This window comes from Mesorhizobium sp. CNPSo 4670, from assembly GCF_057784235.1.
In genome coordinates this window covers 57,401-171,976 of record NZ_JBWJFQ010000013.1, presented here as the reverse complement: position 1 = coordinate 171,976, position 114,576 = coordinate 57,401, and the positions used below count along the sequence as shown (strand labels likewise).

Below are 114,576 nucleotides of genomic sequence, written 5' to 3'. Positions count from 1 at the left end.
GGACGGCGCCAGAGCCGCCCAGCACCCGGTTGACGGTGGCCACCGAAACATTGGCCTCGGCGGCAACATCCTTGATCGTCGGCCGCTTGTTCTGATCCATTTCGTCTCATCAGCCTGCAGCAATTGATACGAAGATATCATTCGCCAGTCAGTTCTGAGACGAATGATACAATTCATTTGGAATAAACATTCTATTCTTGATTCATTTTGGATCAAGATGTTTATCTCGGGCACAAGCAAAGAAGGCGCAAGCACCGCCAGCCCAAGGATAGAAGCAGCACAGCGCAGGCAAGGTTCTGACCCTCCGCCCAACGGCGGTGTGAGGCAGCGTGCGCGCGCGAGCCATCCCAGGCACTGCGGGTGGAGGATCCGAGATGGACGATCTCAAATACGGCGTGCGCGACAAGCGCGGCGACTGGAAGCCGAACGGGCGCATCGAGGCCGTGCCGTTGTGGAATTGGCCACCGAGGCTGCCGAAGATCCTGGCGTGGCTGCCCGGTTATATCTGGCCGTGGAATGCCTTCCACATGGCCACCGCCCTCCTTTACTGGTTCTATGTCGTCCCCGGCGTCGAGACGATGAAGACCATCAGCTGGGGCTGGGCGCTGTGGCTCTACGCCGTTAACGCCGCGGCGATCCTGGTCTTCTACGGCATCTTCGAGCTGCGCTATTACATCAGGCGCGCCCAGGCGACGCGGTTCAAATACAACCACAAATTCCCTGGCGATGCGCCTTCCGACGTGTTCTGGTTCCAGAGCCAGAACCTCGACAACTTCCTTCGCTCGTTCTTCATCACCATCCCGCTATGGACGGTGGTCGAAGTCATCTTCCTGTGGTGCTTTGCCAATGGCTACGTGCCGTGGGTCGGCTGGCAGGATCACCCCGTCTACCTCGCCGCGCTGGTGCTGATCGCACCGGCCATTCACGAGGTGCATTTCTTCTTCATCCACCGCCTGATCCACTGGGGTCCGCTCTATCGCTGGATCCACTCCGTCCACCACAATTCGATCAACCCGTCGCCCTGGTCGTCGCTGTCGATGCACCCGGTGGAAGGGTTCCTCTATCACGCGGTCGCCTTCTGGCATCTTCTGATCCCGTCCAACCCCATCGTCGCACTGTTCCAGTTGCACGTCGCCGGCTTCGGTGCCGTCAACGGCCATCTCGGCTTCGAAAAGCTGGAACTCACGCAGGACACAGCCGTATCGAGCCACGCCTACGCACACTACCTGCACCATAAATATTTCGAGGTGAACTACGGCGGCGACGGGCTGATCCCGCTCGATAGATGGTTCGGCACCCTGCACGACGGCACCAGGGAGGGCGACGCCATGATGGACGCCCGGTTCCAGAAAAAGAAGGAGCGCATGAACGCCAGGGCGTGACCGACGCCGGGCGAAGCATTGATCACGCGACGCACTGGGAGGGGAGCGTTGAGACGAAGTTTTCCAATCCGTCTGATGACGGCAACCGGGAGGAAATGAAATGAACCATATCACGAAGCTTTTGACGGCGGTGGTGACGGCAGCCGTGGTAGCGACAGGTGCCACAGCCGCAATAGCCGATGGGGCGAAGATCTTCGTCATCGGCGGCAAGGCGGACGACCCGTTCTGGTCGAAGGTCAAGAAGGGTGCGGACGACGCCGGCAAGGTCGCCGAACTGACCGGCGGCTCGGTGACCTGGCTCGGCCCGCAGAACTACGACAATCTCGGCCCGGATGCCGCCAAGCTGATCCGCACAGCGCTCAGCCAGAAGCCGAGCGCCATCGTCGGCCCCGACTGGGTGCCCGAGGCCATGGACGACGCCTTCAAGGAAGTCGTTGCCGCCGGTGTGCCGCTCATCATCTACAATTCCGGCGGCATGGACGCAGCCAAGCGGCTCGGCGCCATGAACTATGTCGGCAACGAAGAATACGCGGCCGGTCTCGGCGGCGGCGCCTATTTCGGCAGCCATGGCGCCAAGAATGTGCTGTGCGTCAACACCTTGCCTGGCTCCACCAACACGGAAGACCGCTGCAAGGGCATAGCTGACGCCATCGCCAAGAGCGGCGGCAAATCCACCCAGCTGCCGCTGCCTTCATCCAGCTTCGGCAACCCGACCGCGGTCGCCGAGGCGATCAAGGCAGCCGTGCTGAAAGACAACACCCTCGATGGCCTGATCACCATCAGCGCTGGCGACGCCAACAGTGCGGCCAACGCAATCAGCCAGGCCAATGTCGGCGACAAGGTCAAGCTGGCTTCGTTCGACATGGATGAAACCGGCCTGCAGCGCATCAAGGACGGCACGCAGATGTTCTCGATCGACCAGCAACCCTATCTGCAGGGCTATCTTGCGGTGTCCCTGCTCAACGGCTTCGTGAACTATGGGCTCGACCTGCCGACGAAGCCGGTGCTGACCGGACCGGGGATCGTCGACGCCGCCAATGTCGACGCGACGATGGGCGGCGCGGCGGCCGGCGCCCGCTAACTTGCGCAAACTGAGTGTCCGGCCTCTCCGAGGGCCGGACATCGCCGGCCGGCGCCCCTCGACGAGGGCCGCGCCAGGCTCGTCATTGTTCAAGCCAGGGACCACTTCGATGACATCCCAAGCCCATGACCAACCCGCCGTGGTAGCGACTGCGCCACCCGCCCCGCATTCTTCGATGCCCTCGATCGGCAGCCTCGTACGGCGCCCCGAGGTCGGCTCGCTGATCGGCATGATCGCCGTGCTGGTCTTCTTCTCGATCTTCGGCGGCGCCAATTTCCTGTCGGCCGGCGGCGCCGCGAGCTGGCTCAACGTCGCCTCGGAACTCGGCATCATCGCGCTTCCCATCGGGCTGCTGATGATCGCCGGCCACCTCGACCTCTCCGTCGGCTCGATGATCCCGGCCAGCTCGATGACCATTGCCATCATCTCGGGCCACTACGGCCTGCCGATCATCGTCGGCATTCTCGCCGCGCTTGGCCTTGGGCTCGCCGTCGGCTTCATCAACGGGGTCCTGGTGATCCGCACCAAAGTGCCGTCCTTCGTCGTCACCCTAGCAACGCTGTTCGCGCTGGCCGGCCTGACGCTTGGCCTTTCGATCATCCTGTCCGGCAGCACCAGTGTCGCGCTGAAGAGCGGACCGATCGCCAAGCTTGTGTTTGGCGACTATCTCGGCGGCAAATTCCAGGTGACCCTGTTCTGGTGGATCGCCATCGTCCTGATCGTCGGTTTCATCCTGAATTTCTCGCGCTTCGGCAACTGGATCCTGGCCATGGGCGGTGACGCCGTCAGCGCCCGCAATGCCGGCATCCCGACGGACCGGGTCACCATCGCGCTGTTCATGAGCAGCGGCCTGTGCGCGGCCTTCGTCGGCATGTCGCAGGCGATCCTCTACAACAGCGCCCAGGTGGCCGCCGGGCAGTCGTTCATCTTCAACTCGATCATCGCGGTGGTCATCGGCGGCGTGCTGCTCACCGGCGGTTACGGTTCGGTGGTCGGCATCGTGCTGGGCACGCTGACCTTCTCCATCGTCAACCAGGGCATTTTCTACACCGGCTTCGACGCCAACTGGGCAAGCCTGATCATCGGCGTCCTGCTGCTGGCGGCCGTGCTGATGAACAACACCTTCCGCACCATGGCGCTGACCTACGCGCCACGCACCAAATCGAGGGTCCGCTCATGACCACGCCCCTGCTCAGGCTGACCGGGATCAACAAGTCGTTCGGACCGATCGACGTGCTTCACGACATTTCGCTGGAGGTCAACAGAGGCGAGGTGTTGTGCCTGCTCGGCGACAATGGTGCGGGCAAATCGACGCTGATCAAGATCCTCTCCGGCGTCCACAAACCGACATCGGGCACGATGGAAATGGACGGCAGGGCCGTCGCCTTCGACAGTCCGCGCGACGCCAGCGACCACGGCATCGCGACCGTCCACCAATTCGGCGGGACGTTCCCGCTGATGAGCATCGGCCGATCCTTCTTCGTCGGCGCCGAGCCGACGCGGCGCTGGGGGCCGCTCACCATCTACGACCGCAAGCGGGCCAACGAGATCGCCGTCACCGAGATGCGCCAGCTCGGCATCACCCGCATCGACGACGGCGATCGCCTCGTCGGCGGACTGTCCGGTGGTGAGCGTCAGGCGCTGGCGATCGCGCGCGCCGTGCATTTCGGCGCAAGTGTGCTGATCCTCGACGAGCCGACAGCGGCACTCGGCGTCAAGGAGGCGGCGCATGTCCTGCGCATTGTCCTGCAAGCACGCCGCAAGGGCATCGCGGTGATCTTCATCACCCACAATGTCGTCCATGCCCTGACCGTCGGCGACCACTTCGCCGTCCTCATCAGGGGCGCCAAGGCCGCCGACTTCCGCAAGGGCGAGAAAAGCCGTGAAGCGATCACCGACCTGATGGCAGGCGGCGAGCAAATGGCCGAACTCGAAGCCGAGATCGAGAGCTTTTCGGCGGCTGACGACAGGCAAGCGCCGCGCGACGCGAGCCATGCATGAACCCAGTGAAGACGCCCATCTCCTCCTCCCGGGCATCTTCCTGCGCGGCCGGCGGAACGCGTGGTTCCGCCGGCTGTCTTTTCGACCAACTCAAGAACAGACTGCAGGGCGACAATGGCAAAGTGGATTGATGCGTGTGCGGCCGATGATATCGAGGAAGAGGACGTTATCCGCTTCGATCACGAGGGCCGGACATTCGCCATCTACCGGAGCCCCGACGATGCGTTCTTCTGCACCGACGGGCTGTGCACGCATGAAAAGGTGCATCTGAGCGACGGGCTGGTTATGGAATACAGGATCGAATGCCCCAAGCACAACGGCGTGTTCGATTACAGGACCGGCGAAGCGCTGCGCGCACCGGTCTGCGTGAACCTTAAAACCTACAACACCAAGGTCGAGGACGGCCGCGTGCACATCGAGGTCTGACATGTCCGATACCTTCACCCTTGCGGCTTGCGCCGAAATGCTTTGGCGCGACCGGCCGATGGAATGGCGCGTCAAGCGCCTCACCGAAATGGGCTTCCAGGTTGGCCTCTGGAACTGGCCCGATCACGACCTCGCAGTGCTCGAGAAATCAGGCGCGACCTTCTCGATCATGAACGGCTACCTGCGCGGCCGTCTCTCCGATGACGAGGGCGCCGCGGAACTGCTGAAGACGGCGAAAGCGACTGCGGCGGTCGGCAAACGCCTCGGTGTCGCGCGGCTCAACCTGCACGGTACCGGGTTGGGTGACGGCGGCCTGCCGGTCGCACCCTGCGAGACCGTCACCGGCGCGATGTGGCTCAGGGCACACGACACGCTGAACCGGATTGCGGATCTCGCCGAGGCTGAAGGCGTGACATTCACGCTGGAGAATTTGAACCTTCCGGTCGACCATCCCGGCGTGCCTTTTGCACGAGCCGAAGACACGCTTGCGCTGGTGTCGAGCATCAACCGGCCGGGCCTGCGCCTCAACCTCGACCTCTACCATGCGCAGATCGGCGAAGGGAACTTGATCGCGCTGTGCCGCGCCTGCCTGCCATGGATCGGCGAAGTCCAGGTGGCCGACGTGCCGGGCCGAATGGAGCCCGGCACGGGCGAGATCAACTATCGCGGCATCGCCCGCGCACTGAAGGATATGGGCTACCGCGGGCCGGTGGGCATGGAAGCGTTTGCCTCGGGTGATCCCGAGACGGCACTGCAGGCCTTCCGCGAAGCTTTCACTGTCTGAGGAACAAGAATGGTCACCAAGAGCAGCCGTCCCACCGTCGCCGACATCCGCGCCATGAAGGGCCGCGGACAAAAGATTTCCATGCTCTACGTCACCTCTCTCGAAGAGGCGGCGGCAGCGGATGCGGCCGGCATAGACATGCTTTCGATCGAGGGGCGCTTCTTCTCGCCCGAGATGCGCGAGGCGGCCGGCCGCTGCTTCGTGCAGGTCGGGCTGCCCTACGGTCCCGCCGGCAATCTGGTCACCTCGGAGGATTATCTGAAAACCGCCTACCAGTTCATGCGCGTCGGCGGTGACTGCTTCTACTGCGCCGCCTCCCTCGACATCCAGAAGGCGCTCTGCGACAACGCCGTGCCGGTCGTCGCCCATGTCGGCCTGATCCCCTCGCAATGCACCTGGACCGGCGGCTTCAAGGCCGTCGGTAGGACGGCCGAGAGCGCGCGTGCGGTGTGGGATCACGTCAAGCGCCTGGAGGCCATTGGCTGTTTCGGCGCCGAGCTGGAGGTGGTGCCCGACCGGGTCGCCGAACTGATCACGAGGGATACGCCCCTGATCATGCTCGGCATGGGCGCCGGGCCGCATGCCGACGCGCAGTATTTTTTCAGCGAGGACGTGCTCGGCCATACCGCCGGCCACAGGCCGCGCCACGCCAAGACCTATCGCAATTTCGCCGCCGAATATGAGCGGCTGCAGCGCGAGCGCATCGCCGCCTATCGCGAGTTCATGTCCGACGTGCAGACTGGCGCCTATCCCGAGTCGCAGCACGTCGTCCCCGTCACCGACGAGGAGCTTTCTGCTTTCAAGGCGTCGCTGGGTCTCTAATGTTTTGCCTGGAGCCATTCAGCCTGTTCGACGCCGGGGCATGATCGGCCGCATTGCCTTCTGCAACCGCTCGCTGGATAGTCCCGGCAATGTTCGAGACTCTGGCGACTCACTGGCCCCAAATCCTTGCGATCATCTCGGTGGTGATGGCGACCGTCGGCATCATCCACGTCGTCATGACCAAGGAGGATGTCCGCGCCGCCACCGGCTGGGTCGGCGTCATGGTGCTGTCGCCCATCATCGGCGTGCTGATCTATGCCGTCGCTGGTATCAACCGCATCCGTCGCGCCTCGATCAGCGCCCAGCGCCCGCTTGCCGGCGGCGCGGTGTCCGCCAAGCATGAGCACGACGTCGCCGCCGAAGAAGCCCTGATCGTCGAGCGATATGGGCAGCGGTTCACCGGTCTGCGGACACTGGGCGACAGGGTGGCGCGGCGCGCACTCCACCCCGGAAACGCGATCGATGTGCTGGAGACAGGCGACGAGGCCTATGCCGCCATGTGCGCGGCGATCGATGGCGCCGAGCGCAGCGTCCTGCTCGAGACCTATATTTTCGACAATGATGCCGTCGGCATGCTCTTCGTCGAGGCCCTTGCCGGCGCCGTCCGGCGCGGCGTAACCGTCCGCGTGCTGATCGATGCCGTCGGCGCCCGCTATTCCGTGCCGAGCATCCTGGGGCATCTGCGCAGCGCCGACATCACCGCCGATGTCTTCAACGGCAACATCGTCATGGGTCTGCGCCTGCCCTACGCCAATCTAAGGACCCACAGAAAGATCCTGATCATCGACGGTAAGGTCGCCTTCACAGGCGGCATGAACATCCGCAAGGGCTTCTCGGCCGAGTTCGCCGGTTCCAACTGCGCCAGGGACACGCATTTCCGGGTCACTGGTCCGGTCGTCGCCGATCTCTTCTCGGTCGCCGCCGAGGATTGGCGCTTCGCCACCGACGAACCGTTGAAGGGCGATGCCTGGCGAATTGGGCCGCTGTCGCCGGCGCCCGGCCTGCCCATGCTGGTGCGGGCGGTCGCGTCCGGCCCGGACGCCAGCATCGAGACCAACCACAAGCTGCTGATCGGCGCGTTCTCCGTCGCCCGCAAATCGATCCGCCTGATGTCGCCCTATTTCCTGCCGGACCGTGAACTGATCAGCGCCTTGACCACCGCTGCAAGGCGCGGCGTCGAAATCGATATCGTGGTGCCGGCGGTGAACAATCTTTTCCTTGTCGACCGCGCTATGACGGCGCAGTTCGATCAGCTGCTGAAGAACTATTGCCGTATCTGGCGCACGGAGGGACCGTTCGACCATTCGAAGCTGCTTTCGATCGACGGCGTGTGGGCGTATGTCGGCTCTTCCAACCTTGACGCCCGGTCGCTGCGGCTGAATTTCGAGATCGACCTCGAGGTCCTTGACGCCGGCTTTGCCAGCGAGATCGAGGCGCGGATCGGATCGGCGCTCGCAACCGCAGTGCCGGTGACGCTCGACGCCTTGCGGGCCCGACCCTTCCTTATCAGGCTTTTTGACCGGGTATTGTGGCTCGGTTCGCCCTATCTCTAGCCAAGGTTGGCGCGTGTGAAGCCTGCCTGTCATGGAATATATGCCGACGGCGCCTATTTTGACTGTAGCCCGGTTCCGAATTGAAGCCAGCGAGGACGAGCAGCACAGATATGCACAGAACTGGACGCAGCCTTCCGGCAAGCATGCTTCTATCCATTCGCGACCGCAGGATGCGGAAGGCAAACGCCGGTGCGCCCAAGCGGACAGGCACCACCGGAACGCTGGTTGCCTCCTACAACGTCCACAAATGCATCGGCCTCGACAGGAAGTTCGATCCCGAGCGGACCAGCCGCGTCATCCGCGAAATCGATCCTGACGTGATTGCGCTGCAGGAAGCCGACAACCGTTTCGGCGACCGTGACGGGCTTCTCGACCTGTCTCGCCTGGAACATGAAACCGGCCTGGTACCGGTGCCGATTGCAGCCAATGGCAAGGGGCATGGCTGGCATGGCAATGTCCTGCTGTTCAAGAAGGGCGTCGTCCGCGACGTGCATCAGATCAGGCTGCCGGGGCTGGAGCCACGCGGCGCCGTGGTCGCGGAGATCGATCTTGACGGAAACCGGACCCTGCGCGTCATCGCCGCCCATCTCGGTTTGCTGCGTCGGTCCCGCTCGCAGCAGGCCCGCGTCGTGCTGGATATCATGAACAGCCCCGATGCCACGCCGACGCTCCTGCTCGGTGATCTCAACGAATGGCGGCTCGGCAACCGCTCCGCGCTGAATACGCTGCATGTCACCTTTGGCCCGCTGCCGCCGGCAGTGCCGACCTTCCCGTCGAACCTGCCGCTGCTGGCGCTCGACCGCATCATGGCCAACCGGCACGGCATGATCTCGGCCGTGGAGGCGCATGACACGCCGCTTTCGCGGGTGGCGTCCGACCACCTGCCGTTGACGGCATTTGTGCGCCTGTAAGGCAAATTGTCCCGCCGATGACGGCCAACTTGGCGTCCACGGCTATGAAAAGCGATATTGGAACGCTAAGCCTTCCCGCGAGTTCATATGATTGAACCCTAGGAGGACGAGACATGAAAAGCCTATTCCTGGCTTCGGTGATGGCATTGGCCGCAACGGCCGCCGTCATTGCGCCAACGCAAGCCGCAAGCTTGATTATCCAGTCCGACGACAACCAGTACTCATCGGACGACCAGCCCGACAACGGGGGCCAGATCATCATCCGCCGCCATCATGACCGTCATTACGATGACAACCAATATGGCGACGATCAGAACGACGGCGTGCAGTTTGGCGATTATCAAGGTGGTGAGTATCGCCGCCACCACCGGCGCGACTACGACAACCAGTATGGTGACGACAGCGTACAGTTCGGTGATTACCAGGGTGGCGAATATCGCCGCTACCACCGGCATCACCGCTGCCATATCGAACTGGTCAGGACCTGGCGTCACCACCACAGGGTGATCGAGGAAGTCCGCGTCTGCAGCTGATCTCGCTCGGAACAACCGGTCGGCACAAGCGGGCCGGTTTCGTTCTGCCTCGTCAACCGATGATCAGCTGACGAAATAAGGCTGCCATTCGAAGTCGGTGATGTGCGACGGCATCGAACTCGCCGTCGACGGCGGCCTGCTGATGCGCATGTAACAGGCGCGCCGGCCGTCAGGACGCGACAGCAGAAACAGCAGAAACCGAGGAGAATGACCGGCCGGCATGGCCGGTCAACCTGTCCAACTGTTAATTCGACTTGGGTCGGTTTCAGCCATATTGGTTGATGGGGGGTGAGAGATGCCGCCATGGACCAGCAGTTGGAAATACCCCAGCAGACGCCCCTGCAAACGAATGTCGCGCAACGCCGTTCGCGTGGCTGGATCCCGTGGCTGATCTTTATTGCAATTGTCGCCGCCACCGGCACCTATCTCTACCAACGCCCGCATGTCGAGGCCAGACAGCCCGGTGGTAGAAGAAACGCGCAACCGATGTCGATCGGCGCCGCCACCATCGAGAAGGGCACGATAGACGTCACCCTCAACGCGCTTGGCACGGTGACCTCGCTCTCCACCGTCACGGTCAAGCCGCAGGTCACCGGCCCGCTTGTCCAGGTGAACTTCAAGGAGGGTCAGGACGTCGCCAAGGGCGATCTGTTGGCTGAGGTCGATCCCCGCCCCTACCAGGCAGCACTCGCCCAGGCCCAGGGCCAGCTGACGCGTGACCAGGCGATGCTGAAGGACGCCCAGCTCGACCTTGCACGAGACAAGACACTGGTGACCCAGGGCGCGGCGACGCATCAAACGCTCGACGCGCAGGTCGCCCTGGTTGCGCAGGACGCCGGCTCCATCCAGGTCGACCAGGCCTTGGTTCAGACCGCGACCCTCAATCTCGACAATTGCCGCATCCTGGCGCCGGTCGACGGCCGCGCCGGCCTGCGCCAGGTGGATGAGGGCAACTACGTGACGCCGGGCGATGCCAACGGCATTGTCGTCATCACAAGGCTGCAGCCTATCAGTGTCCTCTTCACCGTGCCCGAGGACGACTTGCCGGAGATCGCGCAGCGCGTGCAGCAGGGCGCCACGCTGCCCACCACCGCCTTCGACCGCGCCGGCAACAAGAAGCTCGCCGACGGCCAGCTTGAAACCTTCGACAGCCAGATCGATCCGAGCACCGGCACCATCAAGCTGAGGGCCGGTTTTGCCAACGAAACGCGCACTCTCTATCCGAACCAGTTCGTCAACATCGAGCTGCTGGTGGACGAGCACAAGGACGTGGCGATCGCCCCGATCGCCTCGATACAGCGCGGCCAGCCCGGCACCTTCGTCTATCTGGTCAATCCCGACAGCACCGTCTCCGTGCGCAAGGTCACGCTTGGCGTCACCAATGGCGAGCACGTCGAGATCCTGTCGGGCCTGAACCCCGGCGACCGCATCGTCGTCGACGGCGCCGACAAGCTTCGCGACGGAGCCCATATCAACCTGCAACAGGACGGCCAGACACAGGCTCCGGCACAGACACCCCCGCAGATCTCGGCGCCTGCACCGACAGGGACAGCGCCTCAACCACAGGCACAGCCACCCGATCAGCCGGTATCCGAGACGCCGAAGCCGGACGACACCGGGAGGCACAAGGGCCAGGGCCGGAAGCATCGTCACGCGGAGCCCGGGCAGCAGCAATGAGCCCATCGCGAGCCTTCATTCTGCGGCCGGTGGCGACATCGCTGTTCATGGTCGCCATCATGCTGTCCGGCCTGCTGGCTTACCGCTATCTGCCGGTCTCGGCGCTGCCCGAGGTCGACTATCCGACCATCCAGGTGCAGACCTTCTATCCGGGAGCAAGCCCGGACGTCATGACGTCCTCGGTCACCGCGCCGCTGGAAGTCCAGCTTGGGCAGATCGCCAACCTGAACCAGATGAATTCGGTCAGTTCGGCCGGCTCCTCGGTCATCACGCTGCAGTTCAGCCTGGCGATCTCGCTCGATGTCGCCGAGCAGGAGGTGCAGGCGGCCATCAACGCCGCCGGCAATCTGCTGCCGGCCGATCTGCCGGCGCCGCCGATCTACGCCAAGGTCAATCCGGCCGATGCGCCGGTGCTGACGCTCGGCCTGACATCGGACACGATGCCGCTGCGCGATGTGCAGCAGCTTGCCGACACAAGGCTGGCACAGAAGATCTCGCAACTGGCCGGCGTCGGTCTGGTCAGCCTCAGCGGCGGCCAGCGCCCGGCCGTGCGCGTCCAGGCCGATCCGCGCAAGCTCGCCGCCTATGGTCTCAATCTCGACGATCTGCGCACCACGCTGGGCAGCGGCAACGTCAACACGCCGAAAGGCAATTTCGACGGGCCTTCGCGGGCCTACACAATCAACGCCAATGACCAGCTGAAAAGCGCCGAGGAATACCGCTCGCTGATCGTCGCCTACAAGGACGGCGCCCCGGTGCGGCTGAGCGATGTGGCAACGGTGGTCGACGCCACCGAGAACAACAGGCTGGCGGCCTGGATGAACAGCACGCCGGCCATCATCGTCAACATCCAGCGCCAGCCCGGCGCCAACGTCATCGAGGTGGTCGACCGCATCAAGGCACTGCTGCCGCAATTGCAGGCCTCGCTCCCAAGCACTGTCGACGTCAAGGTGCTGACTGACCGCACCACCACCATCCGTGCGTCCGTGCGCGACGTCGAATACGAACTGACGCTCGCGATCATTCTTGTCGTGCTGGTCATTTTCGTCTTCCTACGCAGCGCCCGTGCGACGCTTATCCCGAGCCTCTCGGTCCCCTTGTCGCTGGTCGGCACGCTGGGGGTCATGTACCTGTTCGGCTTCAGCCTCGACAATCTCTCACTGATGGCGCTGACCATCGCCACCGGCTTCGTCGTCGACGACGCCATCGTCGTCATCGAGAACATCGCGCGCTATGTCGAGGAGGGTGCGACGCCGCTGCAGGCGGCGCTGAAGGGGTCGCAGCAGATCGGCTTCACCATCATATCGCTGACCGTCTCGCTGATCGCCGTGCTGATCCCGCTGCTGTTCATGGGCGATGTCGTCGGCAGGCTGTTCCGCGAATTTTCCATCACGCTCGCCACCACGATCCTGATTTCCGCCGTGGTGTCGCTGACGCTGGTGCCGATGGCCTGCGCCAAGCTGCTCAAGCCATTGTCGGCGGTGCGCGAGAACGCCCTGCAGCGCGCCAGCCGCGACTTCTTCGACTGGGTGATCAGGGGTTACGGCCGCGCGCTGACCTGGGTGCTCGACCGGCAAACGCTGATGCTTCTGGTGGCGGCGGCCACGCTGGTGCTGACGGCTGCACTCTACGCGGTCATCCCAAAGGGTTTCTTCCCGGTGCAGGATACCGGCGTCATCCAGGCCATCACCGAGGCGCCGCAATCGGTGTCCTACGCCTCGATGGCCGAGCGGCAGCAAGAGCTGGCGGCGATCATCCTGAAAGACCCCGATGTCGACAGCCTGTCGTCCTTCATCGGCGTCGACGGCACCAACACCACGCTCAATGTCGGCCGCATCCTGATCAACCTCAAGCCTCATGAAAAGCGCACCGCCGACATCACGCAAGTCATAGCAAGGCTGAGGCAGGCGACCGCCGCCACCGCCGGCGTCACCCTCTACATGCAGCCGGTGCAGGACCTGACCATCGACGGCACGGTCAGCCGTACGCAGTATCAATTCGTGCTGCAGGACGCCAATCCGGACGAGCTGACGCTGTGGACGCCGAAGCTGCTGGCCAGGTTGAACACGCTGCCTGAGATCGCAGACGTCGCCAGCGACCTGTCGGATGCCGGGCTCGCCGTCTTCGTCGACATCGACCGCGACCAGGCGGCGCGCTTCGGCATCACGCCGGCGACGATCGACAACGCGCTCTACGACGCCTTCGGCCAGCGCATCGTCTCGACCATCTTCACCACCTCCAGCCAGTACCGGGTCATTCTCGAAGCAGATCCCTCCTTGCAGGATTCGCTCAACGCGTTGTCCTCCGTCTACCTGCCGTCATCGAGCGGCGGCAGTCCGGTGCCGCTGGCCGTGGTCGCCAGCACCCACGTCGCCACCGCACCGCTGCAGATCTCCCATATGGGGCAATTCCCCGCCACCACAGTGTCGTTCAACCTGGCACCCGGCGTGTCGCTTGGCGAAGCGGTCACCGCGATTCAGCAGGCGCAAAGCGAGATCGGCATGCCGCTCAGCGTCATCACCAATTTTCAAGGTGCGGCGCGCGCCTTCCAAGCTTCGCTCGACAACACGTTGTTCCTGATCCTGGCGGCGGTGATCACCGTCTACATCGTGCTCGGCGTGCTCTATGAGAGCTTCATCCACCCGATCACCATCTTGTCGACACTGCCTTCGGCCGGCATCGGCGCGCTACTGGCACTGATGATTGCCGGCGAGGACCTGACCATCATCTCGATCATCGGCATCATCCTCTTGATCGGCGTCGTCAAGAAGAACGCCATCATGATGATCGACTTCGCGCTCGACGCACAGCGCAACGAAGGCAAGGCGCCGCGCGAAGCCATCTACCAGGCCTGCCTGCTGCGTTTCCGCCCGATCCTGATGACGACGCTGGCGGCGATGCTTGGCGCACTGCCGCTGATGCTCGGCACCGGCGTCGGCTCGGAACTGCGTCATCCGCTGGGCGTCACCATCGTCGGCGGCCTGCTCGTCAGCCAGTTGCTGACGCTGTTCACGACGCCGGTTATCTATCTCTGGTTCGATCGCCTTGCCGCCCGGCTGCAAGGCGTCCAGCCCGACCTTCCGCGTGCGTATGGTGCGGACGCCGCGCCATGAACCTGTCGGTTCCCTTCATCCGGCGCCCGGTCGCAACGACCTTGCTGACCTTCGGCCTGCTGGCGGCAGGACTGGTGGCGTTTCCGCAATTGCCGGTGGCGCCACTGCCCGAGGTCGACTACCCCGTGATCTCGGTGCGGGCATCGCTGCCGGGCGCCAGTCCGCAGGTCGTGGCAAACACGGTCGCCAGCCCGCTCGAACGGCACCTCGGCGAGATCGCCGATGTCAACGAAATGACGTCGTCGAGCAGCGTCGGCAGCGCGCGCGTGACTTTGCAGTTCGGCCTCGACCGCGACATCGACGGCGCCGCGCGCGACGTCCAGGCGGCGATCAACGCGGCGCGCGCCGACCTGCCGTCCAGCCTGCATTCCAACCCCACCTATCGCAAGGTCAATCCGGCCGACGCACCGATCCTCATTCTCACGCTCACCTCCGACACTCTGTCCAAGGGGCAGCTCTACGATGCCGCCAGCACCGTGCTGGCGCAGAAACTCTCGCAGGTCGATGGTGTTGGCGAGGTGTCGGTGGGCGGCAGTTCGCTGCCCGCGGTGCGCGTCGAGCTCAATCCGCAGGCGCTCTACAATTACGGCATCGGGCTGGAGGATGTGCGCGCGGCCCTCGCCTCGGCCAACGCCCACAGCCCCAAGGGCGCCATCGACGTCGGCCCGCAGCGCTACCAGATCTACGCCAACGACCAGGCCAACCATGCGGACGCCTATCGCTCGCTGGTGGTGGCCTACCGCAACGGCGCCCCGGTGCGGCTTTCCGACGTCGGCCAGGTCAACGATTCCGTCGAGAACATCCGCAATGCCGGTCTAGCCAACGGCAAGCCGGGGGTGCTGATCATCCTCAATCGATCGCCCAATGCCAACATCATCGCCACGGTCGACCGCGTAAAGGCGCTTATGCCGTCGCTGCGCGCCTCGATCTCGCCGGCCATCGATCTGTCGCTGGCGGTCGACCGCTCGACCACCATCCGCGCCTCGCTGCGGGAAGTCGCGCAGACGCTGATGATCGCCATCGGCCTGGTGATCCTGGTCGTCTTCGCCTTCCTGCGCGACGTGCGCTCGGCACTGGTGCCGATCGTGGCGGTACCGGTGTCGCTGGTCGGCACGCTGGGCGCCATGTACCTGCTCGGCTTCAGCATCGACAATCTGTCGCTGATGGCGCTGACGGTGGCCACCGGCTTCGTCGTCGACGACGCCATCGTCGTGCTCGAGAACATCTCCCGCCATGCCGCTTCCGGCATGGGCCGCATAGAGGCGGCGATCAAGGGAGCGCAGGAAGTTGGCTTCACCGTGCTGTCGATGAGCCTTTCGCTGATTGCCGTCTTCATACCCATCCTGCTGATGGGCGGCATCATCGGCCGGCTCTTCCGCGAGTTCGCCATCACGCTGTCGGCCGCAATCCTGGTTTCGCTCGCGATTTCGCTGACCACCACCCCGATGATGTGCTCGATCCTGCTGCGCGGCGAACGGGATCGCAGCCATGGCCGGCTCTACCGCTTCAGCGAGCGTGTCTTCGACGCCATGCTGAGCGGCTACCGCCGCTCGCTCTCCTGGGCGCTGGACCATCCGCTGCTGATCATGGCGGTACTTGCGGCAACGCTCTGCCTCAATGGCTATCTCTACGTCACCATCCCCAAAGGGTTCTTTCCGCAGCAGGATACCGGCCGGCTCGTGGGCTCGATCCAGGCTGACCAGGCGACCTCCTTCCAGCTGATGTCGCAAAAACTCAGCCAGTTCGCCGGCATCGTCAGCAAGGACCCTGCCGTCGATGCCGCTGTCGGCTTCACCGGCGGCGGCCAGACCAATTCCGGCTCGATGTTCGTGTCGCTGAAGCCGCTGGCCGAACGCAAGGTTTCCGCCGACCAGGTGATCGCCCGGCTGCGGCGCGAACTCGCGGTGGTGCCGGGAGCCACCCTCTTCCTGCAGGCGGTGCAGGATATCCGCGTCGGCGGGCGTCAGTCGAACGCGCAGTACCAGTACACGCTGCAAGGCGACAGTTTCGACGACCTCGCGCAATGGGCGCCGAAACTCGCGGCGGCACTGCAGACCGAGCCGAAGCTGACCGACGTCAACAGCGACCAGCAGAACAAGGGCCTGGAGGCGGATATCGTCATCGATCGCGACACCGCGACGCGCCTCGGCATCACCGTCGGCCAGATCGACAACACGCTCTACGATGCCTTCGGCCAGCGCCAGGTTTCCACCATCTATGTGGCGCGCAACCAGTACCACGTCATCATGGAAGTGGCGCCGCAATACTGGCAGAACCCCGAAGCGCTGAAACAGGTCTATGTCAGCACGTCGGGCGGATCGGTGCACGGTTCGCAGGCGAGCAATGCCGTTGCCGGCACATTCGTCGCGCCGGGGCAGTCCGGCAGCGCCGCGGCCGCAGCGACGGATGCCGCGCGCAACCAGGCGACCAATTCCATCACCAGCACCGGCAAGACTGCCGCATCGACCGGATCGGCCGTCAGCACCGGTGCCGAGACGATGGTGCCGTTGTCGTCGGTCGCGAGCTATGGCCCCGGCAGCACGCCGCTTTCGGTCAACCACCAGGGCCTGTTCGTCGCCACCACGCTGTCGTTCAATCTCGCGCCGGGCGTCGCGCTCAGCGACGGGGTCGCGGCCATCAACGCGGCGGCGGACCGCATCGGCATGCCGGCCACCATCCATGGCAGTTTCCAGGGCACGGCCCGGGTGTTCCAGGATTCGCTCTCCGACCAGCCGCTGCTCATCCTTGCTGCGCTCATCGCCGTCTATGTCGTGCTCGGCATCCTCTACGAGAGCTACGTCCACCCGCTGACCATTCTCTCCACGCTGCCTTCGGCCGGCGTCGGCGCGCTGCTGGCCCTGTCGGCCTTCGACATCGAATTCAGCATCATGGCGCTGATCGGCATCATCCTCCTGATCGGCATCGTCAAGAAGAATGCGATCATGATGATCGACTTCGCGCTGGCCGCCGAGCGCAACGAGAACAAGTCGGCGCATGATGCCATCTACCAGGCGTGCCTGCTGCGCTTTCGCCCGATCATGATGACGACCATGGCGGCACTGTTCGGCGCCGTGCCGCTGGCCATCGGCCTTGGCGAAGGCAGCGAACTGCGCCAGCCACTCGGCATCGCCATCGTCGGCGGCCTGGTGCTGAGCCAGATCCTGACCCTCTACACGACGCCGGTCATCTACATCTATGTCGACCGCTTCGGCCGCTGGTGCCAGAGGCTTCGGTCGCCAAAGTGGCGCCCCTGGCAGCCCGGTGCACAGCCGGGAGAATGAGAACCGGTCGATGCAGATAGTCCCAAACTCCTCTCTGCGATCAACGGCCGGTAACCTGGCCCGCCTCGGCCTGCTCTCCATGGCTGTGGACCGGGATGGAACGTCTGGACACAAGCGGCGAACGCTGAAAAAGTGGTTACGTCGTCTGGGTTGCAGCGGCTCGCTCGGAACACAAGGAGGATTTCGCTGAATCTGGAAGACATTGCCGGCCATCCAGCCCTGCATCGCTATGTTCAGGCACAGTCGCTGGCGCTGATCCACATCTATGAAGAGAGCCCGCGGCTGGCTTCCATTTTCGCCACGCAGCAGCGTTGGCTGATGGGCCATGTCGGCCTTGCCATGCATTTCAGGCGTGACCCGCACGACCGCAGCAAGGAACTGACGGTATCGCGTTTCATCGAGGTCGTGCACCAGCACGCGGTGGCCAGCCGCAACACCGCGGACGCTTTCATCAAGGAGATGCTGCACTACCACATCGCCGAATATGTGTCGGGCGGCGACGGGCGCACGCACCCCCTGCAGCCGACGGCGGCCACCGTGCAGACGTTTACCGGCTGGGTCCTCGCCCATCTGCAGACGCTGGATCAGCTCGACGGCGGCGATCGTCTGACGAGGTTCCTGGAGCGGCCCGAGATGGTTGCCAGGCTGCAGCCTCTTGTGGCGGACGGCCTGCTTTCCTCCAAGCCGGTGCGCGAACCCAACCAGACCTTTTCCCTGTTCATCTGGCTCAACAATGGCGGCATCGTCATGGACTGGCTGATGTCCGGCATCGATCCCGATCATGCCGGCCTGGATCGGATTCCAACCAGCGTGGTTTCGATCGGCGAGTTCGCCAGATGGCTCAAGCTCTCGCGGACCCATCTTGCGCGCAAGCTGCGCGCGGCCGAGAATCTCGGCAGCATCGGCTGGCTCGGCCCGCGCGGCCATTCGGTGATGTGGGTGTCGAAGACGTTCTTCCTGGAGTACATGACCGTCCAGGCCGCCAAGCTGGCCATTGTGGATGCCGCTTTCAACGCCTGTTTTCCGCCAAGCGAGGCCCGCCGACAATCGCCGTGACCCCATGCATGTTGCCCAAAAGTGGCCCCGGTTTTGGGACAACGACATGCATAAAATCAAGGACCTAAAGCGCCTCGCTTGAATCCGTTCAAACGCGACGCGCTTTAGGACTGCCTCCGGAAATCATCGACATGGCGCGGGTCAAGCACCAAACCCACGATGCTGTGAACCGGCATCGGCGGACTGCTTCTGGACACAGAAGCGGAAGGCTGAAAATGTGGTTTGGGTCTTCGCAGCCGTCAGGCCGAATCGGAGCAGGGGGAGAATGGCGCTGACCTCGGAGCTTATTGCCGGCCACCCGGCATTGTATCGCTGTGTCCGTGCCCAGGCGCAGGTGCTGATCCAGGCCTACGGAATGAGCCCTCGGCTGGCGTCGGTGTTCGCCACCCAGCAGCGTTGGCTGATGGCGCATATCGGCCTCGCCCTGCATTTCAGGCGGAAGCCCGATGACTACCGCAAGCAACTGACGGCGGCACGTTTCATCGACGTGATCCGCCAGAACGCCGTCGCCAGCCGCAACACCGCTGACGCCTTCATCAAGGAGATGCTGCATTACAATTTCGTCGAGCTTCTGCCGACGACGCAGGACGGGCGCATCCGCCCGATACAACCCACAGTAAACACGCTGGAGACGGTTGCCGGCTGGATGATAGCGCATCTGCACACGCTGGACAGCCTCGACGGCGCGAACCGTCTGGCGACGTTCCTCGAACGGCCCGACGCGCTCGCCAGGGTGCAGCCGCTGGTGGCCGACGGCCTGGTCTCCTCCAGCCCCGTCCGCGAGCCCAGGCAGACCTTCTCCCTGTTCACCTGGCTCAACAATGGCGGCGTCGTCATGGACTGGCTGATATCGAGCGTCGATCCCGATCATGCCGGCCTTGATCAAATCCCGACCGGCATCGTCTCGATCGGCGATTTCGCCAAATGGCTCAAACTGTCGCGAACCCATTTGGGGCGCAAGCTGCGTGATGCCGAGGACCTCGGCAGCGTCGGGTGGCTCGGCCAACGCGGCAATTCGGTGATGTGGGTGTCGGCCGATTTCTACCGCGAATACATGACCGCCCAGGCCGTGAAGCTGGCCATCATCGATGCCGCCTTCGTCGAGGCCTTCGGCTGGCCGGCAGGGAGATGATCGGTGCGGCATCCCCCGTGCGGGGGATGCATGGAGCCCCGGAATCCTCAGTCGATGTCGAAGGACACGCCCTGCGCCAGCGGCAGTGCCTTTGAATAGTTCACCGTGTTGGTGGCGCGCCGCATATAGGCCTTCCAGGCATCGGAGCCGCTCTCACGGCCGCCGCCGGTTTCCTTCTCGCCACCGAAGGCGCCGCCGATCTCGGCGCCCGACGTGCCGATGTTGACATTGGCGATGCCGCAGTCCGAACCGTCGACACCGAGGAAGCGCTCGGACTCCTGCAGGTCGCGGGTGAAGATCGACGACGACAGGCCGGCGCCGACCGCGTTGTGCTCATCGAGCACGGCGTCGAAATCCGAATATTTCATCACATAGAGGATCGGCGCGAAGGTTTCTTCCGTCACCGGCGAAACCTGTTTCGGCATTTCGACCAGCGCCGGATGCACATAATAGGCATCCGGATGGCCGTTCTCGACCCGCGTGCCGCCGGTCACCTTGCCGCCATGCGAACCCGCCTCCTTCAGCGCCTTCTGCATGGCGTCGAAAGCAGCCTTGTCGATCAGCGGCCCGACCAGTGAAGAGGTCTCCAGCGGATTGCCGACCGTCACGCTTTCGTAGGCCTTCTTGAGACGTGGAACCAGGGCGTCATAGACGCTGTCATGCACGAACAGGCGCCGCAGCGTCGTGCAGCGCTGTCCCGCCGTGCCCATCGCTCCAAAGGCAATCGCGCGCAGCGCCATGTCGAGATCGGCGGTCGGGCAAACGATGCCGGCATTGTTGCCGCCGAGTTCGAGCACCGCGCGGGCAAAGCGCTTGGCCAGCCGCGGGCCAACGTCGCGGCCCATGCGCGTCGAGCCGGTGGCCGATACCAGCGGCACCTTGGGATGATCGACCAGTATCTCGCCGACGGCGCGGTCACCGATCAGCACCGGCGCCAGGCCCTGCGGCGCGTCGGTGCCGAAACGCTTTACCGCGCGTGCAAAAATCGCTTCGCAGGCGAGCGCCGTCAGCGGTGTCTTCTCCGACGGCTTCCACACCACCGCGTCACCGCAAACCAGTGCCAAGGCTGCGTTCCACGACCACACCGCGACCGGGAAGTTGAAGGCGGAAATGACGCCGACGACGCCGAGCGGATGCCAGGTTTCCATCATGCGATGGCCCGGGCGCTCGGTGGCGATGGTCAGGCCGTACAATTGCCGGGACAGACCGACGGCGAAATCGCAGATGTCGATCATCTCCTGCACTTCGCCGAGGCCCTCGGACGGGATCTTGCCGACCTCGATCGACACCAGCCGGCCAAGCTCGGCCTTGTGCGCACGCAATTCCTCGCCGAGCAGCCGCACCAGTTCGCCGCGCTTCGGGCCTGGCACCATGCGCCAGGACTGGAACGCCTTGTGCGCCGCATCGATGGTCTTGGCCGCGTCGGCCGGCGAGATCGTCTTCAGCGCCGCGATCTGCTCACCCGTCACCGGGCTGCGCACGATCAGGTCGCCGCCGACAAGCGCGTCCTTGGCCACACCCAGTTTCGCCAAAAGCTCAGCCGTTTCCTTCGCAATGGTCATTTTTTGTCCCTTTCAGATCCCGTCGCCATCATATGGCGCCGGGTCAAGCCTTGCGCCATGTCGCCCGCGTGCCGAAAGGCACCTCAGGCACTGTCATGGCGTGGCATTACTCGTTTCAGGGGAAAATCACCACCCCGGCATGGTCCAAGCCGAGCGCAGACCCGTTGAACCAGACCGCAAGTCAATCATTTCGCCGTACGGGCTGGTCCCCGTACCGCACCGTCTTTCATCAGCCGGTCGATATGCATGCGGATATGGGCCGCTTCCGCGGCCGTGTTGGCAAGCGCGATGGCGCGGTCGAAGGCGACACGAGCCTCTTCGCCCCGGTCAAGCTGCATCAATAGGCCACCCTTGAGGCCGAAGAAGTGGAAATAGCCGGAAAGCCTCTGTTCGAGCGGCTCGATCATGGCGAGCGCCTCCGCCGGTCCACGCACCTTTGAGACCGCGACCGCGCGGTTGAGCGTGATCACCGGCGACGGCTGCATCTGTTCAAGCAGGCCATAGAGCAGATCGATCTCTACCCAGTCGGTGTCCTCGGCCTTGTCGGCTCGCGCATGCAGCGCGGCAATCGCGGCTTGCACCTGGTAGGGGCCGGGTTGGCGATGGCGCAGCGCCTTGTCGACCAGCGCCAGCCCCTCGTCGATCATCTTGCGGCTCCACAGGCTGCGATCCTGATCCTCGAGCAGCACGATCTCACCTTCTTCGTCGAAACGGGCCGGCGCACGCGCATGCTGCAGCAGCAACAGCGCCGTCAGTCCCATGATCTCCGGCTCGGTCTGGAACAGCCTGAGCAAAAGCCGCGCCAGCCGGATCGCCTCCTCGCACAGCGGTGCGCGCGCCGGCGCCTCGCCGCTGTTGGTCGAGTAGCCCTCGTTGAAGATCAGGTAGACCATGGCCGCGACAGCGGCGAGCCGTTCCGAGCGCTCAACCGCGCCCGGCGTCTCGAACGGCACGCCGGCGTCCGCAATGCGCGCCTTGGCGCGGGTGATGCGCTGTTCCATGGCGCTTTCGCCGACCAGGAAGGCGCGCGCGATCTGCTTGACGGTGATGCCCGAGACGATGCGCAGTGCCACCGCGATCTGCTGCGTCGGCGACAGATCGGGATGACAGCAAATGAACAGCAGCCGCAAGATGTCGTCGCGGTAATGCGCGCCGTCCAGCCGCTCGGCCATATCGCTCTCGGCATCTTCCAGGTCGGAGATCTGGTCTTCCTCCGGCATCGGCGCCTGCTTGGCACGCTTGCGCACCGCATCGATGCCGCTGTTGCGGCCGACAAAGATCAGCCAGGCCGCCGGGTCACGCGGCGGCCCGTTCTGCGGCCAGTTCTTCAGGGCTCTGAGACACGCATCCTGGAAAGCTTCCTCCGCCGTATCGAGATCGCGGAAATAACGCAGCAGCGCGCCCATCGCCTGCGGACGGGCGGTGTTGATTGTCGAGCTTATCCAGGCGAGTTCGGTCATGCGGGAATCTTGTTGGTGTGAAACATCTGAACCGGCCGGATCTCGTAGGAGCCGCCGCTCGGGTTGACGTCGGACAGTTCACGGGCGAACTCGACAGCCTCGTCGAGATCTGCGCATTCGAGCGTGTAGAAGCCGAGGAACTGCTCCTTGGTCTCTGCGAAAGGCCCGTCGATGACGACGGCTTCGCCCTTGACCTTTCTCAGCGTCGTTGCCGCCGTGGTCGGCAACAGCCGCGCCACCGGGCCAAGTCGTCCGGCCTGGACGTACTTTTCCTGGACGTTGAGAAGCTTGCCTATGACTTCATCGTCCTGCGCCTTGCTCCACGAGCTGACGACGTCTTCGGAGGCATAGCAGAGGATTGCGTAGAGCATGGTTGGTCCTTTTCTCTGTCAAAGGACGAAACACTAGGACCGATCCCGACACGACGTCGATAAAAAAATCTGGGTGCCGCGCATTTGGTAACCGCCCTTGCCGCCGGTCAGCTTTCGCGCACCGTCAGCCATCGCAGCACGAGAGCTTCCTCGCCATCGAGGCCGTCTATCGAGCGCTTATGCTTGTTGGCTTGCGCCATTTCGTCGAGCAATCGTCCTTGCGACCAGGCCTCGAACACCTGCGGATGGATGTAGCATTTGCGGCAGACGGCGCGCGTATTGCCCAGCCGCTCGGCGACCTTGTCGATGACGCTGTTCATCACCCGCTTTTGCTGCGCCTGGCTTTCCGGCAATTCCGCCTGCGCAAACAGTGACGCGGCGTGGATGGTGCCGCCCCAGGTGCGGAAGTGCTTGGAGCTGAACGCATCGCCGGCGGCCTCCCTGATATAACAGTTGACGTCCTCTGAACGGACCGGCCGCCTGTTGCCGTCTTCATCGAGATACTGGAACAGTTTCTGGCCCGGCAGGTCCTGTGCTCCGCGCACGATCCCGGCGATGCGGCGATCGACCAGCTTCAGCTTCCACTCCTTGCCGGACTTGCCCTTGAAGGCGAAGCGCAGGCTTGAACCGACGATGTCGACGTGGCGGTCGCGCAATGTGGTCAGCCCGAAACTCTTGTTGTCGCGGGCGTAGGCGGCGTTGCCGACGCGGATCATCGTGTTGTCGAGCAGCCAGACGACGGCGGCGACGACACGCTCCAGCGGCAGGCCGCGACGGCGCAGATCGCTGTCGATCCGGCGCCGCAGGGCCGGCAGGCTTTCCGCAAAGGCGACAAGGCTCGAATATTTGGCGCCGTCGCGTTCTTCGGCCCATTGCGGATGGTAGCGGTACTGCTTGCGTCCGCGCTGGTCCCTGCCGGTCGCCTGGATATGGCCGTGGGCGTCCGGCGAAATCCACACATCCGTCCAGGCCGGCGGAATGACGATCGCCTCGATGCGCGCCCGCGTGACGTCGGGAACTGGCCGCCCGTCCGGTCCCTTGTAGGAAAACCCCTTGCCTGTTTTAAGCCGTCTTATACCGGGCTCGGCATCGCTGACATAGGTAAGCGATGCATGATCGGCCGAGGTTTGCGCTCCGTTCTTCGGCACAGCATCTTCGTCAGCCGGCCGGCCGTGCGACAATCCGGATTTTTGCAGCATGTCTGCTCCACGCAAATATCCGTAGATAAGCTGCGGGCCGATTGCTGGTTCCAAAGGTCGTGCGAAAAGCCGGCGACAGCGCGGGAACCGACCCTGCTTTCAGGCTTTTTCGAGCACGACCGGGATGACGTCGACAGCCTGTTCGCCCACCTGTCCGCCGGTGGTCTTGAGCACGCCGACGATCGGCGCCACGTCCGAATAGTCGCGGCCGTAGCCGACGGTGATGTGGTCGTTGCTGGCCCGCATGCCGTTGGTCGGATCGAATTCCTGCCAGCCGGCGTCGCGCCCGCACCAGACCTTGACCCAGGCATGCATGGCATCGGCGCCTTCCAGCCGAGGCTTGCCCTTCGGCGGGATGGTGCGCAGGAAGCCGCTGACATAGCCGGCCGGAATACCAAGCCCGCGCAGGCCGGCGATCATGATGTGCGAAAAATCCTGGCAAACGCCGCGCTTCAGCCTGAAGGCGTCGCTGGCCCGGGTCCGCACCGTCGTCGCCTCGCCGTCATAGGTGAAATCGCGATGGATGCGATTGCACAGGTCCATCGCCGTTCCGGCGGCGGAGCCGCCGACGCTGCCTTGCGCATAGAGGGTGATCGCACCATCGATGCCGGCATGGGTGCTGCCCGTCAGGAAATGATGCGGTGCATCCGACGCCAGCGACCGCACCGCAGCGAGTTCCTGCCTGAGCCGGCCGATATCGGGCGACACGTCGAGCCCGGGCTCGGGCCGCGACACCGATACGCGTGCGCTCATCCTTATGTCGAGCGCGTCATGCGCGTCGCGAAAGGCGATCGAGGTGACGTTGTTGCTGAAGAAGTCCAAAAAATCCGAACGCTCGTTGGGCGCCGGCGCAAAGGACAATGACGCGGCGATGACGCGCTGTACTCCGGAAATCGTCGATGGCAGCACGCGGATCTGGTGGCGGCCGCCGCCGGCCGCCGCGGCATAGTCGTAATGGAGATGGAGCCGGATGTCGTACAGCATGCGCTACTTTTCTTGTCTTGGCGCAGGGTCTTGTCGCAAAACCATGTGACCCTTTTGCGGAACCTGCCTAGCCGAAATAGGCTTTGGCAAGGCTGTTGTAGAGGCCGCCGATTTCATAGGCGAGATCGTCCAGCGCCTTTGCCGTCATGTCCGAAGGCTCCTTGATGGCAATCTGGGTGTTGAGCTGCAGGATCTCTTTGGCCGCCGGCGACATGTGCCCCTCGCCGCCGAGCGACGGCAACAGGCCGATCTCTGCCTTCAGCCTTTCGAGCTGGAACAGGATGGAGCGCGGATTGAGCGGGTCGAGCGCCAGGAGGTCCACCACCGTGCGCCGGCCGGCCTGCACCGGATATTGCCGGCGGTGGGTCATCACGCTGTCGCCGATCTCCAGCATCATGTCGAGCGCGCCGTCCGGCGCCTTGGCGCCGGTCAGCCGGGACAGCGTGCGGGCGATCTGGATGCCGCGCTCCAGCCGCCGGCCGATCTCGAGGAAACGCCAGCCGGCGAAGCGGTACATGTTCTCATGCAAAAGGCCGGAGAAACCGGCGAGCTTGCGCAGGATGACCGTCATGGCCCGCGTCGCGTCGTCGCCGGGCGCCACCGTCGTGGCGAACTGATGGATGGTCTTCGACAGATCCTTGAGCGCCAGCCAGCCATCGGGTGAGAACCGGTCGCGGATCTGCCCGGCGCTGTAGACGGCGCTATCCAGCGTGCCGATCAGTCCCAACGGGATCGCCGTCTCGACGTCGATGCCGAAAGGCTCGAGATAATCCCTGATGTCGGCAAGCAGCGGCATGTCAGGATCGGAGGTCTCGGCGAGCCGCACATGATAGGCGCGCAGGATGCGCACCGTGTCTTCCGACCGTTCGATGTAGCGGCCGAGCCAGGTCAGGTTTTCCGCCGCGCGGCTGGGCAGGCTGCCCGGCCTGGTGCGGATGAAGCTGTCGCCCTCTTGCGGCAGCAGCGTCTCGCGCTCCACCGGTCTGTCGCTGACCACCCAAACGTCAGCCGCCTGGCCGCCACGTTGCATGGCGATCGCCGTCGGATCGAGCGACAGGCCGACGCGGGCAAAACCGCCTGGCATCACCGTCCAGCCCTCGGGCGTTCGCGCCAGATAGACGCGCAGGCTCGCCGGCCGAGGCTCCAGCCAGCCGCCGACAAAGACGGGAGTCGTCGAAAGCGTCACCGCTTCCTGGCCGACGAAGGCGCCGCCTTCGCCTTCGATGCGCGCCACCAGCTCCGCCCGTTCCCCGGCGGACAGCGCCGAGCCGAGCTTCGTCTGGTTGTCATCCTCGAAGGCAAGCCGTGTCGACAGCGCCGGACCGATCACCATGCGGTCGATATTGGCCAGGACATGCGCGCGCTCCGTCGCCTGCCCGCACCACCAAGTCGCGACGCTCGGCAGCAGCAATTCCTCGCCCCGCAAGGCGCGCGAAATCTTGGGCAGGAAGGCGAGCAGCGCGCGTGTTTCCATCAAGCCGGAGCCAAGCGCGTTGACGGTCGCAACCGCGCCCTGGCGGATCGCCTCGACCAGGCCAGGCGTGCCGATCTGCGAATCCGAGCGCAGTTCAAGCGGATCGGCGAAGGCTGCGTCAAGCCGCCGCCACAACACGCTGATCGGCATCAGGCCGGAGACCGTGCGCACCATCAGCCTGCCGCCGGAGACGGTCAGGTCCTCGCCTTCGAGCAGCATGATGCCGAGATAGCGGGCGATATAGGCGTGTTCGTAATAGGTTTCGTTGAGCGGCCCCGGCGTCAGGATGGCGACACGGCCTTCGGTTTCCTTGGCCATGCCGATCAGCGCATCGCGAAAACGGCGGAAGAAGCCGGCAAGGCGATGCACATGCATCTCGCCATAGATATCGGACAGCGCGCGTGTGGTGGCGACGCGGTTCTCCAGCGCAAAGCCGGCGCCGGATGGCGCCTGGGTGCGGTCGCCCAGCACCCACCATTGGCCGTCGGGCCCACGGCCGAGCTCGAAAGCGCAGAAATGCAGGAAATGGCCGCCCGCCGGCCTGGTGCCGACGACAGGCCGCAAATATTCGGGGCTGGCCGCGATCAATCCCGCCGGCAAGATGCCTTTTTCGACCAGCCGGTTTGGCCCGTAAATATCGGCAATCGTCTCTTCGAACAGTTCGGCGCGCTGCACGAGGCCGGCGCTGATCGCGGCCCACTCGCCCTCTTCGATCAGAACCGGGACATGCGCCAGCGGCCATTCGCGCTCATTGGCGCCGGCCTTGTCATAGACGCGATAATAGACGCCGGCGTCGCGCAGATACTGGTCGGCGCGGGCGAATCGCTGGCCGAGCTTTTCAGCCCCCAGTTCGTCGAGCGCCTCGATGAAGTGCTTCCAAACCGGGCGGGGATTGCCTGAGGCGTCGACCATCTCGTCGACGACGCCGTCGATCGGCTGGTAGTGCTCCAGCAAGCTGTGGACCTGCGGCTTGCCGCGTACCCTCTTGTGATTCCCCTTTGCCATCGTTGATCAGAGTCTTGCCGGCCGCCGAAGGTCAAGGGTCATCGGGAAATCTTCCGCCGGTTGTTCTTCACGCAGCACATAGCCGGACGGCGTATGGCCGCGCGGTTCGAAGCGGGCGAGCCGCCGTGCTTCCGCCTCGTTGCCGTTCACCGGGAACGTATCGTAGTTGCGCCCACCCGGATGCGCGACATGGTAGACGCAGCCGCCGACCGCGCGGCCCGACCAGCGGTCATAGATGTCGAAGACCAGCGGTGTGTTGACCGGCAGCGCCGGATGCAGGCCCGAAGCCGGCTGCCACGCCTTAAAGCGCACGCCCGCCACCGCCACCTCGCGGTTGTCGGTGACCTTCATCGGCACGATGCGGCCGTTACAGACCACAGCATGACGCTCGGGGTTCAGCCCCTCGGTCTTGACCTGCAGCCGTTCGACCGAGGAATCGACGAAGCGCACGGTGCCGCCGATCGCCCCTTGCTCGCCCATTACGTGCCACGGCTCGAGCGCCTGCCGCAGTTCCAGCTTGATGCCGGCGTGCTGAACCTCGCCGCAGAACGGGAAGCGGAATTCGAGCTGAGCATCGAACCATTCCGGACGGAACTCGAAGCCGCTGAGCTTGAGATCGTCGAGCACGTCGAGAAAATCCGCCCAGACATGGTGCGGCAGCATGAAACGATCATGCAGCGAGGTGCCCCAGCGCACGAAGCGGCCGTCGAGCGGGTTCTTCCACGCGCGGGCAATAATGGCACGGACCAAGAGCTGCTGCGCCAAGCTCATGCGCGCATTGGGCGGCATCTCGAAGCCGCGGAACTCGACCAGGCCGAGCCGACCGGTCGGTCCGTCCGGCGAGAACAGCTTGTCGATGCAGATCTCCGAGCGGTGCGTATTGCCCGTGACATCGGTCAACAGGTTGCGGAACAGACGGTCGACCAGCCACGGCAAAGGTGCCGCGCCCTGGTCGGGATGCGGCACCTGCGCCATCGCGATCTCGAGCTCGTAGAGCGAGTCGTGACGCGCTTCGTCGAAGCGCGGCGCCTGGCTGGTCGGGCCGATGAACAGGCCGGAGAACAGGTAGGACAGCGACGGATGCCGCTGCCACTGCAGCACCAGGCTCTTCAACAAATCGGGCCGGCGCAGGAACGGGCTGTCATTGGGTGTCGCGCCACCGACGACAACATGATTGCCGCCACCCGTGCCGGTGTGGCGTCCGTCGATCATGAACTTGTCGGCGCCAAGCCGGGTCTGACGCGCCTCCTCATAGATCGCCGTCGTCGTCGCCACGCAATCCTGCCAGTTGGCGGCGGGATGGATGTTGACCTCGATGACACCGGGATCGGGCGCGACGCGGATGACGTTGAGGCGCGGATCGTGCGGCGGACCATAGCCTTCGATATGCACCGGCAGGCCGATCGCCCGCGCTGCATTCTCGGCGGCAGCGACGAGTTCGAGATAGTCTTCCAGCGCCTCGACCGGCGGCATGAACACGCAGAGCCGCCCGTCGCGCGGCTCGACCGAGAGTGCGGTGCGCACCGCGCCGCCGATCTCGGTGATTTCTTGCTCGACCCGGTCCTGTTGGCCGCTTGCCGCGGTGAACGACACCGCCTGCTGGCGTCGCGCCATTTCGTCGGCGCCTTCGAATTCGGCCGGAGCCGATTCGGGCAGGATCGCATCGCGCGCCGGCAGCGGCCCGCGCGGCAGCGACGGATCGACCGGCACGATATAGGGGAACTGCGCCGGCGGCACATAGGGAAGCGTGCCAAGCGGCAAGCGATAGCCGACCGGGGAATCTCCCGGCACCAGGAACAGCCGGCCGCGCCGCGTCTTCCACTTTTCCGAACGCCAGCGTGGTCCCGACGCCTGGCTGTTCCAGCGCTGTACCGGCAGCACATAGCCCGACGGCTGGGTCAGCCCGCGCTCGAACACTTTCGCCATGCGGCTGCGCTCTTCCGGATCCTCCAGCTTGGAATTGGACGGATCGACATTGTCGGGCAGCTTGCCTTCCTTGAGCAGCCACTCGGCCGGATCCTCATAGGCTTCGCTGACCATGGACTTTTCGATGCCAAGCTCGCCGGCAATCGCGGTCAGCAGGCTCTCGGCCTGCTTCGGTCCAACATCGGCCTCGCTCTTTTCCCGCGCGATCAGCGACGGGTCGCTCCACACCGGCTCACCATCGGCGCGCCAGTAGAGCGAGAAGGTCCAGCGCGGCAGGCTCTCGCCCGGATACCATTTGCCCTGGCCGTAATGCAGAAAGCCGCCCGGCGCGAAACGTTCGCGCAGCCGTCGGATCAGCGCATCGGCCTTTTCGCGCTTGGTCGGCCCGACGGCAGCGGTGTTCCACTCCGCGGATTCGAAATCGTCGATCGAGACGAAGGTCGGCTCGCCGCCCATCGTCAGCCGCACGTCCCCTTCCGCAAGCGCTGCATCGACCTTGTTGCCGAGCGCATCGAGCGCCTGCCAGCTTTCATCCGAGAACGGCTTGGTGATGCGCGGATGTTCGGCGATACGGTCGACCCGCATCTCGAAGCCGAACTCGACATTGGCAAAGCTCGCCATGCCGGAAATCGGAGCGGCATTGCGAAAATGCGGCGTGGCGGCGAGCGGCACATGGCTCTCGCCGGTGAGCAGGCCGGAGGTCGGATCGAAGCCGATCCAGCCGGCGCCGGGAAGATAGACCTCGCACCAGGCATGCAAATCGGTGAAGTCGACCGCAGTGCCAGGTGGTCCGTCCAGCGCGACGAGATCCGGCTTGAGCTGGATCAGATAGCCGGACACGAAGCGCGCGGCGATGCCGAGATTGCGCAGGATCTGCACCAGCAGCCAGCTTGAATCGCGGCACGAGCCTTTTTTCGCGGCCAGCGTCTCTTCCGGCGAGAACACACCGGTCTCCATGCGCACGATATAGGCGATTTCGCGCTGCAGCCGGGCATTGAGATCGACGAGGAAATTGACGGTATTCTTTGCGCTGCGGTCGATGGTCGCAAGCAAGGCCGAAAGCAGCGGACCTGCCGGCTCCGGCGTGCGGTAGATGGCAAGATCGTCTCGGATCTCTTCCGGGTACTCGAACGGAAATGCCTCGGCCGACGGCTCGACGAAGAAATCGAACGGATTGTAGACCGTCATGTCGGCGACGAGGTCGACCTCGATCTTAAGCTCCGTCACCGGCTCGGGAAAGACGAAACGGGCGAGGAAGTTGCCGTAAGGATCCTGCTGCAGATTGACGAAGTGGTTCGCCGGCTCGACCTTCAGCGAATGGCTCAACACCTTGGTGCGGGAATGCGGCGCCGGCTGCAGCCTGATGATCTGCGGCCCGAGAACCACCGGCCGGTCATATTTGTAATGGGTCAGGTGGTAGACAGCTGCCAGAATTGCCATGGAGCCCCGGAATTCAGCGTTTCAAACGATTTCGCTGAACCCTGACACAAATGGCGGCCATTCTCCAAGCAGAGATGTTGCGGTGCACCTAATTTAAACAGGTGTTGCCGGCCTAGAAAAACGCCTGCAGGCCCGTCTGCGCCCGTCCCAGGATCAATGCATGCACGTCATGCGTGCCTTCATAGGTGTTGACCGTCTCCAGGTTCTGCGCGTGGCGCATGACGTGGTAACCGATCTGGATGCCGTTGCCGCCATGCATGTCTCGGGCCTGGCGGGCGATGTCGAGCGCCTTGCCGCAATTGTTGCGCTTGACGATCGAGATCATCTCCGGCGCCATCTTGCCTTCATCCAGCAGCCGCCCGACGCGCAGGCTCGCCTGCAATCCAAGCGCGATCTCGGTCTGCATGTCGGCGAGCTTCTTCTGGTAAAGCTGCGTGCCGGCCAGCGGCTTGCCGAACTGCTTGCGGTCGAGACCGTACTGGCGGGCGCGGTGCCAGCAATCTTCCGCGGCACCCATCGAGCCCCAGGAAATGCCGAAGCGGGCGCGGTTGAGGCAACCGAACGGGCCGCCAAGGCCCTTGGCGTTGGGCAGAAGCGCGTCCTCGCCGACCTCGACGCCTTCCATCACCACTTCGCCGGTGATCGAAGCCCGCAGCGACAGCTTGCCGCCGATCGTCGGCGCCGACAGCCCCTTCATGCCCTTTTCCAGCACGAAGCCACGGATCTGGTTGTCATGCGCCGATGATTTCGCCCAGACGACGAACACATCGGCGACCGGCGAGTTGGAAATCCACATCTTCGAGCCGGAGAGCCTGTAGCCGTTGGCGGTCTTCTCGGCGCGCGTCTTCATGCCGCCCGGGTCGGAGCCGGCATCCGGCTCGGTCAGGCCGAAACAGCCGATCCACTCGCCGCTGGCGAGCTTGGGCAGATACTTCTTGCGCTGCTCATCGGAGCCATAGGCGTAGATCGGATACATCACCAGCGACGACTGCACGCTCATCATCGAGCGATAGCCGGAATCGACGCGCTCCACTTCGCGCGCCACCAGCCCATAGGTCACGTAGTTGGCACCAAGCCCGCCAAACTCCTCGGGAATGGTGATGCCGAGCAGGCCGGCCCCGCCCATTTCGCGAAAGATCGCCGTGTCGAAGGTCTCGTTGAGATAGGCGTCCTCGATCCGCGGCGCCAGCTTGTCGGCGGCAAAGGCCGCGGCACCATCGCGCACCATGCGCTCGTCTTCCGAAAGCTGGTCCTCGATCAGGAACGGGTCTTCCCAGACAAATGCATTCTTGTCGTCGGCCATGGCTCTCTCCCAACTGATGCAGGTCGCCCAAAAGTGTCAGCGGTTTTGGGATGACGACATGCATGAAGCAAAATCTTGGCCCGGCTTATCGGCCCGCGGCCCGAAAAAATCAAACGAAATTGCTTCGCCGATCAATGAGCGTTAGTAATGGATGATGAGTGTCCAGCGTCGCCTCCTACCCAACATCAGCGCCCTTGCCGCCTTCGAGGCAGTGGCCCGCCTCGGCAGTTTCACCGCCGCCGCCCAGGAGCTCGATCTGACCCAGGGCGCGGTCAGCCGGCAGATCAGATTGCTGGAAGACCAGTTCGGCCGCCGGCTGTTCGACCGTGACAGCCGCAATGTCAGGCTGTCGACGGCGGGCGAAATCTATGCCGATGCGGTGCGGTCAGCGCTTGGCCAGTTGCGTGACGCCGCCCTTGGATTGATGAGCAATCGGCATAGCGGCATCCTAAACCTTGCCATCTTGCCGACCTTCGGCACGCGCTGGCTGATGCCGATGATCCCCGATTTCGTCGAAACCAATCCCGACATCACCATCAACTTCGTCACCCGCGTCGGCCGCTTCGACTTCGCCCGCGAGCGGCTGGATGCCGCCATCCACTACGGCCTGCCGGACTGGCCGGAGGCCGATTCGACGCTGCTGGTGCGCGAAACGGTGGCACCGGTCGTGTCGCCCGAATTTCTCGCCGGCCGCGCCATCGCCACGCCGGCCGATATCGGCCGCTTGCCGCTGCTGCACATGACGACGCGCCCAGGCGCCTGGACCGAATGGTTCGAGCACCAGGGCCTGAGCGCGCCGACCGGACCGGGAATGCAGTTCGAACAGTTCGGCACCGCCGCGCAGGCCTGCATGGCGGGGCTCGGCGTCGCCTTGCTGCCGCTGATCCTCATCGCTGGCGAATTGCAGCGCGGCCAACTGGTGCCCGCGCCCGGCCAGCCCATGCAAAGCCGCAGCGCCTATTATCTCGTCGTCCCGCACGACAAGCGCGGCCACCCGCCGGTCGCCAGCTTTCGCGACTGGCTGCTCAATCATCTGGCCGAGTAGCTACTTCCGCTTCAGCGCATCGGCCAGCGCCGCGCCGAACGCGCCTTGCTGCGCCGGCCGTTCCGCCTGACGCTGCGGTGCGGGCGAACGCGGCGCTGGCTTGCCACCCATGGTGTCATGTGGCCCGCTTCTCGATGCGCCGCCCTCGCCGCCATCCCTGCGCATAGAGAGGGCGATGCGCTTGCGCTTGATGTCGACATCGACGACGCGCACCTTGACCACGTCACCTGCCTTGACCACCTCATGCGCGTCCTTGATGAAACGGTCGGCCAGTTGCGAGACATGCACCAGCCCGTCCTGGTGCACACCAATATCGACGAAGGCGCCGAAGGCGGCAACATTGGTGACGGTGCCTTCCAGCAGCATGCCGGGCTTCAAATCCTTGATGTCGTCGATGCCGTCGGCGAAGGTCGCCGTCTTGAAACCGGGGCGCGGATCGCGGCCGGGCTTTTCGAGCTCCGCCAGGATGTCGCGCACCGTCGGCAAGCCGAAACGCTCATCGACGAAGACACGCGGATCGAGTGCCTTCAGCGCGGCACTGTCACCCATCAGCGCGCGCACGTCGCGGCCGCAGGCGGCGACGATCTTCTTGGCCACGCCATAGGCTTCCGGATGCACCGACGAGGCGTCGAGCGGCTCGCCGCCATTGGCAATGCGCAGGAAGCCGGCGGATTGTTCGAACGCGCGAGGTCCAAGGCGGGGCACCTTGAGCAGATCTTTCCGGCTGGCAAACGGTCCGGTCGCATCGCGATGCGCGACGATGGCGTCGGCCAGCGATGCGCCAAGGCCCGAAACGCGGGCCAACAGCGGCGCCGAGGCGGTGTTGAGATCGACGCCAACGGCATTGACCGCATCCTCGACCACCGCCTCCAGCGAGCGGCCAAGCCGGTACTGGTCGACATCGTGCTGGTACTGGCCGACGCCAATCGACTTCGGCTCTATCTTGACCAGTTCGGCCAGTGGATCCTGCAGCCGTCGGGCGATCGACACCGCGCCACGCAGCGACACGTCGAGGCCGGGGAATTCCGCCGCCGCCGTCGCCGATGCTGAATAGACCGAGGCGCCGGCCTCGCTGACGATCACCTTGAGCGGCTTCGGCCCACCATCCGCCGGCAAATCGGACAGCATGTCGGCGACCAGCTTTTCGGTCTCGCGGCTGCCGGTGCCGTTGCCGATCGAGATCAGCTCGACCTTGTGCAGGCGAATGAGTTTTGCGAGCTCCGCCTGCGTGCCGCGCACATCGTTCCTGGGCGGAAACGGATAGACCGTCGTCGTCGTCAGCACCTTGCCGGTGCCGTCGACCACCGCCACCTTGACGCCGGTGCGGATGCCGGGGTCGAGCCCCATGGTGGCACGCGAGCCGGCGGGCGCGGCGAGCAGCAGATCCTTCAGATTGCGGGCAAAGACATGGATCGCTTCCTCTTCCGCCCGCTCGCGCAGATCCCGCATCAAATCGAGCGTCAGGTGCAGCGACAGTTTTATCCGCCAGGTCCAGCCCGCCACCTCCATCAGCCAGCGGTCGCCGGGCAGGCTGCCGCCGATGGCATAGGCGTTGGCGATCATCCGCTCGACCGGCTTCACCGGCGAAGCATCGTCGGCGTCGACCTCGATGTCGAGCGATAGCACTTCCTCGTTGCGCCCACGCAGCATGGCCAGCGCGCGGTGGCTCGGCACATTTGCCCAACGCTCGACATGGTCGAAATAATCGGAGAATTTCGCGCCGGCCTCCTGCTTGCCGTCGACCACCTTGGCGCGCATGAAGGCGCGTTCCTTCATGTAGGTGCGCAATCTGCCGACCAGGTCGGCATTCTCGGCGAACTGTTCCGACAGGATGTCACGCGCGCCCTCAAGCGCTGCCTTGGCGTCGGCAACCTCGTCGGTGACATAGGCCAGCGCCAGTTCGGCCGGCACCAGCGAACGGTCGGCGAGGATGGCTTCCGCCAGCGGCCCCAGCCCGCGCTCCCTGGCGATTTCGGCCTTGGTCCGCCGCTTGGGCTTGTAGGGCAGATAGATATCTTCCAGCTCCGCCTTGGTGGTCGCGGCGACGATCTTGCCTTCAAGCTCGTCGGTCAGCTTGCCCTGCTCGCGAATGGAACCAAGGATAGTGTCGCGGCGCGCATCGAGTTCGCGCAGATAGGCGAGACGCTCCGAAAGCAGGCGCAACTGCGTGTCGTCCAGCCCGCCTGTAACTTCCTTGCGGTAGCGTGCCACGAACGGCACCGTCGCGCCCTCGTCCAGCAGTTCGATCGCCGCCGCGGCCTGTTCGGGCCGCGCGGTGATCTCGGCCGCAATGATGGCTGCGATGCGCTTGATCTCGGATGCCATGTCGTTCCTGCTCTCGTCGAAAAGAGCGGCGACCATAGGCGCAGACATTCAGTCCGCCAACCGCCGCGTTTTCATCAGCCCGGCGGGTCCACAGGAAAGCGCGCACTGATTTGGCGATCAGGCGCGGTCCAAGGTGTGCTGAGATCAGGGTCAGGCTGAGACCATCCGGCTCAGCGCCTCGAAGAAGGCGACGATCTCGATATCGAGCGGATCGTCGACCGGCTCCGGCTGCGACGACATCTTGGCGATCACCACTTCGGTCCTGGGATCGACATAGAGCCATTGGCCGTGGATGCCGATGCCGCAATAGGCGCCGCCCGGCAGACCTGTCTGGTACCATTTGTTCCGATAGCGGCCCTTGGGAAACAGCGGCAGCATCGCGCCGCGCTGCCAGGCTTCCGAATTGCCGCCGGTGGCGGTCGTGTCGCGCACCCAGGCTTCCGGCACGATGCGGGGGCCATTGGCCGTGCCGCCTTGCCGCATCATCTCGCCGACGCGCGCCAGGTCGCGCGGCGTCACCGAAATGCCGCCGGCGGTGCGCGCCGTGCCTTCCATGTCGACGCCGATCGAGGCTTCGCTGACGGCGCCGAGCGGCAGCCACAGTTTCTCGCGCATCAGGTCGGTGAAGCGCTGGCCCGAGGCGCGCTCGAGCAGGATGCCGAGCAGGTCGGAATTGGGCGAGCGGTAGCGGAAGGTCTGGCCATGCGGCTCGGCAAGGCGCTGCAAGGTCAGGATGAATTCGCGCAGGCTTTCGGTGCCACCGCCCGGATTCCACAGCGTGGCGCGGCGGTAGCGAGCAAAGGCACTTTCCGGATCGAGATAGGCCTCCTCGAAATCGAGGCTGACGCTCATGTCGAGCACATGTCGCACGCTCGCGTCGGCATAGGCCGAGCCGGCGGCTTCCGGAATGTACTGCGTCACCGGCGCTTCCGGGTCGAACACGCCCTCGCCTTCCAATATGCCGGCGACAATGGCGGTGAGCGACTTGCTGATCGAAAAGATGATGTGGCGGGCGCCGAAATCCATATGCGGCGCGAACCAGTCGCCGATGACCTTGCCACCCTTCATCACGGTCAGCGCGTCGGTGCTCGAGCGTGCGAGAAAATCAGCCACCGTCTGCGGCGCGCCGGCGATCGTGACCTTGTCGCCCAGCAGGGCGCTGATATCCTCTACTGGTGCCTCGACACCATCCGGCGCGGCTGCCACGGGCGCCGTCGGCACCAGCTCGCCGAGATTCTGGAACGACCACCGGTTGAACGGGTTTTCGCGCCAGTTAGCGAGCAGCACCTCATTGCGGCGGAAGCCGTAGCGGGTCTCGAACGCGGTCTTGCCGGTCATGGCGTTTCCTTCCGGATTTCTTTGGGTTTCTCAGAGGCTGTTTCGAAAGTCGCTCCGGCGATGGCCGCCGGAGTGGGCTTTCAAGCAGCCTCTCAGGCAAGTGCCGCAGCGATGGCATGCACGGCCTTCACCGTCGCCACCGAATAGGCGACATTGCTGAAATCCGGATAAGTCGAAAGCTTCACCACGACCATACTTGTGTTCCAGTCGATGTGGATCATCTGTCCGAACACGCCCCGGCACATCAGCGCGCGCGAGCGCGGATCCTCGATCCAGAACTGGTTGCGGTAGCTGCCTTCGGGCAGGCTGGGATTGAAGTCCGGCCCGTGCCTGCCGTTGCGCGTTGCCTCGATCCAGTCGGCCGGCACCACGCCGCCGCCATTGTCGAGGATCAGCTGGCCGAAGCGGCCATAGTCGCGCAGCGTCGCGTTGAAGCCGCCATCGGCGACCGCATAGCCGGCACTGTCGACGGTGAAACAGGCGCTTTCATCAGCGCCGAGCTTTTGCCAGAGTTCTTCCGAAACCAGCTGTGGCAGACGCTTGCCCGTCACCCGCTCCATGATGAAGGCGAGCACATCGGTCTCGATCGAGCGATATTCGAAGGCCGCACCATGCGGCCGGATCGTTTCCGTGAGGCCGAGGATCAGTTCGAACATGTGCGAGGGCCAGCGAAAGGCCGGATCGCTGCCCGGCGGCACCGGTTTCCACCCGGTCGCGACATCGACTTGACCGATGTCCGAATAGCGGTCGGTGTATTCCTCGGAAAAACGCACCCCGCTGGTCATGTCGAGCACGTGCTGGACACTGGCTCCCGCCCAGCCGGTGACGCTCAGTTCCGGCAGGTAGTCCGTCACCGGCCTGGCCGGATCGATCAGGCCGCGCCCGACCAGTATGCCGAAAACCGAGCCGGTGACCGACTTGGCCATCGACTGCGACAGGTGCAGCGACCGCTCGCCCATGCCGTTGAAATAGCGCTCATAGGCTATCCTGCCGTCCTTGAGCACCAGGAAGCCGTCCGTATAGGTCTCGTCGAGCAACCCGGCGAGCGTCGTCGGCTGGCCCGTGCTGTCCTCGACCGCCAGTCCGTCGAGATCGACTTCGGCGCGTTCGAAGCGATGGCGATGGCCATTGCCGCGCCAGACTTCGGCCGTCGGCAGGAACTCTCGGACATGCTGGAACGCCCACCGGTTCCATGGCGGCCGGTCCCAGTCGAGCTTAGGCAGCACCATGGCAGGCGGCGAGCCCTGCATGATCGGCGGTCGCGGATCGCTGTTGCGATAGGAGTCCATGAAAAGCTATTCCCGGAAAAGAAAAGACCCGGCGGCGTGTGCCGCCGGGTCTGTCATGCAGCGATTACTTCTGCAGTTCGGTCCAGATCTTCGTGTAGAGTTCCTGCGTTTCCGGCGCGCACATCTTCTGGAATTCGCCTTTCGGCTTGGCGTCGGCCGGAATGACGACTTCCGGCGCGTCCTTCATGTCAGCCGGCATGTATTTGTCCGAGCCGGTGATGGCGTTGGCGTAGCGGTGGAAGGCCGAGAGGCCAGCCGCGTTTTCCGGATCCATGATGAAGTTCTGGAACAGCTTGGCGTTCTCGACGTTCTTGGCTTCCTTCAGGACGACGACATTGTCGCTCCACAGGCCAAAGCCTTCCTTCGGATAGTTGTAATGGATGGCCGGGTTGGCCAGACGCTGGCGCAGCGCCGAGCCGTTCCAGTCGCTGGTCGCCTTGAAGTCGCCGGGTACCATCTTTTCGATGGTGTTGTATTCCATCGCGATCCAGTTCGGCTTGGCCGCCACCAGCAGGTCGCGCACCTTCTTCAGCACCGTCTTGTCGTCGGTGCATTGCTGGCCGCCGGCATATTTGATCGCCGCGAAGATGACATCGTTCATTTCAGGAACGACGTTGACCTTGCCCTTCAGCTCGTCGGCGTGTTGAAGACGATGCCCCACGTATCGGCCGGCCCCTTGTAGGCATCGGTGTTGACGACGACGCCGATCGTTCCCCACGCCCACGGCACCGAATATTTGCGGCCCGGATCGAATTCAGGATTGGCCCATTCCGGCGCCACGTTCTTGAAGTTCTCCATCTTGCCCGGATCGGTTTCGAGCAGGAGGCCTTCCTTGATCCAGATCGGCACGTAGGTCTGCGATGGCACGGCGATGTCGAAGCCGGTGCCGCCCTGCCGGATCTTGGCGAGCGCGGTGTCGTTGGAATCGTAGTCGGTGATGGTCACCTTGATCTTGTATTTGTCCTCGAACTTCTTGATCACATCGGGGCTGGTGTAGTTGCCCCAATTGTAGATGTTCAGTTCGCCATCGGCGCGAGCCAGGCCCGTCGAAGCGAGCAACGCCAACCCCATGGCGGTCGCTGTTGTCTTCCAGTTCATCGTTCTAACTCCCATTGTTGGTTTCAGTTTCGTTTCCTGCTGACGAAGAAAAACAACGTGACGATCGCGACCGAGAGCAGCAGGAAAGCGGTCGATATCGCGTTGATCTCGGGTGTTACGCCACGGCGGATCTGGCCGAGCATGTAAGTGGGCAGCGTGTCCTGGCCACCGGATTTGACGAACTCGGTGATGACGACGTCGTCGAGCGAGATGACGAAGGCCAGCATCAGTCCGGCCAGCATGCCGGGCCACAAAAGCGGTAGCGTGATGCGGCGAAAGGTCTTCCACGGCGTCGCGTAGAGATCGGCCGCGGCGCGCTCCAGCGTCAGATCCATGTTCTCCAGCCGCGCCCGGATCGGCAGATAGGCGAAGGGAATGCAGAACGCCGTATGCGCGGCGATCAGGTAGCCGAGGCCGGAATAGCCGGTGAAGATCTTGATGCGCGAGAAGAAGATCAGCAACGCCACGCCGGTGACGATCTCGGGCACCATCAGCGGCTGGTTGATCGCCGCATATTTGAACGTCAGACCCGGATAGGGCGCCGTGCGCGTCGTGGCGAGCGCGGCCATGGTGGCGAAGATGGTCGAGAACACCGCGGCGGTGGCGCCGATCTGGAACGAACGCAGGGTCGCATCGATGACCTGCGTGTTCTGCCACGCCGACTGGAACCATCTGAGCGAGAAGCCGCCCCATTCCGATGTCGAGTTCGCCGCATTGAAGGCATAGACGACCAGCACGATGATGGGCAGGTAGAGCAAGACGAAGCAGGTCGCCGCGATCGCGGTAAAGCCCGGCTGATGCTTGATGGAGAAATTGCTAGCCATGACGCACCCCCGACGTTCCGGCATTGCGCACATAGGCAAGCAGTGCCACCATCACGATGATCATGACGGCGATCGACAGCGCTGAACCGAGCGGCCAGTTGCGGCCTTGGCCGAACTGCAATTCGATAAGGTTGGACAGCATCATATTCTTGCCGCCGCCAAGCACGCTTGGTGTCACATAGGCGCCGAGTGCTGGAATGAAGACCAGGATGGAGCCGGCGATGACGCCGGGTTTGACCAGCGGGAAAATGATCTTCCGCAGCACCTTGAAGCGTGTCGCGTAGAGATCGTAGCCCGCCTCGACCAGCCGGAAATCGAGCTTCTCCATGCTGGCGTAGATCGGCAGCACCATCAGCGGCAGATAGACATAGGCCATGCCGATCAGGATCGCCGTATCGGTGAAAAGGATCTGGATCGGTGCCGAGATGATGCCGAGCTTGAGCAGGATCGTGTTGACGATGCCTTCGTTGCGGATGATCTGCAGCACGGCAAAAGTGCGGATCAGAAGGTTGGTCCAGAACGGAATGGTGATCAGGAAGAGCCAGAGATCCCTGGTCTTTTCGCTGCGTGTCGCCATGAAATAGGCGGTCGGGAAACCGAGCGCCAATGTGGCGAGCGTGGTCACCACGGCAAGCTTGATCGAGCGCCAGAAGATGGTGACATGCGCTGCCGCGAGAGAAAGCGTATCGTCAAAAATGTCGCGTTCCATGAACACCGACAACCAGGCATCGGATGAAAACTGCCACTTCACGTCGCCATAGGCGCCGGGCGTCAGGAACGAATAGACAAGCACGATCAGCAACGGGCCGGTCGCGGCGAGAAAAATGACCAGCAGTGCTGGGGCTGACAAAAGCCAGCGATCGCGGATATCGCGCCGCTCTGCTGCCTTGGCGACTTCCTCTGCGGTCGCCATCGTCAGTCCTTCAAGACCTGGGCGGCGTCGCCGCCGATCAGGATGCCGACCTTGCCGCCCTGGACGATACCGTCGCCGGTGCCACGGCTGTTCTGGCGCCGCACGATGAAGGGCTCACCATCGGCGAGGCGCAGATGGAAATGCGTGTCGGTACCGAGATAGACGATGTTCTCGACCGTGCCCGACAGCGAAGCACTGGGGCTTGCGGCGCTTAACTGCGCATGTTCTGGGCGCACGACGATGGTAACCTTGCCCTTGGGAACCAGGCCGTCCGGCAGCGAGGCCGGGATTTCCGTGCCCGACGACAGTTTTACCGTTGCCCGGCCTGCCGAGACACCAACCACCTCGGCCTTGAGGAAGTTCGACTCGCCGATGAAATCGGCGACGAAGCGTTCCGACGGCCTGTCGTAGATGTCGCGCGGCGAGCCGACCTGCAGGATCTTGCCTGACGACATCACCGCGATGCGGTCCGACATCGTCAGCGCTTCCTCCTGGTCATGGGTGACGAAGATGAAGGTGATGCCGGTCTCGTGCTGCAGCCGCTTCAGTTCGATCTGCATTTCCTTACGCAGCTTGTAGTCGAGCGCCGACAACGGCTCGTCGAGCAGCAGCACTTTCGGCTGCGGAGCGAGCGCCCTTGCCAGCGCCACACGCTGCTGCTGGCCGCCGGAGATCTGGCTGGTGCGGCGCGCGCTGAGCGCTTCCATCTTGACCAGCTTCAACATCGCGTCGACACGCGCCTTGATCTCGGCCTTTGGCTTGCCCAGCATCTCCAGGCCAAAGCCGATATTCTCGGCCACCGTCATGTGCGGAAACAGCGCATAGGACTGGAAGACGGTGTTGACCGGCCGCTTGAAGGGCGGCAGCGGCGCGATGTCCTGGCCATAGAGCAGGATTTCGCCGGCGGTTGGAAAGTCGAAGCCGGCAATCAACCGCAGCAACGTCGTCTTTCCGCAGCCCGACGGGCCGAGCAGCGTAAAGAACTCGTTTTCGCGGATGGATACTGAGACCGTGTCGAGGGCAGCGACTTGCCCCTCTCCTGATCCGAAAATTTTGCTTACTTTGACAACTTCAATCGCATTCCGATCCGGTTTGTCCGGCACGATTACGCCTCACTGTTGACCCCGCTCTTGCTGGCGGAATTTTCCCCTGTTCGATGTGAACACAAGGCCGGTATGTTGGCAAGCCCGGCACTGAATCACAGTTCAATTCGTAATTTGGCTAGCAAGCCTCATGCCACAGTCAGGCCTGATAGGTGATCTTGCCACCACAGATCGTCGTTACCGGATGCACCTTGTGCAAAGCCTCCGGCGCGGTCGCCTCGATATCGGCCGAGAGCACCACCAGATCCGCCATATAGCCAGACTTCAGCATGCCCTTGTGGTGCTCGGCGAATTCGGCATAGGCGCCTTCGACGGTGTAGCCGGCGAGGGATTCATGCAGCGAGAAACTCTGGTCCGGGTCGCCTTCTGCCCACGGTTTGCGCAACACTGCCGCCTGGATGCCCAGGATCGGATCGATCGGCGACACCGGCCAATCCGACGCGAAGACCACGCGCGCGCCGGCATCCTTCAAGGTCCGCCAGGCATAGCTCAACGGCCACCGCGCCGGCCCGATGCGCGATACGGTCGGCTCCAGCGGAAAATCCATGGCGCCAGGCGGGTGCGGCGGCTGCATGGAAGCGATGACGCCGAGTTCGGCAAAACGCGGAACGTCGGCGGTGGTGGTGACCTCGATGTGCTCAACCCGGTGGCGGCTGTCGCGCTTGCCATTGGCCTTCTGCGCCGCTTCGTAACCGTCGAGCACCGCGCGCACGGCGCCGTCGCCGATCGAATGCACGGCGATCTGCAGCCCGCGTCTGTCGACGGCGACAGCCAGATCGATGAATTGTTGCGGCGTGAACAGCGGCTCGCCCACCCAGTCCGGACGGTCGGCATAGGGCTCGACCATGACCGCGGTCCAGGAATCCAGCACGCCGTCGTAGAACACCTTGACCATGCCCGATGACAGCCACTCGCTGTTGTAGCGCTCGGCCATGTCGGACGCCTTGTCGAGCATGTCGAGCGTCATGAAATTCTTGTAGTGGAACGGTATCTGCACGCGGCAGAGCAGCCCTTCCTCGGCTTCGATCTCGGCCAGCAGCTCGAGCTGATAGAGATTGCCGTCCATGTTCTGGATCGAGGTGATGCCATGGCGCGCGCACCAGGCAAGCCCGCGCCGCATGATATCGCGGTCGGCGGCCCGCTCGGCCGCGGTCGGCATCGGATCCGGCTCGCCGCCGGTGGCCAGGCCCAGCCGCACCCGGCTTTCGCCGGCAAGGTCAAGCACCGGACCGAACGCTTCGCCCTCGCGCAATTCGCCGCCGGCCAGGCCATCATCGCCCATGACGATCTCGTTGCCCGGGCCGAGCGTGCGCCCATGCAGGATGCCGGCCATTTCCAGCGCCTTGGTGTTGGCCCACATGGTATGATGATCGGGCGCCGCCATGCAGAAGGGGCGATCGGGCAAAATGGCGTCGAGATGGTGGCGTGTCACCCGCTCGCTGCCGAGCACCGTGTAGTCGACGCCCTGCCCGACCAGCATTTTCGCATCCGGCTGGGTTGGCTCATAGTCGCGGATCGCCTTTTGCAGCGCCTCGAACCCGTGAATACCCGTGAGCTGGAGGTGGGCAAGCTCAGCCCCGCCTGAAAACAGATGCATATGGGCTTCGATGAAGCCCGGGATCACCGAACCGCCCTTGGCGTCGATGATCTTGGTGGCCGGTCCCTTGAGCTCTTCGATGGAGGCGCGGCTGCCGATGGCGATGATGGCGCCGTCCTTGACGGCAACAGCCTCTGTGACGGGATTGTCATCGTCCATGGTCAGCACGCGACCATTGATAACGATCAGATCAGCATTATGACCCGCACCCGTGACAGACATCGCGACTCCGCGCTTTTGACGACTGACTGAGACTGACAACCCTGTGCCCACGAGCGGCCACTCCACTGGAGCGGCGCTACGGACAAAAAACGATGCCAGCATGCTGTCTTCGAAATTCCCCTTGTTATCCCTGAAGACAGCGTGGATAAAGAATGCGACTGTTTATTCGCGTTTGTCAACATGCGGAATTTGGAATGTATTGTGGACAGCACCCTCCCCGTGTGTTGGGACCGGGCGGGGAACGGGGACATCAGCAGTGAAGCGCAGTCTCGACCGCAAAACCAGGATAGCGCTCGAACCGCGCAAGCAGCCGCGCCAACAACGGTCGAGCAAGGTGGTCGACCGGATTCTCGACGCGGCGCTGATCCTGACGCGGGAGCAAGGAACCAAGACGCCGACGACGCTCGCCATTGCGCAGCGCGCAGGCCTGTCGGTCGGTTCGGTCTACCAATACTTCCCCAACAAGGAAGCCATTCTTCTGGACCTCGCCCGGCGCTGGCTGTCCTCCTTTCCCGAAGTGATCGAGAAGCGCATCAAGGTCCCCCGGCCCACCAACCGCGAAGAATTCCGGCGCGAAGTGCGCAAGCTCTTTATCGACACGTCCAGTATCTATCTCGAGAACGCGACCCTGATGCCGGTGATCGAGGCCATTTCAGGCAATGCCGATCTCAGGCCTATCCAGGACGAATATGACGAGCAGATCATCGCGCTTTACGCCGCCTGGCTGCGGCATGTGAATCCTGTTCTCGAAGACAAGATCGCCAAACGGCTCGGCCTTGTGATGATGGAGGTCGGGCACGCCTGCCGGCTGGTCGGACTGAAGAGGGATCGCAGGACATACAACCTCATCGAGGACGATGTGGAAACCATGTGGCTCGCCCTGGTGAGCCCCTATCTCAACCTTGACTGATTTCGCATTTCGAGAGGAATTTCATGAAGACTGTCTATTCGCCGCTTCATGCTGGCCATGCCGGCCAGATGGAACTGGTCACCGCCGCGATCGTGCCGGGTTTCGAAATGCCCTCGCGGGCCGAATTCATCAAGGCGCGGGTCGAAAGCGAGAAGCTGGGCCCGATCGTCCTGCCGCTCGAGCACGATCTTGCCGCCGCCAAGCGGATCCACAAGGCCGACTACATCGACTTCCTGCCGACGGTCTGGCCGCAATGGGTAGAAGCCGGTTTCAAGGGCTCGGCGATGCCCTTCACATGGCCGACGCGCGGCCTGCGCGGCGACGTGCCGCCAAAGCGTATCGACGCCCTGCTCGGTTACTATTCTTTCGATGCCGGCGCCACCTTCGTCGAAGGCACATGGGCCGCGATCAAGTCGTCCTATGACGTGGCGCTGACCGCCGCCGGTCTGGTCAAGGGCGGCGAGGCATCCGCCTTCGCGCTCTGCCGCCCGCCCGGCCATCATGCGGGAGCCGGATTCATGGGCGGCTATTGCTTCATCAACAACGCCGCCGTCGCCACGCAATGGTTCCTCGACCAGGGCGCCAGCCGTGTGTCCATCCTCGATGTCGACTACCATCATGGCAACGGCACGCAGGAGATTTTCTATGATCGCGCCGACGTGCAGGTCCTCAATCTGCATGGCGATCCGATGGACGAATATCCCTTTTTCCTCGGCCATGCCGACGAACGCGGTTCGGGCGCCGGCGAAGGCTTCAACATCAACTATCCGATGCCGTTCGGCACCGGCTGGGACGCCTGGAATGCCTCGCTTGAAGATGCCTGCGCCAGGCTTGCCGCTTACGCGCCGGACGTCGTCGTCGTCTCGCTCGGCGTCGACACTTTCGAGAAGGACCCGATCAGCCAGTTCAAGCTGAAGACATCCGACTATCCCAAGATCGGCCGCCGCATCGCCAGGCTCGGCCTGCCGACGCTGTTCGTCATGGAAGGCGGCTATGCCGTCGAGGAGATCGGCGTCAATGCCGTCGGCGTGCTGACCGGTTTCGAAGGCAGGTAAATGCCGTCGCCCCAAAGGCGTCAGCGTTTTTGGGGCAACGACAGCAGAAGCAAAACCAGGGACCGGGCGGCGTTGCTGCCCGGTCTCGCGATCAGGTTGCGGTGCCGGTGCTCGGCACGACCGCTGGTGCGGCTGCCTTGCGTGAGCGGCCGAAATAGTAGACCGCCGCCGCTGCGATGACGCCGGCGGCCAGGATGCCCGCCGCCAGAACCGGCCGATACCAGAACCAGGCTATGGCGATCGTCGTCGTGCCGACCAGAATCGCCAGGAAGAAGGCGATGATGCCGGTCCCCATCCGCGCCATGCTGCCAAGGAACGGAATGACGTCGAGGATCACGCCGATCGGGCTGAGGAACAGGGCAAAGCCGATCGTCAGCAACAGCAGGCCGGCAGCGCGCAGCAGCCAGGTGATCAGCGTGTTTGCGCTGACCGCTTCGGCAAACATCTTGTCGGCCGGGACAGTGCCGGTGTCGACCATCAGCAATTCGTCGCCTGCCACCGTCTGGTAGGGTTCGAACCGGCTGCCGGCCTGGCGCGCCACGATGCTGACCACGCCGAGCGGCGCCAGTTCGTAGCCGATGCGGTAGTCGCCCAGCGCCGCTGTCGTCGTGTCGACGCCGAGATAGATCTTGCCGTCGACGATGCTCAGCGGCCTGCTGCCGGTGTACGCGGCCTTGATCGCGGCTGACTGACTGGCCGACAGCGAATAATCCTTGTCACCCTCGATACGATCGAGCACCGGCTGATCGAGCGTGAAAGCACTGAGCTTGCCTTCCGGGATCTGGAAGGTCCGGCTGTGGATCGCCATCGGCGGATTCTGGTGACCGTCCGGCTTCTTGAAATCCGACGAGTTGATCTGGCTGTCGTCCCACACCTTCGAATAGCTGTAGGTGGTGACCGTCTCTTCGCCGCCGCCAAGCTTCTTGGTGGTCTCGGATTTGGACTCTTCCTTCCACTGATACATCTCGACGTCGCGCGACAGACGCAGCCCTTGCGCCGCGATACCGAAGTCCGGATCGGACAGACCGCTGTCCGCCGTCACCGGCCCGCTGACATGCACCAGCCTGCCATCATTGGCGCTGTCGACGCTGTCGCTGACAGAGACCACGGCGCCAGCCCCTTCAGCGAGCGAGCGTGCCGTCTGCACCGCGCGGCCCTCGTTCCAGAACAGCCCGATCACCATCAGCACGATCAAAAGCAGGCCGAAGATGACCCCACCGACCGCGCGCTTGATCCGCCCGAACCACGAGACGGATGTAACTTCCCGAAATGAATCGCTCATTGTTTCCCCCGAAACCCAACAGTGCCAAGATTTGCGCCCGGCCGGCGGCCGCGCATTGAACCGATCAATCGGCGTGGATTTGCGCGGGGGCTGCCGCCCACGCACCGTTCAAGACCGCAAGCATCACCGTGAACGCCAGGAAAACCCGCTTCATGATCGACCCCCATGCCGATGGCCGCGAATAGAGCGCTCGCCCAGTCGGACCGAAGGGATGCCCATCCCTGCCGGTCGTCGAAAACCTATCGGAATCGATTCGCCCTCGATACGGGAACTTAGCAACAACGTCTGGCTTTTTCGTGTCGGCGTTTCCGTGACCCACGGGCGGTGAAAGGGCTTGGGAGTCCGCCTCTGAGTCGCATGCGAGTCCACCGGATTCGATTTTGTCAAATCGCGTTTGATGTCAGATTCAACTGCGGGTAGATTAGACCCGAATCAGCCGGTCCTTGGGGGGCGCGGCAACCACCCAAAGTCTCTTGTTCCGGAGTTTTCCGGCACCAGACGCGGACGGCTTCGCGTTCCCTGAATGGATTCGGATCTGGTTGGCGCAGCCCTGCGCCAAGCGTGTGTCTTCGTCAAAGTAATGCGTATTCGGGTTCGGCGGCTGGCACCCAGCATCCGGACAGCAGAAACGATTCCGGCCAAAAGCAACAAGAATGAGCAGTCCCGCCGCGCTTCTTCAATCCGATACATTGGGCTCGCGCCTGAAGTCGCGCGGTGATCTCACAAGCTTTTTCATGCAGCTGACCGCCGAGATCGGCGCCGACAGCTACATGCTGGTCGCTATTGTCCACGACCAGGACCGCAACGATGCGCGCATCGTTTCGTCCAACTGGATTTTCGACGCCATCGAGCTGATCGGCAAGCGGCTGATCGCCGGGCTTGCACAAGGCGCGCTCACCGTCGCGCCCGGTATTCGCCCGAGACCGCTGGTGGCATCGCAGGCGCCCGATACAGACGGGTTGATCACCGGCGAGGAGGCCCGCCTTCTCGATGTGCTCGGTCATGCGGAGGTCTATTCGCTCAAGCTGAATGTCGGCCGGCAGCGCCTGTTTGCTCTGTTTTCGGCGGCGACCGCCGGCAGCATCGACCAGCCGGCGCTGATGAGGGCGCAGCTGAAATGCTGCTACGCGCTTTCGCACATCCCTCAGCTGATTGCCGCCGCCGCCATGCAGGATCCGCTGTCGGACCGCGAGCGCGAATGCCTGTTCTGGGTCTCAGAAGGCAAGACCACCGACGAGGTCGCCGTCATCCTTGGCGTCTCTTCCAACACCGTCAACAGCTACATCACCCACGCCATCCAGAAATTCGCGGCCAGCAACCGCGCGATGGCCATCGCCACGGCGATCAGGAGCGGCATCATTTGAAACAGGCCGATATCAAGGAGGCTGCCGAAGCCCTTTTCAACGAGCAGCGTAACCCGTTCGGCGCCTTCTCGCTCGGCTCCGAGACCCATCACGCCGTCACCATTCCAGACGCCGTGCGCCGCTGCCGCTGGATCGCCGTCGACATCAACGCCTCGGCCTTCGGCCTGTTCTTCGTCAGCCCGTCGGCCGAACGGGCACGGCTCGTGCCTTGCCTCGATTCCGACTATCCCGGCGTTGCGGTGGCGACCAAGTTCATTTCAGGCGCCAATGGCGAGGAAATCGTGCGCCACACCCGCAACTCGACGGAACCGCGCTGGTGGACCGATGACGGCATCGCCGCCATGGCGGAGACGTTCGGCAATCTCGCCTGGACCGAGCAGATGGCGCCGCTGGCGCCTGGCACCAGCGGCATCGCCTTCCCCGTCCATGCCGAGCGTGGGCAATGCGGCCTTGTCGTCTTCCTGGGCTCCGAGATCGTCCTGCCGCAGGACGCACTCTACGAGATTCATGCCCGCTGCTTTTCACTGTTCGCCGCTGTCGCCCTCATGCGCCCAAGCGATACCGGCCGCATGCGCGCGATTTCCAAGCGCGAGCTCGAATGCCTGAAGCTGACCGCCAATGGCAACACCAGCGAGGAGATCGCACGGCTGCTGAAGCTTTCGGTCCACACCGCCAATCAGTACCTGACCCAATCCACCCAGAAGCTCAACGCGGTCAACCGCAACCAGGCGGTGGCCAAGGCATTGCGGCTGGGACTTATTGAATAGGGCAAATTCGTGGGTCTTTCAGCCGCGGCTCGGAAGCGGCCGATGTTCAGCGAAAGGCCAGCGGCTCGACCTTGCGGATGCGCGCCTGTTCGATCACCGCCTCGAGCAGGGCCGTGTTGTGCTCAGGGTCCTCGCCCGGCTTCTCGAACGAGACATAGTTGACCACCACCGAAGCACCGAGCTCGCTCAGCGTCAGCTGGAAATAGACGGTGACACCCGGCGGCCTCAACTCCAGATCGAGCACGATGCGCGGGCTGCCGCTCCAGTCGACATGCGCCTCGCCGCCATGGCCGAGCCGCAGCGTGCCCGGCATGAAGAACAGCTCCACCGCCGAATCGACCAGATCCGACAGGCAGGCGAAATGCTCCAGCCGGATGAAGGCGATATAGTCGGCGACATCGATCAGTCGGAGTTCCCCCACCACTTGCTCAATGGCGCTGGCGACGATGATCTCGCGGGAGGTTGCGTGCGGTTGCCGGTTCATGAAATCTGTCTGCGCTCTGCCTTTTTCGAGTAGACGACCCGCACCAGTTCGGCGACGGCCTGATAGAATTGCGACGGGATCACATTATCGACCGAAACTTGCTTGTACATGGAGCGGGCGAGCGCCACGTCCTCGAAGATCGGGATGTTGTATTCCCGCGCGATCTCGCGGATTTTCAGCGCCACCAGATCCTGCCCCTTGGCCAGCACGATCGGCGCCGAATCCTCGTCACGCACATATTTCAGCGCAATCGAGAAGTGGGTCGGGTTGGCGATGATCAGCGTCGCGCGCGGCACCGCCGTCATCATCCGTTTGCGGGCCCGGTCGCGCGCCAGCGAGCGCAGCCGCGACTTGACGATCGGGTCACCCTCGGACTGCTTGAACTCGTCCTTGACCTCCTGCTTGCTCATGCGCAGGTCCTGCTTCCAGTGGAAGCGCGACCAGACGATATCAACCGCCGCGATCAGCCCCATGACGAAGACGATCGCCACCAGGATGTCGACGGCGATGCCACGGATGACGAGGCCGAAGGCAACCGGATTGGTGATCATGCCGGCGAGCAGCTTGCGATGGTCTTCCGACAGCGTGAAGCTCAGCACGACGATGGCGAAACCGACCTTGCCGAGCGCCTTCAGGAATTCGACCCAACCCTGAATGCCGAACAGCCTGTTCCAGCCCTTGGCAATCGAGATGCGCGACAGTTGCGGCCGGATCCGCTCGCCGACGAATTGCGGCATGTTCTGGAACACCGAGGCGCCGACACCGGCAACGCTCAGCAGCACCAGCAGGCTGACGATGGCGCGGCCCACCTCCAGCAGGACGATCTTGTAGAGCGCGATGACGTCGGTCTCGGTGTCCATCGGCCAGGCTTCCGGCTTCTCCAGGAACATCGACAGAAACATGCCGAGATCGATGATGGCGTCCTTGGCGTAGAAGACGGTGAACACCAGTATGGCGACGAAGGATGCCAGCAACGCCGTTTCCCGCGAATGGGGCAGCTTGCCCTGTTCGATGGTGTCGCGGATCTTCTTTTCCGTCGCCTCTTCGGTTTTCGAATCCTTGTCGACCGCGTCAGCCATATCGCGGTCTTAGGCGGCGTTCTGGGTCGAGGGAAGTTCGAAGGCGCCTTCGCGCGACAGCCGGATCGTCGTCGTCACGATCGACTTGCGCGCTGCCATGATGTCGGCAAGGGCAACGCCCTCCGACCCTTGTCCGAGTTCGGCTTCGATCATGCGCCGCGACCGCGCGCCGATCGCCGACAGCGCCGCCTCGGCAAGTGCCGCCGAAGTGCCGCGCAAGGCCAGCGTGACCAGTTCGGTCGACAGCCCGTCGAACAGCAGCACCCGCGCTTTCTGGGTCAGCAGCGGCAAATCGTCGAAGGCGAACAGGCGAGCCCGGACGCCGTCGAGATCGGGCGTGCCGGCGGCTTCCAGATCCTGCATGACCTCCTCGAGCAGCGGCTTGTCCAGTTCGTTGAGAACGCTGGCGACGCGCGCCTGCCCGGCCGAAGTGTCCTTGGTCGACGTTTCCGTCAGCACGCTGGCGCGCAGCCGGTTTTCGACGATCCTGGCGGCGGCGTCCGGAACATTGGCCATCGTCACCATGCGCTTGATGATTTCGCCGCGCGTCGGCTTGGTCAACGTCAGCAGCACGCTCGCCGCCGTTTGCGGCGCCAGTTTCGACAGCACCATGGCCGCGGTCTGCGGATGTTCGCCGGCCAGGAAGGCGCCAAGCCGCGCCGGTTCGAGCTTTTCGAGCTCGGGCCAGATCGGTGGCGGGCCCTCCGGCGCGACCTCGAATCTTTTGTCGCCCATGATCGCGCTCATCTCTTCGGGCGAGAGCGATTCATTGAGGATGGTGTCCATCCTGTCAGCGGAATCGAGCAGTCCCGCCCCTTCGGTGAACTCGGCCTCGAACTCGGCGACGATGCGCTCGAGATCGCTTTGCGGAATGGTCCGCAGCAGCCGGGCGCCCTCGATCAGCGCCTTCAACTCTTCCTGCTTGAAGAATTTCAAGAGACGGCTGGCCGACGGCTTGCCCATCGCCACCAAAATGGCGGCCGCCTTTTGCGCGCGGGTCAAGGTCACCGGCGTCGTCATGCCTCTCGCCTCCGCTGCCACCGGCAAGCCCCGCAATCCATGTCTAGGCGCCCTTCGTGCCGGCGATGATTTCGGTCAGCCTGATGCCGAAGCGCGACGGATCGCTTTCCAGCACGGTGATCTCGCCGCGCGCGATCTTGCGGCCGTTGACCACGACGTCGACGGGTTCGCCGATGCGGCGGTTGAGCGCCACCGTCGACCCTTTCTGCAGCGCCATCAGGTCGGAGACCGGCATCTCGGTGCTGCCGAGGATGATCTGGACATCGACGGGGATGTTCATGATGACGCTTGAATTGGCTGATGAAGCGGCCCGGAACGCCGCATCCGGGCGCTGCTCCTCTTCATGCAGGACCCCGCGCAATTCTTCGATGGCACGGTCGAGCTGCTCGTCGGGCTGGTCGAGGTCGGCTTCCGCCTTGGTCTGGGCCATGAATCGTCTCCAAATGCTCAGGCGCGTCCGGCGGCAGCCGGCATCAGCCCGTCGATAAAGTCCTGCCCGGCATCGTAGGGATGCCTGATTCGGACGGTGTAATTCTGACCCAGTTTGCCGAACTCGCATACGAACAGCGTCTTGCCGCGCGCGCTGAGACGCGCCTGCGACTGTGCCGTTTCCTCGAATTCGATGACCTGGCCGATTTCGAAATCGGCAAGGTCGCCGAGCGTCAGTCGTGCAAGCGGCATGGTGGCTTCGAGTGCCACAGTGGAGCGCATCACCTCTTCCGAAAAGCGCGCGCGCCAGCTGGCGCTGTGGTCGTCCTGGCTGACACTGGCGGCGCTATCGCGGCTGGCCAGCACGATACGCTGCGGCATCGTCACCGTGACGGTGCCGCTATCTGCCGGCGTCGAGATGCCAAAGACGATGCGGACTGCGGCGCCGTCGCGCAGCACGTGCCGTTTGGCTTCGGTGCCCGACATCGCCCGCGGCACGGGCAGGCGCAGATCGAGCGAGCGCCGTCCGGATCCGTTCAGGGCCTGTGCGACCTGCTGGAACACCATGGTCGAGACATCGACCTCGATCTGCGACAGATCGCGCTCGATCGGCGATGCCGGCATCTCCGGGTCGCCGCCGAACAGCGTACAGACCGTGATCGCGATCGCCGGCGCATCGATCACCACGGTCATGGCATCGGACGACGTCGCTGATGCGACGATGGTCATGGCAAACGTATCGCCGGCATGCGAGCGCGCCTCCGCGACGCGGCTGATCTCGACGGCCCTGAGATCGACGGTGACCGGAACGCCAAGCTCACTGGTCAGGCTCTTCTGCAGCAGCGGCGCGGCGCGCTCGGCCATGCCCCGGCCGGTGCCGATGACCTGGGCGGCCTCGCCGCTGTCGCCGACCAGACGCTCGATGATCAGCGAGCGGGCTTCCGAGGGGCTTCCCGGACTTGTCATGACAATGCTGGGACCGATCTCTGGCGCATCGTTCAGGCGGCCTTCTTCTCGGTGGTGCCGGTGTTCATCGTGCTCTGCTCGACGGCGTCGATCGTCGGCCGCTCATAGGACGAGATGGTCTTGCGGCCGAACTCGATCGCCACCTGCGGCAGTGCGCCGTTCATGTAGGCCAGCAGCGTCTGCTTGACGATGATGTAGAGGCGGTTGTTCTTCTCGCGCACGGTCTTGATCTTGGTGGCGACCGGCCCGACCACCGCATAGGACAGGAAGATGCCGAGGAAGGTGCCGACCAGGGCCGCGCCAATCAGGCCGCCGAGGATCTCGGGCGACTGGTCGAGCGCGCCCATCGCCTTGACCACGCCAAGCACGGCGGCGACGATGCCGAGCGCAGGCAGGCCGTCGCCGACCGCCACCATTGCGTGATAGGCCTTCATCTTGTCGGACTTGATGGTCTGGATTTCCTCGTCCATCAGTGCCTCGATCTCGTGCGAGCGGGCATTGCCGATGATGATGATGCGGCAGTAATCGCAGATGAAATTCATCAAATCGTGATTCTTGAGCACGGTCGGAAAGGCCTGGAAGATCGCTGATTCCTCGGGGTTGTCGATATGCGCCTCGACCTCGCTGCGCGATTTCGAGCGCAGCTCGCGCATCAGGCTGTGCAGCACGCCGAGCGTTTCGAGGTAGTTCTGTTCCTTCGGCACCGCCTGCTTGAACGCCTCGAGGATGGCCTTGCCGGTATCCTTGACCGTCTTCATTGGATTGGCGACCAGAAACGTGCCGAACGCGGCGCCGCAGATGACCACGGCTTCCCAAGGCTGGACCAGCACATGAAGATGGCCGCCCATCGCCATGAAGCCGCCAAGCACGCAGCCGAGCGTTACCACCAGTCCAATCAGAATGCCCACAACAGGTCCTTCCGCATTTCACATCGGAAGCAAGGGATAGCCCCCGTGCCTTGTGTGAGGCTTGAATCGAGGCCGCTGGATCCGATTCAGTTTCGCGCAAGGAAGTGTGGGTATTGTGCCGGCATAGCTTCGGCCGGAGGCACGTCTTTGCTTAATACCTTTACCAGCTACCAGCTCATTACCAAGGACATCTCGAAATCGCTCGACAGGATCGAGCAGCAGCCCGTGGTCGACCGCGATACCAAATATTATCTCGCCAACATCACCAAGGTGAAATCGATCGACGATTTCGTCAACAATGACCGGTTGTTCAAATATGCCATGAAGGCCTACGGGCTCGAGGACATGGACTACGCCAAGGCCTTCATGGTCAAGGCGTTGAAAGAAGGCGTCTCCGATCCCAACAGCTTCGCCAACAAGCTGACCGACAAGCGCTACGCCGAGTTTGTCAGCGCCTTCAACTTCGCCGCCAACGGCGCCGATGCGACCATCTACAACAAGACGCAGCAGATGGTGACCAAGAACTACGCCACGCAGGCGGCAATCGCTGGCCTTGATCCGAACTCCGCCTATGTGAAGGGCGAGACGACATATTATCTCGCCAACATCACCAAGGTGAAGTCGATCGACGACCTGATGTCGAACAACCGGCTCTACACCTACGCGCTGGCGTCATTCGGCCTCGATGCGGCGACGCAGGACAAGGATCTCATCAAGCGGGTTCTGCAGGGCGGCGTCCGCGACCCCGACAGCGTCGCCAACAAGATGACGGACAAGACCTACGCCGCGCTGGCCTCGGCCTTCAATTTCGAAGCCAATGGCGAGAACGCCACCACCATCGTTTCGGCGCAGCAGCCGACCGTCGACAAGTACATGCGCCAGACGCTCGAAGAGGATGCCGGCAACACCAACCAGGGCGTGCGGCTGGCGCTTTATTTCGATCGCAAGGCGCCGACTATCACCAGCTGGTACGACGTGCTGGCCGACACTGCCCTTGCCAGCGTCGTGCGCACCGCGCTTGGGCTGCCCGATTCCTTCGCCACCGCCAACATCGACAAACAGGCGCAGCTGTTCGAGCAGAAACTCGATATCTCGGATTTCTCCGACCCTGACAAGCTCGGCAAGTTCCTGACCCGATTCACCAGCATGTACGAGATAAACAACCCGACCTCATCGGCGGTCAGCTCGGCCAGCGTGCTGTTTGCCCAGCCGATCACGGTCGGCATCTCCACCGACCTGATGATGGCCATGCAGAAATTGAGGTTCTGAGACCATCATGCGGGACAGCCTGTACGTCGCCCTTTCCTCGCAGATCGCGCTCGAGCGCCGCCTCGACACGATCGCCGACAACGTCGCCAATGCCTCGACGATCGGCTTTCGCGCCACCGGCGTGAAATTCGAGGATGTCGTCACCGGCACCGGGCCGAAGTCGGTATCCTTCGCGTCTTCGGGCAAGACCTATCTTTCCGGCGCGCACGGCGCCTTGACCGAGACCGGAAATCCGTTCGATTTCGCCGTCCAGGGCGATGCCTGGTTCGCCATCGATACGCCGGTCGGCACCGTCATGACCCGCGACGGGCGCTTTTCGATGAACGAGAATGGCGAGCTGATGTCGATCGAGGGCCACCCGGTGCTCGACGCCGGCGGAGCGCCGATCCAGCTCGACCCCCGCAACGGTCCGCCCAAGGCCGGCGCCGACGGTTCGCTGCGCCAGAACGACCAGCTTGTCGGCTCCATCGGCCTCTACGATTTCGATCCCGGCGAGAATTTCGTCCGCTATGGCAATTCAGGCATCATTCCCGCGCGCACGCCGGAGCCGGTCACCGATCGCTCCGATACCGGCATCGCCCAGGGCTTTCTCGAAGAATCCAACGTCAATCCGGTGCTGGAGATCACCCGGCTGATCCAGGTGCAGCGCGCGTTCGAGAACACGGCGGCCTTGATGCGGCAGACCGACTCCTCCACCGACGAGGCGATCAAGACGCTCGGCTCGAAATAGTCCATGTCGCTCGACCAGCCATCGCTCCGCACACCCGAAAGACAGCTCCAGCCGGCTCCGGAAGACCGGCTTGCCACGCTGGAACGGGTATGGCGGCGTTTCGCCGGCACCGAGGCGCTGCTCAAGCGCGGCGGCCGCGTCGTCGAAGTCACGTCCACGCACTACAAGGTGCGCGGCCTTTCCGACTTCGCCAGGCTGGGCGACATCGTCGAACAACGCGGCCATGCCGGCGCGCGCCGTGGCGAGATCGTCAAGATCAGTCGTGACGAGGTCGTCGTGGCACCCTTCGAACGCAGCGCCGATGCCGGCATCGGCGATGCCGTGTTCCGCCGCGGTCCGCTCGCGGTGGCGCCGCATGCCTCGTGGCGCGGCCGCACCATCGACGCGCTCACCAGGGCGATCGATGCCGGCCCGTCACTCGTCAGGGGTGACGACGCGCCGAACGGCGCCCAGACGACGCCCGGCGCCATGGCGCGGCAGCGCGTCGGCACCGCCTTCATGACCGGCGTCAAGGTCATCGACATCTTCACGCCGCTTTGTTTCGGCCAGCGCCTCGGTGTCTTTGCCGGCTCCGGCGTCGGCAAGTCGACGCTGCTCGCCATGCTTGCCGGCGCCGACGCCTTCGACACCGTGGTCGTTGCGCTGATCGGCGAACGCGGCCGCGAAGTCCGTGAATTCCTCGAGGACACGATCGGCGACAGCATGGCCAAGACCGTCGCCGTAGTCGCCACCAGCGACGAGAGCGCCATGATGCGCCGGCGTGCGCCGGACACCGCCATGCGCGTCGCCGAGCATTTTCGCGACCAGGGCCACCGCGTGCTTCTGGTGCTGGATTCGATCACCCGCTTCGCCCATGCCTTGCGCGAGGTGGCGACGGGAACCGGCGAGCCGCCGGTCGCCCGCGGCTATCCGGCCTCGGTGTTCACCGAACTGCCCAAGCTGCTCGAGCGCGCGGGGCCGGGCGCTGAAGGCCCCGGCGTTGAAGGCAGGGGATCGATCACCGCCATCATTTCCGTGCTGGTCGACGGCGACGACCACAACGACCCGGTCGCCGACTCCGTGCGCGGCATCCTTGACGGCCATGTCGTGCTCGACCGTGCGATCGCCGAACAGGGCCGCTATCCGCCGGTCAATCCGCTGTCGTCCATATCGCGTCTTGCCGGCAAGGCCTGGAGCGCCGAACAGCGCGCGCTGGTGACAAGGCTGAAGTCGATGATCGCCCGCTTCGAGGACACGCGCGACATCCGTTTGCTGGGCGCCTATCAGGGCGGCGTCGACGCCGAGCTCGATATTGCGGTGCGCCAGGTGCCGCTGATCTACGAGGCGCTGACGCAATCGCCCAAGGACCGTCCGTCCGCCGAACCGTTCTCCGATCTCGCCCGTCACCTCAAGGGTAAGCTGAATGCCGATGCAGGAGACTGAACGCCAGTACACCGAGCGCATCCTGCGCGAGATGATCGCGGAGGCCAACGCTAAGGAGCAAGCCAGGGCTGACGAAGCCAGACTTGCCAAGGCAAAGGCTGCCCGCGCCATAGCTGCGAAAGCCGAGGCTGTTTTAGCCCGGGCCGCCAAGCCAATCCTGCCCAGGGCTGCCAAGCCAATCCTGCCGAGGGTTGCCACAGCCGAACCTGTTCGGTCCAAGGCTGCTGAGGTCGCTCTGCCCAAGGATCCCCAGGCACAGGCTGGCGAGATGACGCAAGCCAGCCGTGACTCGCTGATCGAAGGCTTGTTCCCCCGCACTGAATGGCCGCAACCGCCGAAGGCACAGTTTCCCAGGCTAAAAAAACAGTCCGACCGACGCAGCGATTTCGTCGTTGCTGCGCTCGGCCTCACGTTAGGGCTGATCTGCGCCCTGTTCCCCTGGTACATCTTCTTCAACCAGGAACAGTTTGGCGTCCAGGCGATCAAGTTCGGCGGCACCGGCACCAATTCGGGACGGGCGGGCGGCGGCGTGGTCGCTGAACGCAGCGCACCGCTGACGGTAAAGGACGTTCCGGCGGCCAATCTCGATCTGTTTGCCACTGGAACCGTGCAGGATGACGCCAATCCCCCGCCGGCGCCCGACGAGCAACCCTTCCCGGCCGACGCCGCGAAATTCCGCATGGTTCATGTCGCCAACGGCCGCGCCATGATCGAGGACGATGCCGGACTATGGATCGTCCAGCGGGGCTCGATATTGCCCGACTCCAGCCAGGTGTCTTCCATCGAGCAGCGCAACGGCAAATGGGTCATGGTCACCAGCACCGACCAGGTGATCGAACTCTCCAGGTAACGCCCCCGTCTCGGGCGTCCGGCCATCCGCAAGGTCCGCGCAAGACTGGCGGCCTAGTCTTCGGGAACCCGCCCGGAGATTCCCATGGAGCCCGTTTCCCTTTTCGACCTCGCCGCCAAGCAAGCGCAATGGCTTGCCGTGCGCCAGTCCGCCATTGCCGGCAACATCGCCAACGCCAACACGCCGGGCTACACGGCAAACGATGTCGAGCCGTTCGAAAAGGTGCTCGACCGTACCGCGGTGTCGCTGCAGGCCACGCAGGCCGGCCATCTCGGCAACGCGGCGACCAATGCCGGCTTCACCATCAAGCCGCAGGAAGATGACGGCGTTGTCATGCCGTCCAAGAACTCGGTGGTGCTGGAAGACCAGTTGATGAAGGCCGGTGAAGTGCGCCGCTCCTTCGAGCTCAACACGGCGATCGTCAAGGCGTTCCATTCGATGATGATGATGGCGGTGAAGAGCTGACCATGGACGCGCTGGCCGCAGCCCTCAAAGTCGCAGCATCCGGCCTCGGCGCCCAATCGGAGCGCTTGCGCGTGGTTTCGGAAAACCTGGCCAACGCCCAGTCGACCGGCACGACGCCAGGGTCCGATCCCTATCGCCGCAAGACCATCAGCTTCGTCTCCGAGCTCGACCGGGCCTCCGGCAGCTCGACGGTCGAAGTGAACTCGATCGATCGCGATCCCAGTGACTTTCCCGTCGAGTTCCAACCCGGCAACGAGGCCGCCGACGACAAGGGCTATGTCAAGATGCCCAACGTCAACGTGCTGATCGAAATGGCCGACATGACCGAGGCCAACCGTTCCTACGAAGCCAATCTCCAGGTCGTCAAGCAGGCGCGCGATCTGATTTCCATGACCATCGACCTGATGAGGAACCAGTAATGATCAGCGGCATCGGAGCCCTTCAGTTCAAGTCCTCGGTCGGTGGCGACGACGCGGTGACGAGCCTGCTCCAGGGCGGCGCGACACCCTCGGCCGGCGGCAATGTCGGCACCTCCTTCGCCGAGGCGCTGAGCCAGGCGGCCTCCAAGACCGTCAACACGATGGAGAATGCCGAGCAGGTATCGGTGCAGGCGCTCAAGGGCGATGCCGACACCCGTCAGGTGGTCGACGCCGTGATGAGCGCGCAGCAGGCGCTTCAGACCGCCGTCGCCATCCGCGACAAGGTGGTTTCCGCCTATCTCGAAGTCAGCCGAATGGGCATCTGAGGAATTCCGCCATGAAAGCACTCGCCATCGCCGCCACCGGCATGAATGCCCAGCAGACAAACCTGGAAGTTATCGCCAACAACATCGCCAACATCAACACCACCGGCTACAAGCGCGCACGCGCCGAATTCTCCGACCTGCTCTACCAGGTCGACCGCACGCAGGGCGTGCCCAACCGCTCCAATACCTCGCTGGTACCGGAGGGCGTCTCGATCGGCCTCGGCGTCAAGACGACAGCCGTGCGCAACGTGCACACCCAGGGCGAATTGACCAGCACCGGCAACAGTTTCGACCTGGCGCTGACCGGCAGGGGCTGGTTCCAGATCGAAGGCGCCGACGGCGGCACGCTCTACAGCCGCGCCGGCGCCCTCAACACCAATGCCACCGGACAGCTGGTGACGGTCGACGGCGCCAGTGTCATTCCGGCAATCACCGTTCCCACCGACGCCGTCGAGGTCATCGTCAACAAGACGGGCCAGGTCTTCGCCCGCATCGACGGCCAGACCGACCTGCAGAACCTCGGCCAGATTCAGATCGCCAATTTCGCCAACGAGGCGGGCCTCGCCCCGCTCGGCGACAACCTGTTCCAGGAAACCACGGCTTCCGGCCCGGCGAATGTCGGCGTGCCGGGCGATCCCGGCTTTGCCACCATCCAGCAGGGCTATCTCGAGGCCTCGAACGTCGACCCGGTCAAGGAAATCACCGAGCTGATCTCGGCGCAGCGCGCCTATGAAATGAACTCCAAGGTCATCCAGGCCGCCGACGACATGGCCTCGGTCGTTTCCAAGAACATCAGGTAGGGATGATGGCCATGCCGATCTCCTGCTCCGCATTCCGCCGCGCCGCGCTTGTCATTGCGCTGGTGGCCGGCGCCATGCCGGCTTTCTCTCAGGAATCGGCAGATCAATCGGCCACTCAGATCGCCAGCAATCAACCTGCCGGCGAGGTTGTGTTGATCCCCAACCGGGTCATCTATCCCGGCGAGACCATCGAGCTTGGCGCGCTCAAGCGCGTGACCCTGGTTGCCGGCAAGCACAAGCCGGACGCGGTCGCCACGCGGGCCGATGAACTCGACGGCAAGGTCGCCAAGCGCACGCTGCTGCCCGGCCGCTACATTCCCTCCGCCGCCGTCCGCGAGGCCTGGCTGGTCGAACAGGGTGCGTCCGTGCAGGTCTTCTTCATCGCCGGCGGACTGACGATCTCGGCCACCGCGGTGACGTTGCAGCCGGGTTCCGCCGGCGACCTCGTCAAAGTCCGCAACGTCGACAGCGGCAAGATCCTGTCCGGCACGGTGATGGCGGATGGGACCATCCAGGTCAGCGCTTCATGATGCGCGGACTTACCCTTATCCTGGCCGCCGTGCTCGGCCTGCAGCCGGCGCTGGCCGACGGCCTGACGCCCAAGGCCAAGCGCGACCTCGCCGCCAAGAATGGCGGCGTCTACGACGATCCCGAATACAATCCGGCCACCACCAGCCGCATGTTCCGGGTTTCGTCGGGGCCGAGTTCGCTGCCGCCGGGCCAGGTCGCCTCGCGCATCAAGGATATCGCCCAGCTGCAGAGTTCGCGCGACAACCAGCTGGTCGGCTACGGCCTGGTCATCGGGCTTGCCGGGTCGGGCGACAGCCTGCGCAACTCGCCGTTCACCGAACAATCGATCCGCGCCATGCTCGAAAATCTCGGCATCGCCACCGAAGGCGGCAGCGCACGCGCCAAGAATGTCGCCGCCGTCATCGTCACCGCCAACATGCCGCCCTACGTTCAGTCCGGCGCCCGCATCGACATCGACGTCTCCTCGATGGGCGACGCCACCTCGCTCGCCGGCGGCACGCTGATCATGACGCCTTTGAAGGCGGCGGACGGCGAGATCTATGCTGTCGGCCAGGGCTCGGTGATCGTTTCCGGCTTTACCGCCAAGGGACAGGCCGAGAAGCTGACGCAAGGCGTGCCGACGTCCGGCCGTGTGCCGAACGGGGCCATTGTCGAGCGCGCGGTCCAGGCCGAATTCGACGATCAGGCGACGCTGACCCTGCAGTTGCGCAATCCCGACTTTTCGACCGCCATTCGCATCGCCGACGCCATCAACGACTATACCAGCCAGCGCTTCGGCGCGCGGGTTGCGGCCGAGCGCGATGCCCGCACCGTGCAGATCAGACGGCCGAAGGGTGTTTCGGCGGCGCGCTTCTATGCCGAAATCGAAAACCTGGTGGTCGAATCCGACACCCCGGCCCGCGTCGTCATCGACGAACGCACCGGTACCATCGTCATCGGCAACGACGTCAAGATCTCGCGGGTCGCCATAAGCCACGGCACGCTCACCGTGCGCATCACCGAAGCGCCGCGCATCGTCCAACCCGAGCCTTTCTCCAAGGGCGAGACGGCCGTCGAGCCTTTCACCGCCATCGAAGCCAGCCGGCCAGATGCCCGCGTCGCCGTGCTTGACGGGCCGGATCTCGAAACGCTCGTTTCCGGCCTCAACCGTCTCGGCGTCCAGCCGGACGGCATCATTGCCATTCTGCAGGGCATCAAGTCGGCCGGCGCCCTGCAGGCCGACCTGGTTCTGCAATAGGCGATGCCGATGACGCACTCCCTCTCACGCCACGAAAGACGCCGTCCCGCCGCGATCCTGTTCGCGGCCGCTGTTGTCGCCATGTCCTTTGCCGGCAGCACGGCGCGCGGCGAGGAAACGGTTCGCCAGGTCCTGCCGGGCGCGCCCGCCGCCGCGCCACCGCAGCAATTGACGCGGGAAAAGGCGCCGGATCAAAGCGAGATCGAGCGCTTCTGCTCCAACATCGCCGACGCTGCCCGCGACCGCCGCTATGCCTTGCAGGCGGAAGAGATGAAGCAGCTGCAGGCCGGCATCGACCAGCGCATGAAGGCGCTGGAGGAGAAGCGGGCCGAATACGAGACCTGGCTGAAGCGGCGCGAGGTTTTCCTGGCCCGGGCCGAGGACGGCGTCGTCCAGATCTATGCCGGCATGAAGCCCGACGCCGCCGCCGAGCGGTTGGCCATCGTCAACGCCGACCTGGCGGCGGCGATATTGATGAAGCTCGATTCACGCAAGGCGAGCGTCATCCTCAACGAAATGGACCAGAAGGCGGCGGCGACGCTCACCGGCATCATGGCCAGCGCAGCCCGAAGGGTAGACCCGTCATGATCCGCAAGATGCTCGTCCTGTGCGCGGTCGCTGGGCTGTCCGGTTGCGGAACCAACCTGAAGGAGGTCGGCAAGGAGCCGGCTTTGTCCCCGGTCGGCTCCGGCATCGACGGCGGCAACACCTCGTCCCTCTATCGCTATCCGCAAACGCCGCCCGCGCCGGTCAGGAAATTCTCCTTGTGGGATGACCGCCAGAGCCGGCTGTTCACCGACCCGCGGGCGCTGGCGCAGGGCGACATCCTGACCGTCAAGATCAAGATCAACGACAGGGCCAACTTCAAGAACCAGAACGACAGGAGTCGCACCGCCAACCGCAAGCTCGGCTACGACCTCAGCGCGCAATGGGACAAGTGGAGCACCGCCGGCAAGGGCGCCGGCGCTCTCACCTCCACCACGGACACGACGGCCGACGGCGAGATCAAGCGCTCGGAAACGCTTGAACTCAATGTCGCGGCCATCGTCACCGATGTCCTGCCGAACGGCAATTTGATGATCACGGGGTCGCAAGAAGTGCGCGTCAACGCCGAGCTCAGGGTGTTGACCCTCGCCGGTATCGTGCGGCCGGCCGATATCGGCGCCGAGAACACCATTCCCTACGAACGCATCGCCGAAGCGCGCATCTCCTACGGCGGGCGCGGCCGCATCACCGAGGTCCAGCAACCTGCCTACGGCCAGCAGATTCTCGACCAGGTCCTTCCGTTCTAGGATTGGGGAACACGACACCGTGGCAAACGTCGAACAGGTCCAGCCGCGCAAGGGTCCCTCCTTTGCCATCCAGGCCGTCATGCTGCTGGTTGTGACCGCGGCCGCCATCGGCATGGGCTGGATGTCCGGCGGCTATCTCAAGGGCGTCGGGGCACCGTCGTCGGTGCCGGTCGCGCCTGAGAACGAAGGCAAGACCGCACAGCCCGCCGCTGCCGGTGAGCCAGGCGTGGGGCCGACGCTCGTCGTGCTCGCGCCGATCACCACCAACATCGCCTCGCCTGCCGATACTTGGATCAGAATGGAAGCGTCCGTCGTCTATGACGGGCCGCAGCTCCAGTCCATGACGGATGACATCCACCAGGACCTTCTGGCTCTGGTGCGCACCTTGAAGATGCATCAGATCGAGGGTGCCAGCGGCTACCAGCACCTGAAGGCAGATCTCGAGGAACGCGCCTCGATCCGCAGCCAGGGTCACGCCAAGCAGATTCTTATCAGGACATTGCTGCTCGAATGAGAAAGTTCCTTCTCGCCACGGCGATGATCGCCGCCGCCACCTCCGTCGCGGCGGCGCAGCAACTCGATCTCGGTGGCATCGGCAAGGCCGATGGCACCACCGTCGGCTACATCATCCAGATGTTCGGCCTGCTGACTGTGCTGTCGGTGGCGCCGGGCTTGCTGATCATGGTGACGAGCTTCACCCGTTTCGTCATCGCCTTCTCGATCCTGCGCGCCGGCATCGGCCTGCAGTCGACGCCCGCCAACCTCATTCTCATTTCACTGTCGCTGTTCATGACCTTCTATGTCATGGCGCCGACCTTCGATCAGGCCTGGAACACCGGCGTCAAGCCGCTGATGGACAACCAGATCACCCAGACCGTAGCCTTCGACAAGATTTCGGATCCATTCCGCACCTTCATGCTGCGCAATGTGCGCGACAAGGATTTCGACCTCTTCGCCGATCTCGCCCGCGAGCGCGGCCAGACCGTTTCGCGAGACACCGTCGACCTGCGCATCCTGGTGCCTGCCTTCATGATCTCGGAAATCCGGCGCGGCTTCGAGATCGGCTTTCTGATCGTGCTGCCATTCCTGGTCATCGACCTGATCGTCGCCACCATCACCATGGCGATGGGCATGATGATGCTGCCGCCGACGGTGGTGTCGCTGCCGTTCAAGATCCTGTTCTTCGTCCTGATCGACGGCTGGAATCTGCTTGTCGGCAGCTTGGTGCGCTCCTTCAACTGAGCGCTGGCAACTGATCCCTGGCGGCTGGGCGCCATCGCGCGTCTCCAGCACAGAATTCAAGCAATATATTTTCGATTAACCGTCCGGTTTAGTCCTTTGGTAGGGACTAGCCCGCATATTCGCTCGCAGATGGCGGGTGATCGATTTCGAAGATCATTGGCATGATGCCGCACCGTCATACCGGGAGACCCGGTATGTCAAAAAAACACCTGTAAAATCAAGGTACGAGTACCATGTCCAGCATCATGACGAACTCCGCCGCGTTGACGGCTCTGCAGAGCCTTAACGCCACCAGCAAATCCCTCCAGGACACCCAGGCCCGCATCTCGACCGGCTATCGCGTCTCGCAGGCCTCGGACAACGCCGCCTACTGGTCGATCGCCACCACGATGCGCTCGGACAACTCGGCAATGTCCACCGTTTCGGACGCGCTTGGCCTCGGCGCATCGAAGGTCGACACCGCCTACACCGGCATGAACAGCGCGATCTCGACCATCAACCAGATCAAGGCCAAGCTGCTGGCATCTTACGGCCAGACCGATGCCTCGAAGGAAAAGACCCAGACCGAAATCACAGCCCTCCAGGCGCAGATGAAGTCCTACGCCGACGGCGCCACCTTCTCCGGCACCAACATGCTGTCCGTAAACAGCGGCGCGACGGCCACGACGGCTGCCGATGTGAAGATCCTGTCGGCGTTCAACCGTGACGCGGCCGGCGCGGCTTCGATCTCGACCATCGACGTCAAGGTGGAAAGCATCAAGCTGTATGAAGCTGGCACCACCGTGGGCCTGGCGAAGGGCATCCTCGACACGCAGCGCCTCGGCACCACCGGTGTGGCCACCGCCACGGCCTCGGCTCCGACCCTGGGCGCTGCTGCAGCGGCCACCGACACGTACTCGGCCGCCAGCTTGAAGATCTTCGACACCGCAACGGGCAAAGCCGCCAGCGATACGCAGATCCAGCAGATGTTGACCGTCATCGACTCCGCGCTCGCCGACATGACCAACTCGGCCACCACGCTCGGCGCCGCCAAGAGCAGTATCGACCTGCAGAAGACCTTCACCTCCGACCTGATGGACTCCATCGATCGCGGTGTCGGCCAGCTCGTCGATGCCGACATGAACAAGGAATCGACCCGTCTGCAGGCCCTGCAGGTCCAGCAGCAGCTCGGCGTCCAGGCGCTGTCGATCGCCAACGGTTCGTCGCAGTCGATCCTGTCGCTCTTCCGCGGCTAATCGCCTACGCCTGATCACAGTTCGCACTAAATATCGGGCCGCGCCAAAAGCGCGGCCCGATTTGCGTTTGCTCGACTTGACTTTGCAAGCCTCGCACAATGCTCGTTACTTAACTCTCAAACGCCAGCTTTTAACAGGCTGTTAACCATGCCGCGCTAGTTATGGTTAACCAATAGCTTACGACCGTTGGCGAATCGGTCCGACCGGCACGATGCCACCCGTTGAACAGGTCTGTCCGGCATGTCTGAGCATGTCGGTTTTTGAGAAGGAGCGACTTTCTTGGCGAGCATCATGACAAACGCTGCGGCGTTAACCGCACTTCAAAGCCTCAGCGCCACCAACAAGTCACTCGAACAGACGCAGGCTCGCATCTCGACAGGCTACCGGGTCTCACAGGCCTCGGACAACGCCGCCTACTGGTCGATCGCCACCACGATGCGCTCGGACAACTCGGCCCTTTCGACGGTGCAGGATGCACTCGGCCTCGGCGCCTCGAAAGTCGACACCGCCTACACCGGCATGAACAATGTGCTGACCACGATCGGCCAAATCAAGACCAAGCTGCTTTCGACCGTCGGCCAGACGGCTGCCGCCAAGGCAAAAACCCAGACCGAGATCAACGCGCTACAGGCGCAGATGAAGTCCTTTGCCGATGCGGCGACCTTCTCCGGCTCGAATTTCCTTGCGGTGACCTCCAAGCAGACTGCCGCCCCCAATGACGGCGTCCAGGCAGACTCCCAGATCGTGTCCTCGTTCAATCGGTCCTCGTCGGGCGCCGTCTCGATCGGAACTATCGACATCGATGTCGAGCGCACCAAGCTTTTCGACTACGGCCTTGCCACCGAGGTCAAGAATCGCGGCACCCTCGATCGCCAGACTTCGATTTATGCCACGGGAGCCGCCCAGACTCTGTATGACAACGCCTATGCGACCGCGCTCGCTGGCGGAGCAACGGACATCGCGGCAAACACCGCTGGTCAGGCGGCGGCGGGAGCGGTCGTCCCCAAGGTCGACAACATCTCCGCCTACAACCTCGACATCACCGCGGCCGGCGTAACCGACGACATCATCACCCAGATGGTGACCAGGATCGACAAGGTCATGGCCCAGTTGACCGATTCCGCCACCATCCTCGGTTCGGCCAAGAGCAGCATCGACCTGCAGAAGACCTTCACCCAGAGTCTGATGGACTCCATCGATCGCGGTGTCGGCCAGCTCGTCGATGCCGACATGAACAAGGAATCGACGCGGCTCCAGGCGCTGCAGGTTCAGCAGCAACTCGGCATCCAGTCGCTGTCGATCGCCAACAGCGCTTCGCAGAGCATCCTGTCGTTGTTCAAGAACTAGTCGCGGGCGCCACCGGCGCCCTCCTTTCGCATCCCGCCCTCCTTTTCGCACTCCGATTGACGGGCCGCGCCGCAAGCGCGGCCCGATTTCATTTTCGCACAAGCTTCGACGACTACTGTTCCCGCGGACAGTCACGCTGGGAGTCGTCGAACCGTGCCGGAACAGATCCAGAGCATCATCTCGAATCTTCGCGGCTTTGGCGTCAAGCGCCTTGCCATGCTGGCTGGCATCGCCGTTCTGGTGATGGGCGTCATCGGCATCGCCTCGGTCTATCTCAACCGTCCCGCCTACGACACGCTCTATGTCGGGCTCGACCGCGCCGACGTGAACCAGATCGGCCTCGTGCTAGGCGAAGCCGGTATCGGCTTCGATGTCGGCGCCGATGGAACCTCGGTGCTGGTGCCGGCCGGCACCACCGCACAGGCGCGCATGCTGCTTGCCGAAAAGGGCCTGCCGACCAGCGCCAATGCCGGCTACGAACTGTTCGACAATGTCGGCTCGCTCGGCCTCACCTCCTTCATGCAGCAGATCACCCGCGTGCGCGCGCTGGAGGGCGAGATCGCCCGCACCATCCAGTCGATTTCCGGCATCAAGGCAGCGCGCGTCCACATCGTCATGTCCGAACGCGCCAATTTCCGCCGCGACGAACAGCAGCCTTCCGCCTCGGTGGTCATCCGCTACGCCGGTATCGATGCCGAGAAGAGCGCCATGTCGATCCGCCATCTCGTCGCCGCCGCCGTGCCCGGCCTGTCGGCCGACAAGGTGACGGTGCTCGATTCCAGCGGCAATCTGCTGGCTGCGGGCGACGATCCTTCCAACACCAGCGCCGCGCGCACGCTCGGCGTCGAGCAGACCGTCGAGGCGCAGATCGGCGACAACATCCGCCGTGCGCTGACGGCCTATCTCGGCCCCGACAACTTCCGCGCCAGCGTCAAGGCCGAAGTCAACACCGACACCCGCCAGACGGAAGAAACCATTTTCGATCCGAATTCACGCGTCGAGCGCTCGGTACAGTCGGTGCGCGCCAACGAAAACAACAACCAGAAGCAGGCCTCGACCCCGGCCAGCGTCGAGCAGAACCTGCCCGAGACCCAGTCAACTGCCACCGACGGTCCGCAATCCTCCTCGCAGAACGACCGCAAGGAAGAGATTACCAACTACGAGATCAATTCGAAGAAGATCGCCACCGTCTCCAACGGCTACACCGTCACCAAGATGTCGATTGCCGTCGTCGTCAACCAGCAGCGGCTGATGACCATCCTCGGCAAGGACGCCACGCCGGAGCAGATTGCCAAGCGCGTCGCCGAAATCCAGAAGATGGTGACCTCGGCCACCGGCTTCGACGACAAGCGCGGCGACGTCATCGACGTCTCGGCGGTCGAGTTCATCGACGGGCTGGACGGCGAGGCGATCCCGCAGGCTGGGATGCTCGATTCCATCGGCCAGCATGCCGGCACTCTTATCAACGCCGGCGCCTTCATCGTCGTGGTGTTCCTGGTCGCCTTCTTCGGCCTGAGGCCGATGGCGGCGGCGCTGACGGCAAAGGCGACGCCGGCCCTGGCCGGCCCCAGCTACGATGATGTCCAGCGCTCGCTGCCAACACCGGAAGCAACTGCAAACGCCGAAAGCGTTGCCGTCGGCGCCTTGCCCGGCGCGCGGCCCGGTCCGACACCGCTCGACGATCTTCGCCAGAAGATCAGGCCGGCGCCGCAGGAGCGGCTTGCCCGAATGGTCGACCTCAACGAGGAGCGCACCGCGCAGATCCTGCGCAAATGGGCCGCTCAGGAAGTCGCGGCGTAGAACCATGCCCTCGGTAGCCCTTTTCGACCTTCTGCCTGATTTCGGTACCCGCACACAACGTGCCGGCCAGCCCCGGGCCGCGGCCGATACCGAACACAAACCCGAGGCGCCGGCGCCACAAGCCGATATCGGCACGCTGATCGCGGAAGCGGTAGCCCAGGCCGAGTCGGCGCTCGAGGCACGCCTGTCGATTGCCCATGAAGCCGCGCTCGAAGCCGAACGCCAGGCCAATGCCGAGGAAGCAAGGCTATTTCTCGAAAGCCTCGGCGACGATGTCGGCAAGGCGGTCTCGTTGCGCATCGATGCGATGGAGACGCGCGTGACCGGGTTGGTCGCGGCCACCGTCGCCCGCATGATCGGCGGCATCGTCAGCGACGACCTGCAGAAACGGTCGATCGAGGCGCTTGCTGGCGCCATACGCGAGGCGGTCGGCGATGCCGAAGCCGTGCGCATCTCCGTGCGCGGCCCGCTTTCGCTGTTCGAATCCCTGAAGGCAGCGCTCGGGACCCGCGCCGCCAATCTCGACTTCACCGAGACACCAGGCTTCGATCTCACGGTCGCCATCGACGAGGCGGTGTTCGAGACGCGCATGGCCGAATGGGCGACGACCCTCTCAGAGGTCCTGGCATGAGCGTCGCCGATGCCGGACAAGTTCACCAGGAGATCATCATCGTCCGTCGTGGTCACGACGACCACGATGAGGGTCACCATGGCGGCGTCTGGAAGATTGCCTTCGCCGACTTCATGACGGCGATGATGTGCTTCTTCCTGGTCATGTGGCTGATCAATGCCGCCAACGAGCAGACCAAGGCAGCCGTTGCCAGCTATTTCAACCCGGTCAAGCTGGTCGACCGCAATTCGAGCCGCAAGGGTCTGGAGGATCTCGGCGACGGTCCGCGCGCGATGGGGACGACGGCCGACAACCCGCAGAAGGCGACCAACAAGGCCGGCCAGGACGGCGATGGCTCCGCGGACCGCAAACAGGAGAAGCAGGAACTCCCGCAGGCGGAACACTCCGACGAGCATCTGTTCGCCGACCCCTACGCGGTGCTTTCGGAAATCGCCACCGATACCGGCGTCATGCAGAATGTCAGCCAGAAGGGCGACGGCGGCGCGCAGGCTGCGGGCCCGGCGACCGGCGCTTCCGGCGGCGCCTCCTATCGCGATCCGTTCGAGCCGGATTTCTGGTCGCAGCAGGTGGCGGCGCCCGGCGCTGAAGCCAGTGCCCAGCGTGCCAAAATCGAGGGCGATGCGGTCAAGCCCGGTGACAAGGTCGCCGAAACGCAAGTGCCCAAGGTCAAGGCCGTGCCACCCGTCGCGGCCGCACCGCTGGAACCGCCGGTGGAGGACGCGACCGGCAAGCAAGCCGCGAGCCCCGCCACGGCAATGGCCAAGGCCGGCGACACCAAGCCAACAGATACCAAGCCAACAGACACGAAGCCAAGCGACGCGAAGCCGGGCGAGACCAAACCAGACGACACCAAAGCCGCGGACGCAGCCAAGGTCGAGGCCAAGGCGCAAGAGGCCGCCAAGCCCGACAACGGGGAGAAGGCGCCGACCGCGGCCGCCGTCAAGGCCGCGGCCGACGTCAAGCGGCAGTTGGCCGATGCCTTCAAGCCCGGCGACAAGCTGCATGACGGCGTCTCGGTGGAAGCCACCGACAAGGGCGTCGTCATCTCGATCACCGATCAACTCGACTTCGGCATGTTCGAGGTCGGCTCGGCGCTGCCGCGCCGCGAACTGGTGCTGGCGATGGAAAAGATCGGCCGCATCGTCAACAGCCAGAAGGGCACCATCAGCATCAACGGCCACACCGACGCACGGCCATTCCGCAGCGACAGCTACGACAATTGGCGGCTGTCGACGGCGCGCGCGCATTCCGCCTACTACATGCTCGTGCGCGGTGGCGTCGATGAACGCCGCATCACCGAGGTCGCCGGTTTCGCCGACCGCCAGCCGAAGGACCCGGCGGATCCCTTGGCGGCCGTGAACCGCCGCATCGAAATCCTGATGGCGACCGGCGGATGAGGCGGGCGGCCGTCACCAGCCGGTTGATTGGCCTGTTGCTGCTGGCCGGCGGATATCCGTCAGCCGGCTTAGCCCAGGACGCGCTGCAGCCGTATCAGCTGGTGCGGTCGCTGCAGCTCATCCAGGACCGTATCGCCGCCGGCGACCATGCCGCCCTGCCGATGCAGGCCAAGCTGCTCGAGATGGTGGACGCGCGCCTGCGCGCGGCGGACGCCGAGGATTTCAAGGATCCCAAGAACTTTCGCGCCCTGCTTGTCTACGGCATGAGCGGCGGCAACCCGGTGACTGTCGAGGCGGCCACGTCGCGCGCCACGACGGACCCGCAAAGCCTTGCCGTGGCCAAAGGGGTGATCGACTATCTCAATGGCCGGCCCGGCGAGGCGATCGAAGCGTTGAAGCCGATCGATCCGATGACGCTGCCTCCCGATCTCGGCGCTTTCCTTGCCTTGGTCAAAGGCTCGCTGCTTGCCGGCGACCAGCCGGCGGCGGCGCTCGGTTTGCTCGACGAGGCAAGATTGCTCAGCCCCGGCACGCTGGTCGAGGAAGCAGCACTGCGCCGTTCGGTCGGCATTGCGGGTGCGCAGGGTGACGCGGCGCGCTTCGCACTCGCGTCGACCCAGTATGTCGAGCGCTACCTCTATTCGCCCTATGCCAGCCAATTCGCGGACTCCTTCGTCTCCGGCGTCATCGCGCTGCATTTGTCGATCAGCCAGGACAAGCTGTCCGACATCACCTCGATGATGGATCCCGAGCGCGAGAAGGTGATCTACCTGCGCATCGCCCGCCGTGCCGCGATCGACGGCCTGAACGACCTGTCGGCCTTCGCTTCGGCGCGGGCCGAGCAGGGTCGTGACGGCAACACCAACCAGGACGATCCGCGCGCCCTGCTTTACGCCAGCCTTTCCACCGTCACCTCGGGCACCATCGAGGACGTCCGCGCCAAGCTCGGCAAGATCGACCGCAGCAAGCTGTCGGAAGGCGACCGCGCCTTGCTCGACGCCGCTCAGGCCATTGCGGGCGAAGTCGTCGCCCCGCCCGCCGCTGTCCCCAAGGAAAAGCCAGTTCCTGTCGCGGCCGAGCAGCCGCCAGCGCCAGAAACCGTCGCGGCGCAAGGCGCCGACGCCAGCGGGCTGCCACCCGTCGAAGGCGCCGTTGCCGAGCAACCCGCTGTCGCTGCCGCCTCCGGCGGACCAGCAGCAAGTGCTCCGCAAACGCCGGCGGTTGCGGCTGCACCAGCCGATGCGGCGACCGTCGCGCAGGCGTCGGCGCCATCGCCCGCGGCCAGTCCCGAGCCCACCGACCCGACCGATGCCGCCATGACCAGAACACGTCGACAGCTCGACCTGATCGACCAGATGCTTGGAGCCGCCCCCAAATGACCACCAGCCTCGGCTCGGCCTTGCCAGGATTTGCCGCCGCTCGCGCGACGCCGGAGCAACCGGCCGCGAACGTCAAGAAGGACAACGCTGGCTTTGGCAAGATCCTGCACGGCGAGGCCAGTGCTGCCCGCCCGGAACGGCAGCCGACGACCGAGGCGGGATCGCGCGAGCAGCGCTGGAGCAAGCTCGCCGCCGGTCTTGCCGGGCATGGCGGCAAGGCCGAGCCGACATCGGCCGATCCCGGAAAGATCGTTTCGGCCAAGGTGCCGACGGCGAAAATCGGCAAGGACGATTTGGAAGCCAAGGACGATTTGGAAGCGAAGTCGCACAAGGACGATGCCGACGCCGAACAGACGGCGCCGGACGCGGATGCCGCGCCGCCGCTTCAGGACCATCTGCCGCTGCTGATCGCCTTCCATGACTTGCGCCATTTCTCGACATCGACCAAGGCGAGCGGCCGCGACACGGCGACCGGCGAGAGCCAGCCGGACCCGGCGCTCGACGGGCAGGATCCGCTCCCAAAGACCTACCAGTCGAAGTCCACGGCCGGAAACGAAGTCCTTGAAACCAAGTCGAAGCCGGAGCAGGTGTCGACCATCGACGGGCCCTTGACCGAGCTTGACGGTCAGCCGCCGAGCGCTGCCAGAATTGCCTCCAGCGCGCCGAAACGCGATGCTGTCGTGGCGTCGCAGAAGCTGCCAGACGCCACAACCGCCGATGTGCCCGGCGTGCAATCGAAATACACCGCGCCGGCGATGAAAAGCATCGAGGATGTCCAGTCCTCGTTACGGCCCGAAGCCGGAAAACAGTCCCTGTCCGCCACACGCATCGACGTCGTGTCGCAACAGAGCTTCCCGGCGCCACCACAAAGTCCCATCAGCCAGGCAGCCCTCAATGTGGTCAACGCCATAGCCGCCGATGGCGGCCCGCAAAAGGCCCTTCCAGCCTCATCCGCGGTCACCCAGCTGGGCAGCCCTGTTGCCGTTCCGACACATGTGTTGAAGATCGAACTTCACCCCGCCGAACTCGGCATGGTGACGGCCAACCTTCGCCTCTCCGGAGAACAACTTTCGATTGAATTGAAGCCCGCAACACACGACGCCTATCGTCGTTTGTCTGCCGACAGCGAGGCCATCGTCAAATCGCTGCGCGGGCTCGGTTTCGAGGTTGACAAGGTTACGATCCTGCAACCTTCGGTAGCGGTTCCTGCTGCAACCCGCACCGATGGAACCGCCCCCCTGCCGGCGGCGTCGGGCCGCGATCCGTCATCCTTCCAACCTGGAAACCCGGGCGGCGGCAATGGTGGTGCGGGTGGTCAGCAACCGGGTCAGCAATCCGCAGGAAACCGCAATGATGACGCGCAGGACTACGGCCGCGGCACCTCACATTCTCGCGAGCGCGCTGGCGACGATATGTTTATCTAGCGCAGCAGGCGCTGCCGCTGCCGCCACCAACCCCTGCGAGCCCGAGATCCTCCGTGCCGCCGACCGCTATGGTGTGCCCGCCGGCATCCTCTATGCCGTGGGCCTAACGGAAACCGGAAACAAGGGCAGCCTTCAGCCCAACGCATTGAATATAGAAGGAAAAGCGGTCTTTCCGAGAAGCCGGACAGAGGCCCTTGCGGCCTTCGCCAATGCCCGGCGCGAAGGCAAGACGCTCATCGATCTGGGCTGCATGCAGATCAACCATCACTACCACGCGTCGCATTTCCGCAGCGTCGAGGACATGCTCGATCCGCGTCAGAACGTCGACTATGCGGCGCGCTTCCTGGCCAGTCTCCATGCCCGTCACGAGACCTGGTCGATGGCCGTCGCACGTTATCATGCCGGTCCCGACAACGATCCGGCGCAGAAGATCTATGTCTGCCGCGTCATTGCCAACATGGTCGCCACCGGCTTTGGGAAATGGACCGCGAACGCCCGCGGCTTCTGCAACCCGTAGGCGTACCTTCGGCTTCCAATACGCCGTTCGCGCAGTCCTTGGTTGTTGTTTTGACTTGGCCAGAACTTGCCGCCGAAAGCATATCTGGTTGCAGGCTAATGCAACCGGCGCGATTCCAGACTCCCAAGAAACTAGCTACAAGAAATGACGGTTGTTCAGGATTCTCGCCAGCGGATACCCCTTTTCTCACGGGGCAAATGATTTGATTCGGAGGCGGGCCGATGATTGTAATCGTTGACGAGCGCGAGCTCGTAACAGAGGGATACAATTCACTTTTCGACCGTGAGGGTGTCGCCTGCGCAGGCTTCGCGCCGGGCGAGTTCGGCGAGTGGGTAAGCTCGGCGGCCGACACCGACCTGAGGTCGGTCCGAGCTTTCCTCATCGGCGACTGCCGCGAAGGCTCGATCTCTCCCCGTCAGATCCGCGACCGCACCGGCGCACCGGTCATCGCCTTGAGCGAACAGCACTCGCTGGAAAACACGCTGCGGTTGTTCGAGAGCGGCGTCGACGACGTCATTCGCAAGCCCGTCCACATCCGCGAGATCCTCGCCCGCATCACCGCCATCCGCCGCCGCGCCCAGGAAGACGTCGCCTACACCGAGATCGGCGCCATGCGCATCTTCATGGATGGCCGCGACCCCGAGATCGACGGCCAGCCTTTGCCCTTGCCGCGCCGCGAGCGCCGCATCCTCGAATATCTGGCAAGCAATCGCGGCCGCCGCGTCACCAAGACCCAGGTTTTCAACGCCATCTACGGCATTTTCGACGAAGAGGTAGAGGAGAACGTGGTCGAAAGCCACATCAGCAAATTGCGCAAGAAGCTGCGCGAGAAGCTGGGCACCGACCCGATCGATTCCAAGCGCTTCCTTGGCTACCGGCTCGTCTTCTGATGCAGCCCCGCGCCAGCCTCGCGCAAGACAGGATGCGTAGCCTCGTAGCCAGTGGCATCCGCATTGGAGCCAGCGGCATCCACATTGGGGAGACGTTTCGATGAGCCTCTACGGAATGATGCGGACCGGCGTTTCCGGCATGAATGCACAGGCAAACCGGCTGTCCACCACGGCCGACAACATCGCCAATTCCGACACCACCGGCTATAAGCGGTCCTCCGCCGAATTTTCGTCGCTGGTCATGCCGAGCACCGGCGGCGCCTACAATTCCGGCGGCGTCACCACGACGATCCGGCAGGCGGTCAGCGATCCGGGCGTGCTTCAATACACGACCTCGGTCTCCGACCTTGCCGTCAACGGCGACGGTTTCTTCGTCGTTCAGGATCCGAGCGGAACACCCTTCCTGACCCGAGCCGGCGCCTTCGTTCCCGATGCTGAGGGCAGGCTGGTCAACGCGGCCGGCTTCCAGCTGATGGCCTACAGCTACGCCAACGGCGTGCCGGCGGCGACAGTGAACGGCTTCGAGGGACTGACCCCGGTGCTCATCTCCGACCAGGGGATGACGGCAACGCCAAGCACCCAGGGTACTTACAGCGGCAACCTGCCGGCAGGCGCGACGCCGGTCGCCGCCGGCAATCTGCCCACCACCAACGCGGCGGGCGCGCAGTACACATCGAAATCCTCGATGGTCGCCTACGACAATCTCGGCAACAAGAAGCTGCTTGACGTCTATTTCACCAACACCGGCGCCGGCACCTGGCAGGTGGCGGTCTTCGATCAGTCGAAGGCCACCGCCGGAACGTCGTTTCCTTACACCGGCGGCGCATTGGGCTCGGCCAACCTGACCTTCGACACCACCACCGGCAAGCTCACCGGCGCCGTCAACAGCGTCGGCCTGACGGTGCCCAATGGCGCCGCCTTTTCGCTGGACCTGTCGGCATTGACCCAGCTCGGCGCCGGCTTCACCGTTTCCGACGCCCAGGTCAACGGCAACGCACCGAGCACCATCGACAAGATCCAGATCAGCAAGGACGGCACCATCTCGGCGCAGTACAAGGACGGCTCCACCAAGGCGCTCTACAAGATTCCGCTGGCCGACGTGCAGAGCCCCGACCAGCTCAACGCGCTGCCCGGCAACGTCTACGCACAGGGCACCGAATCCGGCGCGGTCCGTATCGGCTTTGCCAATGAGGGCAAGGCCGGCTCCATCATCTCCGGCGCACTCGAGAATTCCAACGTCGATATCGCCGAAGAACTGACCAACATGATCGCGGCACAGCGCAGCTACACCGCCAACTCGAAAGTCTTCCAGACCGGTTCCGATCTGATGGACGTCCTTGTCAACCTGAAGAGATAGAACGGGCACCGCCCGTGAAAGACCCGCATGTCGTTGTCCACTGCACTGAGCATCGCCCAATCGGCGCTTATGAACACCGCGCGGCAGACCAGCGTCGTCTCGCGCAATGTCGCCGACGCCGACAATCCGGACTATTCGCGCCGCCAGGCCGTCGTCACAAGCACGGCGCCGGGCGCGCGTTCGGTTGATATCCGGCGCGCCGCCAACGACCTGCTGTTCCGCCAGAACCTCAGCGCGCTGTCGGCCTGGAGCGGCCAGAACGCGCTCTACAGCGGCATGGATCAGCTGGGGGTATCGGTCAATGGCGTCGACAATGCGTCCTCGCCCTCGACCGCGATCGGCAATTTGCAGCAGGCGCTGCAGCTCTATGCCACCTCCCCATCCAACCAGAATCTCGGCGCCAGCGTCGTCGACGCCGCCAAGCAGGTCGTGCGATCCCTGAACGAGGGCTCCACGGCGATCCAGGATTTCCGTACCCAGACCGACGGCCAGATCGCCACCGCGGTCGACGACCTCAACTCGCTGCTCAGCCAGTTCCAGGATGCCAACACCGCGGTCATTTCCGGAACCCGTTCCGGCACCGATGTCTCCGACGCGCTCGACCAGCGCGACGCGCTTTTGAAGAAGATCTCGGACTATATCCCGGTCTCGACCTTCACACGCGGTGACAATGACATGGTCGTCACCACTGGCGACGGCACGACGTTGTTCGAAACCATTCCGCGCACGGTCAGCTTCGCGCCGTCGGCCGGCTACACCGCCGGTGCCGCCGGCAACGCGGTCTATATCGACAATGTGCCGATCTCGGCGGGAGCCGGCGGCAACACCACCGCCAGCGGCAAGCTCGCCGGCCTGCTGCAATTGCGCGACAGTGTCGCCTCGACCATGCAGAGCCAGCTCGACGAAACCGCGCGCGGCCTGATCACGGCTTTTGCCGAAACCGCGCCTGCGCTGCCCAATGCCGCCGGCCTGTTCACCTGGTCCGGTGCGCCGGCGGTGCCGGCAGCGGGCACGCTGGTTAACGGCCTTGCCGCATCGATCAGCGTCAATGCGACGATGGACCCAAGCGCCGGCGGCAATCCGACGCTGCTGCGCGATGGCGGTGCCAATGGTGCCGCTTATGTCGCCAACACCGGCGGCGGCGCCTCTTATTCCGACCTTCTGGTCGCCTATGGCGACCGGCTCGACAAGCCGATGGCCTTCGACCCGGCCGCCGGGGTTTCGGCAACGTCCAGCGTTTCCGACTACGCGGCCAACTCGATCGGCTGGTTCGAGGGCGTACGCCAGCAGGCCTCGACAGCCTCCGACGCCAAGGAAGCGCTGGCGTCGCGCAGCGCCGAGGCGCTGTCCAACGCGACCGGCGTCAATGTCGACCAGGAAATGTCCCTGCTGCTCGACCTCGAACACACCTATCAGGCATCGGCCCGGATGATGAAAACCGTCGACGACATGATGACGGCCTTGCTCAACGCGGTGGGATAATCCATGACTTCAGTCTCGTCAGCCGCCATATCGAACGCCATGCGCTCCCAGCAGATGCGCATGCAGGCCGAGCTTGTCAAAGCCACCAAAGAGTCCTCGACCGGCAGGGTCGCCGATGTCGGCCTGGCTCTCGGAGCGCGCACCGCGCAGTCCGTCACCTTCTCGCGCGATCTCGACCGGCTCAATGTCATCATCGACTCCAACGGTCTGGTCGGCTCCCGCTTGTCCTCGACGCAGACCTCGCTTAGCCAGCTCTCGACCGCGGCGCAGTCCTTTCTGTCCGCCCTGACCACCGCGTCATCGAGCGATTCTTCCAACAGCCTCACCCAAGCCTCGGGCAAGGCGACCATCCAGCAGCTGACCTCGATCCTCAACACCAGCGTCAATGGCGAGTATCTGTTTGCCGGCACCAACACCGACGTCAAGCCGATCAACGACTTCACCGCCGCCGGCTCGCCAGCCAAGGCGGCCTTCGATGCCGCCTTCGTCGCCAATTTCGGCTTCACCCAGGATGACCCGGCGGCGGCCAATATCACCGCCACCCAGATGGACGACTTCATCACCAACGACGTCGTGCCGCAATTCATGGGCCCGGGCTGGCAAGGCAACTGGTCGAACGCCACCGACCAGCAGATCATCAGCCGCATCGCCCTGAACGAAACCACGCCAACCTCGACCAGCGCCAACAGCGCTGGCATCCAGAAGCTCGCCATGGCGGCGGCCATGGTCTCCAGCCTGATGTCCAGCAACATCAGCCAGGCCGCGAAGAACAAGGTCGTCAGCCGCTCCACGGCACTGGTCGGCGAAGCGCTGAGCGGCATTGGCCAGATTCAGTCCGAGACCGGCATCGTCCAGAAGCGGGTTTCCGATGCGAACGACCGCATGAAAACGCAGGTCGACCTTTTCGAACGGCACATTCTCGATCTGGAAGGCGTCGATCCGGCCGAGGCCGCGACCCGGGTTGCCGATCTGACACAGCACATCGAAACGTCCTTTGCATTGACCGCGCGCCTGCAGCAGCTCAGCCTATTGAATTACCTGACCTGACAACGCTTAACGGAACGGTAGAGCCCCACCGATGTACCAATTCTCCTACGCCGACATCCAGAGCACCTCCGTCGCCGACGCCAAGGACCGCGAGCGGGAGCTCCTGACCCGCTCGATCGACATGCTGTCGGCGGCGGCCGCCGCCGGCCACGGCTCGATGGCGGCGGTCGAGGCGCTGCATTTCACCAACCGCGTCTGGACCGCCTTCGTCGAGGATCTCGGCTCCAGCGACAACGCGCTGCCCAAGGAATTGCGCGCCAACCTCATTTCCATCGGCCTGTGGCTGCTGCGCGAGGCAGAGGACATTCGCCAGGGCCGCACCAACAATTTCGAAGGGCTGATCGAGGTGTCCCAGATCATCAGGGACGGCATTCAATGACCAACACGCTGAAGATATCGCTGAAGCCGAACGAGAAGATCTACATCAACGGCGCTGTCATCCGCGTCGACCGCAAGGTCACTGTCGAATTGATGAACGACGTGCAGTTCCTGCTCGAAAACCATGTCATCCAGGCCGAAGACGCCTCGACGCCGCTCAAGCAGCTGTATTTCATCCTGCAGGTCATGCTGATGAACCCGGCCGGCGCGGTCGAGGCGCGCGATATGTTCCGGCGTTCGCTGCCGCTGCTGCTGGCAAGCTTCGAGGACGCCCAGATCTGCGCTGGACTGAAACAGATCGACCGCATGGTCGGCGAGGATCATATCTATGAGGCGCTGAAGGCAATCCGTGCGCTCTATCCGCTCGAACGCCGCGCGCTTGGCGACAATGACTATGTCCCGGGTGCCGCGCGCCCGCAGGCTGTGGGAGCACGATACTGATGAACGTGGACATGACGACGACGATACCGACCGGCGCCAACCAGGCCAGCCAGCAGACCTCGAAGACGGCTGTCGACTACCAGTCGTTCCTGAAGCTGCTGATTGCCGAGATGAAGAACCAGGATCCGACCAAGCCGATGGATTCGACGCAGTATGTCGCCCAGCTCGCCACCTTCTCGCAGGTCGAACAATCGGTGCAGACCAACACCAAGCTCGACCAGATCATGTCGTCCTCGGCGCTGTCGCAGGCCGATGCGCTGATCGGGCGCTCGATAACCTCCGCCGACGGCAAGACGACGGGCACGGTGGCGTCGGTGCGCCTCGCCAGCAGCGGCCTGATCGCCGTGCTGCAGAACGGCACCGAGGTCGCGGTCGGCCCAGGCGTCTCGATCAAGGCCGCGAGCTGACGCTTCCGGCAGGGCCAGTCCCATGAATGAGGCCGACGCTCTCGACATCGTCCAGTACGCGGTGTGGACGGTGCTCACCGCGTCTGCCCCGGTGGTGCTGGTCGCGATGGCGGTCGGCATCGGCATCGCCCTCATCCAGGCGCTGACGCAGGTTCAGGAGATCACCTTGACCTTCGTGCCGAAGATCGTCGCCATCATGCTGGTGGTGGCGCTGACCGGCCCCTTTATCGGCAGCCAGATATCGGCCTTCACCAACGTCATCTTCGAGCGCATCCAGAACGGATTCTGAGCAAGTCGACGAAAGCCGCGCAGGTCCGTGCCGAACCATCGGGATCCTCGACCGGTGCGGAATGGAGACGTGGACCGCCTCTATCCCATTGTTGGACCATGACCTTTTTCGAAAGGTGTTCGCCCTTTCAACCGCCATGCCCTACTTTCGGCAAATGATCTGAGCAAACGGATCGTCTGACGAGCAGGCACGACATGGCAGGGACCCACCGATGATTGACGAAAAGCCGGAAAGCGAGAGCGTTTCGGCGCTGGCGCCCTTCCGGCACGGCATTTTCCGCGCCGTATGGGCCGCAAGTCTTGTCTCGAATTTCGGTGGCCTGATCCAGGGCGTCGGCGCCGCCTGGATGATGACCACGATCGCCACCTCGTCCTATCAGGTGGCCCTGGTCCAGGCTTCGACCACCTTGCCGATCATGCTGTTTGCGCTCGTTGCCGGCGCCATCGCCGACAGTTTCGACCGGCGCAAGGTGATGCTGGTCGCCCAGACCTTCATGCTGGTCGTCTCCGTGCTTTTGACCCTGTTCACTTATGCCGGCCTCATCACGCCGTGGACGCTGCTGGCCTTCACCTTCCTGATCGACAGCGGCACGGCGCTCAACAGCCCGTCCTGGCAGGCCTCCGTCGGCGACATCGTGCCCCGCAACAAGGTGCCGGCTGCCGTCGCGCTCAACTCGATGGGCTTCAACCTGACCCGTAGCGTCGGCCCGGCGATCGGCGGCATCATCGTCGCCGCCGCCGGGGCGGCGGCGGCCTTCGCGGCAAACGCGGTGAGCTATATCGGCCTGATCGTCGTGCTGGCACGCTGGAAGCCGGACCTGCCGGTCTCGACCTTGCCGCGCGAGTCGCTCGGCGCGGCCATGGGCGCCGGCCTGCGCTATGTCGCCATGTCGCCCAACATCGGCAAGGTGCTGGTCAGGGGCGCCGCTTTCGGCTTCAGCGCCGGCGCGGTGCTGGCGCTGTTGCCGCTGGTGGCGCGCGATGTCGTCAAGGGCGATGCCCTGACCTACGGCATCATGCTCGGCGCCTTCGGCATCGGCGCGGTCGGCGGCGCCTTGATCAGCGTCCGGCTGCGGCAGCTGCTGTCGAGCGAGACGATGGTGCGCTGCGCCTTCGCCGGCTTTGCCGCCTGCGCCTTCAATGCCGCCGTCAGCCATCACGCCTGGCAGACGTCGTTCGGCCTGCTTGTCGGCGGTGCCTGCTGGGTGATCGCGCTTTCGCATTTCAACGTCACCGTCCAGATGGCGACGCCGCGCTGGGTGGTCGGCCGGGTGCTTTCGGTCTATCAGACCGCCACCTTCGGCGGCATCGCGCTAGGCAGCTGGATCTGGGGCGTCGTCGCCGATGCCCATGGCGCCGAAACCGCGCTGATCGCGGCCAGCATCGCCATGCTGGCCGGCGGCGCCATCGGCTTCTTGCTGCCGCTGCCGCAGCAGCAGGTGCTCAACCTCGATCCGCTCAACCGCTTCAAGGAGCCGCACCTTGCGCTCGACCTGAAGCCGCGCAGCGGCCCCATCGCCATCACGATCGAATACATCATCCGCGACGAGGACGTGCCGGAATTCCTCGCCACCATGGCCGAACGCGGCCGCATCCGCCGCCGTGACGGCGCTCGCAACTGGACGCTTGCGCGCGACCTCGAAAATCCGGCGATCTGGATCGAGCATTATCATACGCCGACCTGGCTCGAATATGTGCGCCACAATGGACGCATCACCCACGCCGACGCCGTCATCGGCGACCGTTTGCGGGCGCTGCACAGCGGCGACGAACTGCCGCGCGTGCGCCGCATGATCGAGCGCCCGACGACCGCGGGCACGGCGCTCGTGATGGCCAAGGGACCGATCGAGCACTAACCGGGCCCACCTTTGGGCGACATGCACTAACCTTCGCCCGACAGGTCCCTGCGCGCCTTGTCGAGTTCCTCGGCATAGCGCCGCATCAGATGGCCTTCGGTCAACAGCCCCAGCACGATGCGGTCGCTGAAATCCTCGACCACGGCGAGCTCTTCAGCGCCGGCGCGCTGGAAGGTCTCGGCGGCGGACTGCACGTTCATGCTCGGCACCAGCACCGCGTCCTTGTACTTGGCAAGGTCGCGCACAGCCACCTCGCCATCGGAAGGATCGCTGTGCAGTTCGGCCACGATCAGCACGCCGACATAATGATCGCCCGCGTCGACGGCAATGATGCGCTGGGCCGAACCGAGCGGCACTTGCCTGCGGAAGGCCGCCAGCGTCGTCGAGGCATGGATGGTCTTGATGTCCTTTCGCATCATCGAGCCGACGGTGAGGCTGCGCATCCAGCCGACGTCGTGAGCGCTGCGGATGGTCTCGCCGCGCAGATGGAAGCGCCATGTCGAGAAGGAGTAGCCGAACGTCTCGCGCACCAGGATGGCCGACATGATCGAAGCCGCCAGCACGACACCGGTAAGCGTCAGGTCGCGGGTCGATTCCAGCGCCAGGAAGGTCATCGTCAGCGGGCCGCCGACGACGCCGACGGCGAGCGACGTCATGCCGACGACGGCGGCAACAGCGGGATCGATGCCGGTGGCCGGCGAGACCAGCGCCATCACACCGGCAAACGCCTTGCCAAGCAGCGCACCGAGGAACAGCGAGGCGAAGAACAGCCCGCCGCGAAAGCCCGAGCCCAACGAGATGGCGGACGCCGCCAGTTTCAACACGAAGACGCTGGCCACCACGGCCAGACCGTAGTTCATCGCGAATTCGCGATGCAGCGCGCCGTGGCCGCTGGACAGGACTTGCGGCGTGACCAGCCCAAGCAATCCAACGATGACACCACCGATGACGGGGCGCAGCGACGCATCGATCGACAGCCTGGCAAAACCGCGTTCGATCAGCGTCACCAGATGCATGATTGCGATCGAGGCTGCCCCGCCGAGCAGGCCGAGCAGCAGGAACGGCACGTACTGGCTGGCGGTCAGCGCCGGCAGGCCCGAAAGCTCAAGCGGAAACGGCACCCCGCCAAACACTTCCGCCGTCAGCGAGGCCGAGATCGCCGCCGTCATGACAGGCGCGACATTGGCGACCGAGTAGATGCCGATGACCAGTTCGAAACCATAGAAGGCGCCCGTCAGCGGCGCATCGAAGGCGGCGGCGATGGCGCCGGCGGCACCGCAGCCGACCAGGATGCGGACATCGTTGCGGCGCAGCCGGAAGATGCCCGCCAGCCGCGACGCCAGGCCTGACCCGACTTGCGTGTAGCCGGCTTCCAGCCCGACCGAGGCGCCGAAGCCGCTGGAGATCATCGTCTGGCCGGCGATGATGAAGGTGTCGGTGAGCGACATGCGCCCGCCATAGAGCGCGTTGGCTTCGATCGGGTCGATCGGCGTGCGGAATTTGCGCAGTCTGAGCCAGATCACCGTCAGCCCAAGCAGGATGCCGCCGATCGCCGGTATCAGCGCGTGCATCGGGTTGGCGAGCGAGAACATGCCGGAAAGCCGGCCACCGGGTTGGACGCCGAACAACAGCCCGTGCAGGTCCTGCACGATCTGGCTCATCGCCGTGACAAGGATGCCTGCCATCACCCCGACGACACCGGCCAGGATGACCACCGCGATGCCACGCGCCTCGAGCAGCGGCATCGACCTGATCAGCACCGCGCGCAGCCGGCGGGCGTAGACTTCACTGTGGTTTCTGGAAAGCACCGGGGCGGCTCGCCGATATCGGAAAAGGCAGTGGAAAGCCCGCCTGATACGCCCGGCGACACGGCATGGCAACCACATTGGCGACAGACAAGGCGCCATTGTGGCATGGGGCGACCGGTTGCGGCCGCGGCTGCTCTGTTGGAACGCGAACGGCTGCCGTCGGCTGACAGATCGATCAGGTCGGCTCGGGATCACCGGCCTCATAGAGCACGAGATTGCGCTCGCCGATGCCAAGTGCCGGCCAGCTCGCGCGCCAGTCCGCAAGGTGCGGCGAGCGGAAATGCGCATCGAGCGCTGTCCTGTCGCTCCAGACCTCCGTGACCCGGATGAGCCCGGCATCGAACACGTCCTGCGCATAGGAATATTCGAGGCAACCGGGCTCGGCGCGGCTGGCTGAGACCATGCGCTCCATCTCGGGCTTCGCCTCCTCGAGCTTTTCAGGCGGCAAGCGGATGGTGCCGATGATCAGCAGCATGGGATTTCCTTTTGGAAGCAGCGGTCGAGAGCCCAGTAACCAGTCTCCCACCCTCGCGCAAGCTTGGCCGGTTAGGCTCACAAGGCTGCCGCGCGGGCAGGCTTGGCATTTTGGGGACGACATGGCGATCAGCGAAAGCATCCAGCCGGGCGCAGTGGCCAAGAACGGCCGCGACGTCTTCTTCGCCATCGGCATCGTCATCATCCTGGCCGTGCTGTTCCTGCCGATCCCGGCCTTTCTCATCGACATCGGCCTCGCCTTCTCGATCGCGCTTTCGGTGCTGATCCTGATGGTGGCGCTGTGGATCCAGCGACCGCTCGATTTCTCGTCGTTCCCGACGGTGCTGCTCATTGCCACCATGCTGCGGCTGTCGCTCAACATCGCCACCACGCGCATGATCCTGTCGCATGGCAATGAAGGCACGCACGCGGCCGGCTATGTCATAGCCGGCTTCTCCAAGCTGGTGATGGCCAGCGACTTCGTCATCGGCCTCATCGTCTTCATGATCCTCATCGTGGTGAACTTTATCGTCATCACGAAGGGCGCCACCCGTATCGCCGAGGTCGGCGCCCGCTTCACCCTCGACGCCATCCCCGGCAAGCAGATGTCGATCGACGCCGATCTCTCCGCCGGCATGATCGACGACAAGACGGCGCAGCTGCGCCGCCGCGAGCTGGAAGAGGAATCCTCCTTCTTCGGCTCGATGGACGGCGCCTCGAAATTCGTCCGCGGCGACGCCATCGCCGGCCTCATCATCACCGCCATCAACATCGTCGGCGGCATCGCCATTGGCTATATCAGGCACGGCATGGGTATGGGCGAAGCCGCCGACGTGTTCATCAAGCTGTCGGTCGGCGACGGCCTCGTCACCCAGATCCCGGCGCTGATCGTCTCATTGGCCGCCGGCCTTTTGGTGTCCAAGGGCGGCACGCGCGGTTCGACCAACCAGGCGGTATTCGGCCAGCTCGGCGCCCATCCTCGCGCTCTCTACGTGGCGGCATCGCTGCTGGTGCTGCTCGGCCTGATGCCCGGCCTGCCGCTGTTTCCATTCTTTGCGCTGGCCGCGGGCATGGCCGGCCTCGGCTACATCATCCCGATGCGCCACAACCGCGCCGTCGCCGCCGCCGAAGCGATCAAGGACCAGGAGAAGGCGACCAAGGTCGAAGAGGAAAAGAACTCGGTCAAGGCGTCGCTCGCCACCGCCGAGATCGAACTGCTGATCGGCAAGCAGCTGTCGACGCGACTGCTGGTGTCGCATCAGGAACTGGTTTTCCGCATGTCCAAGATGCGCAAGAAATTCGCCACACAATACGGCTTCGTGGTGCCGGAAGTGCGGGTTGCCGATGATTTCGCCATCCCGCCGAAGAGCTACCAGATCAAGGTGCACGGCACCGTGGTGGCCGAATACCAGATGCGCGTCGGCGAGATCATGGTGCTGCTCGGTAATCGCGACATTCCCGAAATACCGGGCGAGGAAATCCGCGAGCCGGCCTTCGGCATGCGCGCCTATTCCGTGGTCGAAACCTTCGCCGAAGACCTGAAGCGCGAGAACTACACCTTCGCCGACAACATGTCGGTGCTGCTCACCCACCTTTCCGAGGTCATCCGCAACAACCTGCCGCAGCTTCTGTCCTACAAGGACATGAAGGCGCTGCTCGAGCGGCAGGACCAGGAGTACCGCAAGCTCGCCGACGAGATCTGCACCACGCACATCTCCTATCCCGGCCTGCAGGCGGTGCTGAAGTTGCTGCTCGCCGAGCGGGTCTCGATCCGCAATCTGCATCTGATCATCGAGGCGATCGCCGAGATCGCGCCGCATGTGCGCCGCACCGAGCAGATCGTCGAACATGTCCGCATCCGCATGGCCCAGCAGATCTGCGGCGACCTATCCGAGGGCGGCGTGCTCAAGGTGCTGCGTCTCGGCAACCGCTGGGACCTGGCCTTTCACCAGAGCCTCAAGCGCGACGCCAAGGGCGAGGTGCGCGAGTTCGACATCGATCCGCGCCAGTTGGAAGAATTCGGCCAGGACGCGACCAAGGCGATCAAGAAACATCTCGAGGCCGGCGAGCGTTTCGTGCTGGTCACCGCGCCCGACGCCCGCCCCTATGTGCGCATGATCATCGAGCGGCTGTTCACCACGCTGCCGGTGCTCAGCCACGTCGAAATCGCCAAGGGCGTCGAGATCAGGGTGCTCGGAACCATATCGTGAGCGTTCTCTCGCAAGGCGTCGTCATCGCGGCATTCCTCGCTTTCTGCCGCATCGGCGCCTGCTTCATGCTGATGCCCGGCCTGTCCAGCGCCCGCGTCCCGGTCCAGGTCAGGCTGTTCGTGGCGGTCGCCGCCACTGGCGGCCTGCTCGCTTTCCTGTGGGACCGCATCTTTCCGTTCGTCGATCCGCGACCGCAGATTTTGGTGCCGATGATCATCTCGGAACTCCTGGTCGGTGGGTTGATCGGCGCCATGACCAGGCTTTACATGGAAGCCTTGCGCTTCATGGGCTCGGCCATCGCCATGCTGATCGGCTATGGCGGCACCGGCGGACCGGCGATCGAGGAGCCGGAGCCGCAGGCAGCCCTTGCCGCCATCATCTCGTTCTCAGCCCTGTTGATGCTGTTCGTCTTCGATTTCGACCACGAGATCGTGCGCGCGCTGGTGACCTCCTACACGGTGGCGCCGGTCAACATCTTCTTCAACCCGCAGGCCGCACTCGTCGATGTCACCGACACGGTTTCGGACACGTTTTTCCTGGTCATCCGCCTCGGCAGCCCGTTTGTCGCCTACGCCATTCTCGTCAATCTGACGATCGGCTTCGTCAACAAGCTGACCCCGCAGATCCCGATCTATTTCATCTCGCAGCCCTTCATCATCGGCGGCGGCATGATCATTTTCTACTTTGCCGTCGGCACCATGCTGTCGCTGTTCGTCGCCGGCTTTGTCGACCTGACATTGGCAAGATAGGCATGAGCTCGCGCAGGGACCGCCTCAGGAAATTGGTCAAGGTACAGGAGCAGCTGAAGGCGCTGCACGAAACCCGTCACGCCACCTTCCTTGCCGCGGCCGGCGCCGCCGAGACCGAAGCCCGGGATCTGGTCGGGCATTTCGACCGGGCCGATTCCCTCTCAGGCGTGTTTCCCGATCTCTACCATCGCCGCATTGCCAGCGCGGTCGGGCGCCAGGAGGCGAGCCTCGAAAGCGCGAGGCAGGAAGCCAGCCTCATCGCCGCGGCAACCGCACGCACCAACATGGTCGAGCGCGCCTACAAGGACGTACGCAACCGCGACGAGCGCGAACGCTCCGACCGCGAGCGCCTCGACCTGATCGCGCAGAACAGAAACAACGAATAGCGCCGCGGGCGATCCGGAGTCGGCCAGCGTTGGTCGCACTAGCCCGGTCACCGAGTATTATTTTCGTCGTCCGCTTCGTTTCGTAGCGGCCATCTCGCAACCGGATTTCAGTTCGCGTGCTTGGAACAAATGACGGGCCAGACTGTTCATTGATACGACGCTGACGTGCCCGGCAGGCTGGGTAAGCGGCGATTCAAGGAGTTCTCGTCATGAAGATTTCGTCCACATTTCGTTCAGTCGCGTTTGCCGCGATCGCCACTGCGGGTGTAGGCCTTGCCAGCGCCGCGCATGCCGACAGCGGCACGATCCGCTTCTCCGTCTACAAGGCTGCCTTCTTTGTGGGTGGCTCTGGAGGCGAAGGCACGCTGACATTCCATGGCCGCCGCTATCCCGTCTCTGTCGGCGGCATCTCGGGCGGCCTCGCTTTCGGGGTTTCCAAGACCTACTTCCAAGGTACCGTTCGCCACATTCGCCGCGTCCGGGATGTAACGGGGGTCTATGGGGCGGCGGGCGGTGGCGGTGCGCTCGGCAAAGGGGCCCAGGTGATCGTCATGACCAATGACAAGGGCGCACAACTCGAGCTCACCGGCAAGCAGGTAGGCATGCAGGTCAACGCCGATCTCAGCGGTATGGCCATTACGGTGAAGTAGGACGTCGCTCGGTTCGGCGTCCCTGCGGTCGGTCCACTACGCTGCATACAACGGTAGGCTTTCTAGCCATGCCATTTAGGAAGCCGACGTTCCGCTTTCGGCCAAAAACGCGACGTCCGAATGGTGGCTTGGCGATGTCCGCAGTTGGCGGCGGGACCAACACACATGCCTGCGTTCCACCCCTCCCCGCCGCGCAAGCCTGCCACAAGCTTGTTGAGGCATGGTCTGGCTAAGGAAAACCGATAAAAGGCGGACTTTCTTGGCGATTTCTCCGCCCAGCGACATCGTTATGGATGTGGCCCGAGCCGTCGACCCGACGGACATCGAGGCCGCTCGTGCCGCGCTGACCAAGCGCGCGGGCGGCGCTGCCGGGACGTTCTCGGTCGACACCGCGGCTTCGGTCGATGCCGGCTCGATCCTGTCGCGCGCCACCGCCGACAAGGCCGCGACCACCGATCCGGCCAAGAAGTTCAAGAAGTTCGAGGCCATGGTGCTGCAGACCTTCATCCAGAACATGCTGCCCAAGGACACCGAAGGCGTCTACGGCAAGGGCCTCGCCGGCGACATGTGGAAATCGCAGCTTGCCGAGCGGGTGGCCGACGTGATGGCCGAGCGCGGCGGCATCGGCATCGCCAAGTCGATGCTCGCCGACCACTATCTGGAAGGCAAGCGCGTCGTACCGGTCGGTCCGGTTTCGGGCGGGCCGGAAAAGACCGAGATCGATCAACAGAACAGCCTGTCGACCTCACTGGTCCACGAATTGCAACGCAAGGCGGCCCGGTCGATCACCGGTGACGACACCGCCGTCAAGAGAGACATCAAGATCTAGGAATACACCCGAAACCGGCAGCCGGTTTTGGGAACGATCATGCCAAGACACTGAGACAGTGCGTATCCGAGTTCAATCTAACCAGACCGGGATTCTCATGGCCGACTTTTCGGAATTCACCGCCAACCTGCCAGCACGCACGACCGCGTCGGAAGCGCCGATCCCGTTCGCCCGGCCGGGCAACCTCGCTGCCATCATCGGCCGCATCGAGGAAGTGGTCGAGGAAGAGACGGCCGGCATCCGCAACGCCACCAACTATGATCTCAAGGCATCGAACGCCCGCAAGAGCCGCTATCTCTACGAGCTGACGCGCGCCATGCGGGGCGGCAGCGAAGCCGAATTCCTCGAACAGCACCGCGAGGGCCTGACCCGGCTGCGCCAGAAGCTGGCCAAGAACGAGGCGGCCATCCTGGCTCACCTCAGCGCGGTCAACGAGGTCGCCAGCCTACTGCGGCACGCCATCCAGCGCGCGGAAACCGACGGCACCTATTCCGCCGGCGAGTTCGGCTGGATGAAGGCATGATGTCGAACACAATGCCCAGGCAAAAAGCTAGTGCCGCTTTCCAATCGCCAGGAAATGACAAGGCCTGATGCTCAAGGTTATCGCCATCGCCGTCTGGATCTGCGCCGCTACGCTCGGCGCCGTGTTCTATTCGTTCCAGGCAGCCGGCGAGCGCGGTGTCGGCGAGACACCGAAGCCGATGCTGGGTGGCCTGGACTACGTCAAGACCGACATCATTTCGGTACCGCTGATCCGCGATTCCCAGATCGGCGGCTATTTCCTGACCAAGCTTGTCTACACGGTCGAGCCTGAGCAGATAAAGAAGCTGTCCATTCCGGCGGAAGCGCTCATCACCGACCAAGTCTATACCTACCTCTATTCCAATCCGCAGATCGACTTCACCAACAAGGCGACGATCGACCTCGATGCGTTCCGCGCCGCGATCCGCGATACCGTCAACACCCGTGTCGGCGCCACTTTGGTGCATGAGGTTCTGATCGATCAGGTCAATTTCCTGAGCAAGGACGAAATCCGCGACAACTGGCTGCGCCGCAAGAAAAGCGAGACGGCGGCGGAAATGACCAAGGCATTCAAGGAACATTGAGCTGCCCGGCTCGTACGCTGCACCTAAGCCACGGTCACACCGGGACGTCATCCGCTGCGGCGATAGGAACCAGCCGCCGGAATCCGCGTTGACGTAAACGTCAACCCAAAGCTATATGCGACCGTGATCGCGAAAGCGCGGCATGGAGCTTCGGGCGCCGCTGCGCGACAGATGCAACCAGACAAGGAGAACAGCGTGAGCGTTCAGGAGATTGCAGAGAAGATCAAGTCGCGCGTGGCGAGCAGCGGATTCGATCGTTCCGTGAAATTCGACACCGGCGCCGACGGTGTCATCGTCATCGACGGCACGACCATTTCAACCACCGACGGACCCGCCGATTGCACCATCAAGCTCTCGCTCGACGATCTGGATTCGCTGATATCAGGCGACCTGAACGCGACCATGGCGTTCATGACCGGCAAGATAAAGGTCGAAGGCGACATGACCGTCGCCATGGCGCTCAGCCAGCTGATCGGCTGACCGCTTGTGAACCGCACAAAACGCCGCCCGATGGGCGGCGTTTTTGTTTTGGGCCGGACCCAGGTGGCCGCATCGGGCAGCCCTTGCAGCTCAGGCCGCCGACGTAAGCTGCTGCGCCTTCAGCTTGCGTCCCGCCGCCTTCAGCGTGCCGTGTACGCCGTCAAGCGCGCCGTCGACCAGTTCCAGCGCCAAAAGGCGGTGCCGCTCATAGGGGCCGGGCATGGCGAGCGAACCGGTCCTGGCGGCCGAAAATCCGAAGCGTCCGTAATAGGGCGCGTCGCCGACCAGCAGGATCGCCGCATGGCCAAGCCGCAGCGCTTCGGCGATGGCATGACGCATCAGCGCCGAGCCGATTCCGGCACTCTTGAGCGACGGTTCGACGGCGAGCGGACCAAGCAACAGCGCTGCCGGACCGCCCTCGCCCAGCCTGACATCCCACAGCCGCACGGTGCCGGCGACGGCGCCCGACGCATCACGGGCGACGAAGGCCAGGCCTTCCGAGGGCCGGCGGCCGCGTCGCAGCTTCTCCGAGGACTTCTTCCTGCGCATCGGGCCCATGGCGTCGTCGAGCAGCGCTTCGCGCGCTGCAACGTCGGCTGAGGTTTCGGCGACAATGGCAATGGCGCGGGCACTCTCCCCCACAAGGGGGGAGATCGGCCAGGCGCCCTCATCGATGAAATTTGCAATGTCCATTTCCGCAATCCCTAGCGAGCGGAGATCTGTTCCACAGGCGAGCCCGGGTGGACGCCAGACGCCCACCTGGGATGATCTGAGCGGCTCTTGCGAACCGTCAGATCACGTAGGATCGGAGAGGCTCAAAGCCGTTGAAGGCGACCGCCGAGTAGGTGGTCGTGTAGGCGCCGGTGCCTTCGATCAGCACCTCGTCGCCGATGGTCAGCGACAGGGGCAGCGGATAAGGCGTCTTCTCGTACATCACGTCGGCCGAATCGCAGGTCGGGCCGGCGAGCACGCAAGGCGCGGTCTCCGTGCCGTCATGCGCGGTGACGATCGGGTAGCGGATCGCCTCGTCCATCGTTTCGGCCAGACCGCCGAACTTGCCGATGTCGAGGAACACCCAGCGCACATTGTCGTTGGCGGCCTTCTTCGAGATCAGCACGACTTCCGACTTGATGACGCCGGCATTGCCGACCATGCCGCGACCCGGCTCGATGATGGTTTCCGGAATGGCATTGCCGAAATGCTTGCGCAGCGCCGAGAAGATCGCCTGGCCATAGGCCTTGGCTGCCGGCACGTCACGCAGGTAGCGCGTCGGGAAGCCGCCGCCCATATTGACCATCTTGAGCACGATGCCTTCGTCGGCGAGTGTCGCAAACACCGTCTTGGCGTCGGCGAGCGCACGGTCCCAGGCGGTCAGGTCGGTCTGCTGCGAGCCGACGTGGAACGACACGCCATAGGCGTCGAGGCCGAGCCCCTTGGCATGGCGCAGCACGTTGACGGCCATCGCCGGCACACAGCCGAACTTGCGCGACAGCGGCCACTCGGCGCCCTCGCCATCGGTCAGCACGCGGCAGAACACGCGCGCGCCGGGAGCGACGCGGGCGATCTTCTCGACCTCTTCGACGCAGTCGACGGCGAACAGGCGGATGCCGAGCTGGTAGGCGCGTGCGATGTCACGCTCCTTCTTGATGGTGTTGCCGAAGGAGATGCGGTCCGCCGGCGCACCGGCGTCCATCGCCATCTCGACTTCGGCAACGGAAGCGGTGTCGAAGGACGAGCCCATCGCAGCAAGGAGGCGCAGGATTTCCGGCGCCGGGTTTGCTTTCACCGCATAGTAGATCTTGGAATCGGGCAGCGCCTTCTCGAAGGCGCGGAAATTGTCGCGCACGACATCGAGGTCGACGACGAGGCAGGGGCCGGTCGGGCGTCGGGTGGCGAGGAAGTCAAGGATACGCTGGGTAGCCATCGGGGTCTCTCCATCAGCGCCTTTCGGCGCGCAATAAGGCTGCGGGACGCGGGCTGTCGGCCTCGCGAACACGCGGTGGACAAAGGCGGGACGGAAATCCATGGAACCAGCCGGTGGAGACCCCGGAACCATGAAACGCCGTCTCGCGGCGGTGAACCTTGGCCTTGCCCGGCCTCGGTTCGCTTTGTCTGCCTTGGCTTGGATGGGAGACCCGTCCGCACTGCCGGCAATGAAGGTGTGCCTCTTCAGTAACCCCGGTCTTTGGACAACCGGCAGAACACCAGAAAGGCCCGCACCGTCGTTGCTTCAAGGTGTCCTCGGTCTGGCGGTTGGCCGCTAAACCGACTGGAGGGGTTGGCTCCAGTTACCTTACCGATTTCCCTCACCATTCGAGGATCGGCGGACACCCACAGGCACGTGCGACTTTGGGCAAGCGCGATATAAGAGCGTCAGCTTTCACAATCAATAAAAATCGCATCCAAGGTTGTAAAATTTCTGGCATCGAACAATGTTGGTGCAATCGTATCCGGATATCGAACGATGCCAGGCACCCACGGCCCCCTCAACGCCTTTCTCGACGTTCGCCAGATGCCGGTGGCACATGCCGAGTTCGGACCGCTGGCCGGCCTGCGGCTGGCCGTCAAGGACATCTACGACGTCGCCGGCTACCGCACCGGTTGCGGCAATTTGCAGAAATTCGCCGAAGGTCACGCCGCCTCGCGCACCGCGCCGGCCGTACAGATGATTCTCGATGCCGGCGCGCGCTTCGTCGGCAAGACCCAGACCGACGAGCTTGCCTTCGCGCTGTTCGGTCAGAATGCGCATTTTTCGTTTCCGGTGAACCCGGCAGTGCCCGACCGCGTCACCGGCGGCTCGTCATCGGGGTCGGCTGCGGCTGTGGCGGGCAGGCTGGCCGATATCGCCACCGGCTCCGACACCGGCGGTTCGATCCGCGCGCCGGCGAGCTTTTGCGGGTTGATTGGACTGCGCACCACGCATGGCCGCATTTCGCTCGACGGCGCGATGAAGCTGGCGCCAAGCTTCGACACGTTCGGCTGGTTCGCCGACGATATCGAGACCTACGAGACAGTGGGCAAGCTGCTGCTTGGCCGCGACACGCACCAGCAAGCGTTGGAACGCCCGCTGGCGCTGGACTGGCTGGATGAACTGGTCGCCCACCCGGCACTTGCCGAGTATGCCGGGATGAAGGCACTGGCGAGCGCGGTTTTCGGTACGCCGGCGACGCCGGCTGCGCCCTTCGCCTCGTCTCCGGATGAACTCTACTGGTGCTTTCGCCGGCTGCAGGCCAAGGAAGCCTGGGCGGTGCATGGCGCATGGATCACCAGTGGCGAGCGCGACCTCGGCCCCGGCGTCGATGAGCGTTTCGGCTTTGGCCGCGCCGTCGACGCTCCGACAGCACGGGCCGAGACGGTGCGCCGGCTGACCTTCAGCGCCGAACTGAGCGCCCTGCTCGGCAAGGACGGCTTCCTTGTCCTGCCGACGGTGCCGGGCCCGGCACCCTACGTGGAAAGCACGCCGGAGCAGTTCCAGGCCTATCGCGAGCGGGCGCTGCGGCTTCTGTGCCTGGCCGGCCTGTCGGGCTTCCCGCAAATCACCTTGCCCATTGGCTCGGTTGCCGGCGCCCCGTTCGGCCTGTCGCTGCTTGGCCCTTCCGGCAGCGACATTGCCCTGATACGCCTCGGCCGCAAACTTCTCGACGCCGCACGAAAGGCCTGATCATGGACACTCTGACCCGCATGCGTGCCTTCATCGATGTGGTCGAGGCCGAGGGCTTTTCGGCGGCGGCGCGCAAGATCGGCCGTTCCAAGGCATTGCTGTCGAAATATGTGCGCGAGCTGGAGGACGAGCTCGGCGCGCTGCTGCTCAACCGCACCACCAGGCAGTTCTCGATGACCGAGGCCGGCCACACCTATTACCGGCGCGCCTCCGAGATCGTGCGCGAGGTCGACAGCCTGGCCGATGCAGTGCGCGAATCCTCCGGCGACGTGCGCGGCCGAATCAAACTGTCGGCCCCGCGCACCTTCGCCGATGCGCCGATCGGCCAGTCGCTGATCGACTTCGCCAAGCAATATCCCGACATCGTGCTCGACATCCAGCTCGACGACCGTTTCGTCGACCTTGTCGAGGAAGGCTTCGATCTCGCCGTGCGCATCTCGCGGCTGGAGAACTCGTCGCTGATCGCCAGGCGGCTGGCGCCGTTTTCGATAAGGCTGTGCGCCTCTCCCGAACTGATCGCCAAGCACGGCATGCCGACGCGGCCGCAGGATCTCGGCCGCATGCCCTGCATCGTCGACACCAATGGCCGTGGACTGAACAACTGGCCGTTCAAGGGCGAGAATGGCGATCCGGTGAGCGTCGCGGTGTCGGGTCCGATCGAGGTCAACAGCCCGATGACGGCGCGGGCCGCGGCCCTGGCGGGGCTCGGATTTTCCGTCCTGCCGGATTTCATCGCCGCGCCCGATCTCGAAAGCGGGCGGCTGGTGACGGTGCTCGATGACCGCATCCTGTCGGGCGGCGGCATTTTTGCCGTCTATCCGCACCGCCGCTACCTGCCGGCCAAGGTCCGCGTTTTCGTCGACTTTTTGGTCCAGTGGTTCAAGTCGCGTGAGGCTGCCTGACCGCTTCGAGCGCCAATGCATAACGCGCTTTGGGTCTTTGCTCGGTACGTGTCGTTGTCCCAAAACCGCTGCCCGCCTTTGGGCGACGCGCACCAGCGGTCCCAATTTCGCCCCCTTTCTGGTAACTCTCGATATCTCTCCGAGGCCGATGGAATCGCGACCGAGAATGCACCTCAAACGGCACGCAATGATGCTGGCTTCGGCCTTGGCGGCGACCTTTGCCGCCACCGGACCGGCCTACGTGCATCCCCATGTCTTCGCCGAGGCTCGCCTCGACGTGATCCTCTCCCCGGATCACCAAAGTGTGAAGGCGTTGCGTCATCTCTGGCGCTTCGACGATCTGTTTTCCTCGACGGTGATGATGGAGTTCGACAAGAACTCCGACCTGAAGCTCGACGACAAGGAGTTGAAGGAGGTCGCCGACACCGTCCACGCCTCGCTGGCCGAGTTCAACTACTTCCAGCTCGTCACCGTCGACGGCAAGGACGTGGCGATGACGCCACCGCCGCATCTGATGGCCAATTTCGACAATGACCAGTTGATCATCCTGTTCGAGTCCGAGCCGAAGGAGCCGATCAAGCTCAACGGCAAGATCGACATCGGCGTCTACGATCCGACCTTCTACACGGCGATCGATTTCACCGAGGACCGCAACATCACGGTTGAAGGCCTGCCGTCGAATTGCACCAGCAAGGTTATCCGTCCCGATCCGGACGAGGCGATCGCCGAAAACCAGAAGACCCTGACCGATGCCTTCTTCAACGATCCGACAGGCACCGACATGAGCAAGATCTTCGCCACCAAGCTCGAACTGAACTGTCAGCCAGAAGGATGAAGCCGGTGACGAAACCGTCCCTGCGTTTGGCATTCGGCCTGTTGGCCATCACCTTTGTCATGATGCATTTCGCCAATTCCGCCCATGCCCAGAGTTCGCTCGGCATCGGCGTCAATGACGGCATGGCGCCCACCACCGGCCCATTCGCCCACATCCTGATGTGGATCAATCTGAGGCAGCAGGAATTTTACCGCGCACTGGCGACGGCGATGAAGGCGATGCGCCAGGACGGCAGCAAGCTGTGGGTGCTCATCGGCCTGTCCTTCGCCTACGGCATTTTCCACGCCGCCGGCCCCGGTCACGGCAAGGCGGTGATCTCGTCCTACATGGTGGCCAATGAAGTGGCGCTGCGGCGCGGCATCCTGTTGTCCTTCGTCTCGGCACTGCTGCAGGGCCTGACCGCGGTCGCGGTGATGGCGGTCGCCTATTTCGTCCTGCGCGGCACTGCCGTCTCGATGACCGATGCGGCCTGGTTCATGGAAATCATGAGCTTTGTTTTCGTCACCCTGTTCGGTGCCTGGCTGCTGTGGCGCAAGCTCGGCCCGTCGGTCCTGCGCCTGTTTGGCAAAGGACCCGCCTACAGCCTGTCGGCGGCTCACGCCGGTCATTCCCATGCCAGTCATTCCCATGCGGGTCATTCGCATGGCGGCCACTCGCATGGTGGTCATTCGCATGCAGGGCATTCGCATGCTGACCATGACCATTCGGCGCATGCCCATTCGCACGCGCTGCACGTGCATGACGATCACGACCATGCGCATTCGCACGATCATCACGAGCACGGTGCGCATGATCGTGGCGCACACGACCATGCTCATCATGATCACGCCGCGGGCGAGGTCTGCGACACCTGCGGCCATTCGCATGCGCCCGATCCGGCGCTGCTGTCGGGCGACCGCTTCGACTGGCGCACGGCCTGGTCGGCGGTGGCGGCCGTCGGCATCCGCCCCTGCTCCGGCGCGCTGATCGTGCTGAGCTTCGCACTTCTCAACGGCCTCTGGCTCGGCGGCCTGCTGTCCGTGCTGGCCATGTCGCTGGGTACCGCCATCACCGTCTCGGCCCTGGCGACGCTAGCGGTGACCGCCAAGAACTGGGCGGTGTATTTCGCCGGCGACGGCCGCATGGGCAACCGCATCCACTCGATCGTCGAGATCGGTGGCGCGGCGTTTGTCTTCCTGTTCGGACTGCTGCTGTTGTCGGCGAGCCTGGCGACGGGCGGATGATGTTGCGGTTGGCGAGGCTCCGGGTTTAACCCGCGATCTTGCCGCCCAGCTCATCCTCGATATGCGCGCGGATGATCTCGTCAAAACTCTTTTCGGCGCTGAAGCCAAGCTCTCTTGACCGCCGCGCCTCGAACCGCGTCGGCCAGCCCTTGACGATCGCCCAGATCGTCTCGTCCGGCTCCTCGCGGATCAGCTTCACCACCTTCGATCCGGCGATGCGGTCAAGTGCCTCGATCTGCTCGCCGACTGTGACCGCGACGCCGGGCATCGTCAAATTTCGGCGCGGCCCGACAGCGTTGCCGTCGATCTCCGCCGCATGGATCAGGAAATTGACCGCCGAGCGCGGGCTGGCATGGGTGTGCATGACCGAGCGCGGCACCGGCAGGATCGCCTCATGGCCGCTCAACGGTTCGCGGATGATCCCGGAGAAGAAGCTGGAGGCTGCCTTGTTCGGCTTGCCTGGCCGCACACAGATGGTTGGCAGCCTGATGCCGATGCCGTCGAAGAAGCCACGCCTGGAATAGTCGGCGAGCAGCGCTTCGCTCATCTGTTTCTGGGTGCCGTAGGAGGTCAGCGGTGTCGGATGGAATTCATCCGGGATGACATCCGGAAACGGCGCGCCGAACACCGCGATCGACGAGGTGAAGACGATGCGCGGCGCAAAGCCCGCCAGGCGGATGGCATCGAACAGCGCTCGCGTGCCGTCGAGATTGACGCGGTAGCCGAGGTCGAAATTCGCCTCCGCTTCGCCCGACACGATGCCGGCGAGGTGGAAGACGACATCGGGGCGTGATGCGACAAGGCTTTCTGCGGCGCCCGCCTCGGCGAGATCGCCGGTGTGGATGGTGACGTTGACCCCTTCCATGGCCGGCGCCTGCGGCGGCACGATGTCGTGCAGGTCGAGTGCTGCGATCTTGCGGCCGCGCAGCGTACCGTCCTTGGCCAGCCGGACGATGAGTTTGCGGCCGACCATGCCTGCGGCGCCAGTGATCAGAATACGCATGTCGAAATCCCTTACTTACCCAGGTTTTTGCGTTGGTTGCGGGCCCGCAGCCAGAACACCGAGAAAAACGCCAGCACGAAGACGATGCCAAAGGCACCGGCCAGCACGGTCGAGAAACTGCCAAGTGCCAGCATCACGGTCGGCAGATAGAAGGCGGCGATACCGAACAGAAGCATGATCCACGCTGCCGCGATGGCCGCATTCCTGGTGTCGCGGTCCATTATGCTGCACCCGGGCAGCGGGTCTTCATCAGGTTGGTTGTCAAGGCTTTGGGACTCCTGGGGCAGGACCAATCGATACCAATCGATCAGGCCTGGTGATGATGGTCGTGATGCGCGGCCGCACCGTGCTCGTGATCATGATCGTGGTCGTCGCCATCGTCGGCGCACTGTCCGAATTCCGGTTCAACGGTGGCATGGCTGATGCCGTGCTCGCTGGCAAGCCGCTTCTTGATGGTGCTCACCGCCTGATAGGCATCGACGCCTTCGGTAAGGCAGGCATGCAGCGTCGCCATATTGCTCGTTCCGTCGAGCGACCAGACATGCATGTGGTGCACTTCACGCACCCCCAGGACCGTCGCCTCGATATCCCTGGCGATCAGGTCGCGGTCGAGGCTCGGCGGCACGCCCTCGAGCAGGACATGGGCGGCGGCGCGCATCAGCGACCATGCCGTTGACAGGATCAGCAGCGAGACCAGGACCGACAGGATCGGATCGATCGGCGTCCAGCCGGTCGCCAGGATCACCAGCGCCGCTACGATCGCCGCCGCCGAGCCGAGCAGGTCGCCTAGCACATGCAGGATAGCGCCGCGCATGTTTAGGCTTTCGCGGTCGCCGCCATGCAGCACGAAGAAGCAACCGATATTGACCAGCAGGCCGAGCACCGCCACGACAAGCATCGGTCCGCCGAGCACCGGTGTCGGCGCCAGCAGGCGCCCCCACGCCTCGTAGACGATCCACAGCGCGATGACGAAGATGGCGATGCCGTTGGTGTAGGCCACCAGCGTCTTGATCCGGCCGAAGCCATAGGTGAGACGGCCGGTCGCCGGCCGGCCGGCAAGATGAAATGCATACCAGGCAAGGCCGAGCGCGATCGCATCGGCGAGCATGTGGCCGGCATCCGCCAGCAGCGCCAGCGATCCGGTAAGAAGGCCGCCGAGCGCTTCGGCGACCATGAAGCCGCCGGTCAGGCAGGCTGCGATCAGGACACGTTTCTTGTCGGTCGAGCCATGCACATGGCCGGCGCCGTGATCGTGTCCGCTGTGATCGTCGGAATGTGCCAATGGCAACTCCCTTGCGCGCCGAATTCAGTTCACGCGCCGAACTCCGCACGAAAATCCTCAAGCCGTCGCTTCTGCTGGCCGTCGCCATCGAAATTGGCCGGATCGAGCCACGCTTCATAGGCTTTGCTCAAGGCCGGCCACTCCTTGTCGATGATCGAATACCATGCCGTATCGCGGTTTTCACCCTTGACGATGAGATGCTGGCGGAAAATGCCCTCGAACTTGAAGCCGAAGCGTTCGGCTGCCCGCTTCGATGGCTCGTTGCGGTTGTTGCACTTCCATTCGTAGCGGCGATAGCCGAGCTCGTCGAAGATGTATTTCATGAACAGGAACTGCGCTTCGGTCGCTCCGGGCTTGCGCGAGATGAGCGGTCCCCAATAGATGTTGCCGATCTCGATGACGCCGTAGGGGGGATCGATGCGCATCAGCGTCTGGCGTCCGGCGACCTTGCCGCTGGCCTTGTCGATGACGGTGAAGAACAACGGATCCTCACTGGCTTCGACCTTGTCCAGCCATGGCTGGAAGGCGGCACGTGTCTCCGGCGGATAATCGGGCAGCCAGGCGAAGCGGCCATCGACGTCTGACACGGAGGACGCCTCATACAGGCCGTCGCCATGCTTTGCAGCGCTGAGCGGTTCGAGCCGCACGGTCCGGCCGTCGATCGCCTTGCGCTCGGGTCGCGGACGCGGTTGCCAATCTTTGAGATTTTCCGACACCGAATGCTCCAATCCGTTTGACTTTTGCCGGCCAAGGCTCACAAAAACGCACGCCAACAGTAAGAACCACACGGACGGGAAAAATGCTCCACACGATTTCGGCCTTCGACCGTCTGGGCGAGGAAAACGCCTTCGCCGTGCTCGCGCGGGCGACAGCACTTGCGAGCCAAGGCCGCGACATCGTCAACCTCGGCATCGGCCAGCCCGACTTCAAGACGCCGCAGCACATCGTCGAGGCGGCGATCAAGGCGCTGCGTGACGGCCACCACGGCTACACGCCGGCCAATGGCCTGCTGGCGACGCGCGAGGCGGTGGTGCGGCGCACGCTGACCACCACCGGCGTCGAGATATCGCCTGAAACGGTGATGATCCTGCCCGGCGGCAAGCCGACCATGTTCGCCGCGATCCTGATGTTCGGCGAGCCTGGCGCCGAGATCCTCTATCCCGATCCCGGCTTCCCCATCTACCGCTCTATGATCGAATTCACTGGCGCCGCGCCCATCCCGGTGCCGATGCGCGAGGAGAACGGCTTTGCCTTCTCCGCCGACGAGACGCTGGCGCTGATCACCTCGAAGACCAGGCTCTTGATCCTCAACTCGCCAGCCAATCCGACCGGCGGTGTCACGCCGCGCGCCGAGATCGAGAAGCTGGTCAAGGGGCTGGAGAAACATCCGCAGGTCGCCATCCTCTCCGACGAGATCTACGACGTCATGACCTATGACGGCGAGACGCATTGCTCGCTGCTTGGCTTTCCCGAGATCCGCGACCGGCTCATCGTCCTCAATGGCTGGTCGAAGACCTGGGCGATGACCGGCTGGCGCATGGGCTGGTCGATCTGGCCGAATGGCGACAAGGGCGCCCATCTCTACGACAAGGTGCGCAAGCTGGCGGTCAATTGCTGGTCCTGCGTCAACGCGCCGAGCCAGTTTGCCGGCATTGCCGCCATCGACGGCCCGCAGGACGATGTCGACAAGATGATGCGCGCCTTCGACCGTCGTCGGAAGATCGTGGTCGAGGGGCTGAATGGCCTGCCCAACATTTCCTGCATCACGCCCAAGGGTGCCTTCTATGCCTTCCCCAACGTGTCGAAGACCGGCTGGAAGGCAAAAAAGCTCGCCTCGGCGCTGCTCGACGAGGCCGGCGTGGCGCTGATCGGCGGTCCCGATTTCGGCATTCTCGGCGAGGGCTACATCAGGCTCTCCTACGCCAACTCCGAGGAGAACATCTTGCGGGCGCTGGACCGGATCGGAACGTTCCTGGCGAAGTGAGGTTCAGCCCGCGCTGTCTATGGATATTCACGACCGGAGAAAGTGACATCGGATGTTCTACGCAATCCTCGCCTATCACGTGGAAGATGCGATCAAGGCGTTGACGCCGCGGGAAGATGCGGCGCTGATGGCCGACCTGCTGAAGATCAACACCCGGCTTCATGAGGAAGGCACGCTAGGACCGTCCGCGCGTCTGGGAGCGACGCAGGATGCCTTCACCCTGCGCGGCCCGGGTGACGGCGTGGTCATCGACGGCCCTTTCGCCGAGACCAAGGAACAATTGCTCGGCCTCTATGTCGTCGACTGCGCCACGCGGGACGAGGCCATCGCAATCGCCCGCGACCTTCGCCGTGTCAATGCGACCGCCGTCTACGAGATCAGGCCCATTCTGCTTTTCAAGCCCGGCGCGCCGCTGGCAGGCAAATGAGCCAGCGGCGGAGGCCCTGCCAGCGTCCGCTGCTCACCCACGCCCGACGAACGGCATCTTGGTGGCCATCACAGTCATGAACAGCACATTGGCGTCGAGCGGCAGGCTGGCCATGTGGATGACGGCGTCGGCGACGCGCTGGACGTCCATCACCGCTTCGGCGGCGATCGAGCCGTTGGCCTGCGGCACGCCGACCGTCATCGGCTGCGCCATGTCGGTCAGCGCGTTGCCGATATCGATCTGGCCGCAGGCAATGTCATAGGGCCGGCCGTCGAGCGCCAGCGTCTTAGTCAGTCCGGTGATGGCATGTTTGGTCGCCGTGTAGGGCACCGAGCCCGGGCGCGGCGCATAGGCCGACACCGAGCCGTTGTTGATGATGCGGCCACCCATCGGCCGTTGCTTGCGCATGGCGCCGAAGGCGGCGCGGGCGCACAGGAACGAACCGGTGAGATTGACGCCGACGATGTCATTCCAAACCTCAACCGGGATCTCGTCGATCGGCGTCGATTTGTAGCCCATACCGGCATTGTTGAAGAGCAGGTCGACGCGGCCGAAGGCCTCCGCCACCGTCTCGAACAGATCATCGACCTCGCCAGCCTTGCTGATGTCGCAGGCAACCGCCAATGCCTTGGCCTCGCTCGGCCCGGCCTCGGCGACGGCGGCATCCAGCACGGATTTGCGGCGTCCGCAGAACACCGTGTTCCAGCCGGCCTTGAGCAGCGCCGTGGCGACGCTCTTGCCGATGCCCGTGCCGGCACCGGTGACGATAGCGGTTCTTTGCTCGGTCATGGCTGTTGTCCTCCAGCGGCGCTGCGTGTGCACGACTGATTTTCGGGGTTTGTCCTCAGGAGAGAAGGCATCGCAAATGACGGCAGCGATGGCAAGCCGAACCGCCAAGGCCTGTCTCGAAAAATGGAATCCGCTTTTCGGAAAAGATCCTGCTCAAACGAACGGACAGAGCCCGACAAAAAGGGCGGTCATTGGCGACCGCCCTGATCTGAACCGGGCTTGGGAGGAGGAAAAAACCGGTCCGACTGTGTAGAATCATGCGCTTCCTGAGTTAATGGAGGGTTAACCCCGGAAAGGCGATCTGTGCCGATTTGGGCTACCAGCGCGGGTTGGGTGATGTCCCTGCCTTGGCCGGCACCTTGGCTGCCGAAACCGTCGCCTCGACATGATCGACCAGCGCGTCCGGCAAGCCAAGCCGGCCGGCCAGCAGATCGAGATAGCCGCGCTCGGCGCGGGTGTCGGGATCTATGGTAAGGCGCGAGGCGGTATAGAGTTCAAGCTTCTGCGCATCGGTCTTGGCGCCGGCTACCAGCATGTCGATGTCAAGCGGGCTCTCCAGCTCCTTCATCAGGAATTTCTCGGCATCGGAGCCTATGCCGGCTAGGCTGAGCTTGCCGGCGATCTTCTGGCGTTCGTCGTCGTCGATATGACCGTCGGCCTTGGCCGCCGAGATCATCGCCCGAACCAGGGTCAGCGTGAATTCGTCCTCGCCTTGCGGCGCCTGCGACGGGTGGAAGGCGGTGTCCTTGGGCGGCGGCAGCAATTCCGGTTCGCCGGTCGCGGGCGCTTCCGCCGGCGCATTGCCGGCCTTGTAGTTCTGGTAGGCCTTGTAGGCGAGGCCGCCGATCGCGGCCAGTCCGCCAAGCTTCACGGCGGCGCCTGTCACCTCGCGGCCGGCACCGGTCCCGAGCAGCACGGCAGCGAGCGCGCCAGCGGCCAGCGGGTTGTCCTTGGCCATCTGCACGGCCTGGCCCGCCTTGTCACGGACGGTGCCACTGGTGCCAGGAATTTGCGAGCCGAGCAGATCGTCGAGAAGCTTCTTGGGATCGAACATTCAATGCCTCCAGGATTTGCCCGGCCGAACGGGCAGGTTTCGAACGCCGAAGAGGTAGGCCCCGCACTTTGACATTACAATGACGGATCCTTCGGGACAGATCCTGGCGGCGAGTGGCCGAAGCTCGGATCAAGATCCGATATGCCGGCCCTTGCCCCGTACTTGCGCAAGTTCGACCTGGCGTTGACGCTCGGCGTAACGCTGGCGGTCCTCGTCGGAACGCGCATCGAAACAATGCGGACATGATACGCCGGTGGCAAACTTCGGTGACGTCAGGTCGCCCGGCGTCAGCGGATGGCGGCAGGCACGGCAGAGTTCGGCGTCGCCCTCGGCAAGGCCGTGCGACACCGAAACGCGTTCGTCGAACACGAAGCACTCGCCTTGCCACAGGCTCTGTTCGGCCGGAACCTCCTCCAGGTATTTGAGGATGCCGCCCTTGAGGTGGAAGACATTCTCGAAACCGAGCGACTTGACGTAGGCCGTCGCCTTTTCGCAGCGTATGCCGCCGGTGCAGAACATCGCCACCTTGCGGCCCTCGAGTTCCGCCCTGTTTGCTTCCACCCAGGCCGGGAACTCGCGAAAGCTTGCCGTTGCCGGATCGACTGCGCCCTTGAACGTGCCGATCGACACCTCATAGGCGTTGCGCGTGTCGATGACGATTGTATCGGGCTCGGATATCAGCGCGTTCCAGTCACCCGGCGCGACATAGGTGCCCGCACTCGTCGCCGGGTCGATATCGCCGACACCCATGGTGACGATCTCGCGCTTCAACCGCACCTTCATGCGGTGGAACGGGGTTTCTGCTGCGCTGCTGTATTTGACCTCGAGGCCGGCGAGCCCGTCGATGGCTTCGAGATAATCGATCAGTTCGGCGATCGCCGCCTCGCTGCCGGCGACGGTGCCGTTGATGCCCTCATGCGCTATAAGCAAGGTACCCTTGATGCCGCGCCCGCAACAAAAAGCGGCGAGCGGCGCGCGCAATTCGTCGAAGGCGTCGAGCCGGGCAAACCGGTAGAGCGCGGCGACACGGATGGGGTCTGTGGGCGTGGACAATGTCATTGCCAAGCCAACTAGACGCTCATGGCAGCCGATTCAAGGCGCACCGGCTGCTTCATCAGCCCGTCATCGTTTTGATGGCAATGGCCGGTATCGTCGCCCCACGGCGCGTGACATCGCGACACGCTTCGTTTCATGGACAGAAAAACACCCGTCTGCTAATCGGTTGAATTGTCCCACGATACGGAGAGACAGATGCCCAGCAAGAACGAAAAACTCCTGTCGCTCCTCAACGGCCAGCCGGTCATCCCGGTGCTGAAGATCGCCAGTATCGATGATGCCGTGCCTCTTGCCCGCGCTCTGGCGCGCGGCGGCCTGCCGGCGATCGAGATAACGCTCAGGACCGCCGACGCGCTGGAAGCGATCCGGCGGGTGGCGGCTGAGGTCGAGGACGCCATCGTCGGCGCCGGCACCATTCTCGATGCGCGTCAATTCGAAGAGGCGGCGGCAGCGGGCTCGCGCTTCATCGTCAGCCCCGGCATCACCCGCGAGCTTCTGGCGGCAGCGGCCGACAGCGACGTTCCGCTGCTGCCCGGCGCAATCACGCCTGGCGAGATCATGGCCGCTCGGGAAGCCGGCCTGCGTTTCCTCAAATTCTTCCCGGCCGAGCAGTCGGGCGGCATCGCATCGCTGAAGGCCTTCGCCTCGCCGCTCGCCGATGTGAAATTCTGCCCGACCGGCGGCATCACCGGCAAGAACGCGGCCGAGTATCTCAGCCTGCCCAACGTCATCTGCGTCGGCGGCTCCTGGGTTGCCCCGGACGACATGGTCAAGGCCGGTAAGTGGGACGAGATCGAGGCTCTCGCACGCGCGGCGAGCAAGCTGGCAAAATAAGGCTTTCGGCGCGGCATGAAAAACCCGGCCGACTTGCGTCGACCGGGTTCTGCTGATCGAGTTTCGAGCCGATCAGTTGCAGACCCTGATCTTTTCCACGACCTTGCGGTGGTGAGCCCAATGCGTGACCACCTTGGTCCGGCAGTGCTTCCTCATCATGTGCATATGGTCGTTGGTCTTGACTACAGCGGTCGCTGCCTGCGTGGGAGCGATGGCCGCCGAAGCGGTTGCCAAAGCAATGACCGATGCCAGTAGAATGTTCTTCATGGATATCCCCGGGTTTGAACGAACAGGGGAGAAACCCTTGAAGGACTGAGCAAGTTCCACGCTCACGGCAATGTCAGACCGGCGTGATCGGGCCGATGGCCATGGAATCACCGCGACCCGCTACCAACAAAAAAGCCGCGCAGGTTGCCCGACGCGGCTTTGTCGATCGACTGGTCGCTTACTTGGTCTGGAAGCGGGCGACCGACAGGAACTTGACGGCGTTGCCGGTGAAGCGGTTGGCATCGGCCATCTGGTCGCCAGACTGGAACCCAGCCGTGTAGACCTCGCTCGGCGCCGTATGCACGATGCTGTAGGCGTAGCCCGGCGCTGGCGTGGAGCTTGAAACGGTGGCGACATGTTCGCCGCTGGTCAGCGCCCAGCGGGCGGCCTGCGGCGCAGCCGCAACCACCATGGCCTTGGGACCAGGCTTCAGGTCGCGGGCGGTGGCTCTCGATTCCTTGCGGGTCGTCTTGACGCCAGCGCCGATCGCGGCGGCCGGATCGGTACCGGCCGGGCGGGCAACGACAGCCTCACGCGGCGATGCAGCATCGGCGCCCGACGGATCGTTGAAGGCCGAACGCGCCTCGGACAAGGACAAGGAAGCAACCTGGTACGCGTCGGCCGCAGCACCGGCCCGGGCATTGGCCTCGTCGAGCACGGCCTTCACCTCATCCGGCCTGGCCATGTCGGGCCGCGCGCTGGGCAGCGCCGAGAAGGCGTCGGTCGAGGCGCTGCCGCGCTCAGCCGTATCCGCCAGCGCCATCAGCACGTCCTTGCTGGGCGGCGGAGCCAAAGCGGCCGGCAGCGAATTGTCGGGGCGCCATGTCGGCAACGGTACGTTGTTGACGGCGACCTGTGTAGGGGCCGGGGCCGGGGCGGCCGATGGATCGGCCATGCCGAAAGGCACGTTCGCCGGCGCATGTGCTGTCGCCACGGCCTGCTCGCTGGTGGTTGCCGCATCCGCGGTCGCTGTCGCATCCGCCATGGCGAAAGGAACGTTCTCAGGCGACTGGGCACCGACATCGGCCTTCGGCCGCGGTGCAAAATCAGGCAGCGGAATGCTGCGGGCAGGTAGCGCCGCGATGATCGTCTCCGGCGTATCCTTTTCCGGCTCCGGAGCCTGCTCCTCGGCCACCTGCGGAATCTCCGCGCGCTTGGCATTCTCCGGCGCCACGATGGCGATGCCCGGGAGGTTGCTGGTCTTGGCTGTCGCGGCCGGCTGCAGGGTTCTAGCCTTGGGCGGAGGTGCCGCCGAAGCGGTCTCGACATCGGCACTGTCGTCGGCCTCGTCGTCGCCGCCGCCGCCAAAGAAAGCCGACAGGAACCCACCTGATTTCTTGCTGCTGCCGCCGGCGCTGGCCAGTTCGATAGCAGGCGCGCCCGCCCCCTTGCGCGCCTTGTAGGAGGCGAGCGCCTGCTCAAAGCCGGGCAGCGGCCTGCCGTCGCTCGGCACATGCAGCGTCTTGCCATTGGGGAACAGGCTGACCAGTTCCTGGCGGCTGATGCCGGGCCAGTGACGCACATTGCCGACATCCATATGGACGAACGGCGAACCGGATGTCGGATAGTAGCCGACGCCGCCACCCTGCATTTTGAGGCCGATGTTGCGCAGCTTCTTCAGCGGCACGCCGGGAATGTAGAAATCCATCGCCTTGCCGAGCATGTGCTGGCTCTTCTCGGCGACGCCCCTGCTGCGGCTGCGAAGCATCGAGTTCGTCGACGGCGAGCGATAGCCGCAGACGACCTGAATGTAGTCCGTGGCACCGCTTTCCCGATAGGCTTCCCAGACCAGATCCAGCAGGCGCGGATCCATCTTGGTCGGCTCGTTGCGGCGCCAGTCGCGCAGGATGATGTTGATCTTCCTCAGACCCTCCGGAACGTAGCGGCCATTGCGCTTGTAGACGATCTCGGCCTTCTCGTGCGTATGGAGGTGATAGAGCTTCAGCGAACGTGTTTCGGCGCTGGCGCCAGTTGCAGCCGCGGCAACAAAACCAAATGCGACAATCAACGCCGCCAGCCATTTCGGCCAGACGCTCACGTGATGGTGCCGCCCGTTTGTGTGTCGTTCGATTCTGTTCAAATCAAAAGGCCCTGCAGGCTGCCGTTTGTCCCCGGATTTGTCCAAACGGATGTGTCGTTATCACATCCGAATATCGATCCTAATGGTTAATCATCGCTTATTGAAGCCAAAATGCGGTAACACCGTGGCGATATCCCGTCAAAAATTGTTCACCGGTTTTCTTGGTAAACCGCTGGTTTAGATCATGTTTCTGCCTTTGCTCGAAACACGATCTGTTACCGTCAGCCTTAATGCGTGAACAGGCCTGTCCATAGGTCCGCCACATTCCCGCCAAAACCCGATATAGGGCGGATTCTGGCATTGCAAGCTGGCTCCGGCCTTGCGTCCGAAGCATGAATCCCGAACCGAAGCTTGGCAAAGCCATGGTGGAAACTGGTTTTCGCGGAGAGATCATGCGCTCCAGGGTGTGTCGAGATTTAGGTCAGGCTGGCATCACCTGATTCTCAACACACCTAGGAAGCGAGCCGGTCGACGCGGCCGGTCTCCGGGTCGATGCCGTATTCCTTGAGCTTGCGGTAAAGCGTCGAGCGGCCGATGCCGAGGCGGCGGGCGACTTCGCTCATCTGGCCGTTGTAGTGGTCGATGGCGAGCTTGATCATCTCGAGTTCGACATCGGCCAACGCACGCACGTTGCCGCGTTCGTCGAGCGCCCGCAACGTGCCGAAGCGAGGCTGCAGCCTTGCCAGCGGATCGGGCTGGATCGCCACGGCGGCCTCGCCGGACGAGACTTCCTCCTCGCCCGGCTCCGTGTCCAGCGGCAAGGACGCGGACGGCGAAACGCCATCGGCGTCGAGGTTGACGGTGCCTTCCACCTGCGCCCGGATCTGCGGGAAGTCCTCCGTGGTCAGCACATCGCCTTCGCAAAGCACCGAGGCCCGGAAGACGGCATTCTCGAGCTGCCGGATGTTTCCCGGCCAGTCATAGGCCTGCAGTACGGCAAGCGCCGCGGCTGAAATGCCTTGCAGGCGATGACGCGGGTCGGCCGGCGCCACCTTCTCCATGAAATGCGTGACCAGATAGGGGATGTCGTCGCGGCGGTCACGCAGCGGCGGCACGAAGATCGGGTAGACGTTCAGCCGATAGAACAGATCCTCGCGGAACTTGCCGTCCTTGACCCGCTGCAGGAGGTTGCGGTGCGTCGCCGAAATCAGCCTGATGTCGACCCTGACGGTCGAGCGTCCGCCGACCGGGTCGACCTCGCCATCCTGTACGGCGCGCAGCAGCTTGACCTGCACGTCGAGCGGCAGGTCGCCGATCTCGTCGAGAAACAGCGTTCCCGAATGCGCCTCGACGAACTTGCCGGTGTGCTTCTCGGTGGCGCCGGTGAACGAGCCCTTCTCATGGCCGAACAGGATCGATTCGACGAGATTGTCGGGAATGGCGCCGCAATTGACGGTGACGAAGGGTTTCGAGCGGCGGTCGCCGCTGCCCTGGATGGCGCGCGCCACCAGTTCCTTGCCGACGCCGGACTCGCCCTCGATCAGGATCGGGATGTTGGATGCCGCCGCCTTCTGGCCGAGGCGGATCACCCTGTCCATGGCCGGGCTGTGCGTGACCATGTCCTTGAAGGTCAAAAGCCCGCCACGCCGGCGCGACGTACGCTTGACCTCGCCCTCGACCGCCTCGACCTTGAGCGCATTGGCGATCGACGCCTGCAGCCTGTCGGGAGAGGCTGGCTTGACGACGAAATCGAAGGCGCCGTGACGCATTGCCGAAACCACGGTCTCGATGCCGCCCTGGGCGGTCTGCACGATCGTCGGGACATTTATGTCGCGCTCGCGCATCGCCTTCAGCACGCCGATGCCGTCGAGACCGGGCATGACCAGATCGAGGATGACCACCGAAACTTCGCGGGCGCCGGGCCCGTCGAGGACATCGAGTGCGGCAGCGCCGCCATCGACGACGGTTGCCGCATGGCCGAACCGCGTCACGGCTGCTTCGAGCAGCCGGCGCTGCACGGGATCGTCATCGACTATGAGTATGGAACCTGTCATGACTGGTACGACTATGCCCGCCCGAGGAATTCTGCCCTGTGGACCATCTTGGCACAGGGTTCTAAATAAGGTTTCAAAAAACCCGGTGAATGAATTCCTTAGGATTTGACCGGCTTCTCGTTTCCCCTTTGAACCTCGGCCACGGAAGGTATCGGCGATGCACATGGTTTCTGGGCACATGGTTTCTGCTCGGCGGCTAACGGCGCCGGCCTCCGGTCAGGGCGCGGCCGAGCTTGGCGACCTGCCGGAGTGGAACCTTGCCGATCTCTATGCCGGCATGGAGGCACCGGAACTGAAGCGCGACATCGCCAAGGCCGCAGCCGACGCGATCAGCTTCGAGACCCGCTGGAAGGGTACGCTGGCCGCCGAGGCCGAGCGTGGCAGCGCCGGCAGGCTGGGCGAGGCGCTTGTCGCCTACGAGGCGCTGGAGGAACTGATTGGCCGCATCGTCTCCTATGCCGGGCTGGTCTATGCCGGAAACACTGCCGACCCGCAGCGCGCTAAGCTCTATGGCGACATCCAGGAGAAGATGACCGACGCCAGCGCGCACCTTCTGTTCTTCGCGCTCGAACTCAACCTGATCGACGACGGCGCGATCGAAGGCGCGCTTTCCGGCGATCCCGCATTCGGCCACTACCGGCCCTGGGTGCTCGATCTGCGCAAGGACAAGCCCTACCAGCTCGAGGACCGCGTCGAGCAGCTTTTCCATGAGAAATCGATCACCGGACGCGGTGCCTGGAACCGGTTGTTCGATGAGACGATGACTGACCTTCGCTTCGATATAGACGGCGAGGAATTGACGCTCGAGCCGGCGCTGAACCGCTTGCAGGATGCCGACGGCGACGTCCGCCGGCAGGCGTCCGAGGCGCTGGCAGCGACCTTCCGCAAGAATCTGCGCACCTTCACGCTGATCACCAACACGCTGACCAAGGACAAGGAGATTTCAGACCGCTGGCGCGGCTTCGAGGACATCGCCGATTCACGCCACCTCGCCAACCGCGTCGAGCGCGGTGTGGTCGACGCCCTGGCATCCGCCGTTCGCGACGCCTATCCGCGCCTGTCGCACCGCTATTACCAGATGAAGGCGCGCTGGCTGGGCATGGAGGTGATGAACCACTGGGACCGCAACGCACCGTTGCCAGATACGCCGCAGGCGATCATCGGGTGGGACGAGGCCAGGAACACCGTGCTCTCCGCCTATCAGCGCTTTTCGCCCGACATGGCGGAAATCGCGCGAACCTTCTTCGACCGCAACTGGATCGACGCGCCGGTGCGTCCGGGCAAGTCGCCCGGCGCCTTCGCGCATCCGACCGTGCCGTCGGCGCATCCCTATGTCCTGCTCAACTACATGGGCAAGCCGCGCGATGTGATGACGCTGGCGCATGAGCTTGGCCACGGCGTGCATCAGGTGCTGGCCAGCGGCCAGGGCGCGCTGATGGCCTCGACGCCGCTGACGCTGGCCGAGACGGCATCCGTCTTTGGCGAGATGCTGACCTTCCGCTCGCTGCTCGACCAGACCACCGACAGGCGCGAACGCAAGGCCATGCTCGCCCAGAAGGTCGAGGACATGATCAACACTGTCGTGCGCCAGATCGCCTTCTACGAATTCGAGCGCAAGGTGCATGCCGAGCGCAGGAATGGCGAACTGACCTCCGACAGGCTCGGCCAGTTCTGGCTGGAAGTGCAGGCCGAAAGCCTCGGGCCAGCGATCAAGTTGCGCGAAGGCTACGAGGTTTTCTGGACCTACATCCCGCACTTCATCCATTCGCCCTTCTACGTCTATGCCTATGCTTTCGGCGACTGCCTGGTGAATTCGCTTTACGCGGTCTACCAGAATGCCGAGCGCGGCTTCCAGGACAAGTATTTCGAAATGCTGCGCGCTGGCGGCACGAAGCATCATTCCGAACTCCTGGCGCCCTTCGGCCTTGATGCCACCGATCCCGCCTTCTGGCAGATTGGGCTTGGCGTCATCAGCGGCCTGATCGACGAGCTGGAAACACTCGACGCTTGAACGCGCCCGTAGGTCTCATCTGCTCGCAAAACAGTCTAGCCGGGATGCATATTGGGACGGCTTATTCTTGGCCCAAATATCCGTTCTTGAAGTACTCTCCATGGAAGTTTTCCGATAGCTTTCCACAAGCCCTATGATAGCCTTCCTTCCAAGCTCAGCCGGAGCGCATGGGGATCGGCGAGGGAAAGTCTCAGCCGGCCGCGGCGCCTTGGCGAACGCGACAACGGCCGTTGGCCATGGCAGGCAAAGCCGATCGCCGACAGCTCCAACCGAAGCCGGCTGTTCTGCGAACCGCGGAACCACCATCGACTGGTCCTTTCGCCGAAGGTCATGAACCCATGCCACGGCAGACGGATCTGATTGGAGAGAGAGACAATGGGCACTTTTTTCTACATGCTCCTGGCGTTCCTGGTAGGCGTGTTGGTGGGCTGGTTCCTCTGGGGACGCCTGCGCGGTGAACTCGACAGCTTGCGCGGCGACCTCGACCGCACGCGCAGCGAGCGCGACAGGCTGCGCGCCGACAACGACCGCTTGACCGGTGAGCTCGATGCATGCGGCAAGACCCGCACCGACCTTGAGCGCCGGTTGCGCGAAGCGCAGGCAACGCCAGCTGCAGGAACTGGCGCGGCAAAGGCCGCGAGCCCGGCGCCGGCTGCCCTGATGTCGACGCCACCCGCGGCCAAATCGGTGCCGGCGGCGGCCAAACCGGCGCCAAAGAAGCCGGCGGCGGCCAAGGCGGCGCCCGGCGCTGCCAAGTCCAGCGCACCGAAGTCCGGCGCCCCCAAGGCCAGCGCCCCAAAGGCGAGCGCCGCGCCGAAAGCGGCAGCACCGGCGAAAGCCACGGCGGCCCAGCCAGCGGCGGCCAAGCAGGCAGCGGCCAAACCCGACAATCTGCGCCGTCTGATCGGCATCGGCCCGGTCAACGAGAAGCTGCTCAAGGCACAAGGCGTCACCAGCTTCGCCCAGATCGCCGCCTGGACAGCCGACGATATCAAGCGGATCGAGGATGTCATGAACTTCGACGGCCGCATCGCGCGCGAACGCTGGATCGAACAGGCCAAGCTGCTTGCCGCCGGTAACGAGACGGAATTCGCCAAGCAGTTTCCGACGGCGGGAACCGCCAGCAACACCTGATCGGCGAAAGCAGGATTATGACAAACGGCGGTGCCCAAGGCGCCGCCGTTTGTTTTTGGCCGCAATATCGACCCGGAGGTTGGCCCCTGGATTGGTTCCTAGGTTAGCCCATGAGGTCGGCTTTGAGGGGCAGCGTGCCGTTCCCTCGATTGCGCGCGGGCGGCCCCCCATATAGAGCGGTCGACGGCTTCATTGAGCGCAGCATCCGAGTCCCATGTCCCTGCCCGCCGCAATTTTCCGCAATGACGAAAGCGCGCGCCAGCTCGTCTTCGACCGGCCGGCCGACATCATCATGGCGCATGAGGCAAAGGACTTCCTGCCGGCGCTGGCGGCGGCACAGGCGGCGCACGACGCCGGCAAATGGCTGGCCGGCTATTTCTCCTATGAAGCCGGCT

General features: G+C 64.0%; 106 protein-coding genes and 1 pseudogene (2 of these 107 only partly in view). 69 read left to right on the top strand and 38 right to left on the bottom strand.

Annotated elements, in window-relative coordinates; all coding sequences use genetic code 11:
* Window positions 1-100, bottom strand: the start of a protein-coding gene (locus AC0ZT5_RS21780) for a LacI family DNA-binding transcriptional regulator (RefSeq protein WP_488498109.1). 938 nt of this gene lie to the left of the window's left edge; the window shows 100 of its 1,038 coding nt (coding positions 1-100); the start codon lies at window positions 98-100; its stop codon lies off the left edge, out of view.
* 274 nt (window positions 101-374) lie between these two features.
* Between AC0ZT5_RS21780 and AC0ZT5_RS21775 the strand changes: the two genes are divergently transcribed.
* The 15 genes from AC0ZT5_RS21775 (at window position 375) to AC0ZT5_RS21705 (ending at window position 19,752) form a co-directional block, all read left to right on the top strand.
* Window positions 375-1,382, top strand: a complete 1,008-nt coding sequence (locus AC0ZT5_RS21775) for a sterol desaturase family protein (protein WP_488498108.1) — start codon at window positions 375-377, stop codon at window positions 1,380-1,382.
* A gap of 100 nt (window positions 1,383-1,482) precedes the next feature.
* Window positions 1,483-2,463 carry a sugar ABC transporter substrate-binding protein gene (locus tag AC0ZT5_RS21770; protein WP_488498107.1) on the top strand — a complete coding sequence of 327 codons (981 nt, stop codon included), beginning with the start codon at window positions 1,483-1,485 and terminating at the stop codon, window positions 2,461-2,463.
* Between the two features lie 175 nt (window positions 2,464-2,638).
* On the top strand, window positions 2,639-3,643 hold the full coding sequence (locus AC0ZT5_RS21765; protein WP_477291304.1) for an ABC transporter permease: 1,005 nt from the start codon (window positions 2,639-2,641) through the stop codon (window positions 3,641-3,643).
* On the top strand, window positions 3,640-4,464 hold the full coding sequence (locus AC0ZT5_RS21760) for an ATP-binding cassette domain-containing protein (RefSeq protein WP_488498106.1): 825 nt from the start codon (window positions 3,640-3,642) through the stop codon (window positions 4,462-4,464). Before AC0ZT5_RS21765 ends, AC0ZT5_RS21760 begins: the two co-directional genes overlap by 4 nt.
* A gap of 114 nt (window positions 4,465-4,578) precedes the next feature.
* Window positions 4,579-4,890: a MocE family 2Fe-2S type ferredoxin gene (locus AC0ZT5_RS21755; protein WP_488498105.1), complete on the top strand. Its 312-nt coding sequence runs from the start codon at window positions 4,579-4,581 to the stop codon at window positions 4,888-4,890.
* Between the two features lies 1 nt (window position 4,891).
* Window positions 4,892-5,674, top strand: a complete 783-nt coding sequence (locus AC0ZT5_RS21750; RefSeq protein WP_488498104.1) for a TIM barrel protein — start codon at window positions 4,892-4,894, stop codon at window positions 5,672-5,674.
* A gap of 9 nt (window positions 5,675-5,683) precedes the next feature.
* A complete protein-coding gene (locus AC0ZT5_RS21745; RefSeq protein ID WP_488498103.1) occupies window positions 5,684-6,496 on the top strand; it encodes a 3-methyl-2-oxobutanoate hydroxymethyltransferase in 813 nt (270 codons plus the stop codon).
* A gap of 89 nt (window positions 6,497-6,585) precedes the next feature.
* The gene (locus tag AC0ZT5_RS21740) at window positions 6,586-8,049 is read left to right on the top strand and encodes a phospholipase D-like domain-containing protein (protein ID WP_488498102.1); all 1,464 of its coding nucleotides are present in this window, start codon (window positions 6,586-6,588) and stop codon (window positions 8,047-8,049) included.
* 110 nt (window positions 8,050-8,159) lie between these two features.
* The gene (locus AC0ZT5_RS21735) at window positions 8,160-8,960 is read left to right on the top strand and encodes an endonuclease/exonuclease/phosphatase family protein (RefSeq protein WP_095084468.1); all 801 of its coding nucleotides are present in this window, start codon (window positions 8,160-8,162) and stop codon (window positions 8,958-8,960) included.
* A gap of 113 nt (window positions 8,961-9,073) precedes the next feature.
* The gene (locus AC0ZT5_RS21730) at window positions 9,074-9,493 is read left to right on the top strand and encodes a hypothetical protein (RefSeq protein WP_488498101.1); all 420 of its coding nucleotides are present in this window, start codon (window positions 9,074-9,076) and stop codon (window positions 9,491-9,493) included.
* Between the two features lie 303 nt (window positions 9,494-9,796).
* Window positions 9,797-11,170, top strand: coding sequence for an efflux RND transporter periplasmic adaptor subunit (locus tag AC0ZT5_RS21725; RefSeq protein ID WP_488498100.1), 1,374 nt, complete (start codon window positions 9,797-9,799; stop codon window positions 11,168-11,170).
* Window positions 11,167-14,283 (top strand): MdtB/MuxB family multidrug efflux RND transporter permease subunit, encoded by a 3,117-nt coding sequence (locus tag AC0ZT5_RS21720; RefSeq protein WP_488498099.1) that lies wholly within the window; start codon window positions 11,167-11,169, stop codon window positions 14,281-14,283. Before AC0ZT5_RS21725 ends, AC0ZT5_RS21720 begins: the two co-directional genes overlap by 4 nt.
* Window positions 14,280-17,564, top strand: coding sequence for an efflux RND transporter permease subunit (locus tag AC0ZT5_RS21715; protein WP_488498098.1), 3,285 nt, complete (start codon window positions 14,280-14,282; stop codon window positions 17,562-17,564). The genes AC0ZT5_RS21720 and AC0ZT5_RS21715 overlap by 4 nt, the downstream gene beginning before the upstream one ends.
* Before the next feature lie 180 nt (window positions 17,565-17,744).
* Window positions 17,745-18,620, top strand: a complete 876-nt coding sequence (locus tag AC0ZT5_RS21710) for a hypothetical protein (protein WP_488498127.1) — start codon at window positions 17,745-17,747, stop codon at window positions 18,618-18,620.
* 265 nt (window positions 18,621-18,885) lie between these two features.
* Window positions 18,886-19,752: a hypothetical protein gene (locus AC0ZT5_RS21705; RefSeq protein WP_488498097.1), complete on the top strand. Its 867-nt coding sequence runs from the start codon at window positions 18,886-18,888 to the stop codon at window positions 19,750-19,752.
* A 47-nt stretch (window positions 19,753-19,799) separates the two neighbouring features.
* Here AC0ZT5_RS21705 and amaB read toward each other — a convergent pair whose 3' ends face one another.
* The 8 genes from amaB to AC0ZT5_RS21665 form a co-directional block, all read right to left on the bottom strand.
* Entirely contained in the window at window positions 19,800-21,314 is a 1,515-nt protein-coding gene (gene amaB / locus AC0ZT5_RS21700) for an L-piperidine-6-carboxylate dehydrogenase (RefSeq protein WP_488498096.1), read from the bottom strand.
* A gap of 185 nt (window positions 21,315-21,499) precedes the next feature.
* The gene (locus AC0ZT5_RS21695) at window positions 21,500-22,774 is read right to left on the bottom strand and encodes an RNA polymerase sigma factor (protein WP_488498095.1); all 1,275 of its coding nucleotides are present in this window, start codon (window positions 22,772-22,774) and stop codon (window positions 21,500-21,502) included.
* Window positions 22,771-23,145, bottom strand: coding sequence for a YciI family protein (locus tag AC0ZT5_RS21690; RefSeq protein ID WP_095084477.1), 375 nt, complete (start codon window positions 23,143-23,145; stop codon window positions 22,771-22,773). Before AC0ZT5_RS21690 ends, AC0ZT5_RS21695 begins: the two co-directional genes overlap by 4 nt.
* A gap of 107 nt (window positions 23,146-23,252) precedes the next feature.
* The gene (locus tag AC0ZT5_RS21685) at window positions 23,253-24,344 is read right to left on the bottom strand and encodes a DNA topoisomerase IB (RefSeq protein ID WP_488498094.1); all 1,092 of its coding nucleotides are present in this window, start codon (window positions 24,342-24,344) and stop codon (window positions 23,253-23,255) included.
* A gap of 99 nt (window positions 24,345-24,443) precedes the next feature.
* The gene (locus AC0ZT5_RS21680; protein ID WP_488498093.1) at window positions 24,444-25,328 is read right to left on the bottom strand and encodes a transglutaminase family protein; all 885 of its coding nucleotides are present in this window, start codon (window positions 25,326-25,328) and stop codon (window positions 24,444-24,446) included.
* 67 nt (window positions 25,329-25,395) lie between these two features.
* Window positions 25,396-27,807 (bottom strand): circularly permuted type 2 ATP-grasp protein, encoded by a 2,412-nt coding sequence (locus tag AC0ZT5_RS21675; RefSeq protein WP_488498092.1) that lies wholly within the window; start codon window positions 27,805-27,807, stop codon window positions 25,396-25,398.
* A 6-nt stretch (window positions 27,808-27,813) separates the two neighbouring features.
* Window positions 27,814-31,173: a transglutaminase family protein gene (locus AC0ZT5_RS21670; RefSeq protein ID WP_488498091.1), complete on the bottom strand. Its 3,360-nt coding sequence runs from the start codon at window positions 31,171-31,173 to the stop codon at window positions 27,814-27,816.
* A 112-nt stretch (window positions 31,174-31,285) separates the two neighbouring features.
* Window positions 31,286-32,476 carry an acyl-CoA dehydrogenase gene (locus AC0ZT5_RS21665; RefSeq protein WP_488498090.1) on the bottom strand — a complete coding sequence of 397 codons (1,191 nt, stop codon included), beginning with the start codon at window positions 32,474-32,476 and terminating at the stop codon, window positions 31,286-31,288.
* A 154-nt stretch (window positions 32,477-32,630) separates the two neighbouring features.
* Here AC0ZT5_RS21665 and AC0ZT5_RS21660 point away from each other — a divergent pair, with 154 nt between their 5' ends.
* Window positions 32,631-33,521, top strand: a complete 891-nt coding sequence (locus AC0ZT5_RS21660) for a LysR family transcriptional regulator (protein WP_488498089.1) — start codon at window positions 32,631-32,633, stop codon at window positions 33,519-33,521.
* On the opposite strand, the gene AC0ZT5_RS21655 is transcribed toward AC0ZT5_RS21660, so the two are convergent.
* The 8 genes and pseudogenes from AC0ZT5_RS21655 to AC0ZT5_RS21620 form a co-directional block, all read right to left on the bottom strand.
* Complete coding sequence (locus AC0ZT5_RS21655) at window positions 33,522-35,846, bottom strand: Tex family protein (RefSeq protein WP_488498126.1); 2,325 nt, start codon at window positions 35,844-35,846, stop codon at window positions 33,522-33,524.
* 150 nt (window positions 35,847-35,996) lie between these two features.
* A complete protein-coding gene (locus tag AC0ZT5_RS21650; protein WP_488498088.1) occupies window positions 35,997-37,184 on the bottom strand; it encodes a serine hydrolase domain-containing protein in 1,188 nt (395 codons plus the stop codon).
* A gap of 92 nt (window positions 37,185-37,276) precedes the next feature.
* The gene (locus tag AC0ZT5_RS21645; protein ID WP_488498087.1) at window positions 37,277-38,473 is read right to left on the bottom strand and encodes a serine hydrolase domain-containing protein; all 1,197 of its coding nucleotides are present in this window, start codon (window positions 38,471-38,473) and stop codon (window positions 37,277-37,279) included.
* Between the two features lie 64 nt (window positions 38,474-38,537).
* Window positions 38,538-39,571, bottom strand: a pseudogene (locus AC0ZT5_RS21640) (ABC transporter substrate-binding protein).
* A 23-nt stretch (window positions 39,572-39,594) separates the two neighbouring features.
* Window positions 39,595-40,395: an ABC transporter permease gene (locus AC0ZT5_RS21635; RefSeq protein ID WP_477306677.1), complete on the bottom strand. Its 801-nt coding sequence runs from the start codon at window positions 40,393-40,395 to the stop codon at window positions 39,595-39,597.
* The gene (locus AC0ZT5_RS21630; RefSeq protein ID WP_457152088.1) at window positions 40,388-41,308 is read right to left on the bottom strand and encodes an ABC transporter permease; all 921 of its coding nucleotides are present in this window, start codon (window positions 41,306-41,308) and stop codon (window positions 40,388-40,390) included. Before AC0ZT5_RS21630 ends, AC0ZT5_RS21635 begins: the two co-directional genes overlap by 8 nt.
* Window positions 41,309-41,310: 2 nt before the next feature.
* The gene (locus tag AC0ZT5_RS21625; protein WP_488498086.1) at window positions 41,311-42,411 is read right to left on the bottom strand and encodes an ABC transporter ATP-binding protein; all 1,101 of its coding nucleotides are present in this window, start codon (window positions 42,409-42,411) and stop codon (window positions 41,311-41,313) included.
* Between the two features lie 139 nt (window positions 42,412-42,550).
* Window positions 42,551-44,230, bottom strand: a complete 1,680-nt coding sequence (locus tag AC0ZT5_RS21620) for an amidohydrolase (protein ID WP_488498085.1) — start codon at window positions 44,228-44,230, stop codon at window positions 42,551-42,553.
* A gap of 256 nt (window positions 44,231-44,486) precedes the next feature.
* Between AC0ZT5_RS21620 and AC0ZT5_RS21615 the strand changes: the two genes are divergently transcribed.
* Window positions 44,487-45,140 carry a TetR/AcrR family transcriptional regulator gene (locus tag AC0ZT5_RS21615; RefSeq protein WP_095084491.1) on the top strand — a complete coding sequence of 218 codons (654 nt, stop codon included), beginning with the start codon at window positions 44,487-44,489 and terminating at the stop codon, window positions 45,138-45,140.
* A 23-nt stretch (window positions 45,141-45,163) separates the two neighbouring features.
* Window positions 45,164-46,195 (top strand): histone deacetylase family protein, encoded by a 1,032-nt coding sequence (locus AC0ZT5_RS21610; protein WP_488498084.1) that lies wholly within the window; start codon window positions 45,164-45,166, stop codon window positions 46,193-46,195.
* Window positions 46,196-46,286: 91 nt separating this feature from the next.
* On the opposite strand, the gene AC0ZT5_RS21605 is transcribed toward AC0ZT5_RS21610, so the two are convergent.
* Window positions 46,287-47,477: a TMEM43 family protein gene (locus AC0ZT5_RS21605; protein ID WP_488498083.1), complete on the bottom strand. Its 1,191-nt coding sequence runs from the start codon at window positions 47,475-47,477 to the stop codon at window positions 46,287-46,289.
* A 653-nt stretch (window positions 47,478-48,130) separates the two neighbouring features.
* Here AC0ZT5_RS21605 and AC0ZT5_RS21600 point away from each other — a divergent pair.
* On the top strand, window positions 48,131-48,841 hold the full coding sequence (locus AC0ZT5_RS21600; RefSeq protein ID WP_488498082.1) for a helix-turn-helix transcriptional regulator: 711 nt from the start codon (window positions 48,131-48,133) through the stop codon (window positions 48,839-48,841).
* Window positions 48,838-49,608 carry a helix-turn-helix transcriptional regulator gene (locus tag AC0ZT5_RS21595; protein WP_457151607.1) on the top strand — a complete coding sequence of 257 codons (771 nt, stop codon included), beginning with the start codon at window positions 48,838-48,840 and terminating at the stop codon, window positions 49,606-49,608. The genes AC0ZT5_RS21600 and AC0ZT5_RS21595 overlap by 4 nt, the downstream gene beginning before the upstream one ends.
* A gap of 46 nt (window positions 49,609-49,654) precedes the next feature.
* On the opposite strand, the gene AC0ZT5_RS21590 is transcribed toward AC0ZT5_RS21595, so the two are convergent.
* The 6 genes from AC0ZT5_RS21590 to motA are packed head-to-tail and all read right to left on the bottom strand — an operon-like array spanning window position 49,655 to window position 54,494.
* Window positions 49,655-50,092 (bottom strand): hypothetical protein, encoded by a 438-nt coding sequence (locus AC0ZT5_RS21590; protein WP_488498081.1) that lies wholly within the window; start codon window positions 50,090-50,092, stop codon window positions 49,655-49,657.
* The gene (gene flhB / locus AC0ZT5_RS21585) at window positions 50,089-51,171 is read right to left on the bottom strand and encodes a flagellar biosynthesis protein FlhB (RefSeq protein ID WP_488498080.1); all 1,083 of its coding nucleotides are present in this window, start codon (window positions 51,169-51,171) and stop codon (window positions 50,089-50,091) included. The genes AC0ZT5_RS21590 and flhB overlap by 4 nt, the downstream gene beginning before the upstream one ends.
* A 9-nt stretch (window positions 51,172-51,180) precedes the next feature.
* Entirely contained in the window at window positions 51,181-52,191 is a 1,011-nt protein-coding gene (locus AC0ZT5_RS21580) for a flagellar motor switch protein FliG (RefSeq protein ID WP_488498079.1), read from the bottom strand.
* A gap of 43 nt (window positions 52,192-52,234) precedes the next feature.
* Window positions 52,235-52,621: a flagellar motor switch protein FliN gene (gene fliN / locus AC0ZT5_RS21575; protein ID WP_477306664.1), complete on the bottom strand. Its 387-nt coding sequence runs from the start codon at window positions 52,619-52,621 to the stop codon at window positions 52,235-52,237.
* A gap of 17 nt (window positions 52,622-52,638) precedes the next feature.
* Window positions 52,639-53,586: a FliM/FliN family flagellar motor switch protein gene (locus tag AC0ZT5_RS21570; protein WP_477286012.1), complete on the bottom strand. Its 948-nt coding sequence runs from the start codon at window positions 53,584-53,586 to the stop codon at window positions 52,639-52,641.
* Between the two features lie 32 nt (window positions 53,587-53,618).
* Complete coding sequence (motA, locus tag AC0ZT5_RS21565) at window positions 53,619-54,494, bottom strand: flagellar motor stator protein MotA (RefSeq protein WP_488498078.1); 876 nt, start codon at window positions 54,492-54,494, stop codon at window positions 53,619-53,621.
* A gap of 147 nt (window positions 54,495-54,641) precedes the next feature.
* Here motA and AC0ZT5_RS21560 point away from each other — a divergent pair, with 147 nt between their 5' ends.
* The 31 genes from AC0ZT5_RS21560 (at window position 54,642) to AC0ZT5_RS21410 (ending at window position 82,953) form a co-directional block, all read left to right on the top strand.
* Entirely contained in the window at window positions 54,642-55,763 is a 1,122-nt protein-coding gene (locus tag AC0ZT5_RS21560) for a DUF1217 domain-containing protein (RefSeq protein WP_488498077.1), read from the top strand.
* Between the two features lie 7 nt (window positions 55,764-55,770).
* A complete protein-coding gene (gene flgF, locus AC0ZT5_RS21555) occupies window positions 55,771-56,493 on the top strand; it encodes a flagellar basal-body rod protein FlgF (protein WP_488498076.1) in 723 nt (240 codons plus the stop codon).
* Between the two features lie 3 nt (window positions 56,494-56,496).
* On the top strand, window positions 56,497-57,915 hold the full coding sequence (gene fliI / locus AC0ZT5_RS21550) for a flagellar protein export ATPase FliI (RefSeq protein WP_488498075.1): 1,419 nt from the start codon (window positions 56,497-56,499) through the stop codon (window positions 57,913-57,915).
* Window positions 57,896-58,765 carry a hypothetical protein gene (locus AC0ZT5_RS21545; RefSeq protein ID WP_488498074.1) on the top strand — a complete coding sequence of 290 codons (870 nt, stop codon included), beginning with the start codon at window positions 57,896-57,898 and terminating at the stop codon, window positions 58,763-58,765. Before fliI ends, AC0ZT5_RS21545 begins: the two co-directional genes overlap by 20 nt.
* 84 nt (window positions 58,766-58,849) lie before the next feature.
* Window positions 58,850-59,230, top strand: coding sequence for a flagellar basal body rod protein FlgB (gene flgB, locus AC0ZT5_RS21540; protein WP_256751541.1), 381 nt, complete (start codon window positions 58,850-58,852; stop codon window positions 59,228-59,230).
* A 2-nt stretch (window positions 59,231-59,232) separates the two neighbouring features.
* Entirely contained in the window at window positions 59,233-59,649 is a 417-nt protein-coding gene (gene flgC / locus AC0ZT5_RS21535) for a flagellar basal body rod protein FlgC (RefSeq protein WP_488498073.1), read from the top strand.
* Window positions 59,649-59,975 (top strand): flagellar hook-basal body complex protein FliE, encoded by a 327-nt coding sequence (gene fliE / locus AC0ZT5_RS21530; RefSeq protein ID WP_184876509.1) that lies wholly within the window; start codon window positions 59,649-59,651, stop codon window positions 59,973-59,975. Before flgC ends, fliE begins: the two co-directional genes overlap by 1 nt.
* An 11-nt stretch (window positions 59,976-59,986) precedes the next feature.
* Window positions 59,987-60,775 (top strand): flagellar basal-body rod protein FlgG, encoded by a 789-nt coding sequence (gene flgG, locus AC0ZT5_RS21525; RefSeq protein ID WP_379026657.1) that lies wholly within the window; start codon window positions 59,987-59,989, stop codon window positions 60,773-60,775.
* A gap of 5 nt (window positions 60,776-60,780) precedes the next feature.
* Window positions 60,781-61,305, top strand: coding sequence for a flagellar basal body P-ring formation chaperone FlgA (flgA, locus tag AC0ZT5_RS21520; RefSeq protein ID WP_488498072.1), 525 nt, complete (start codon window positions 60,781-60,783; stop codon window positions 61,303-61,305).
* Window positions 61,302-62,543, top strand: coding sequence for a flagellar basal body P-ring protein FlgI (locus tag AC0ZT5_RS21515; RefSeq protein ID WP_488498071.1), 1,242 nt, complete (start codon window positions 61,302-61,304; stop codon window positions 62,541-62,543). The genes flgA and AC0ZT5_RS21515 overlap by 4 nt, the downstream gene beginning before the upstream one ends.
* 3 nt (window positions 62,544-62,546) lie before the next feature.
* Window positions 62,547-63,131 (top strand): MotE family protein, encoded by a 585-nt coding sequence (locus tag AC0ZT5_RS21510; protein WP_488498070.1) that lies wholly within the window; start codon window positions 62,547-62,549, stop codon window positions 63,129-63,131.
* Window positions 63,128-63,835, top strand: coding sequence for a flagellar basal body L-ring protein FlgH (flgH, locus tag AC0ZT5_RS21505; protein WP_488498069.1), 708 nt, complete (start codon window positions 63,128-63,130; stop codon window positions 63,833-63,835). The genes AC0ZT5_RS21510 and flgH overlap by 4 nt, the downstream gene beginning before the upstream one ends.
* Before the next feature lie 19 nt (window positions 63,836-63,854).
* Window positions 63,855-64,349 carry a flagellar basal body-associated FliL family protein gene (locus AC0ZT5_RS21500; protein WP_488498068.1) on the top strand — a complete coding sequence of 165 codons (495 nt, stop codon included), beginning with the start codon at window positions 63,855-63,857 and terminating at the stop codon, window positions 64,347-64,349.
* Entirely contained in the window at window positions 64,346-65,077 is a 732-nt protein-coding gene (gene fliP / locus AC0ZT5_RS21495) for a flagellar type III secretion system pore protein FliP (protein WP_095084514.1), read from the top strand. Before AC0ZT5_RS21500 ends, fliP begins: the two co-directional genes overlap by 4 nt.
* Window positions 65,078-65,310: 233 nt before the next feature.
* Complete coding sequence (locus tag AC0ZT5_RS21490; RefSeq protein WP_379026664.1) at window positions 65,311-66,312, top strand: flagellin N-terminal helical domain-containing protein; 1,002 nt, start codon at window positions 65,311-65,313, stop codon at window positions 66,310-66,312.
* Between the two features lie 279 nt (window positions 66,313-66,591).
* Complete coding sequence (locus tag AC0ZT5_RS21485) at window positions 66,592-67,659, top strand: flagellin N-terminal helical domain-containing protein (RefSeq protein ID WP_488498067.1); 1,068 nt, start codon at window positions 66,592-66,594, stop codon at window positions 67,657-67,659.
* Window positions 67,660-67,812: 153 nt separating this feature from the next.
* On the top strand, window positions 67,813-69,459 hold the full coding sequence (gene fliF / locus AC0ZT5_RS21480) for a flagellar basal-body MS-ring/collar protein FliF (protein ID WP_488498066.1): 1,647 nt from the start codon (window positions 67,813-67,815) through the stop codon (window positions 69,457-69,459).
* Between the two features lie 4 nt (window positions 69,460-69,463).
* Window positions 69,464-70,090 carry a hypothetical protein gene (locus tag AC0ZT5_RS21475; RefSeq protein ID WP_488498065.1) on the top strand — a complete coding sequence of 209 codons (627 nt, stop codon included), beginning with the start codon at window positions 69,464-69,466 and terminating at the stop codon, window positions 70,088-70,090.
* Complete coding sequence (locus AC0ZT5_RS21470) at window positions 70,087-71,487, top strand: MotB family protein (RefSeq protein ID WP_488498064.1); 1,401 nt, start codon at window positions 70,087-70,089, stop codon at window positions 71,485-71,487. Before AC0ZT5_RS21475 ends, AC0ZT5_RS21470 begins: the two co-directional genes overlap by 4 nt.
* The gene (locus AC0ZT5_RS21465; RefSeq protein WP_488498063.1) at window positions 71,484-72,866 is read left to right on the top strand and encodes a chemotaxis protein MotC; all 1,383 of its coding nucleotides are present in this window, start codon (window positions 71,484-71,486) and stop codon (window positions 72,864-72,866) included. Before AC0ZT5_RS21470 ends, AC0ZT5_RS21465 begins: the two co-directional genes overlap by 4 nt.
* Complete coding sequence (fliK, locus tag AC0ZT5_RS21460; protein WP_488498062.1) at window positions 72,863-74,290, top strand: flagellar hook-length control protein FliK; 1,428 nt, start codon at window positions 72,863-72,865, stop codon at window positions 74,288-74,290. The genes AC0ZT5_RS21465 and fliK overlap by 4 nt, the downstream gene beginning before the upstream one ends.
* Window positions 74,220-74,807 (top strand): transglycosylase SLT domain-containing protein, encoded by a 588-nt coding sequence (locus tag AC0ZT5_RS21455; protein ID WP_488498125.1) that lies wholly within the window; start codon window positions 74,220-74,222, stop codon window positions 74,805-74,807. Before fliK ends, AC0ZT5_RS21455 begins: the two co-directional genes overlap by 71 nt.
* Window positions 74,808-75,028: 221 nt before the next feature.
* On the top strand, window positions 75,029-75,697 hold the full coding sequence (locus AC0ZT5_RS21450; protein WP_111547800.1) for a response regulator transcription factor: 669 nt from the start codon (window positions 75,029-75,031) through the stop codon (window positions 75,695-75,697).
* 100 nt (window positions 75,698-75,797) lie between these two features.
* The gene (locus AC0ZT5_RS21445; protein WP_488498061.1) at window positions 75,798-77,054 is read left to right on the top strand and encodes a flagellar hook protein FlgE; all 1,257 of its coding nucleotides are present in this window, start codon (window positions 75,798-75,800) and stop codon (window positions 77,052-77,054) included.
* A gap of 27 nt (window positions 77,055-77,081) precedes the next feature.
* Window positions 77,082-78,536 (top strand): flagellar hook-associated protein FlgK, encoded by a 1,455-nt coding sequence (gene flgK / locus AC0ZT5_RS21440; RefSeq protein WP_488498060.1) that lies wholly within the window; start codon window positions 77,082-77,084, stop codon window positions 78,534-78,536.
* A gap of 3 nt (window positions 78,537-78,539) precedes the next feature.
* On the top strand, window positions 78,540-79,583 hold the full coding sequence (locus tag AC0ZT5_RS21435) for a flagellar hook-associated family protein (protein ID WP_488498059.1): 1,044 nt from the start codon (window positions 78,540-78,542) through the stop codon (window positions 79,581-79,583).
* A gap of 31 nt (window positions 79,584-79,614) precedes the next feature.
* Entirely contained in the window at window positions 79,615-79,962 is a 348-nt protein-coding gene (gene flaF / locus AC0ZT5_RS21430; protein WP_184876544.1) for a flagellar biosynthesis regulator FlaF, read from the top strand.
* The gene (gene flbT / locus AC0ZT5_RS21425; RefSeq protein ID WP_488498058.1) at window positions 79,959-80,402 is read left to right on the top strand and encodes a flagellar biosynthesis repressor FlbT; all 444 of its coding nucleotides are present in this window, start codon (window positions 79,959-79,961) and stop codon (window positions 80,400-80,402) included. The genes flaF and flbT overlap by 4 nt, the downstream gene beginning before the upstream one ends.
* Window positions 80,402-80,809, top strand: a complete 408-nt coding sequence (gene flgD / locus AC0ZT5_RS21420; protein WP_095084528.1) for a flagellar hook assembly protein FlgD — start codon at window positions 80,402-80,404, stop codon at window positions 80,807-80,809. The genes flbT and flgD overlap by 1 nt, the downstream gene beginning before the upstream one ends.
* A gap of 22 nt (window positions 80,810-80,831) precedes the next feature.
* The gene (gene fliQ / locus AC0ZT5_RS21415) at window positions 80,832-81,098 is read left to right on the top strand and encodes a flagellar biosynthesis protein FliQ (protein ID WP_095084529.1); all 267 of its coding nucleotides are present in this window, start codon (window positions 80,832-80,834) and stop codon (window positions 81,096-81,098) included.
* A gap of 211 nt (window positions 81,099-81,309) precedes the next feature.
* Window positions 81,310-82,953, top strand: a complete 1,644-nt coding sequence (locus AC0ZT5_RS21410) for an MFS transporter (RefSeq protein WP_488498057.1) — start codon at window positions 81,310-81,312, stop codon at window positions 82,951-82,953.
* Window positions 82,954-82,979: 26 nt separating this feature from the next.
* Here AC0ZT5_RS21410 and AC0ZT5_RS21405 read toward each other — a convergent pair whose 3' ends face one another.
* Both AC0ZT5_RS21405 and AC0ZT5_RS21400 read right to left on the bottom strand, forming a co-directional pair.
* Window positions 82,980-84,761, bottom strand: coding sequence for a chloride channel protein (locus AC0ZT5_RS21405; RefSeq protein WP_488498056.1), 1,782 nt, complete (start codon window positions 84,759-84,761; stop codon window positions 82,980-82,982).
* A 175-nt stretch (window positions 84,762-84,936) separates the two neighbouring features.
* Window positions 84,937-85,236, bottom strand: a complete 300-nt coding sequence (locus tag AC0ZT5_RS21400; RefSeq protein ID WP_488498055.1) for a putative quinol monooxygenase — start codon at window positions 85,234-85,236, stop codon at window positions 84,937-84,939.
* A gap of 121 nt (window positions 85,237-85,357) precedes the next feature.
* Here AC0ZT5_RS21400 and flhA point away from each other — a divergent pair, with 121 nt between their 5' ends.
* The 8 genes from flhA to AC0ZT5_RS21360 all read left to right on the top strand — a co-directional run bounded on the left by flhA (window position 85,358) and on the right by AC0ZT5_RS21360 (window position 91,645).
* On the top strand, window positions 85,358-87,445 hold the full coding sequence (gene flhA / locus AC0ZT5_RS21395; RefSeq protein WP_184876557.1) for a flagellar biosynthesis protein FlhA: 2,088 nt from the start codon (window positions 85,358-85,360) through the stop codon (window positions 87,443-87,445).
* The gene (gene fliR, locus AC0ZT5_RS21390; RefSeq protein WP_488498054.1) at window positions 87,442-88,194 is read left to right on the top strand and encodes a flagellar biosynthetic protein FliR; all 753 of its coding nucleotides are present in this window, start codon (window positions 87,442-87,444) and stop codon (window positions 88,192-88,194) included. Before flhA ends, fliR begins: the two co-directional genes overlap by 4 nt.
* A 2-nt stretch (window positions 88,195-88,196) precedes the next feature.
* A complete protein-coding gene (locus AC0ZT5_RS21385; protein ID WP_488498053.1) occupies window positions 88,197-88,580 on the top strand; it encodes a hypothetical protein in 384 nt (127 codons plus the stop codon).
* Between the two features lie 209 nt (window positions 88,581-88,789).
* Window positions 88,790-89,230 carry a lipid-binding SYLF domain-containing protein gene (locus tag AC0ZT5_RS21380; protein WP_478351431.1) on the top strand — a complete coding sequence of 147 codons (441 nt, stop codon included), beginning with the start codon at window positions 88,790-88,792 and terminating at the stop codon, window positions 89,228-89,230.
* 220 nt (window positions 89,231-89,450) lie between these two features.
* Window positions 89,451-90,059, top strand: a complete 609-nt coding sequence (locus AC0ZT5_RS21375; RefSeq protein WP_488498052.1) for a rod-binding protein — start codon at window positions 89,451-89,453, stop codon at window positions 90,057-90,059.
* Between the two features lie 97 nt (window positions 90,060-90,156).
* Window positions 90,157-90,582, top strand: coding sequence for a hypothetical protein (locus AC0ZT5_RS21370; protein WP_095084539.1), 426 nt, complete (start codon window positions 90,157-90,159; stop codon window positions 90,580-90,582).
* Window positions 90,583-90,649: 67 nt separating this feature from the next.
* Complete coding sequence (locus AC0ZT5_RS21365) at window positions 90,650-91,165, top strand: hypothetical protein (RefSeq protein ID WP_095084540.1); 516 nt, start codon at window positions 90,650-90,652, stop codon at window positions 91,163-91,165.
* Window positions 91,166-91,360: 195 nt separating this feature from the next.
* On the top strand, window positions 91,361-91,645 hold the full coding sequence (locus tag AC0ZT5_RS21360; RefSeq protein ID WP_488498051.1) for an SCP2 sterol-binding domain-containing protein: 285 nt from the start codon (window positions 91,361-91,363) through the stop codon (window positions 91,643-91,645).
* 90 nt (window positions 91,646-91,735) lie between these two features.
* Here AC0ZT5_RS21360 and AC0ZT5_RS21355 read toward each other — a convergent pair whose 3' ends face one another.
* On the bottom strand, window positions 91,736-92,338 hold the full coding sequence (locus tag AC0ZT5_RS21355; RefSeq protein WP_477285949.1) for a GNAT family N-acetyltransferase: 603 nt from the start codon (window positions 92,336-92,338) through the stop codon (window positions 91,736-91,738).
* Window positions 92,339-92,435: 97 nt separating this feature from the next.
* Window positions 92,436-93,569: an ornithine/lysine decarboxylase gene (odc2, locus tag AC0ZT5_RS21350; RefSeq protein WP_488498050.1), complete on the bottom strand. Its 1,134-nt coding sequence runs from the start codon at window positions 93,567-93,569 to the stop codon at window positions 92,436-92,438.
* A gap of 540 nt (window positions 93,570-94,109) precedes the next feature.
* On the opposite strand from odc2, the gene AC0ZT5_RS21345 reads away from it, so the two are divergent.
* The 4 genes from AC0ZT5_RS21345 to AC0ZT5_RS21330 all read left to right on the top strand — a co-directional run bounded on the left by AC0ZT5_RS21345 (window position 94,110) and on the right by AC0ZT5_RS21330 (window position 98,266).
* Window positions 94,110-95,306 (top strand): amidase, encoded by a 1,197-nt coding sequence (locus tag AC0ZT5_RS21345; RefSeq protein WP_488498049.1) that lies wholly within the window; start codon window positions 94,110-94,112, stop codon window positions 95,304-95,306.
* A 2-nt stretch (window positions 95,307-95,308) separates the two neighbouring features.
* Window positions 95,309-96,208: a LysR family transcriptional regulator gene (locus tag AC0ZT5_RS21340; RefSeq protein WP_477285943.1), complete on the top strand. Its 900-nt coding sequence runs from the start codon at window positions 95,309-95,311 to the stop codon at window positions 96,206-96,208.
* Between the two features lie 166 nt (window positions 96,209-96,374).
* The gene (locus tag AC0ZT5_RS21335) at window positions 96,375-97,043 is read left to right on the top strand and encodes a DUF1007 family protein (RefSeq protein WP_488498048.1); all 669 of its coding nucleotides are present in this window, start codon (window positions 96,375-96,377) and stop codon (window positions 97,041-97,043) included.
* On the top strand, window positions 97,040-98,266 hold the full coding sequence (locus AC0ZT5_RS21330; protein WP_488498047.1) for a nickel/cobalt transporter: 1,227 nt from the start codon (window positions 97,040-97,042) through the stop codon (window positions 98,264-98,266). The genes AC0ZT5_RS21335 and AC0ZT5_RS21330 overlap by 4 nt, the downstream gene beginning before the upstream one ends.
* A 25-nt stretch (window positions 98,267-98,291) precedes the next feature.
* Here AC0ZT5_RS21330 and denD read toward each other — a convergent pair whose 3' ends face one another.
* From denD to AC0ZT5_RS21310, 4 genes are all read right to left on the bottom strand, one after another.
* Window positions 98,292-99,269: a D-erythronate dehydrogenase gene (gene denD / locus AC0ZT5_RS21325; protein WP_488498046.1), complete on the bottom strand. Its 978-nt coding sequence runs from the start codon at window positions 99,267-99,269 to the stop codon at window positions 98,292-98,294.
* 11 nt (window positions 99,270-99,280) lie between these two features.
* Window positions 99,281-99,493: a hypothetical protein gene (locus tag AC0ZT5_RS21320; RefSeq protein ID WP_488498124.1), complete on the bottom strand. Its 213-nt coding sequence runs from the start codon at window positions 99,491-99,493 to the stop codon at window positions 99,281-99,283.
* An 83-nt stretch (window positions 99,494-99,576) separates the two neighbouring features.
* On the bottom strand, window positions 99,577-100,551 hold the full coding sequence (locus tag AC0ZT5_RS21315; RefSeq protein WP_488498045.1) for a cation diffusion facilitator family transporter: 975 nt from the start codon (window positions 100,549-100,551) through the stop codon (window positions 99,577-99,579).
* A gap of 29 nt (window positions 100,552-100,580) precedes the next feature.
* Window positions 100,581-101,267, bottom strand: a complete 687-nt coding sequence (locus AC0ZT5_RS21310; RefSeq protein WP_488498044.1) for a GNAT family N-acetyltransferase — start codon at window positions 101,265-101,267, stop codon at window positions 100,581-100,583.
* A gap of 83 nt (window positions 101,268-101,350) precedes the next feature.
* On the opposite strand from AC0ZT5_RS21310, the gene AC0ZT5_RS21305 reads away from it, so the two are divergent.
* Window positions 101,351-102,535, top strand: coding sequence for a pyridoxal phosphate-dependent aminotransferase (locus tag AC0ZT5_RS21305; protein ID WP_488498043.1), 1,185 nt, complete (start codon window positions 101,351-101,353; stop codon window positions 102,533-102,535).
* A 52-nt stretch (window positions 102,536-102,587) separates the two neighbouring features.
* On the top strand, window positions 102,588-102,962 hold the full coding sequence (locus tag AC0ZT5_RS21300; protein ID WP_488498042.1) for a YciI family protein: 375 nt from the start codon (window positions 102,588-102,590) through the stop codon (window positions 102,960-102,962).
* 33 nt (window positions 102,963-102,995) lie between these two features.
* Here the strand turns inward: AC0ZT5_RS21300 and AC0ZT5_RS21295 are convergent, their stop codons facing one another.
* The 3 genes from AC0ZT5_RS21295 to trhO all read right to left on the bottom strand — a co-directional run bounded on the left by AC0ZT5_RS21295 (window position 102,996) and on the right by trhO (window position 105,864).
* Window positions 102,996-103,751: an SDR family oxidoreductase gene (locus AC0ZT5_RS21295; protein WP_488498041.1), complete on the bottom strand. Its 756-nt coding sequence runs from the start codon at window positions 103,749-103,751 to the stop codon at window positions 102,996-102,998.
* Between the two features lie 316 nt (window positions 103,752-104,067).
* Window positions 104,068-104,805, bottom strand: coding sequence for a tellurite resistance TerB family protein (locus tag AC0ZT5_RS21290; protein ID WP_488498040.1), 738 nt, complete (start codon window positions 104,803-104,805; stop codon window positions 104,068-104,070).
* Between the two features lie 129 nt (window positions 104,806-104,934).
* Complete coding sequence (gene trhO / locus AC0ZT5_RS21285; protein WP_488498039.1) at window positions 104,935-105,864, bottom strand: oxygen-dependent tRNA uridine(34) hydroxylase TrhO; 930 nt, start codon at window positions 105,862-105,864, stop codon at window positions 104,935-104,937.
* 192 nt (window positions 105,865-106,056) lie between these two features.
* Between trhO and AC0ZT5_RS21280 the strand changes: the two genes are divergently transcribed.
* Window positions 106,057-106,695, top strand: a complete 639-nt coding sequence (locus AC0ZT5_RS21280) for a 2-dehydro-3-deoxy-phosphogluconate aldolase (protein WP_488498038.1) — start codon at window positions 106,057-106,059, stop codon at window positions 106,693-106,695.
* Window positions 106,696-106,767: 72 nt separating this feature from the next.
* Here the strand turns inward: AC0ZT5_RS21280 and AC0ZT5_RS21275 are convergent, their stop codons facing one another.
* The 3 genes from AC0ZT5_RS21275 to AC0ZT5_RS21265 form a co-directional block, all read right to left on the bottom strand.
* On the bottom strand, window positions 106,768-106,962 hold the full coding sequence (locus AC0ZT5_RS21275; protein ID WP_488498037.1) for a hypothetical protein: 195 nt from the start codon (window positions 106,960-106,962) through the stop codon (window positions 106,768-106,770).
* A 178-nt stretch (window positions 106,963-107,140) separates the two neighbouring features.
* The gene (locus AC0ZT5_RS21270) at window positions 107,141-109,000 is read right to left on the bottom strand and encodes a peptidoglycan L,D-endopeptidase MepK (RefSeq protein WP_488498036.1); all 1,860 of its coding nucleotides are present in this window, start codon (window positions 108,998-109,000) and stop codon (window positions 107,141-107,143) included.
* Window positions 109,001-109,494: 494 nt separating this feature from the next.
* On the bottom strand, window positions 109,495-111,036 hold the full coding sequence (locus AC0ZT5_RS21265) for a sigma-54-dependent transcriptional regulator (RefSeq protein WP_488498035.1): 1,542 nt from the start codon (window positions 111,034-111,036) through the stop codon (window positions 109,495-109,497).
* Window positions 111,037-111,214: 178 nt separating this feature from the next.
* Here AC0ZT5_RS21265 and AC0ZT5_RS21260 point away from each other — a divergent pair, with 178 nt between their 5' ends.
* The 3 genes from AC0ZT5_RS21260 to AC0ZT5_RS21250 form a co-directional block, all read left to right on the top strand.
* Window positions 111,215-113,047, top strand: coding sequence for a M3 family oligoendopeptidase (locus tag AC0ZT5_RS21260; protein WP_488498123.1), 1,833 nt, complete (start codon window positions 111,215-111,217; stop codon window positions 113,045-113,047).
* A gap of 375 nt (window positions 113,048-113,422) precedes the next feature.
* Entirely contained in the window at window positions 113,423-114,181 is a 759-nt protein-coding gene (locus tag AC0ZT5_RS21255) for a proton-conducting membrane transporter (protein ID WP_488498034.1), read from the top strand.
* A gap of 214 nt (window positions 114,182-114,395) precedes the next feature.
* Window positions 114,396-114,576, top strand: the beginning of a protein-coding gene (locus tag AC0ZT5_RS21250; RefSeq protein ID WP_488498033.1) for an aminodeoxychorismate synthase component I. 965 nt of this gene lie beyond the right edge of the window; 181 of the gene's 1,146 nt are visible here — the first part of the coding sequence; its start codon is at window positions 114,396-114,398; its stop codon lies off the right edge, out of view.

Bases quoted from the DNA above. Each gene is read 5' to 3' on its own strand.
- AC0ZT5_RS21775 (WP_488498108.1), top strand. From the start codon at position 375: ATGGACGATCTCAAATACGGCGTGCGCGACAAGCGCGGCGACTGGAAG.
- AC0ZT5_RS21770 (WP_488498107.1), top strand. From the start codon at position 1,483: ATGAACCATATCACGAAGCTTTTGACGGCGGTGGTGACGGCAGCCGTG.
- AC0ZT5_RS21765 (WP_477291304.1), top strand. From the start codon at position 2,639: ATGCCCTCGATCGGCAGCCTCGTACGGCGCCCCGAGGTCGGCTCGCTG.
- AC0ZT5_RS21760 (WP_488498106.1), top strand. From the start codon at position 3,640: ATGACCACGCCCCTGCTCAGGCTGACCGGGATCAACAAGTCGTTCGGA.
- AC0ZT5_RS21755 (WP_488498105.1), top strand. From the start codon at position 4,579: ATGGCAAAGTGGATTGATGCGTGTGCGGCCGATGATATCGAGGAAGAG.
- AC0ZT5_RS21750 (WP_488498104.1), top strand. From the start codon at position 4,892: ATGTCCGATACCTTCACCCTTGCGGCTTGCGCCGAAATGCTTTGGCGC.
- AC0ZT5_RS21745 (WP_488498103.1), top strand. From the start codon at position 5,684: ATGGTCACCAAGAGCAGCCGTCCCACCGTCGCCGACATCCGCGCCATG.
- AC0ZT5_RS21740 (WP_488498102.1), top strand. From the start codon at position 6,586: ATGTTCGAGACTCTGGCGACTCACTGGCCCCAAATCCTTGCGATCATC.
- AC0ZT5_RS21735 (WP_095084468.1), top strand. From the start codon at position 8,160: ATGCACAGAACTGGACGCAGCCTTCCGGCAAGCATGCTTCTATCCATT.
- AC0ZT5_RS21730 (WP_488498101.1), top strand. From the start codon at position 9,074: ATGAAAAGCCTATTCCTGGCTTCGGTGATGGCATTGGCCGCAACGGCC.
- AC0ZT5_RS21725 (WP_488498100.1), top strand. From the start codon at position 9,797: ATGGACCAGCAGTTGGAAATACCCCAGCAGACGCCCCTGCAAACGAAT.
- AC0ZT5_RS21720 (WP_488498099.1), top strand. From the start codon at position 11,167: ATGAGCCCATCGCGAGCCTTCATTCTGCGGCCGGTGGCGACATCGCTG.
- AC0ZT5_RS21715 (WP_488498098.1), top strand. From the start codon at position 14,280: ATGAACCTGTCGGTTCCCTTCATCCGGCGCCCGGTCGCAACGACCTTG.
- AC0ZT5_RS21705 (WP_488498097.1), top strand. From the start codon at position 18,886: ATGGCGCTGACCTCGGAGCTTATTGCCGGCCACCCGGCATTGTATCGC.
- amaB (WP_488498096.1), bottom strand. From the start codon at position 21,314: ATGACCATTGCGAAGGAAACGGCTGAGCTTTTGGCGAAACTGGGTGTG.
- AC0ZT5_RS21695 (WP_488498095.1), bottom strand. From the start codon at position 22,774: ATGACCGAACTCGCCTGGATAAGCTCGACAATCAACACCGCCCGTCCG.
- AC0ZT5_RS21690 (WP_095084477.1), bottom strand. From the start codon at position 23,145: ATGCTCTACGCAATCCTCTGCTATGCCTCCGAAGACGTCGTCAGCTCG.
- AC0ZT5_RS21685 (WP_488498094.1), bottom strand. From the start codon at position 24,344: ATGCTGCAAAAATCCGGATTGTCGCACGGCCGGCCGGCTGACGAAGAT.
- AC0ZT5_RS21680 (WP_488498093.1), bottom strand. From the start codon at position 25,328: ATGCTGTACGACATCCGGCTCCATCTCCATTACGACTATGCCGCGGCG.
- AC0ZT5_RS21675 (WP_488498092.1), bottom strand. From the start codon at position 27,807: ATGGCAAAGGGGAATCACAAGAGGGTACGCGGCAAGCCGCAGGTCCAC.
- AC0ZT5_RS21670 (WP_488498091.1), bottom strand. From the start codon at position 31,173: ATGGCAATTCTGGCAGCTGTCTACCACCTGACCCATTACAAATATGAC.
- AC0ZT5_RS21665 (WP_488498090.1), bottom strand. From the start codon at position 32,476: ATGGCCGACGACAAGAATGCATTTGTCTGGGAAGACCCGTTCCTGATC.
- AC0ZT5_RS21660 (WP_488498089.1), top strand. From the start codon at position 32,631: ATGAGTGTCCAGCGTCGCCTCCTACCCAACATCAGCGCCCTTGCCGCC.
- AC0ZT5_RS21655 (WP_488498126.1), bottom strand. From the start codon at position 35,846: ATGGCATCCGAGATCAAGCGCATCGCAGCCATCATTGCGGCCGAGATC.
- AC0ZT5_RS21650 (WP_488498088.1), bottom strand. From the start codon at position 37,184: ATGACCGGCAAGACCGCGTTCGAGACCCGCTACGGCTTCCGCCGCAAT.
- AC0ZT5_RS21645 (WP_488498087.1), bottom strand. From the start codon at position 38,473: ATGGACTCCTATCGCAACAGCGATCCGCGACCGCCGATCATGCAGGGC.
- AC0ZT5_RS21635 (WP_477306677.1), bottom strand. From the start codon at position 40,395: ATGGCTAGCAATTTCTCCATCAAGCATCAGCCGGGCTTTACCGCGATC.
- AC0ZT5_RS21630 (WP_457152088.1), bottom strand. From the start codon at position 41,308: ATGGCGACCGCAGAGGAAGTCGCCAAGGCAGCAGAGCGGCGCGATATC.
- AC0ZT5_RS21620 (WP_488498085.1), bottom strand. From the start codon at position 44,230: ATGTCTGTCACGGGTGCGGGTCATAATGCTGATCTGATCGTTATCAAT.
- AC0ZT5_RS21610 (WP_488498084.1), top strand. From the start codon at position 45,164: ATGAAGACTGTCTATTCGCCGCTTCATGCTGGCCATGCCGGCCAGATG.
- AC0ZT5_RS21605 (WP_488498083.1), bottom strand. From the start codon at position 47,477: ATGAGCGATTCATTTCGGGAAGTTACATCCGTCTCGTGGTTCGGGCGG.
- AC0ZT5_RS21600 (WP_488498082.1), top strand. From the start codon at position 48,131: ATGAGCAGTCCCGCCGCGCTTCTTCAATCCGATACATTGGGCTCGCGC.
- AC0ZT5_RS21590 (WP_488498081.1), bottom strand. From the start codon at position 50,092: ATGAACCGGCAACCGCACGCAACCTCCCGCGAGATCATCGTCGCCAGC.
- flhB (WP_488498080.1), bottom strand. From the start codon at position 51,171: ATGGCTGACGCGGTCGACAAGGATTCGAAAACCGAAGAGGCGACGGAA.
- AC0ZT5_RS21580 (WP_488498079.1), bottom strand. From the start codon at position 52,191: ATGACGACGCCGGTGACCTTGACCCGCGCGCAAAAGGCGGCCGCCATT.
- fliN (WP_477306664.1), bottom strand. From the start codon at position 52,621: ATGGCCCAGACCAAGGCGGAAGCCGACCTCGACCAGCCCGACGAGCAG.
- AC0ZT5_RS21570 (WP_477286012.1), bottom strand. From the start codon at position 53,586: ATGACAAGTCCGGGAAGCCCCTCGGAAGCCCGCTCGCTGATCATCGAG.
- flgF (WP_488498076.1), top strand. From the start codon at position 55,771: ATGCGGGACAGCCTGTACGTCGCCCTTTCCTCGCAGATCGCGCTCGAG.
- fliI (WP_488498075.1), top strand. From the start codon at position 56,497: ATGTCGCTCGACCAGCCATCGCTCCGCACACCCGAAAGACAGCTCCAG.
- AC0ZT5_RS21545 (WP_488498074.1), top strand. From the start codon at position 57,896: ATGCCGATGCAGGAGACTGAACGCCAGTACACCGAGCGCATCCTGCGC.
- flgB (WP_256751541.1), top strand. From the start codon at position 58,850: ATGGAGCCCGTTTCCCTTTTCGACCTCGCCGCCAAGCAAGCGCAATGG.
- flgC (WP_488498073.1), top strand. From the start codon at position 59,233: ATGGACGCGCTGGCCGCAGCCCTCAAAGTCGCAGCATCCGGCCTCGGC.
- fliE (WP_184876509.1), top strand. From the start codon at position 59,649: ATGATCAGCGGCATCGGAGCCCTTCAGTTCAAGTCCTCGGTCGGTGGC.
- flgG (WP_379026657.1), top strand. From the start codon at position 59,987: ATGAAAGCACTCGCCATCGCCGCCACCGGCATGAATGCCCAGCAGACA.
- flgA (WP_488498072.1), top strand. From the start codon at position 60,781: ATGGCCATGCCGATCTCCTGCTCCGCATTCCGCCGCGCCGCGCTTGTC.
- AC0ZT5_RS21515 (WP_488498071.1), top strand. From the start codon at position 61,302: ATGATGCGCGGACTTACCCTTATCCTGGCCGCCGTGCTCGGCCTGCAG.
- AC0ZT5_RS21510 (WP_488498070.1), top strand. From the start codon at position 62,547: ATGCCGATGACGCACTCCCTCTCACGCCACGAAAGACGCCGTCCCGCC.
- flgH (WP_488498069.1), top strand. From the start codon at position 63,128: ATGATCCGCAAGATGCTCGTCCTGTGCGCGGTCGCTGGGCTGTCCGGT.
- fliP (WP_095084514.1), top strand. From the start codon at position 64,346: ATGAGAAAGTTCCTTCTCGCCACGGCGATGATCGCCGCCGCCACCTCC.
- AC0ZT5_RS21490 (WP_379026664.1), top strand. From the start codon at position 65,311: ATGTCCAGCATCATGACGAACTCCGCCGCGTTGACGGCTCTGCAGAGC.
- AC0ZT5_RS21475 (WP_488498065.1), top strand. From the start codon at position 69,464: ATGCCCTCGGTAGCCCTTTTCGACCTTCTGCCTGATTTCGGTACCCGC.
- AC0ZT5_RS21470 (WP_488498064.1), top strand. From the start codon at position 70,087: ATGAGCGTCGCCGATGCCGGACAAGTTCACCAGGAGATCATCATCGTC.
- AC0ZT5_RS21465 (WP_488498063.1), top strand. From the start codon at position 71,484: ATGAGGCGGGCGGCCGTCACCAGCCGGTTGATTGGCCTGTTGCTGCTG.
- fliK (WP_488498062.1), top strand. From the start codon at position 72,863: ATGACCACCAGCCTCGGCTCGGCCTTGCCAGGATTTGCCGCCGCTCGC.
- AC0ZT5_RS21455 (WP_488498125.1), top strand. From the start codon at position 74,220: ATGACGCGCAGGACTACGGCCGCGGCACCTCACATTCTCGCGAGCGCG.
- AC0ZT5_RS21450 (WP_111547800.1), top strand. From the start codon at position 75,029: ATGATTGTAATCGTTGACGAGCGCGAGCTCGTAACAGAGGGATACAAT.
- AC0ZT5_RS21445 (WP_488498061.1), top strand. From the start codon at position 75,798: ATGAGCCTCTACGGAATGATGCGGACCGGCGTTTCCGGCATGAATGCA.
- flgK (WP_488498060.1), top strand. From the start codon at position 77,082: ATGTCGTTGTCCACTGCACTGAGCATCGCCCAATCGGCGCTTATGAAC.
- AC0ZT5_RS21435 (WP_488498059.1), top strand. From the start codon at position 78,540: ATGACTTCAGTCTCGTCAGCCGCCATATCGAACGCCATGCGCTCCCAG.
- flaF (WP_184876544.1), top strand. From the start codon at position 79,615: ATGTACCAATTCTCCTACGCCGACATCCAGAGCACCTCCGTCGCCGAC.
- flbT (WP_488498058.1), top strand. From the start codon at position 79,959: ATGACCAACACGCTGAAGATATCGCTGAAGCCGAACGAGAAGATCTAC.
- flgD (WP_095084528.1), top strand. From the start codon at position 80,402: ATGAACGTGGACATGACGACGACGATACCGACCGGCGCCAACCAGGCC.
- fliQ (WP_095084529.1), top strand. From the start codon at position 80,832: ATGAATGAGGCCGACGCTCTCGACATCGTCCAGTACGCGGTGTGGACG.
- AC0ZT5_RS21410 (WP_488498057.1), top strand. From the start codon at position 81,310: ATGATTGACGAAAAGCCGGAAAGCGAGAGCGTTTCGGCGCTGGCGCCC.
- AC0ZT5_RS21400 (WP_488498055.1), bottom strand. From the start codon at position 85,236: ATGCTGCTGATCATCGGCACCATCCGCTTGCCGCCTGAAAAGCTCGAG.
- flhA (WP_184876557.1), top strand. From the start codon at position 85,358: ATGGCGATCAGCGAAAGCATCCAGCCGGGCGCAGTGGCCAAGAACGGC.
- AC0ZT5_RS21385 (WP_488498053.1), top strand. From the start codon at position 88,197: ATGAGCTCGCGCAGGGACCGCCTCAGGAAATTGGTCAAGGTACAGGAG.
- AC0ZT5_RS21380 (WP_478351431.1), top strand. From the start codon at position 88,790: ATGAAGATTTCGTCCACATTTCGTTCAGTCGCGTTTGCCGCGATCGCC.
- AC0ZT5_RS21375 (WP_488498052.1), top strand. From the start codon at position 89,451: ATGGTCTGGCTAAGGAAAACCGATAAAAGGCGGACTTTCTTGGCGATT.
- AC0ZT5_RS21370 (WP_095084539.1), top strand. From the start codon at position 90,157: ATGGCCGACTTTTCGGAATTCACCGCCAACCTGCCAGCACGCACGACC.
- AC0ZT5_RS21365 (WP_095084540.1), top strand. From the start codon at position 90,650: ATGCTCAAGGTTATCGCCATCGCCGTCTGGATCTGCGCCGCTACGCTC.
- AC0ZT5_RS21355 (WP_477285949.1), bottom strand. From the start codon at position 92,338: ATGGACATTGCAAATTTCATCGATGAGGGCGCCTGGCCGATCTCCCCC.
- odc2 (WP_488498050.1), bottom strand. From the start codon at position 93,569: ATGGCTACCCAGCGTATCCTTGACTTCCTCGCCACCCGACGCCCGACC.
- AC0ZT5_RS21345 (WP_488498049.1), top strand. From the start codon at position 94,110: ATGCCAGGCACCCACGGCCCCCTCAACGCCTTTCTCGACGTTCGCCAG.
- AC0ZT5_RS21340 (WP_477285943.1), top strand. From the start codon at position 95,309: ATGGACACTCTGACCCGCATGCGTGCCTTCATCGATGTGGTCGAGGCC.
- AC0ZT5_RS21335 (WP_488498048.1), top strand. From the start codon at position 96,375: ATGCACCTCAAACGGCACGCAATGATGCTGGCTTCGGCCTTGGCGGCG.
- AC0ZT5_RS21330 (WP_488498047.1), top strand. From the start codon at position 97,040: ATGAAGCCGGTGACGAAACCGTCCCTGCGTTTGGCATTCGGCCTGTTG.
- denD (WP_488498046.1), bottom strand. From the start codon at position 99,269: ATGCGTATTCTGATCACTGGCGCCGCAGGCATGGTCGGCCGCAAACTC.
- AC0ZT5_RS21305 (WP_488498043.1), top strand. From the start codon at position 101,351: ATGCTCCACACGATTTCGGCCTTCGACCGTCTGGGCGAGGAAAACGCC.
- AC0ZT5_RS21300 (WP_488498042.1), top strand. From the start codon at position 102,588: ATGTTCTACGCAATCCTCGCCTATCACGTGGAAGATGCGATCAAGGCG.
- AC0ZT5_RS21295 (WP_488498041.1), bottom strand. From the start codon at position 103,751: ATGACCGAGCAAAGAACCGCTATCGTCACCGGTGCCGGCACGGGCATC.
- AC0ZT5_RS21290 (WP_488498040.1), bottom strand. From the start codon at position 104,805: ATGTTCGATCCCAAGAAGCTTCTCGACGATCTGCTCGGCTCGCAAATT.
- trhO (WP_488498039.1), bottom strand. From the start codon at position 105,864: ATGACATTGTCCACGCCCACAGACCCCATCCGTGTCGCCGCGCTCTAC.
- AC0ZT5_RS21280 (WP_488498038.1), top strand. From the start codon at position 106,057: ATGCCCAGCAAGAACGAAAAACTCCTGTCGCTCCTCAACGGCCAGCCG.
- AC0ZT5_RS21275 (WP_488498037.1), bottom strand. From the start codon at position 106,962: ATGAAGAACATTCTACTGGCATCGGTCATTGCTTTGGCAACCGCTTCG.
- AC0ZT5_RS21265 (WP_488498035.1), bottom strand. From the start codon at position 111,036: ATGACAGGTTCCATACTCATAGTCGATGACGATCCCGTGCAGCGCCGG.
- AC0ZT5_RS21260 (WP_488498123.1), top strand. From the start codon at position 111,215: ATGGTTTCTGCTCGGCGGCTAACGGCGCCGGCCTCCGGTCAGGGCGCG.
- AC0ZT5_RS21255 (WP_488498034.1), top strand. From the start codon at position 113,423: ATGGGCACTTTTTTCTACATGCTCCTGGCGTTCCTGGTAGGCGTGTTG.